We start from the raw sequence: 115,343 nt of genomic DNA, 5'->3' as shown, positions 1-115,343 counted from the left end.
TTCATGATATTGTCGGGCATACCCTTACATCGACGATTCTGCAGATTGAAGCTGGCAAGCGGCTGCTTCAGAAGAAGGAGATAGACAGCGGCTTTCAGCGTCTGGCTGAGGCCCAGGATCTTGTGCGGCATAGCTTGAATGAAATCCGCGGCTCTGTCCATATGCTGAAAGAGGACAGGTATTCTGATTTAACCGTGATGCTGAAGCAGTTGATTCGAGATACAGAACGCAATGCAGGCGTTGTTGTTCATGCAGTTATTTACGATCTGCCGGAAGCCATGTCAACAGCCTATAAAAAGGCAATCTATCATGCTTTGCAGGAGGGCTTAACTAATGGGATCAGACATGGGAAGAGTGTGGAGTTCCATTTTAGTCTGGAGTCTGTTGGAGCGAACTTGCAGTTTAGACTCAAGGATTGTGGGCTAGGGATGGGTCCAATCGTGATGGGATTTGGACTTAGGACGATGAAGGAACGGGTTGAGCAGCTGGGAGGCAGCTTATCCATCGATTCAGAAATGGATGAAGGCTGTTTACTGGAGATTGATCTGCCCATGCGAAGGGTTGTGGATAGAACATGAGTAAAATAAAAATTGTAATTGCCGATGATCAATTGTTGACGCGGGAAGGACTTCGCACCATTTTGGATCTGGAAGATGATATGGAAGTGGTTGGTGCTGCCAAGAATGGAGAAGAAGCTTGCGAGATGGTTGAGGCACTCCAGCCTGATCTGGTGCTGCTCGATATTCAAATGCCAGTTATGGATGGCCTTAGCGCCTTGAAACGAATAAAGCAGATTCGGCCGAACATCTTCATTCTGATTCTGACTACTTTTATAGAGACTGATTATATTGTAGAGGGAATGGCCTACGGAGCAAGCGGTTATATGCTGAAGGACATGGATGCAGATAAAATGATCGCTTCGATTCATGATACGTTATCCGGGCAATTTATTCTGCCAGCTCCGGTAGCAGCCAAACTGGCATCGAGGATGAACAGGTTAACAGAGGACTATGAACACTGGCAAAGATCGGGTCTGGATCGTATCAGTCTGACAGAACGGGAAGAGGAGCTGGCACAGCTCATTATCCGGGGACTGAACAACCGTGAAATCGCCGATACATTACATATTGCGGAAGGTACGGCGCGCAATTATATTAGCAATCTTTACAGCAAATTAGAAGTGGTTGATCGGGCCCAAGCAATTGTGCGACTGCAGGCTATTTTGTAATAATTGTTGCTGTTAACGAATTACTGTCGGGGCCAAATATTCAAACAGCGGGAGATTCCTCAGTATTCCAAATGTAACGGTCAGAATCAACATTATAGCCATAATTGCCTGGCTAAGAGGCCGGATTTGCTTTTTATTAGTAATCCAATACAACATATACAGAGGTGCTAAAATAAACAGCAACGGGTTAAATCTAAACGCTTGAATAACGTCGAACTTCAGCAAGGAAAGAATAACTCTTGTGACTCCACATCCGGGACAATACAATCCAGTCCATTCATGAAATGGACAAGGGATACTAATATTGGTTAAGGGTATCCATGCTTTGAGATAAACTACGCCGACGAGACTTAAGGACACACCCCAAAATAGTTTAGGATGTGTCCTTTTATAAATCGTAAACTTATACCAGTTTATTAACATCGGATTGTACCAAGGCATACGTGACAATACCCAGACCAAAGAGTGTCAGGATCACATAAAGCACTGAATTATCTGACGGGTATTGGCCGCGCTGTCTTTGAGCTTCAGCAATATGTTTACCTACCTGATAGGCCCAAATGAAGCTCCAGATCCCGCACGTAACCAACGTTAGAAGGAAATGTTTTCCTCCTGTAAATGTATAGTCTCCACTCAGTTCGCCTACCTCATTGGTTAGAACAATAAACCAATAGATTGTATAGAGCCCACATGTAATTAATGACAAAATAATGGCGAATGCAACACTTCTGCGACTAATCATTACTCACTCTCCTATGTATTTACATAAAAATTCGACATTTCCATCTTATTGAATTAGGAAAAAATATACAAGACAATATTTGAGAATTACTGTCCGCTGTCGAAATCTAGACAAACTTACTGCTGATATCTAGTGGAAACCTTACCAAATATGAAATATACTTTTGAGGCTATGCACTGGAACCACAACTAGATTTACATTAACGAATGGAGGACACTTTGATGTCAACTTTGCCAAATTGCCCGAAATGTAATTCAGAATACACTTATGAAGATGGTAGTTTGCTCGTCTGCCCGGAATGTGCGCATGAGTGGAGCCTCGACACAGAGGCTGAAAGCAGGGAAGAGAACAAGGTTGTCAGAGATGCCAACGGAAATATTTTAAATGATGGAGATGCTATAACTATTATTAAAGACCTTAAAGTAAAAGGAAGCTCATCCGTTCTGAAGATAGGAACAAAGGTGAAAAACATCCGTTTAGTGGACGGAGATCATGATATTGATTGCAAAATCGATGGTTTTGGAGCTATGAAATTAAAGTCCGAGTTTGTTAAAAAGATCTAAAAAATAAGAATCAGCTTAACTTCAACAGAAGTAGGCTGATTCTTTATTTTAAACGTTATCTATTAATCTCAACAATCTGATTTCGTCCGGCATTTTTTGCTTGATATAAGGCTTTGTCCACTGATTCGAATAAATCATTTAGTTGATTGGTCAGGCTTTCTGTATATTGTGCTGCAAAATTACTAATGGACAGCAGTCCCATACTAACAGTAATCGAGAGGGAATGAGCAACATCCTCTACATGTACTTTATTAGCTTCTATTATAGATTTGATATGTTTTGCTAAGTGGTTTGCTTGTGTTTGATCTGTATTTGGTAAGTAAATGATAAATTCTTCTCCGCCATAACGCGCCAGAACATCCGTCTCCCTCAACGTTTTCTTAATTACCTCTACCGTGCTGCAAATGACGACATCACCGATTAAATGGCCGTAATTATCATTCACTGTTTTGAAAAAGTCGATATCCAGAAGGATGATAGCAAAAGGCTGCTTGAGTTTCATATTTTCTATGATCTCATGCTCTAAGTGCAGCGTTAAGTAATGACGATTATAACAACCGGTTAGGCTGTCCGTTATGGCCATCTGCTTAAGTTTTTGGTTAGTCTGCGATAATTCATCCTGGATTTCAGTTAATGCAGCATTACGCTCTTGCAGGGTCTCGTTCTGGTGATTGGTCTCGGCTATGAGGCGATGCAGCTCGCTTCTGTCCTGAAAAGTGAGAATGCGTCCAACCCTGATTCCACCTACCACAATCGGCGCCGCAGTAATGTTAATGTATGCATCGAGTGAGGTGTAGAATAGTTCAACCTCAGTCCTCTCCATGGGCTGGTTCAAGTATGTATGAAGGAATAAATCGAAAGCTCCGGAAGTTTGCTCTATGGGTGCGATGGTCGACACGTCAAAGTGAGCACCGATTTGCAGATGGATTTTTGGAAAAAGCGAGCGATTGATTTCTACTACAGTCTCACTATCATCCAGTACAAGAATTCCTTCTGTAATGGTGTCAATGATATCCTGATGGGCGATGGTTACGAGATCAAATATTTTATCCCGATGGATAGCAATTACGAAAAAGATTGCCGAGATTAAGATCCCCAGAGAGGTTAGCCCTGGAATAACTGGATCAGATTTAAGCAATATCACATTAAGAAAAACATCCAATAAAATAAATACCGTTAGCACCAGCACCCCTTTGAGCACATGAGCAACTTGTTTTTTGATCCGCTGTGTAGTGTTTGAGACTAGCGCTGAATAGATGATATACAGAGAAATCATTACGCTGGTGGTTAAGAAGATAATAAGCAGCCAAAAAATCGGACCATAATATCTTTCGATATATCTGCCGTTCATAGGGAGAACAAAACTTCCGTTTGGATTGGCGATCACCCCTACTAAGATCAAAGCTGCGAGAATGTATAGGATCAATGTGTTCTTTTTTCGAAGAAGATGTGAATTCCCGGTGAGTAGTACCGTGAACAGAAGCCAGCCAATCGTTAACAGAACCGAGTCGATAAAAGCGAGCTTTACATAAAACAATTGAAACTTGGGATCGTCGGTCGTTTTGATAGCGAATTGGCAGAAGGGCCATAACATCATAGTAAAATGAAAAACTAAGTATGCTTTATGTAGGTTAGTGATAGTTACAGACGCAAATATGTAGATGAACAAAGCGAACAAAACAAAAAATAATAACAAATCAATCCATGTCATGATATTCATTTCAGTGACACCTTCTCCCACCCGGTTAACAGTTCTTTCATGTTACCTTGAATTTTATTCGTTTGCCATATGATTATTTGTTCTACGACAACCGCTATTTGTTTAAGAGTCTTTCAACATATTCCTTCAAAATCCTCTATTTGTAAGCGTGGTTTTGCAAATTTTAAGGATGAGTTTCCCGGGAAACTGGGGTTGGACAGAATGACTAGCTTTTTTAACCTTAACTTGTGTTATAATCAAACAAACAATTTAAAGAGGAAATTATAGTTAAGGGGGATTTGTAAGTGGAAATAGGAATAAGCACGTTCGTAGAAACAACACCGGATGTTCAGACGGGTGAAGTGATAAGTCATGCGCAGCGATTGCGCGAGGTTGTAGAGGAGATTGTGCTTGCAGATCAGGTGGGTTTAGATATATTTGGCGTGGGCGAACATCATCGCAAAGATTATGCGGCGTCTTCTCCAGCAGTTTTACTGGCTGCGGCGGCCTCACAGACGACACGGATTCGGCTAACCAGTGCGGTTACAGTACTTTCCTCTGATGACCCCGTACGTGTGTTTCAGGATTTCGCTACCCTGGATGGAATCTCGAATGGACGCGCAGAGATCATGGCAGGCCGGGGTTCTTTTATTGAATCGTTCCCGCTGTTTGGGTATGATTTGAATCATTATGATGAGCTGTTCGATGAGAAGCTGGACTTGCTGCTCAAAATACGGGAATCCGAAAAAATAACCTGGAGCGGCGTGCACCGTCCTGCCATTAATAATCTGGGGATTTATCCGCGTCCCGTGCAGAATCCATTGCCAGTATGGATTGGCAGCGGAGGAAATACAGAATCCGTAATTCGTGCAGGCCTACTAGGGTTACCGCTTGTGCTGGCTATCATTGGCGGCAGTCCGCTACAGTTTGCTCCGCTCGTGAAGCTCTATAAGAAGGCTGCAGCGCAAGCAGGACATGATGTATCGAAGCTGCCCGTTGCTTCGCACTCACACGGCTTCATTGCAGAGGACAATCAGCAGGCTGCCGATATGTTCTTCCCTTCTACACAAGCTAGTATGAATGTTATTGGCCGGGAACGCGGATGGGGTCAATACACCCGTGCAAGCTATGATGCGGCGCGTAGATTTGAAGGTGCCTTGTATGTAGGTGACCCAGAGACCGTTGCTGAGAAAATCATTCACCTGCGCAAGCAAGTAGGCATCACACGTTTTATGCTGCATGTGCCGCTTGGCACAATGCCTCATAAGGATGTAATGAGAGCCATTGAGCTATTGGGTACCCAAGTAGCACCCATTGTTCGCGCTGAGATATCGAGATGGGAAGCAGAGGTTGAAGCTAAGTAGTAACTATGATCTTACTTAATTATTGAAGCTGTTGATAATGGAGGAGGAGATGGATATGACAGAGCACACTATAGCGAGCAGACTCGAAGCATTAGGGGTTGTCCTGCCCGAGGCTAGTGAACCGGCGGCAAAATACGCTAACTACGTAATTGTTAATGGTTTATGTTTTGTGTCGGGAAAAGGACCAGCGGGCCATCCCAAAGGAAAGCTGGGACAAGATTACACTACCGAGGAAGGCTACCATTTTGCACGTTTAACGGGTATAGAAATCCTTGCCGTCCTGAAGACAGCTTTAGGTTCTTTGGACAAAGTGAAAAGAGTAGTCAAAATTCAAGGCTTCGTTAATGCAGATCCCCTTTTTGAAGAACATCATAAAGTGCTTAACGGTTGTTCAGATTTAATGCTTGAGGTGTTCGGAGACAAGGGTGTTCATGCTCGTTCTGTATTGGGTGCTGTTTCTGTAAGGGATAATCTTCCGATCATTATTGATTCCATTTTTGAAGTTGAGGAACCTGTCTAGCCGGCTCCATGAGGCATATTTAAAAAGAGGACTATGATACCGAAAGGTGATCGTAGTCCTCTTTTTTTTAGGTGCTTATGCCGTAGGTAGATGCTTACCCCAAAATTTGTAACAAAACTAATCGCCCTTTTTTTAGTAACAATAGGTGTACATATCAATCAACGAGGTGATGACATCATGAAATTTCAAAAGAAAGCTATGTTACTTTTACTACTTACATCTATGCTCTATACTGCTCCGGCCTATGCGGCGACAACGCCTCAGACTCCGGTTACAGCCGTCTATCTGGATGATCAACAGTTACAATTGGGGGCTCAGCCCTTGTTAGTAAACGATACAGTACTAGTCCCTATGCGCAAGTTATTTGAAGCTCAGGGGGCAAAGATTACTTGGAATAATGATACCAAGACCGTTAAGGCAACCAAGGGAGACCTGGTGCTGACCTATCGTATTGGTGATCAGGCAGCGAATAAAAATGGCCAGTCCTTAAGTGTAACGGTTCCCGGCCAGATTGCCGGCGGTTATACGATGATGCCACTGCGTTTTGTCAGCGAAGCTTTGGGCAGCACTGTGAAGTGGGATACCACTACTCGTGCCGTTCGTATCTACTCGGCACTGGATTACGATACGACAATTCTGTATGGGGTTAACCTGCGAAGTTTGCCAGACTCGTCAGCCCAATCAACGGTGCAGCAAATGTTGTCAGCAGGAGATAAGGTACATGTGGTTAGAGAAGTAGATGCTTTATGGTTAGAAGTACGAACACAGGATAACAAGAGTGGCTATATATCTGCTAAACCCAAATATAGCAATTATACTAGTACGACTCTTGTAGAGCGGCAGGGAAGCGAGCTGCTTGCTTACGGAGAAAAATATCTGGGAACACCTTATGAATTTGGTGCTGCTACTGACCAGACGTCTACCTTTGACTGTTCTTCCTTTGTAGGACATGTATTTAAGGATGTGTTGGCAATTGACCTGCCACGTGTCTCTTACAATCAGGCTAAAGAGGGCAAAGAGGTTGGAATTAACGAGCTGCGCAAAGGGGACCTGTTATTCTTCAGTGCACGAGGACTCGATATTGGGCATGTGGCGATTTACGCGGGAAATAATCAGATCCTACATACGTACTCCAAGGAGCTTGGCGTTCATTATGAAGCCTTAAGTGACAAGTGGAAGAAACGTTTGGTCACGGCTCGCAGATTGTTTTAGCTAGGTAATAATTAGGCTATAATTATCACGGTGTGGAAAAGTTGAAATCCCCTCTCCATTAAAATTTATTTGCAGGCATAAAGACGGTTTTTGAGTCTCTTTTCCGTCTATGTTATGAGCTTGATGTTAAGGAGGAAAATAGTGACTTGTACGGACGCAGAACTGGTAGATAAGGTGTGTAAAGGTGACATGGATGCATTCAGTGTACTTATCGGCAAATATTCCAATGCAGTATACGGGGTTGCTTATGGTAAATTGGGTGATTTTCATACCGCACAAGACATTGCCCAAGAGGTTTTTGTTAAAACCTATCGCAAATTACCTAACTTAAAGGAGCCTGAGAAACTCGCCAGTTGGTTATATGCGGTTACTGCACGGGAATGCATGGATTGGTTTAGGTCAAATAAAAAGAAAACTGCTTACGAATTCATGCAAAAAATGGAGGTTCCGCAGCCAGAATCTACCGAAGACCAGTTGCTCAGAAAAGAACTCCAGCAAGATGTGTGGAAAGCCTTAAACACCCTATCAGAAGCTAACCGTATAGTCACAATTCTCTACTATATCGACAATTACAAGGTTAGGGAAATCGCCGATTTCCTTGATTTATCCAGCGAAGCTGTTGAGAGTAGACTCCGCAGATCAAGAGCGATCTTAAAAAGGGAGATGTTGAGTACAGTGAATAATAATCTTAGTGAAAACAAATTACAGGACGAATTTAAGAAGAGAGTCTTTCAGGATGAAAGAATGACTGAAACGAATTTTCGTCGTGTGGCTATGGGCCAGAGTGAATTTGATGATATTGATATGCATAAAACAAACTTCTCCAATGTAAATATGGAGGGGACCGGATTCGATAATATTAATATGAGCAGTACTACCTTTAATGACATCAATATGCATTCTGTTAAGTTTAATGAAGTGGGGCTGTGGGAAATAGAGGTTAGTAATAGTGAACTAGGGGAGGCTTATTTCCACGATATTCATTTGTACGGTAAAGGCAATAAGTTTGAGCGATGCCAGCTGAACGGGACATCCTTTGTAGATTGTGATCTTTCGAATGTGGATATAAGAGACTGCAATCTTTCAGGCGTCACAGTAAATGGGATTTCATTAGAGCTATTGTTAGACAGCTATAATAAAAGGAAATAGACTATATAAATCATAGATTTAATCGGAAACCACTTCTTTCTAGGAGTGGTTTTTGAGTTTAGGGTATAATGGATGAAGAGTGTACAGCACAACCTATAGGAGTGAAAAATAGATGAAGCGCATCACCATTTTAATTGCGGATGATGAGGCGGAAATTGCCGACTTGGTGGCCTTGCATTTGCAAAAAGAGGGGTATCATATCCTCAAAGTGTCCGATGGAAGGGCAGCGGTACAAGCCATTGAGTCGCAAACGATAGATTTGGCGATTCTGGATATTATGATGCCGGGGCTGGATGGTTACGAGGTCACCCGCCATATTCGGGAGCATCATCATCTGCCGATTATTTTTCTGAGTGCTAAAACTTCCGATCTTGATAAAATCACCGGACTGGTTATGGGCGCAGATGATTATATGACCAAACCGTTTAACCCAATGGAGCTGGTCGCCCGGGTCAATTCCCAGTTGCGGCGCTCTATACAATTCAGTCAGCCCGCTGCCATACCTAAATCGGTGCTAGAGGTTCGGGGATTGATGATTTCACCGGATGAGCATACGGTTACTCTTTATGGTGAGGTTATTGAGCTAACTCCAAAAGAGTTTGATATTTTGCATTTATTGGTCAGTCATCCCAAGCAGGTGTTTAGTGCGGAGAACATTTTTCAACAGGTATGGGGCGATGCTTATTATGAGAGTGGGAACACGGTCATGGTTCATATCCGTACCTTGCGCAAAAAGCTCGGTGAAGACATCAATAAGAATAAATTCATTAAGACGATCTGGGGCGTTGGATATACTTTTAATGGGTAAAGCCAGTGAGATTTATTTATTTTAAGAAAAACTTTATATTTGTCCTGCTTTTTCTTTAAAGTGTCTTCGTTATTCTATTCCTATCAAGGAAATGGGAGGACATTGCTGATGAAGAAGTGGGGCTTTTTGGCGTTGGTTGTGTTGTTGCTTGGGTATGCAGCGGCTCGTTATTTACCGAATACGGGTAATTTAGGATACGATGATAAGATTCGCAAAGAATCTATTAGAAATAACAATAGCTTAGAGGTAGTAACACAAGATCAAGTGTATCAAGGGGATTTGTTGCTGGTGAACAAACAATACCCGGTACATGAGGATAGTGTGAAGTCTGATATCGTGACCTTATATGAGCAGGCGGATCTGGTGCAGGGTTATGGGCTGCTGGATACCTCGATTCGTTTGTCTGAAAGTGTAGCGCATAAATTCAATAAGATGGTCAAAGCTGCCGAAAAAGAGGGTGTGAATCATTTTTTAATTAGCAGCGGGTACAGGGACTTTGAAGAGCAAGAGAAATTATATCAGGAAAAAGGTTCGGACTATGCTTTACCGGCGCAATATAGTGAACATAATTTAGGATTATCTCTGGATATCGGGTCGTCCCAATCAGAAATGAGTAAAGCGCCTGAAGGAAAATGGCTGCAAAAAAATGCCTGGAAATACGGCTTTATTCTCCGCTATCCGAAAGACAAAACCGAGATTACGGGGATAAAATATGAACCCTGGCATTTCCGTTATGTAGGGTTGCCGCACAGCGCCATTATTCATGAGAAGGGGCTTGTGCTAGAACAATATTTGGATTTCTTGAAAGAGAACAAAGAGATTTCAACAACAGTAGACGGCAAAGCTTATACAGTAAGTTATTTTCCGGTATCCAAATACACTACGATCAAAATTCCACAGGAAGGGCAATATATGACGTCAGGCGATAACATGGATGGCATAATTGTTACTACATATTAATGACTAAAGAGCCGAAAAAAAAGTCTGCTATAAACCTTTTGCTGGCAGCGATATTTATCGTCTATATGTATTTTTTAATCCGAATTATTTTATTTAAAGGTGCACCGGTGAACTTATTATCGCTTTGGGAGCAAGCGGGACGTATGTTTGAACATCCAGACCGGATTTTTAATCGGCGAGGCAACTATATCCCTTTTAAGGAGATCTCCCGGGGGATGGACGATCTGTCGCTTTCAGATCCTTTTTCATCGATTAATTTAGTAGGGAATTTGTTGGCCTTTATTCCGTTTGGGATCTTGGTGCCCATGCTGTTATCGCAAAAAGTAAGGCTGTTTCGAAGAGTTTTCTTCCTCTCGCTGGCGCTGAGCTTCTGTTTTGAATTCACACAATTAGTATTGTATATCGGCACCTTTGATGTGGATGATCTTATTTTGAACACTGGCGGCGGGGTGGCTGGTTACTGTATCTATAGACTGTTGACTTCTTTCGGATGGATTGCATCTATATCAAAGCGGTGTTAGTATTTGTGGATATAGATCTAGGGTAGAAGGGGCATGGTATGAAAAAGCGTATTTCGGATATTGTTTCCATCATTGTAGGAGCTTTGTTATTCTCCTTGGCCGTTAATTTGTTTGTGATTCCGAACGAGTTCGGTGAAGGCGGGGTCACGGGACTGACTATGATTACTTACTATTTGTATCAGTGGTCACCCGGTATTGTTAGTTTGATTCTTAACGCTTTATTATTAATTGTGGGGTACAAATTTCTAGACAAAACTACGACGGTATACACGATTATTGCGGTGTTTTTCAATTCGTTATTCCTGATTCTTACGAAAAATTGGAATATTGGCAGCGATGAGTTGATAATTAATGCAATATTCGGGGGTATCTTCTCAGGTGTGGGTATCGGGCTAATTATACGAGTGGGTGGAACGACTGCAGGGTCAACCATCATCGCCAGAATTCTACATAAATATTTGGACTGGAATGTTAGTTACGCGCTACTGCTCGTCGATTTAATTGTGGTGTTCGCTTCGTATTTCATCATTGGAGTACAAAGTCTGATGTTTACGATCGTGATGCTCTATGTAGCCACTAAGATAATGGACTTTATTATTGAGGGAGTGAACCCTAAGAAGGCTGTTACGATTGTATCCCAAGAGCAGGACAAAATTGCTGAACAGGTTAATGGAATTATGGATAGAGGCGTCACAGTAATATATGGCCGTGGGTACTATACCAAGACACCTAAAGAGCTGCTGTATATTGTGATTAGCAAGCAGGAAGTGACTATGCTTAAGAAAATCGTCAAATCCATTGATAAAGAGGCGTTTATTACCATCCACGATGTAAGAGATGTATTCGGAGAAGGTTTTGTGGAGCTGTCAAAATAATAAGATAAAAAGCTATCCCGGAAGCTATTATGGCTGCTTGGATAGTTTTTTTTGATTTCGGGTGCATTATTGTGATGGATATCATTGCAATTGTTGAATCGTTCACATTTTTTCAATTTCCCGTGTGATTGAACGCACACTCCGGCATGTGCAGCTTCTATATGCTTTTTATAGAGGAATTAATTTATTGCAGGAAAGAGGGTATTTAGATGTTAGATCAACAAACCATTGAAATCATAAAATCAACGGTGCCCGTATTGCAGGTTCATGGGAAGACCATCACAACTACTTTCTATGGCATGTTATTTGAAAATCATCCGGAGTTACTAAATATATTTAATCATGCCAACCAACGGGAAGGTAAACAGCAGACTGCACTTGCTAACGCCGTACTCGCGGCGGCAATGAATATTGATCAGCTGGGAAATATTTTGCCTGTGGTAAAACAGATTGCGGAGAAACATCGGGCATTGGGAGTATTACCTGAACATTATCCCATCGTAGGTGAGACTTTGTTAGCTGCTATTGGGCAAGTACTTGGCGATGCGGCGACGCCGGAAATTATTGATGCTTGGGCAAAGGCGTATGGCGTGATCGCAGATGCCTTTATTGGTGTCGAAGCAGAGAAGTATCGTGAAGCTGCCGAAATTCCCGGGGGTTGGAGTGGATTTAGAAACTTTGTGGTTACTAAGAAGGTTAAAGAAAGTGAACTTATTACTTCCTTCTACCTTTCTCCTGAGGATGGAGGGGCTATAGCTTCTTACTTGCCGGGTCAATACATCACGGTTCGTGTTCAGCCTGAGGGCGAGGAATACACCCATGTTCGCCACTATAGTTTGTCCAGTGCGCCGGGACAGTCGTATTACCGCATCACAGTTAAACGGGAAGGTGAAGGGCCGGATAAACCGGCTGGAGTCGTATCTACTTTCCTTCATGATGTCGTACAAGTGGGAGCTATATTGGAAGTAAGCTCGCCAGCAGGTGATTTCGTACTAAATAAAGATAGTGATCGTCCAGTGGTTCTTATCAGTGGTGGGGTTGGACTAACCCCTATGGTAAGTATGCTGGAGACATTAATTGCTACGCAGCCAGAACGAGAGGTAACGTACATTCATGCAGCCATCAATGGAAGCTTGCATGCTATGAAAGAAATGGTGGCGGATTTGGAGCAGTCCCATCCTACCCTACGATCCTATGTATGTTATGAAACTCCAAGTGAAGGAGATACGTTCCATAAAACAGGTTATATTGATCTAGCTTGGTTGCAAGAAGTAACAGACGTAAACTCTGAATTCTATTTCTGCGGACCGACTCCTTTTATGAAGGCGATATATAAGGCTCTTAAGGAATGGAAGGTGGCTGAAGACAGAATTCATTATGAATTCTTCGGCCCGGCTGGAAGTTTGGAAGCCTAAGCTGTAAAACCAAAAGAGCGTCCCAGTCCTAATGACTGTGACGCTCTTTTTTACAATAGAAGTTTATTTGAAGGCAGCGAATGGGTTAGTTCCCTTTGGTAATATTGAACTGAAATTAAAGGTGTACGTAGGAATTCCAGCCGCATAAGGGGCAATTTCGTACTGTTGGTAGAAGATTGCAAGGCCACTCTCGGAAACGTAGAAGTTTGGTTTTTCTGTTAGTCCGCCAGGTGTATCTGGAAAAGCTAGCTCCTTGGTGCTTTCCTTCAACATTTTATCTAATTTTTGTTTGTAGTTTGGCTCTGCCTTCAGCAGGTCCTTAAGTTCAATTGGTTTGCCGTCTTTCAGCGAGAAGGTAAATCCTTCACGAAGGGCTCCACCATGTGCTCCACCAGTATAGCCATATTGATCAGTCACGATGCTCAGAACCCCTTCACGGTTAAAGGAGACAACAAAAGTTTGAGAGAAGTCATATTTATTCTCTATAGTACCATCTCTACGGCTAGCCTGTTCTTCACTCTCTGCGGCGAATTGTTCAGCTTGCTTTTTGAAGATCGCATTAATCTTAGTCTGCACTTCATCCGTTAAGCCACTGATTTTTGGATACTGTACTTTGATACTAGCATTTTTATTGCTCTTATCTAAGGTTTCAGAGGTGATTTTGATGTCATTCATTACTTTTTTACTTAGATCAAGTGATTTCAATGAAGGATTATAAACGCCTTGCACTCCTAAATAGTCAGACAACAGTTTGAACGGAACATAAATCCGGTCGTTGATGACCTTCACATCATGACTGCCGGTCATGCTATAAATGTAATAGCCATTCAGGGTTGTACTAACACCGTAATCTGAGACCTCCATGTCCAGCTTCATGGAATCGCTGCCTACACTATAAGTTTTGGTGCTTGCATTATAGTTAATGGAGAGGCCAAAAGCATCCCGTAGTACAGTTAAAGGGATCATGGTGTTGCCGTTTACTATTTTCGCTTGCTGCGATAAGGTCTGGCCTTTATATTTAAGCACTACAGAGGGTTGCTGTGCGGCTTGTTTTACTGTACTTCCTCCGGTAGCTGCGGCTTGAACTGAAGTTCCTCCTACTAGTCCCGACCCTCCAAGCAATACTCCAGCAGCCAAGATGGCTGAGGTCCATTTCATACTTTTATTCATAACTTAATCTCTCCTTCCCAAGGATGGGCTTATGTAGTTGCAATATGATATTTTTTCCTCTATCACTCCTACAATTATACCTAGGTCTCAAATAGATTTGATTACAAAGGCGGTTACAGTGTTGTTGCATAGATATGCAAAAGGTATATACTTTTTAACCATTTTGTACGATTAAGACACTAGCATTAAGAATGTAAAGTAATTACGGTGAGTTCGGGGCGACAATTAAAGCGAACAGGCATACGAGTTACTCCTATCCCGCGAGTGGTATAGACCTGGAGTTGGCTGTTGGGCAGTTGATATAATCCACTTGAATATTTATTTCCGTGAGGCGGGGTATATAAAGCTCCGACAATTGGAAACCGCACTTGGCCTCCGTGACTATGACCAGACAATTGCAGATCTATAGGCAGCTTGCAAAAGTCATCGGCGAAATCAGGTTCATGGGCAAGGAGAATTGTGCAAGCCTCTTCCGGGATATGAAGCAGCGCTTGGGCGATGTCTGCTTTTCCGACCCAAGGATCATCTATTCCGGCAATATAGAGCTTGTCCGTACCTTGGGTTAAGACGATATGTTCATTATGGAGCACGTGGAAGCCCGATTGTGTTAGCCCTTTCGTTACAACCTTTCTGGTCCCAAAAGCATCATGATTGCCTAATACTGCAAATTGTCCAAAAGGAGCCCGCAACTGAGAGCACAAGGCTACGGCTTCTGAAATATAATCGGCTGAATGATCTAACAAATCGCCGGTGAAGCAGATCAGATCTGGCTTTACCTGTTGAATTTGCTGCGCTAACTCCGTTAAAGCTTGCGGCTTGGAATATACCCCCTGATGTAAATCACTAAAATGAACGATACGAAATCTATCGAAGGCTGGAGAAAGTCTAGGGAGTGTAATATCTACGTATTTGATTTCCAGCCAGTAGGGTTCGATCCAATGTGAATAGATGCCGGATGCACCAGCTGTTCCAAGAAGGCCTAGAGTTACTTGAGCGCTTTTCTGTAGAAATTGTCGTCTGCTAATAGTATTCATAAACAAATCATACGCGGGGATTGTTACTCTACTATGACAATATTCATTTAATAACCCATTGTGACGATAAAACTACATATACATTTTTTTTATATGGGAGATGAAGAGATGAGTATTATCGATGCCTTAGTCCTCGCAGCACCTTATTTCAAAAAGATTCACTCGCAGGATATTATGATTGGAATCACGGACAGGGAGATCTTCCATTATTACGCACCAAGTAAAGTTATTGATCTCGGATTGGTTAAGGGTAACCCTATCCCTCCTGAAGATCTGTCGCTTTCAAATGGACTGAAAGGTATAGCAAGCTCTAACCGAATCCCAGCAGAAATTTATGGAGCTCCTGTAATCTCAACATGTGTACCTATCTACGGAACGGATGATGATGTAATCGGGGTTTTTGCCATTGCCTATACACTAGAGAACGAGAATAAGCTTGAAGGATTCACAGATGAGATTAATGAGATAAGCAGTCATCTAATGGAGATGGTGCAGAGCGTAGCTGCCCAATCTCAGGAATTATCAGCAACCTCGCAGCAAATATTAGATAATACGCGTAGAGCAGTAACAGAATCACAAGAAGTGAATAAGGTTGCCGGCTTCATTCGTGAGATTTCTGAGCAGACGAACCTGCTTGGGCTGAATGCGGCAATCGAAGCCGCGCGTGTAGGAGAGCAAGGGGCAGGTTTTGGGGTGGTTGCTACGGAAGTACGCAAACTGTCCGTTAACACTAAAGAAGCAACCCATAATATTGAAAAATCACTGAGTGATGTTCAAAAGTCCATTAAGCAAATGGAGCAAGAAATTGAAGCGATCTCTGCTTCTTCACACTCACAAGCAGAATTGGTCACTGAATTCAGCGGTGTCATTGAGCGCCTGAATAAAGCGAGTAATGAAATGACGTCCTTTATGCAATCCATTATCCAGTAGATATTGAGAATGCATAAGATGACTTCACCCAAACCATGCTAGAAGAGAACAGGCGCATTTCAGAAGGGAGCGTATTTCATTTATGAAACAACCCGATTCCAGTCTGCAAGCGAATGACAATGTAACTCAAGCCAAAAATTCTTTGGGCAAGCTTCATTTCTCTGTCTCTCAGGCACTTAGTCATCCAACAGAACAGACTTTGGCACAGGCTGAGAACCGCCTGGCACATACTGAGCAGGCGATTCAGCAAGCTCAGGACTGGCTAGGTCCTCAAGGTGTGGAGTTGGCTGAAGAACTGTTGACCGAGGATAAGAGCGGACTTGCCTCATTGAATAAGCAAGGGAAACGTTCAGAGCGCTAAATGTTCCTGCCACAACCTGTGAAGCTCCAAGCTTCACGGGTTGTTCTTATGCGCTTTTCCCTGAAAGATGTGGCATAGGAAGAGGGATGTTATACTGGATTGAGAGTTTAAGCAAGGGTTTAGATGGGGGATAAGGGATATGAATGGCAAGCACATCGAAGAATTAACCCGGCAGGCGGAAGCTTTCATTCGACAATGTTACGCTGAACTAGACAAGTCTGAAGCCGAGACGGATCATCGCATCCTAGCCGTACATGAGGAAATTAACCAATCAGGCAGTTACACACATACAACGGAAGAATTAGCGCATGGTGCAAGAATGGCCTGGCGCCATAATAGCCGCTGCATTGGGCGTCTTTTTTGGCAATCCATTGAGCTAATCGATGAACGCCAAGCAGAGACTGAGGAACAAGTTGCTGAAGCGTTGCTGCGACATCTGGAAAAGGCGAACAACGGAGGACGTATTCGTTCACTCATTACGGTCTTCCGCAGCGGAGAAGATCCGAATCGGCGGATTCGGATCTGGAACCACCAATTGATTCGTTATGCCGGTTATCCTGGCGATGAAGAACACGGACGTGCAGGCGATCCGGCATCGGATGAATTCACAAAAATGTGCCAGCAACTAGGTTGGCAAGGAACGGGTGGCGATTATGATGTGTTGCCGTTAGTGATAAGTATTGGCAACGGGCATCCCTACGTTTTCCCTATTCCTGATCACTTCATTCAGGAGGTACCGTTAACACATCCTGAAATTGAACGTTTTGCTGAGCTTCAGCTTCGTTGGTATTCTGTACCCATTATCGCGGACATGCAGTTGGAAATTGGCGGTATTCTGTACACGGCTGCTCCTTTTAACGGTTGGTACATGGAGACTGAAATCGGCTCGCGTAACTTGGGGGATACCGGACGATACAACACTTTGCCAGCTATAGCTGATGTGATGGGACTGGATCGCTCCAGCAACACAACGCTTTGGAAGGATCGGGCGCTTCTTGAGCTGAATCGCGCAGTGCTGCATTCCTTCAAGCAAGCAGGTGTCAGCATTGTGGATCACCATACAGCAGCAGATCAATTTGTTCGATTCCAGCAACAGGAGAACGAGCAGGGGCGCCAAGTCTCAGGGCGCTGGTCCTGGTTGATTCCGCCTATGTCACCCTCGTCTACACCGATTTGGCATGATCGTACGTTAAAAGAATATGATTTCAGCCCTCGTTTTCTTTATCAACAATCACCCGTCGCAACCTGCCCATTTCACTAGCTAACGAAGGCAGTATATAGGTCGCAACTTGAATCTGGATAGAGGCAATTTCCTTGGAAATGTCTCTTTTTGTTTTGACTATAGAAAAAGCGCCAAGTTCCCCTCCTAAGGAAACTGGCGCTTTTTAGGCTTTTAAATGATCCAGAAAAATTTGTTTAAGCAGCTCAAGCTGATCGTCGGAGTCTAGATCCGATTCCAGCAGGAGAATGTTTTTTTTCATCGTTAGTTTTCTGGAAAAGAGGGCAAAGCTATTCATGAGCGTAATTAAGGTCTCTTTTACGGGGAGACCCGCACGAATAGAGCCGTCTTCTACCCCATTTTGAATGATCCTGGAGTATTCATGCCAAATTTTGCGGTTGAGTGCATTGAAGCTCAGAACATCCTCAACAGGTTCATTTGAGTGTGAGGCGTAGCTTTCGAAATTGACCATAAAAATAATACTTAGATGATTTTGATCCTGAATAAAGAAATCAAATAATTTCTCGATTTGTTCAAGACAAGTAAGGGGCAAGTCAGCTACGTATTTAAAATGATCGAGCATAGGCTCCAGCATTCGGGTGGCTACAGCCACTACGAGTTTTTCTTTTCTGGGAAAATAGCGAAATAACGTCGCAATCCCGATATTGGCTTCGCTTGCGACATCTTGCATCGTCGACTTTTCGATTCCTTTTTGTGATAATACTCGTTCTGCGGATTCGAGGATCGTAATTAATCGTTGCTGCTTACCATCGGATCTTTCTTTTTCGTATCGTGTTTTAGGATTCATGAGGGCTAGACCCTTCCATTTTTTGATTGGGATTTTCAATTATTAGTATTATATCCACCGTTTATTGGATTAAGCAAGGAGTGGTTGTAGTTCTTTTGTAAAAATGATATGATGTATATCACAGTGATAGTGTGACTATCATCACTCAAATATTATATCACAATACGATTATAGAGGAGACCTAATTATGAATCGTCTAACTAATAAAGTAGCAATTATTACAGGTGCAGGCAGCGGTATGGGCCGTGAAGAAGCCCTTTTATTGTCCAAAGAGGGTGCTACAGTTGTAGCCACTGATATTAACGAGGCTGCCGTACAAGCAGTTGTGAAGGAAATTGAAGCAAATGGTGGTCAAGCAGCAGCTTATGCACATAATGTGGCTTCCGAAGAAGACTGGATCAAGGTTGTAGAAGATGTGATTAGCAAGTTCGGGAAAATCGACATTTTGGTAAACAATGCAGGGATCTCATTCCCGGTTCAATTGCTCGAATCCACTGTTGATCAATGGAACAAAGTAATGAACATCAACGTGAGCAGCGTATTCCTTGGCATGAAGCATGTTGTTCCTCAAATGAAGAACAATAAAGGTGGTTCCATCGTTAATATTTCATCCATCGCAGGTTTGACTGGCAGCAGCGGTGCTGGTGCTTATACAGCTTCAAAAGGTGCAGTTCGTATGCTTAGTAAAGCAGCAGCTGTAGACTTTGGTAAAGATAACATTCGTGTGAACTCTGTTCACCCAGGATTTATCGAAACCCCAATGAGTGCTGAATTTGTAAATAACGAAAAAATGCATAGCTTCTTTATGTCTCAGACTGCGCTGCCACGTGTTGGACGTGCTTCTGAAGTAGCTGAAGCTGTATTGTTCTTGGCTTCTGATGAAGCTTCTTACATTACAGGTGTTGAGCTGCCGGTTGATGGCGGAGTTGTAGCTAAATAATAATCTCTAATTAAGAAACATTAAGAAGCCGTCCCATACGTAGATTTTCTCTACGCGCGGGACGGCTTCTTTTGCTGTTTTAGGCCCATTCTACTGAACATTAGCCTACACCCCTGCATACCATATAGCACTCGGATAGTAGGAGAAGGGTGTGGTGCAGAGATGGGCATCCAGTTAACAGCGCTCCATTATGTATATCTGGCATTTATCGTATTTATAATGGCACTTCTGATCAAGAGACGGGACACAACGATGATCTGTATTGCGGGCATCTTTGTACTTGGGTGGTTAGCCACAGAAACTGTCAGTGGTTCGGTCACAGGTGTATTCAACTCTTTTGTATATGCAACCAAGGAGCTAATGGGTACGATCATGATTATTTCGATCATAGTAGCCATGAGCCGGGTATTAACACGTACGGGGATTAACGAAATCATGGTTGCTCCACTTACCCGCTTTTTGCGCACACCGTTCATAGCCTTTTGGGGGATCGGTCTGATTATGATGGTCACCTCATGGTTCTTCTGGCCTTCACCCGCAGTGGCCTTGATCGGGGTTGTGCTGCTGCCGGTTGCCATTCGAGTGGGACTGCCGGCTCTTGGAGCGGCGATGGCAATGAATTTATTTGGCCACGGGATTGCGCTCTCAGGTGATTACATTATTCAAGGTGCACCTAAACTAACAGCAGATGCGGCCGGACTTTCTGTGACCAGTGTCATGGAGGCGAGTATTCCGCTTGTAATTGTTATGGGCGTGGTGACTACGATAACGGCGTATTGGATGATGCGCAGAGATCAGAAGAAGGGAACTTGGCGAGACGGGCTTATTGCCGGGAAAAGTGCCGTGAGTGCGTTTTCTGCAGAGAATGATACGGCAGAAGATTCAGCGGTGATTCATCCAGCATTGAAACAATGGCTGGCCATCGCCATTCCCATCCTGTTTTTAGCCGATGTAGCAGGCATGTTTCTGCTCGATTTGCAGGGTGGAGACGCAACTGCCTTAGTTGGTGGTACTGCGGTGTTCATTCTGGTTGTAGTAACCTTGTTGGCACATCGTAATAAAGGATTGGAGCAAGTAACTACTTATCTGATTGATGGACTTACGTTTGGCTTCAAAGTATTTGGTCCTGTGATACCGATTGCCGCTTTTTTCTATCTGGGGGATTCGGCGTTTGCTGAATTATTCGGCAAAGTGCTGCCCGCCGCATCTCAGGGGATTGTAAATGATCTAGGGGTCGCTCTAGCGCATAACGTTCCTCTGAACGGCGCAGTGGGTGCTGTGACCGCAACTATAACCGGAGCCATTACAGGCCTAGATGGTTCAGGGTTCTCGGGCATTTCACTTGCCGGGTCTATTGGGAAATTGTTTGCGGTGGCCACACATTCCGATGCGGCGACTTTAACTGCGCTGGGTCAGGTAGCTGCCATTTGGGTGGGTGGAGGCACGCTGATTCCGTGGGCATTGATTCCGGCGGCCGCTATTTGCGGAATAAGCCCCTTTGAGCTGGCGAGACGGAATGTTAAGCCTGTATTGATTGGGCTGGTAGTCACGACGATTGTCGCCATGTTTCTGGTGTAGAGGCTGGATAACTATAGGAAACCAAAAAAAGGCTGCCGAGAAGATCTCGGGCAGCCTTTGGGTGTCTTTAATGTATCCCTTTCATGAAATTCTGAATTTTGGAAGAGAATAGGAAGAGGATAAGCGCAAGGATAAGGGCCACTCCACCAATTACTCCAAAGTACATCATTTCGGTATCTGGGGTATAGAACTTTACAATTTGAGCATTAATTGCTTGAGCAGCGGCATTCGATAAGAACCACATACTCATCATTTGAGCGGTAAAAGCCGCCGGTGCCAGTTTGGTCGTTGCTGATAAGCCCACAGGGGACAAGCATAACTCCCCGATTACGATGATAAAATAGCTGAGTACCAGCCATAATGGATTCACAAGTGAATTAGCTCCACCGAAATAAGCAGGTACTAGAATCACCAGGAAGGATAAACCGGCAAACAATAAACCAAGCGAGAACTTTTGCGGAATCGAGGGTTGACGGTTACCGAGCTTTAACCACAACCAGGCAAATATAGGTGCAAGAGTGATAATAAACAGCGGGTTAAGCGATTGGAACCAAGCAGGAGAAATGTGTAAGCCTGCAAAATCCAATTGGGTCCGTTTATCAGCAAAACTAGCTAGAACTGTGGAAGTCTGCTCTTGAATCGCCCAGAACATAATCGATGCGATAAATAAAGGAATGTATGCGAGAATTCTTGACCGTTCAACGGCCGTTGTTTTGGGACTGCGGTACATCATAATAAAATACATCGTAGGAATAAGTAAGCCTAATACCCCTACTATTTTTATTAATGTTTCAAAGGTAAGCACTCCGGTAAGAATGCCGATCGTAATCAAAATCGCAAGTACAACTAATCCTACACCAATCCAAGTAAAGATTTTTTTCTTCTGATCTGCAGGAATAGGGTTGTGTACAATCGTACCGGCCAGACCCAGATTTTTTGTGCGAGTCATAATATAAACGACTAGTCCAACAAACATTCCGACTGCGGCAATCGAGAAACCTAGATGGAAATTATTCATGCCTACTGCGCCAACAATTAGTGGGGAGAGAAATCCTCCCAGGTTAATGCCCATATAAAAAATGCTGAAGGCAGCGTCACGGCGGTTATCCTGCTCGCTATAAATTTCGCCGACAATACTTGAAACATTGGGTTTCAGTAGACCCGTTCCGAGTACGATTAAAACCATCGAAGCAAAAAACAATGTGGTATTGCCTGGAATAGCCAGTAGTATATGCCCGAACATGATTAAAACGCCGCCGTAGAAAACAGCCCTCGAAGTCCCGAGAAGCCGATCCGCAAGCCAGCCTCCAATGATCCCTGACATATATACAAGCGATCCATAGATAGACATAATAGAAAGTGCCATATCTTCAGGTAATCCGAGACCGCCTTGGGTCACTTCATAATACATGTAGTAGACAAGGATAGCTCGCATGCCATAATAAGAGAAACGCTCCCAAAATTCTGTGAAGAAAAGGGTGAAAAGTCCCTTAGGATGTCCGAAGAAACCCTTTTGCGGGACGCTATCTACTATTTTTTGCCGGTCTGTTACTGCCATGAATCAAATCCTCCTAGATGACAAATATCTATATATCATGATGCAAACGCCTCTATTTTATTTATAATCCTCTCCTGTCTAAGACCGCAACCCTTGGGCAGGAAGGTTTTGAATAATGCTATATTTTTTAGTAATATTTCCATTAGATCAATCGAACTTGCTTTTATTGTATTTATTTGACTGCGCCAGATTGAATGGTCTTACTTAGCGATTTATGATACTATTTACTCCTATATAGAAAGAGGACGTGAGCTAATGATCAACATAACGATTCCAAAAGCGGATGTTAGTATTACTAAACAAATTAACCCGCAGTTAAGCAATATTTACGGATTTACGGACTTTCACCTGATTCCGAGAGATTACGGCGGTATCTTTATGTTCTACAATGATCAGGATGAGTTGTTGTTTGTAGGTAAAGCGAGAAAGCTAAGACCAAGAATTAAAAAACATTTTGAAGACACCGTATCTGACATCAAGCAACATCGGGACGAGGTCACCAGAATTGATGTGTGTTTGATCGAAAGTCCAGTTCATAGAGAGATCTATGAAACCTATATCATTAATGAACTGAAATCTAAATACAACGTAGATAAAGTGATGTTTAGATAAAAGTAAGACCCAGGCACCGTCCACGTGATGGTGCTTTTTTGTGTTCTGAGAATAGTTGCGAATGAAATGGAAGTAAAGGTGCACAATATACAAGATATTCAAATCCATCACTGTTCACAAGGAGATAGGTCATATTGAAAAATAAGTATTTGATGTTGAAGCTAACCTTATTGTGTATGTTTCTGGTTGTAAGTGTTACACCTACAATTGCCGATGCTGCAGCAGCTAAAGAGAAAAAGAGCTCCCACAAGCAATGCTTAACCCCCTCCGTAATTGAGCTTAAGGATAATCTTAGGAAGTTATGGATCGATCATGTGGTATGGACAAAGAACTACATTGTTAGCGCCTTTGCAGATTCTGAGGACAAGGATAAGGTACTGGCAAGGCTGTTACAGAATCAGCAGGACATAGGGGATGTCTTTAAACCGTATTACGGTGAGGCAGTTGGAGATAAGCTGGCTCAATTATTGCGGGAGCATATTCTTATTGCCGGAAAAGTTCTAGGTGCTGTAAAGGCTGGAAATCAGGCCGATGTGGAAAAATACAATAAAGAGTGGTATGCCAACGCTGATGACATTGCCAAGTTTCTTAGTAGCCAGAACCCCAAATATTCTTATGAACAATTAAAGGAAATGCTTCATGAACATCTGGAATTGATTACTGATGACGTGACAGCTAGAGTTAAAAAGGATTGGGATGCCGAAATTGCCGCATTTGATAAAGGGCTGGAACATATGATCATGTTCGCAGATATCTTAACCGAGGGATTGATCAAACAATTTCCCGATAAATTCAATTGAAATCAAAGCACCCGAAGGGGTGCTTTTTTTATTTTGCAGAAGAGAATAGGTCTTTAGGTGCATTTCAGAAAGTTAGATATAAAGGCTCACTTACATACAAGATAAGTAAACTATAATAGACTCGTGGGCACTCGACATTTTTTGACATTTTTTTATAATTGAGGTGATAAAATCGATGATTTCCCCCTTTTTTAAAAAGAAAGATTCAGTGGATAAGCAATCCAAGTCGGATATGGTTCAAAAGGTACAATTATTAGATGAACAGGTCGAAGAAATAGAAGAAAAGACCTCGGACGAGACTTTAGCTGGATTGGTTACTACAGGCAAAGCTCAGCTTGATAAAAAATCACTCGATTTGATCTTCTCCGTGGAACAGATTATTCAGGCCAGACAACATGCGGAGACCAATATTAATGAGCTTCAGGATCGGTTAACCCATTCCAGCAGTCATGTGGAGCGCTTAAACCGGGATATGAAGAACCTCAATAAGGTTATTGAGGAAAGAGAAAAGAATGTCCGCGAGCTTGAGCATAAGTTGATTGAGAGAAATTTGAAGGTCGATCAAGTGCTGGAGGATTACCGGGAGCTTCAAACTACGCTCACAGCTGAGATTGAGGAATTGAAGAGTACCATTGAGCTGGAGCAGCAAAAATATGTAAATCTGATTCAAAAACATAACGAAGCCCATGCAGAGAAACTCAAAAAGATGAATGATCTGGAAGAGAAAATCGGACGGGTTGAGATTGAGAATGCACATCTAAAACAAAAGTACGATACGATTCGCCAAGAAAAGGCGTATCTCTCGGGTATGATCAGCGATTTCACCAATCGGATGACGGTTCCTTTTGGGAGTGGCAGTAGTCTGACGGATCGAAACGATGGAAACGGAGATACATAGGATTCATGGCATCTAAGGAACCGGACACCATTCTAATGATTGAGTTACTGTCGCTTGAGCATGAACAGGCCGGTTATCAGATTGAGGTAGGTCTAACCCGTAATGTTGGGTACGCAAGAAGCAAGCTCACCATAGATGAATTTACATACGAACAATTGAAGGCGCTAGGTCCCTTTTCCGGAGGGAGAATGAGATTGTCGCTGTATCCGAAGTGGGATCCGTTTCGGAATAGTTACTACAGCACGCTGATTATAATGAACAGAGCTTACAGCGAAACATTGTATTTTGCCTGTTCTGAAAATTATGTAACCCAACTTCTTCAATTAAAGCAGCAGGACTATCCTCAAGCAGAAGAGGAGAGGGTAGTTCAGACCATGCTTCCCTCTACAGAACCAGGGCATAGGATAAGCAGAAAGAAGACCAAACGTATTGGACTGGTTGCACTGCTGTGTCTCATGTTCGCTTGTTTGATATTTGTGTTACCTCTGAGAATGGATGGACAATTCGTAGATAGTGCTGAAGCGCTGGAGGAACCCGTATTAGGGGCCGACTCTGAGCCATTACTTTCGGTACCGTTCGTTACCCTAGCGCAGACGATATCGGTTCATAACCAGCAAGCTGAGCCTACACCAGAACCTTCAGTCCCTCCTCAAGAACAGACATTACCGTACGAAAAGTATGAATTACCCGAGAATGAATTTTTGTATAGTTTGCCGAAGGGTTATGTTGCCTTGTCATTTGATGATGGACCGTCAAAGTATACGAAAGAGATCGTAGATATTCTAGTAGAACATAAGGTGGCTGCCACCTTTTTATTCATTGGGAATAAGGTAGCTCATAATGCGGAAGCCGTTAGGTATGCTAATGAGCATAAGATGTCGGTTGGGAGTCATTCGTGGGATCATAGCAAAATGACTGCTAATGGCGTTGAGGAGAACCGGATTAACTTGGCGAAGACTAATCAGGCGCTGGAGGAAATTACACAATCACCGATTACTATTTTTCGGCCGCCATATGGGGCGATCAATGACAAGTTAACCGCCAAGGTGACGGAACAGCAGATGAAGGTATTATTGTGGAATCGTGATCCCGAGGATTGGAACGTCAAGAACCCAGAGGATATTCTTCAATATGTTCATCATGCCGATCCGTCCGGCGGAGTCTATCTATTTCACGAAAAGAAGATTACTGTAGAAGCTTTGCCCGCTATCATTAAGTATTTCCAAGAGAAAAACCTAAAATTTGTTGTTTTTAAATAGAATCAGAGAATCCATGTTATTGCAGAATAAAAGTGGCTGTTACAGGGTTGTGATCACTGTGTTCGAAGGATAACTCATGACCCTGTACGCCGCTTATGCTGACGTTTGGTGAGACTAGAAAGCCATCAATCACTGCGCGGAAATTCACACCTTCTGTATAGGCAACATCGAGCGTCCGGACGGAGGGTACCTTGGCATCTACAGCCCACTGAAAGCCCTGTTGAAAATGTTCAGGGAATTCTTGCAGCCATTGCGGCCAATCCTGCGTTGTCTCGAAAGCATCAGGAGCTGTACCCGGAAGGGAATGGTTCCAATCTCCCCCTAAGATGAGGTAGTTCCCTTTGTCATTCTCCTTCTTGATATAAGCCGATAAATACTCCAATTGCTGTTTGCGAATCGTTCCGCCTTGGTCAAAGGCTGATAAATGAAGATTGACTAGAATCAGTTCTTTTCCATTATCAACGGGGAATCTGCTCTCCACAAAAGCACGGTCGAGATCAAATTGTTGGCGGGGCCAGGTTTCTTTGCCCGGGAGATCATATCTAATATTACTTGTGCTGTTAAAACGGGATAAAGTTAATAAACCGCTGTTCACCGAGCCCATCGGATCAAGAACAGGAAGCGGTACCCAAGGTACCTTGTAGTTGGTCGCGAAAACATTGCTGTAATCAGCAAATTTATTCGACAAGTAAGAGACTTCATCTATACCGTTGCTACGGGAAGAATCGATGTCGACCTCCTGCAGCATGAACAGGTCCGAGTCTGTAGCTGTCATAAGGGACGCTACGGCCTCAAGGTTTATCTTCGTTTGTTCCCTACTGCTTGAGCGTGACTTTGTTCCGCCATCCATAAAGAAATCTTGGCCTTTATCCAACCCGGCGTAGCCAATATTAAAGGTAGTTACAGAAAAGGACTCTCCCTGCTTCATTACTTGCTGCGGATTATTGTTTACAGTAAGTGTAGTAATCTCCTGTGGTTTATAGTCAGTGAGAGTAATATACACTAAAAAACCGCCAAGGATTAGAACGGCAGCTAGAAGGGTGAGGCTGATTGCTTTTATTCTTGTTGAACCCATATGATTCCATCGCTCCTTAGATACATGTTCATAGAACAGACTTTAATGGTGTAAACTTCGACACAACCCAATAACTCCCCTTGTTTTAATAAAAAAAATTTGAGACAATGAGTAGTGATGGTCTGAACTTTAACGTTTTGAAAAGAGGATAACGAATGAATATAGAATCCATTTATGGATTAACTTTTGATCAACTGGCGGCATGGCTGTTAGAACGTGGACATAAAAAGTTTCGGGCTACGCAGGTCTGGGATTGGCTTTATCGGAAGCGGATTACAGACTTTTCGGAAATGCTCGATGTAAATAAAGATTGTGTAGAATTATTAGAGCAGAATTTTGTCATTCATACCTTGGAAGAACATGTGAAGCAGGAATCTGCGGATGGGACGATTAAGTTCCTGTTCCGCCTAAAGGATGGCAACCTGATCGAGACCGTGCTTATGAGACAGAAATACGGCTTGTCTGTATGTGTAACCACGCAAGTGGGCTGCAATATCGGCTGCAGCTTCTGTGCAAGTGGGCTATTGGCGAAGAGCCGGGATCTCTCCAGCGGAGAGATTGTGGAGCAGATTATGAAGGTCCAGCAGCATCTGGATGCGGCGAACCTGGATCAAAAGGTCAGTCACGTCGTAGTGATGGGCATTGGCGAGCCATTCGATAACTTCAAGAACCTGCTCGATTTCCTGGCGATTGTCAAAGATCACAAGGGACTAGCAATTGCAGGCAGAGGGATTACCGTATCAACGAGCGGATTGGCTAACAAAATCGTTGAATTTGCGGATGCGAATACGCAGGTGAACCTGGCGGTTTCTTTGCATGCCCCTAATAATGAACTGCGGACGCAGATCATGAAGATTAACAAGGCCATTCCAATAGAGAAGCTAATGGAGTCTATAGATTATTATTTGGAGAAAACCAAGCGGAGAATTACGCTGGAATACATTCTGATGAAGGATGTAAACGACGGCAGAGAGCATGCGCTTGAACTGGCCGAGCTGATTGGCGATCGACGCCCGCTCGTCAATGTGAATTTGATTCCTTATAACCCGGTGGATGAACACAGCCAATATCAAAGAAGCGAGCGGGAGACGGTGCGGGCCTTTTTTGATACCTTGAAGAAGCAGGGTGTCAGCGTAAGCACTCGTCTGGAGCATGGTGTGGATATTGATGCTGCCTGCGGACAGCTGCGAAGCAAACAAATCAAGAAATCTAAAGCCATGGCTTGACGGACTACCTCGACAACAATATGTTACTTTTTGTGATACAATGACGTGGCAGGTATTAGGAAAAGAGGTTGATTGAGTTATGTTGACATTTACGGGCTACAATGTGGAGAATGTAAAAGATCCTTTCGGTATACTAACCGGTAAACGGTATGAATTTGTCGTTCAACTGGACGTTCCAGAGGATGATGAGCTGTATGTAGAGAACGGAGTATCCGCTAGAGCGATTATTAAGGTGGATGAAGATCAAGTCAGCATCGTAAGTTATGATCTACAGGAGACAACTTCAGGTCAACTGCTCGATTTCGATATGGAAGAGGACGAGGAAGAAGCGTTACTCCTTTTTTGTAAAGAGCATTTGCCAGAATAATTAAGCAGCATTGACCTCCTTGCCCAATGTTCCATTGTGGCAGGGATTTTTTTAAAATATAAGCATTTATATGTTTTGTACTTTAAAGTATCTTTATATTTCTACGAGAAATGGTTGTCGTCCTTTAAGGACGACAATGTTGTTTCTTCTTGTAAGATCTTTCGCAAGTTTGGGATATATCGGTTAAAATATTATAAAGCATCCAAAATAGGAGTTGTATACATGTCTAATGAAGAAGTGTTCTTGACCAAAGAAGGGTTGGCTCAATTAGAGGAAGAGCTGAAGGAATTGAAAGGCGCAGGGCGTAAGGAATTGGCCGCACGGCTTAAATTGGCGATCAGCTATGGAGACTTGAAGGAAAATAGTGAGTACCATTCGGCCAAGGACGATCAATCGTTCATGGAGACTCGTATTATGATTCTGGAGAAAATGTTGACCAAAGCCAAGATCGTGGATGAGAGCCAAATGGATCTGTCAAAGGTTAGTATGGGTTGTATTGTTATTCTGAATGACATCGAATATTCGGAGAAGATCGAATATAGAATTGTTGGAGCTGCTGAGGCAGATGTTCTTAATAACAAGATTTCCTATGAAAGCCCGCTAGGCAAGGAATTGCTGGGTAAAAAGGTCGGCGATATTGTTAGTGTAAATGCACCGATGGGCATCATTAAATATGAGTTGCTTGAGATCAAAATGATGTAACAATATACCGAAAAGCTCCCAACCCTTTGTAAGGGTTGGGAGCTTTTTTGCTGGTATGATAGGTTTTGGCTATGAGATATATTGATTTCATATCTTAGACGTTCTGCGCTGTTACGCTTATAGTTTGAAGTAACCTACAGCAGAGGAGTTCTATTCATGATCCAAAGTGTGTTATCGACGTTATACCAAGTCATCGTGCCTTTGTCCATTCCTGTGATCGTGGGTGCCCTACTTGGGCGGTTTAAGAATCTGGATACGAAGCCGTTATTGACGCTTTATCTATACTTTTTAACGCCGGCAATTATTTTAAATACATTGGCTACTGCAGAGATATCCATGGATGATATTTATAAGACGCTCGCCTTTTCGCTTCTAAATCTAATCTTCTTATGGGCGATTGCGAATATAGTCGGCAAATTATTGAAGCTAGATCCATCCGAAGTATCCGGTCTGACCTTGATTTCAACGTTTACGAATAGCGTGAATTATGGACTTCCGCTGGTGTTGCTAGCTTTCGGACAGCTTGGTCTCGATAAGGCCTCTGTATATGTGATCGGACAGATGATTATCGTGAATACGATAGGCGTTTATTTTGCAGCAAGATCTCAGTTCTCGGTAAAAAATGCAGTGAAATCGGTCTTTTCACTTCCTGCCATTTACGCAGCTCTGTTGGCCCTTCTTCTCCGTATCTTTGGCCTGCATTTGCCTGCAGAGGTGGCTACAGGGGTTGCCTTGGTAGCTGGAGGATATTCACCGGTGGTACTGGCGATCCTTGGCGCACAGATGGTTAAAGTGAGAAACATGCCATCCGCACGCAAGGGTCAGTCTACTTTTTGGACTGGGCTGTCGATTCGATTAATCTTAGCGCCGCTAGTGGCTTACCTCGGATTATCGATCCTGCAAATTACCGGAACCTTGTTCTCTGTGCTGCTGATTTTGGCTTCTATGCCAGTTGCCGTCAACGCCGTCGTGCTAGCCGAGCGTTTTAATGCCTCACCGGAGCTGGTATCCAAATGTATTTTGTGGACGACGCTTGCTTCGTTTCTCGTGTTGCCGGTGCTTATAGTGTTAGTGCAAGGTGCGTAATCCCTTAGAAATCAAAATGATCTGGGTCTGGACCTACCCGCTGATCTTGGTTGAGAGAGTTAATTAGAGTCATATCCTCGTCAGATAATTTGAAATCAAACACGTCTACATTTTCGATGATCCGGTGTTCTTTAGTAGACTTAGGAATGGTGATAATCCCCCGTTGCAGGTCCCAACGGACAATAACCTGAGCGACGGATTTGTCATGTTTGACGGCAATTTGTTTCAGTACAGGCTGATCGAACAATTGACCTTGCATTAACGGAGACCAAGCTTCTAATTGGATTCCTTGCTCTTTGCAGAAGTCGAGCAGCTCTTGCTGATTCAAATAAGGATGTAATTCAACTTGATTGACCATCGGCTTAATCTCAGCATCCTTCAGTACATCTTCAAGATGGTGAATCTGGAAGTTGCTGACCCCAATGGCTTTTACCCGGCCCTCTTTATACAACGTTTCAAGCGCTCTCCAAGACTCTTTATATTTTCCTTTTACAGGCCAGTGAATAAGGTACAAATCCAGGTATTCAAGTCCGAGTTTAGCTAAGCTAGCCTCGTAGGCGGCAATGGTTTCTTCGTAGCCCATATCTGCGGTCCAGACCTTTGAGGTTACGAAAAGCTCTTCTCTGGACAAGCTGTTCTCTTGCAGAGCCTCTTGGATGGCTTGTCCCACGCCTGTTTCATTCTCATAAATTGCGGCAGTGTCAATGCTGCGGTAACCGTGTCTAATAGCGGATTTGATCGCTTGTATCAGTTCTGCGCCTTCTTCCACTTTAAATACGCCAAGCCCTAGCCAAGGCATATTTACACCGTTGTGTAATGTAGTTGTATCCTGTAGATGTTGAGCCATAATAAAGTAACCTCCTAAGATATTTAAAAGTTTGTTTGGGTTGTTAATGGACTGCTCTTTAAGCAGCTTTAGTCTGGAGAGGAGCCTCATCTTTCTTCTCCAGAGCACGGCTCCATGCCGTTAGTAATACAGCGGACAGAACCATGATGGCACCTACCCAAGTGGTATGAATCAGTCCCATATGATCTGTGACGATGCCGCCAAGGTACGCACCAATGGCAATACCAGCGTTAAAAGCAGCAATATTTAATGCAGAAGCTACATCTCGTGCACTTGGCGCATATCGATCTGCAAGCGTAACGACATGTACTTGCAAGCCGGGCACGTTCATGAAAGCTAACAGTCCCATAAAGAAGATCGTAATCAGTGCGGCAACCTTGTAAGGTGCGGTAAAAGCTAAGACAAATAAGACGACAGCTTGGACTGCAAACATATAGAATAGAGCATTCATCGGTTTGCGGTTGGCGGCTTTACCTCCAATCACGTTCCCGATGGCAATCGCAATGCCGTATACAAGCAAGATTACGGCGACTGTATTCTCTTTGAAGCCGCTGATCTCATGCAGAAGGGGTGATAAATAAGTAAAGACTACAAATGTGCCCCCATAGCCCAAAGCCGTAATTGCGAAGGCAAGCAGTAAACGCCCATTGGTGACCAGCTTAACTTGCTCACGAAGGGGTGTATGGGTGCCTTTGCGCAGCCCGGATGAAGGAACAAGGATCAGATTGCCGATGAGTGCTATAAGCCCGATAGCAATAATAGCAACAAATGCAGCACGCCAGCCGAGTTGTTGGCCAAGGAACGTACCTAGTGGAACGCCCGTAACAGTAGCTACTGTAAGTCCAGTGAACATGATGGCAATGGCACTGGCCTTACGATCCTCAGGCACGAGATCGGCGGCAATAGTCGAAGCAATCGACATGAACAAGCCATGGGCCAGAGCGGAAATTACTCTCGCGATTAACAGCAATGTAATTCCGTCCGCAGCCGCCGCAAGACTATTGCCGATAATAAAGACGATCATAATGCTTAGCAGTAAGGTTTTGCGCGATATCGACGTGGTTAGCGACGTTAAGATGGGTGCGCCAAAAGTTACTCCTAAAGCGTATAAAGTAACGGTCAACCCGGCTGTGGTTACCGGTATATGCAGATCCGTGGCGATTAGAGGCAGCAGCCCCACACTGATAAACTCAGTGGTACCAATCGCAAAGGCACTAATGGCTAGAGCTAAGAGCGCCAAGGTGCTTCTTTTTTTATCTAAGGACATTTCTTTCACTCCTACGCTGTGTTAATCACCGGCCGGTAAGTGCTATTATGAAGAGATCTGTCCATTAAGTATAGTACGTACTTTAAAGTGCTATAGGTACTAAAAAGTACCTATAGCACAACTCGCCAAACCGCAAAAAGCATGGGCACCCTGATCTCGTCAGGTTTGCCCATGCTTTTTGCTATGCTTGTTATATAGTCCCAATAGGGTTAACGAGACCGTTGTTTGAGGTGGCGCCGTTTAGTTGTGCCTTTGTTAGTGGCGTGCCCACCCGATCCTCCACCAACCGCCTGCTGCTGTCTTGTTCCTGGGCTTTCAATAGCGGAGTTTGTTCCGCCGGTGCTGAACGTTCCGCCTCCGCTTGCTACCTGAGTTGCGGAGGCATTCTGGCTCCGTTTAGGCAGTTTAACCGTCTGGGTATTGATAACGACCACAACTTCTTTGCGATAGGGATATAATAAGAGGGGCTTAGCTTTGCCGCGTTTGTAGCCCCCGCTGCCTAGGTTAGTCGCATCACCGCCTGCGCCGACACTTTGTTGTTGGCGTGTATAGGGAGAAGCAATGGCGGCATTATTGCCGCTTGCGCTGCTGCGCCCTGCACCGCTTGCAATTTGTGTAGTGTTGGGGGCGTTCGTATATTGATTGTTGATGACAAAGACTAATCTGTCCACTCCGTGGAGGGGGGTCCTTGTAATTATGCGCCGTTTTCCTTTTTGAATAATGACAACGATCCGGTCTCTTTTATAGGCCACCCATATTCACTCTCCCATACTTTGACTTCATTAACATTAATGCAGATGGGGGGAATAAGTGATGAATACGGGCGATCTACCTCGAAAAACAATCATTTGCCTAAGTTAGCTGCCTACTAAACGGTTTATTTATTCAAAGCTATATTTGATCCCCCATTGCTCCCGGACATTGCTCATAATGTCCATGACATCCAAGGAGAGGTTGAGGGTCTCTTTATGGCTTTTATCTGCAATATACCGCTGCATATCTTCAATCTCGTATTGCAAAGCTTTGGCTGTATCTCCAGCTTCAATCGTCTCTACTGTGCCATCCAAATATTGAATGGTGGCTTTGCTGGCCCGCGGGAAATTGTCTACGGTAATAAATCCGAGCTCTCCTGCAACCACCCCCCGTTTAGGCATTTTGGAGCGCATTGTAAGGGAGATTACCGCCATTTCATCTGCCGCATTGTTAAGAATAATACCGGATTGCTCGTCCACTCCTGTCTCGAATTGTTTTACCGTAGTAAGAATCTCATGGGGCTGTTTGGACAGGAAGAATCTTGTGAAGGACAGCGCATATGTCCCAATATCCAGCAGTGCTCCGCCCGCCAGATCTTTGCTGAAGAAACGGTTGTTCACATCATATTCTTTATGGCTGCCAAAGGAGACCTGCACCATTTTGAGGCGCCCGATGATGCCGTCATCAATGAACTGCCGCAGTTTCTTATACAGTGGCATATGGTAGATGGTCATAGCTTCGGCCACAACCAGATCCTTTTCAGCGGCAAGTCGGGTGACTTCTTGAAGTTGTTTGCTGTTCACCGTGATTGCTTTTTCGCAGAGAACATGTTTGTTATTCTGTAAGCTTTCAATGATGTATTCATAATGATTGCTATGTGGCGTAGAGATGTACACTACATCAATTGCAGGATCTTGCAGCATTTCACTGTAACTGCCATAAGCTTTCGTGGCTCCATATTGATTAGCGAATTGTTGTGCTTTCTCCAAGCTTCGCGACCCAACCGCATACAACGTTCCTCCCGTTTCATTCAGCGCAGCCGCAAATTCGGCAGCTATACTTCCTGGACCGACAATTGCCCACTTTAAAGGGTTCATTTCCAGCACCTCACTTGTTTGATTTTTTGTTTTTATTTAGAGATACCTTGATTCCATCTGAACCATTCATCTTCATAAAAGTTTTGATATTAAGCACATTTGTGCAATATAATAATAAATGTGCAAAACAATCGTCTACAGTATAGCGGGGGGGTCTAAATCCGTCAAACTGTTGAATACGCGGGGGCGTTGTAACATGGATCGAAAAGAAGATAAGAAGCTGCTTATTAAAATAGCACAAATGTATTATGAACAGAATTTAACGCAGAGTGAAATCTCCAGCAAACTTGGTATATATCGTACCACCATCAGCAGGATGCTAAAGAGGGTACGTGAAGAAGGGATCGTTACAATAACTATTAATTACGATACTGGCGATCATTTTACATTGGAGCAGGAGCTGAAGGAGCGGTTCGGGCTACGGGAAGCCATTGTTGTCGAGGTAGATCCTGCACAGTCCAGCACGATTAAACGCAAAGCTATAGGACAAGCCTGTGCGAGATGGCTCGAGCAAGTGCTTCTCCCGAAAGATACGATTGGATTTTCTTGGGGAAGCAGTTTAGCTGCCGTCGTAGATAGCCTAACACAAGCCCAGAGACCATTTGTAACCTGTGTACCTACGGTCGGCGGCCCATCAGGAAAGATGGAGAGCGGGTACCATGTAAATAACATCTGTTATCAAGCTGCTCTAAAATGGGGTGCGCGCTCGTTAATGATTGATGTTCCAGCGATCACGGAGCAAAAGGAAACTAGAGATCAACTGATGAATTCCCAGTATTATCAGACCATTGCCAAGGCGTGGGACCATCTGGATATCGCTGTGTTCGGCATCGGATCGCCGGAAATGAAAGGGGAAGAGGCGTGGCGCGGTTTTTATGGCGATGCAGTGATTGCTGAGCTGGAGAATGGAAAGGTCGCTGGTGACATCTGTTCACGTTTCTATGATGGCAACGGGATTCCCGTGCATACCGGAATATCGGATCGAACACTGACCATTGAGCTGGAGCAAATTAAGCAAGCACGGTATTCGATTGGTGTAGCGGAGTCACTTGAGAAGGTAACGGGGATCCTTGGGGCACTAAATGGGGGTTATATGAATGTACTTGTAACGACCCAAGAAACAGCGCAGAAGATATTGGAGTAGTAACTACTAAATGTAAACAATTGAATTTCGTGAAAATAACCTGAAAATGGCATGTAAATTGCTTAAAATTTTGCTTGTAAGCACCAGACAGAGCGTGTAAGATATACAAGGTATTCATATTGAACATTTATAAAAATATAAGTTTCACATTATACATTATCCTTATATTTGCTTGTCAACTCATATAATCTTGGGAATATGGCCCATAAGTTTCTACCGGATAACCACTGTAATTATCCGACTATGAGTGAAATAGCGCATCTAGGGTTCCGCTTCCTGACTATGGAAGGACTGGACCGAGCGATGCGGACACTATGCAGTGTTACACCACTAAGGGACAAAAACCCAGAAGGACAAATTCACTTGAGAGAAACGACTCAAGGGATTTGTCCTTTTTTTGTTTTTAATTCAGAAGGAGAGATCAAGTTTACTATGAAGGTACTTCAAGAGCGCATCAGACAAGAGGGTCTTATTTTATCAGATACGGTACTAAAGGTAGATTCATTTCTGAATCATCAGGTGGATACGGAGCTTGCCTTACAAATTGGACAGGAGTTCAAGCGGTTGTTCGGACATTTGCCTATCACTAAAATCATCACTATTGAAGCGAGTGGCATTCAATTTGCCATGGCTACGGCCATCGCCTTAGGCGTACCGTTTGTATATGCGAAGAAGAAGAAAGCAGTGACCTTATCTGAAGCGGTCTATTCCGCGCCGGTACATTCTTTTACACGCAAAGAGGATTATATGGTTAGTGTCTCGCAAAAATATATCGGACCAAGCGATAAGGTGCTTATTGTAGATGACTTTTTGGCTACTGGTGCTGCTCTTGTTGGACTGGTTGATATCGTGCAAGAGGCTGGCGCTGAACTCCTTGGCGTTGGTTGTGTGATTGAAAAATGCTTCCAAGAAGGCCGGAGTCTACTCGAGGATAGAGGGATAGAAGTCCATGCTTTAGCCCGGATTACATCTATGTCACCAGGTGAAATTCACTTCATTGATAATGAAAGTTCAAAAGAGCCAATCAAGGAGAGTGCGAGATGTTAAGCAAGAAAAAAGTATTTGCGTTAGGATTTCAGCATGTACTGGCGATGTATGCCGGAGCAGTTGTTGTTCCGCTGATCGTAGGGAACGCGCTGAACCTGAATGCCACCCAAATGGCCTATCTTATCGCAGCTGATTTGTTTACTTGCGGGTTAGCTACTTTGCTGCAGATTATGGGCACAAAGTATTTTGGCAGCAGGCTGCCGGTTATTCTTGGATGTACCTTTACGGCAGTAGGGCCGATTATCGCTATCGGCAGTGCCAACAATTTGGCGACGGTGTACGGAGCAATTATTTTATCTGGTTTATTCGTGGTACTGGCGGCCCCCCTTTATGGGAAGCTACTGAGGTTTTTCCCAACGATAGTAACGGGCTCAGTCGTGACCATTATTGGGTTATCTCTTATTCCTGTAGCTATGAATAGCGTAGCTGGCGGAGAAGGCAGCGCTGATTTTGGGAATCCCCGCAATTTGTTGCTTGCACTGATCACGCTGCTGGTCATTTTAGCGGTTAACCGTTTTACTACAGGATTTCTTCGCTCGGTCTCTGTCTTGATAGGTCTTTTAGTGGGTACAATTATTGCTTATGGAATGGGCATTGTTAGTTTCTCTACAGTAGGTGAAGCCTCTTGGGTAAGTGTTGCACAGCCTTTCTACTTCGGATGGCCTCAGTTCAATCTTACGGCTATTTTCACTATGATCATTGTTAATATTGTTAGTATGGTGGAGTCCACAGGTGTTTACTTTGCGATTGGTAAAGTGACGGATCAGAAAGTGGAACAAAAGCAGATCGTAAACGGGCTGCGTTCGGAAGGTTTGGCGATTATGCTGGGCGGGATCTTTAATGCATTTCCGTACACAGCATTTTCGCAAAATGTAGGTCTGGTCTCGCTGACTCGGGTCAAAACTCGGAATGTTATTTTTGCAGCCGGCGGGATTATGGTTGTGCTTGGACTACTGCCTAAATTGGCGGCTCTGACAACAGTTATTCCCAATGCCGTACTGGGCGGAGCGATGATCGTGATGTTCGGATCGGTTGCTGTTTCCGGGATGTCGATTCTGTCAGAGGTAGATCTGCGTAAGGATGGTAATCTGCTGATTGCCGCTTGTAGTATCGCTGTTGGTTTGGGTTCGGCAACTGTACCTGCAATGTTCGATCAATTGCCTGAATTCGCTCGGATGCTGCTGCAAAACGGTATCGTATCCGGTTCCCTTACAGCGATTGTGCTGAATATCTTCCTCTCCAAGACAAAGGATAATGTTCTGGCAGAAGATCCTGCTGCCCCTATTCTAACGAAAGAAACTCAAGTTTCTTAATACGTCTAATTCATGTTAAAAGACCAAGCTCTGGTGTGCTGAAACCTAAGCTTGGTCTTTTTCTCATGCTCAGAGCTTGTGCATATGCACAAAAAAATAGGTTGTCCCGTCAATATTATTGGGTTTGTAAGCGCAGTATACTCAGTTTAGAAAGCGTTATCAAATTACACACTGTATAGTGTCAAATTCTTATACTAGGGGGCAACTAGAGATGGAAGGCACAGTAATTAACTGGATGGGCGCGATTGCGGGATTGATTCTGGCCGTCGTATTGATTTTCAAAAAGGTTAACCCGGTCTACGCACTCTTTTTAGGCGCGATTGCCGGAGGAATATTAGGCGGGGCATCCATTGCAGAGACAGTACAATATGTCATCGACGGAACGAATAGTGTTATGGGGGCAGTTGTACGTGTTCTCGCAGCTGGTGTGCTGGCCGGGGTATTGATTGAATCAGGGGCAGCCGAACGAATGGCCGAGACCATAGTAGATAAGCTTGGCGAAAAGAAAGCGTTATTATCTATAGCGCTGGCAACTATGATTATTACAGCGGTAGGCGTATTCATCACAGTTGCTATCATTATTGTCGCTCCAATCGCTTTGTCCGTAGGTAAGAAGATCGGCATTTCCAAAACCGCTTTGCTGCTCGCACTGGTCGGTGGCGGTAAAGCCGGTAACATTATTTCACCGAACCCGAACACCATTGCCGTAGCTAAAGGCTTTGATGTAGATTTGGCTCAGGTCATGATTCATGGATTCATCCCAGCCATTGCGGGTCTGATTGTCACTGTTATTATTGCTAATCTGCTGGTCAACAAAGGTGTGAAAATTGCAGAGGGTGACGTTGTAACTAAAGAGGAAGACAGTACTAAGGTTAAACCTAGCTTTGGCCGTGCCATCGTCGCTCCAGTTGTCGCTATTTTACTTCTAGCCATTAACCCAATCGGAAATATTCTAAATATTGAATTGCTGAAATCATTTAAAGTCGATTCTATGATCATCTTGCCTCTTGCCGGCATTATTGGATTGATTGCTATGAAACAAACGAAGAACATCATTTCATTTACAACCTCAGGGTTAAATAAAATGACAGGTACAGCCATTATCCTGATTGGTGCTGGTGCTATCGCTGGTATTATCTCAAAATCGGATTTGAGTGCTACTGTTGTAGATGCAATAACGGCTATGGGGATTTCCGGAACGTTCCTTGCGCCAATTGCAGGGATCCTGATGGCGGCTGCTACAGCATCAACCTCTACGGCTTCTATCGTGGCTGCCGGATCATTTGGTCCCGCTATTCTTTCGATGGGCACAGCGCCGCTAAATGCAGCAATTATGGTGCACACCGGGGCTACAGTCATTGACCATCTGCCACACGGTAACTTCTTCCACGTGACCGCTGATTCCGTTAAGATGAACATTAAGGACCGGATGTCACTGATTCCTTATGAAAGTCTCGTGGGTCTGACGATGGCTATCGTCGCCACTATATTATACGGCTTCATCCTATAATTTATATTTGCAACTAGAAGGGACGGATATTCTATGAATAAAGACTTTGTCATCGTATTGGCACCGGATTCTTTCAAGGAAAGTATGACAGCCAAAGAAGCTTGTGAAGCCATGGAAAAAGGCATTCATAAAGTAAATTCTAATATTACTTGTATTCATGTACCCATGGCAGATGGCGGCGAAGGAACGATGCAGTCCTTGGTCGATGCAACGGAAGGTACAGTATATATAACAAAAGTTAAAGGGCCACTGGGCAATGAAGTTAGCGCATCCTACGGAATCACAGGAGACGGGCTGACAGGGGTGCTGGAAATGGCTAGTGCGAGTGGCATTCAGCTGGTATCCCCAGAGACACGTAACCCGTTGATTACAACTACCTACGGGACAGGACAATTAATCAAAGCATGTCTGGATCGTGGGGTCAGCAAGCTGCTGATCGGTATCGGTGGCAGTGCCACCAATGACGGAGGCGCCGGGATGGTGCAGGCATTAGGCGGCAGGCTGCTGGATGCCGAAGGCAATGAGCTGTTGTTTGGTGGTGGGGAGCTCGGCAGATTAGCCCGTATTGATCTGAGTGGATTTGACCCTCGCCTTAAGGATGTACAGGTTGAAGTGGCCTGCGACGTTACGAATCCATTATGTGGTCCGACTGGGGCTTCCAATGTATTTGGTCCGCAAAAAGGGGCTACTTCGGATATGATCAAACAGCTGGACAGCAATCTGCATCATTATGCGAGTGTCATCAAAGAGCAATTGGGTTTCGATATTATAGATATGTCTGGTGCTGGTGCAGCGGGTGGCCTTGGGGCAGGACTGGTGGTGTTCTTAAACGGAATATTAAAAAAGGGCATTGAGCTTGTGGTCGACTATACTGGACTTGAAGAAAAAGTGCAGCAGGCGGACATGGTGTGGACCGGGGAAGGAAGCATCGATTTCCAGACCCAATATGGCAAGACCCCGCTTGGCGTTGCTGAGGTCGCTAAGAAATATAATAAACCTGTGCTTGCTTTTGCGGGACGGATCGGCGATCAGACGGAAGTGCTGTATGATAAAGGGATTGATGCTATTTTTGGGATCATGCCAGGTGCAGCTTCATTGGAGGATGCCTTGAATAAAGGGCAAGAGAATCTGGAAAGAACGGCTGAGAATGTGGCTAGGTTAGTCATGTTGAACCAAGGAAGCTGATTGAATTATACAAAGTGATAGAGGGGCTGACTGAACGGAGTCAGCCCCTTTTTCTTTTTTAAGGTAGAAGCTTTCTGAGTAGAATATAAAGGGACAGGAGGTACAGACATGAAGATATCGAAATCACTTGCAGGACAAATAGCACAAGAAATGATGAGCGTAGTTCCTTATAACATTAATGTTATGGATGAGAGCGGCTTTATTGTGGGGAGCGGAGATCTGAAACGGGTCGGAACCTTACATGAGGGAGCGAGAATAGCCATTCAAAGTGGGCATGTCTTTGAAGTGTACGAGGATGGCAGCGGCATGAAGCCGGGGGTGAATGAACCCATTATTATAGATCATAAAGTTTTGGGTGTGGTAGGTATTACGGGACATCCAGATGAGGTTAGGCCGTTTAGTAAGCTGGTCAGAGTCACTACTATATTACTTATTGAGCAGGAAGCAAGGAACAAGCTGGAACAGGATGAGCGAGTAAAACGTGTGAAATTTTATCATGAATTGTCTTATCGTAAAGAAGCATATGATCTTGAGTTTCTGGAACGGGCGGGCAGTTATGGGCTTGATCTTAAGAAAAAATGCTGGGCGATCCTAGTGGAAGGCGATGTGAACGGAAAAGAATTCAAAAATGTATTTAGGTCCTATCCACATTACTGGAATTTGGAGAATGATAAGGCGGTTTTTTTTATAACGGATGTTTTTCTTTATAAAGAGCTCATAGGAAAACTAAATTCATGTGCGAATGTGGGGCGAATAGGTTCTGGCGAAGCAGAGGAGTTAGCTGCTTATTCACTTGAACAGGCCCAGGCGGCGATTAGTGTTGGTAGTAGAGTCGACCCGCTCAAGATACTGTACACTTATGAAGAACTAAGATTCTTAATTCATCTCTCCTATGACGGGGCAGAACGGCCCGGGACGATTTATGCTCTACTGGATCAGTCGGGCGATAAGACAGGCCTGATTGAAACACTGCAAGTATTTATTGCTGAGAATGGGGACCATAATCGTACTGTACAGAAGCTGAATATTCACCGAAATACACTGAACTACCGGCTTAATCGCATTCATACATTAACGGGCAAAAATCCACGCAACTACATGGAGTTGTTTGAATTGTTGTGCGGATTGATGTGGCGTAAGTAGTCTAAATCCCCCTATTCCAATTGCCATCCTGATTTTATAGGCATAAACTTAGATAAGCTTGTATAGATAAATTAGGACAGGGATGGATAGGAATGAATGAGAAAGTAGTAATGAATGATAAAGTAGTCATGCCATTATGGACCATGTGCCTTTTTATCGTAGTGATGAACACAACGATGTTTAATGTATCACTTCCAACCATTATTCAGGATCTCCAAATTTCTGCTGATCTAGGTTCATGGGTAATTTCGAGCTATTCGATTGGATATGCTTTATCGACGGTTATTTATAGCCGCTTATCAGACGTGGTGCCGATTCGGAGACTTTTGACCGTTGGCTTAATTACTCTCGGGTTGGCCTCAGTGTTTGGATTATTTGCGCATGACTTTAATACATTATTGATAACGAGAATAGTACAATCTGCTGGCGCGGGTGCGATGGCTGGATTGGGTCTCGTACTGGCTAGCCGTTATGTGCCTATTGAAAGACGTGGTGCGGCTATCGCCATGATCTCCGCAGGGAGTGCAATGGCCTTTGGTTTGGGCCCGATTTTTGGTGGTGTCATCAGTCAGTATTTTGGCTGGAACGGGTTATTCGGAATTACTTGCCTTGTGCTTGTTGTATTGCCAGTACTACTGCGGTTATTACCTAAGGAACAGCCGAAGCCTGCAAGCTTTGACGTTATTGGGGCGGCGCTGACCGTTGTAAATGCAGCAAGTCTGCTGGTAGCTGTAACCACCCAATCTCTGGTATGGTTGGCAGTGGGCGTAGTGTCTATTATCGTGCACGCTTGGTATTTGAAGAAGGCGAAGGAATCCTTTATTAACCCGCAGCTGCTAAAAATGCCGGGATACTTGAAGCTAGTTACCATAGGCTTTTGTATTCTGGTGCTGAACTTGGGGAATTTGTTCCTGATGCCGCTTGTACTCGCTAATCTGTTTGGTAAATCCGCGTTGATGATTGGTTTGTTTATCGCACCAGGTGCGTTATTATCTGCATTTCTTACCCGTTTTGTTGGACGTTTTATTGACCGGTATGGCAACTTGCGCTTCTTAATCATAGGGCATTGTATTCTTGCCGCTGTTATGGCTGCATTTGCGCTGAACCTTTCTGTATCTCCTGTAGTTCTTCTGCTTGGTTATCTTTGCTTCTCTCCGGCCTTCTCGGCGACAATGGCATCCTTAAATAATGAAGCTTCTCGGGTTCTTCCGCGAACTTGGATTGGTTCAGGTATGGGGCTTTTACAACTGATTCAGTTCTTTGGAGGTTCTGTATCTGTTGCGGTCTGTGGGCTGTTGCTGCATGCTCAGCGTGATCTTGCGCCGGCAAAAGCATATGAGCATGTATACGGACTGTTGCTCGTTGTCAGCTTGTGTTCGTTAGGAGTTCTCCTTTTATATAGACGTTCTTATTCCAAAAGTAATGCTGGGCAATCTATACAAGCTTAGAACTGAAACGAAAAGGTGATAAAAACGTATCAGATGCTATAGCAGATATAAGGAAGGAATGGTAATAATGGATAACGGGATGAGTGTAGTTTTAATCGAAAAAATGCCAGAAGGTGATCTACGAGTGATTGAAGAGCGTACGTGGAGCATGAATATGATAACTGCACTTGAACATGTCAATTATATAGTGGTGGGCAGTAAGGAATATGAGGCGGTTGAAGGACGACTGAATGTGGATGAAGGCAAGCTGGAGCTTTTGCTTGTTCCGATGCACACTGAGGGATAGAAGATCATCAGGGAAGGAGAACCTTACGATGGCTAAAGAAGAAAGGGATAAGGAATTGCCTGCATCAAAATTATTTACCGCAGATGGCAAACCCATCCGTGTATTATCAACATCGCTAGGCATAGCCTTATTAGCGAATGCTATGTTTATTCCTGGCGGAGCGGGGGCTAGCGCGAATACTTCTGCGGGCGAACCACAGCTAGTCTCTTGGTCTAATGAAGAGGTTAAAGCTTATTTTGATAAAAATGTGGATTGGAATATTCCCTACCCCGAAGAAGGTACGAAAGAGGTAGAGGAGCAAGGCCAAGGCGTAGTAACTTCAAACGGAACAACGGTAGTGAATAACTATGGCGGTTATCATTCAGGTTTTGGCTGGACGGATTTGCTTCTGTATCACATGTTGTTTAACAGCGGTGCCAATTACTCCTCCAGAGGATGGGCTAAGGACCGTCCTACCTATTATGGAGGCACGAGAACCACTTATAAACCACCTACTTATAGCAGCGAAAAGTTTCAGAATAAAAAGGTGCCCGGTTCTGTAGTGAAACCTAAAACCTCAACCTCATCCACGGGTTCCATCACGAGAAGAGGTTCCTCTTCAAAGAACGGAATCGGTGGCACTTCCAGTGGCTTAAACTCTTCGAAGAACTCTAAATCAAGCTCAGGCTCGAAATCTTCATCGAGATCTGGTTCCAGTAAGAGTGGTTTCGGCGGATGAGTGATCAGCAGAGCGTGTTTGAGATTCTAGATTTGTCTGATCTGGAGCGGGGCCCACGGGTACAAGCGCTGCATGAGCTTGGGTTCACTTGGGCAGATCTAGAGGAAGAAGAGTACTGGATGGATGCAATAGCTGTGATGCGCAGCGACATTTATAAAGAGCTTGAGGAAGCCTCCGCAAAGCTGTGGGCTATCCTCGATAAAGCGGTTCGGTATATACATCTAAAACGCGATTTGTATGAGCTGCTGGGCATTCCTCCTGTTCTTTGGGAGATGCTTGACGGGTTTTCTATTCCGGAAGAAGGTCTAATCAGTCGGTATGCAAGGTTCGATTTTGCGATAGCTAATGATGGAACCATCAAGCTTCTGGAACTGAATGCCGATACACCTACAGGTTATGTGGAGGCTTCCATAGCAACACCTTGGATCTGTGAACAGGCGGGTGTGACTAGTCCAAATCATGCGATGAAGGAACAACTTGCCGCAGCCTGGCAGATAGAACGACCAGATACCGCAGCTTGTGTTGCTTATGGCTCTCATCTTGAAGATTCGGGTACGATTGAAGCCTTGGCCAGACATAGCGGGCTTACTATTCAGTGTGTGGATTGTCTCGATCTGTGGGTCGATGAGGGCATTTTGAAGGACGGGGAGGACCGGGTGATAAAGCGGATGTTCGCCCTATATCCTAAAGAGTGGATGGCCGTCGATGAGGGTGGAGATGCACTTGCCTATGCTGTTGAACAGGGAAATCTTCAGCTTTTTAATGGACCGCACAGTATCCTGTTGCAGTCTAAGGGATTGATTGCAGCTGTGTGGGGAATGTATGAGCTTGGCTTATTATTTGACAATGAAGAGCGTGAGGCGATCTCACGTTATATTTTGCCGACTTATAATAAGCCTGTGTTCTCTGGCAGCTTTGTGTCCAAATCTGTATTTGGCCGCGAAGGCGGTTCTGTACGTCTCTTTGACGATAGTGGAACTCTAGAAATTGAGGACGAAGAGGGTTATGATAGCAGTCAGCTTTTTCCCTCTGTATATCAAAAAAGAGCTGAACTAGCCCGAATACACACCGCCAAAGGTGAATTCCACCTACTGACAGGCATGTTCGTCATTAATGGGAAGCCGTGTGGGCTGCTCGGCCGGGCTGGCGGACTGATTACGGGCAATGCCAGTCATTTTATCGCGTTGGGAGTGAGATAGTTGGATAAAAGTAAGGCTATAAACAAGTCGTCTACCAGATTAGTAAAGGCCCGGATCGGGGCTTTATGTATGATGCTTCTAACGGTATTGCTGCTTAGTGCATGTTCCAGTAATCAGGGGAGTGTGTTTGATTCAGGCACTGCCGAAACTTCTGACAGTGTTGCACGGGTACCTTGGGATTACCGGGTTGTGGAGAGTACTGTAGGTGATCTAATTGGTAGCGATATGACGGTGTTGCCGGATAATGAGCTGCTGCCGAATGATGAGAATTATGCTACTGGCGATAAAATATGGACACTGCAGTTCATGGACGCTGAGCTGATCACAGATGCCGACCAACGCAATGAAGTCCGCCTCTCTTCCTGGACGACCATTAAATCGTATCCCGATGAAAAAACAGCAGTCGAGGATCTTACCAACCTTAAGGTATCGGTAACTACAGATGTTGATCTTGTAGGAGTATACAAGACAAAATATAATGAGAAGACAAGAAACTTTGCCGTCCTCGAGCTGCCTTCCGGCAACCGGATCAAGCAGCCGATAGACGATGAGCGTTATGCAGCATTAGAGAAAGAAAAGACCGCTTCCGTAGTCCTTGAGGAAGTACATGATTTCGCCGATTATGACTCGGCATATGCGAAATTTCGGGGGTGGGCAAAGTGACGATTGTTGTTAATTTAATAGTCAGTATATTTGTGATTATTCTTCTGCAATTGTTGGGTATGGTTATCTTTGGCTTGATGACCCCGTTCAAGGATATGGAAGAGCTGAAAAAAGGGAATGTGGCTGTAGCTCTAGCGCTTGGCGGCAAATTTCTCGCTACAGCAATTATCATTGGAGTAGCGGCGTATACGAATACCTCTATTCTGCATATGATCATTTGGTTTGCTGTCGGTTATGTGTGCCTCATCGCTGCTTATTGGATTTTTGAATTGGCGACCCCAAGCTTTAAAATTTCAGAACATCTGGAAAAAGGCAATGTGGCAGTAGGCACCATGCTCTGCTTGGTGTTTATCGGCACAGCATTTGCAGTCAGCAGTTTGATTGTTTAGTTCACAAATCGCAGATGGACATGGATAAGGCTGCCCTCAGTAATAACCTCGAGAGGCAGCTTTATTAATGTGAGGAAGGGATGGCAGATGCATTTTTTTCTGAGAATATCCAACAGGATGATGCGTTTACGCAAACGGTCGATCGGTCTGATTATTTTGATCTTTATAATTCTTAGCGCATCGATAGCTTACCTGCTTGAACCGAGTACATTCCACAACTGGTTTAATGCCTTCTATTGGGTTATGACAACGATGGCCACCGTTGGGTATGGGGATTATTTTGCCGAGACGGTAGTTGGTAAGCTATTCACCATGTTTCTATATATTTTTGGGATTGGTCTTCTCAGCTTGGTTATTGGCAAGGTCATTGACTCTATTGCAGAGGTACAGAGAAGGAGAGGAGCAGGAACTTTGAGCTTCCGGGGAAAGGATCATGTGATATTAATCAATTGGAGTAAGAAAGCGCAAGCTGCGGTAGATGAGGTGTTATGCTATTCACCTAAATGTCATATCGTCATCATTGATGAGATAGGACGGCATCCGCTGGAGCATATGGAACAGGTCCACTTTGTAAGCGGTGATGCTTCCAGCGATGAGATTCTCCTTAAAGCTAACATACACGAAGCTAGGGCAGCCATTGTGTTCGGAGACACACGGATTGATGAAGCATCGCTAATTGACGGGAAATCTCTGCTTATCGCCTCCAGCATTGAGCGCATAGCGCCACAAGTACATACTACCGTAGAAATTATGCAGGAGAAGAATATACAGAATTTCAGGCATGTTCAGGTCAATGAATTCGTTCTGTCGCATGATGCCATTTCTAGATTGACTGTCCGATCCGCTCTGCAAGAGGGGAATTCAGAGGTGATTACGCAGCTGCTGAGCCGCCAGTATGGGGATGATATTTATGAGATTCCAGTGAATAGTGCATGGAAGACCTATGGGCAGGCGTTTCAGGAATTGCTCCTTCAAGGTGCAACTTTACTCTCGGATCGTAGTGACCTTAGCATCAATCGCAAGCTGGACCAGCCTATTCCTAAAGAGGCTAGATTATATATTGTTTCGGATGAAGAGACGTATCGGAGAATTAAAGGTTAGGTCAGTGATAAGCGAGTAAAGCGGATTTTCGGGAGAATGGCTTCTCGGAATTCCGCTTCTTTTTGTTTGCCGTTCCTTCCTTAAGGGTAAGAGATGAATATTATCGTTACTCTACCTTTCGGAAGGAGCCATTGTTAATGAGTGAACAGCAAAAAGTGAACGGAAATAGCAAAAATGAGCAACTGGAACAGTTTCGCAGTAAGGACGAAGGTCACGCTTTAACAACCAATCAGGGATTGAAAGTGTCCGAGGATGAGTTCTCCCTAAAAGCCGGTGACCGGGGGCCAACCTTGCTGGAGGATTTTCATTTTCGGGAAAAAATGACCCATTTTGATCACGAGCGGATTCCTGAGCGGATCGTGCATGCACGCGGATTTGCCGCCCACGGGGAGTTTGAAGTATATAAATCGTTGAAAGAATATACGAAGGCGAAATTCCTTCAAGATCCATCCGTGAAGACCCCGGTGTTTGTCCGGTTCTCAACGGTAGCAGGATCACGGGGTTCAGCCGAAACTGTGCGGGATGCCCGGGGCTTCTCGACCAAATTTTATACCGAAGAAGGCAATTATGATTTGGTAGGCAATAATATGCCGGTCTTTTTTATACAGGATGCGATTAAGTTCCCTGATCTAGTGCATGCGCTTAAGCCGGAGCCGCATAATGAAATGCCTCAGGCAGCATCAGCCCATGATACCTTCTGGGATTTCATCGCCAATAATCAGGAATCGGCCCATATGGCGATGTGGCTGATGTCTGACCGCGCCATTCCGCGAAGCTTCCGGATGATGGAAGGGTTTGGAGTTCACACCTTCCGTCTGATCAATGAACAGGGGAAAGCGCATTTTGTTAAATTCCATTGGAAACCAGTGCTTGGTGTACACTCTTTGGTGTGGGACGAAGCACAGAAAATATCCGGAGCGGACCCTGACTTTCACCGCCGTGATTTATGGGAATCGATTGAAGCCGGCAACTTTCCGGAATACGAGCTGGGCATTCAGCTTCTTAGTGAAGAAGACGAATTCAAGTTTGATTTCGATGTGCTGGACCCTACAAAGCTATGGCCAGAGGAAGACGTGCCCGTGCAGATCGTTGGGAAAATGACCTTGAACCGCAACGTGGATAATGTTTTTGCCGAAACGGAGCAGGTGGCTTTCCACCCCGGACATGTAGTGCCAGGGATTGATTTCACCAATGACCCCCTACTTCAGGGCAGATTGTTCTCTTATACGGATACCCAGCTGATTCGGCTTGGAGGTCCTAACTTCCACGAACTGCCGATCAATAGACCGGTTTGTCCTTTTCACAACAACCAGCGTGACGGATATGGGCGGCAGACGATTAATCAGGGCACTGTGAGTTATCATAATAATTCTCTGGCCCAAAACACGCCGAGACCTGTCCCAGAGGCTGAAGGCGGTTATGTGCATTATCAAGAAAAGGTTGAGGGCCGTAAGGTACGGAGCCGGAGTAAAAGCTTTGAGGATCATTTTTCACAAGCCAAGTTATTCTGGAATAGTATGAGCCCTCCGGAACAATTGCATATTATCGAAGCTTATTCTTTTGAGCTTGGAAAGGTTAAGAGTAAGTCGGTCCGACAGCAGGTCGTAAATATGCTTGCTAACATTACCTCCGAGCTTGCTGTACCTGTGGCAGAAGCCATTGGAGTAGCGGCTCCAGAAGTTGGCGGTTCCGAGGTCACTCAAGCTTCCCCTGCCTTAAGTCAGGCTAATACGAAAAAACATCCCAACACGCGGAAAGTAGGCGTGATTATCGGAGATGGTTTTGATGAAGCTGCGGTAATGCCTGTGTTGGACACGCTTATGGGAGCTGGGATACAACCGGAGCTAATCAGTGATAAGCTTGGATTTATTAAAGGCTCAAGCGGCACAGAGCTTGAAGTCATCCATACCTTGTCCACTACAGATTCGGTGCTCTTCGATGCGATTTATGCGGCTGGTGGAAATGCGGAACGCAAGAAATTCCATAAAGATGCAGCGTTATTCCTCAACCAAGCCTATGCACATTTTAAACCTATCGCGATGACGACAATACTTGCTGAGCTGCTTGCAACAGATGAACATAGAAGCAGTCCGGGAGTCATAATAGGCGATGGTGGGGAAGTTTTCGCGGCTAGCTTCGTTGCAGCCATTACTGCCCATCGTTTTTGGGAACGTATGGAATAAAGTAAGTAGATGACAGAAAAAGGAGGATCTGCTCGTCAGAAGGCGTGTGGATGCCTCTTTTTTTTCATCTAATGGTTTCATAAATTTAACATTTGGATTAAGGATGTGATGTATATTACCGTTATAGATAATACTAGGCAATATAAGCAGATGCTTAGAGAGGTGATTTTTTGAGGAAAGAGATAGCTGTTGCTGTAGTGGTACTTACAGGTTTTACAGCATTAACAGCATGCGAGCAAACAGCAATGCCGGCATCAACACCCTCGCCCTCCGCGAATGTTCATACAACAGAGCCACCGAATCCTACGGGTTCGGCTAATAATGATATGGGGGACCTTTCACAGGAATTGGATGCTTTAGAGCAATTTATTGTTACGAAGCTTACCGGCTCGTCCGGTGTTTATACGAATTTAATTGAAACAGAGCAATCCGGGGAAGCAGCAAGCGGCCATGAGATTCTAAGTGAGTCTGCCTCTCTGAGGATGCTGGCAGCCGTACGGAGTGGTGAGAAAGAGCGATTTGCAGAAGAATGGGCGCTGGCTAAGCAAACCTTTGATATGAAGGGTGGTTTTAGCTACCGATATAGCCCTAAACAGCAGAAATTATATCCTGTGAATGCTGCCGTTGATGACTTACGTATCATTCGTGCGCTTTATGAAGCGGGGGATACGTTTAGAGATAAACAATATACAGAAGAAGCGGCTAAGTATGGTGAGAGGTTTTATAACTATAATGTAAAAAATGGATATATGTATGACTTCTATGATGAAAATTACAAAAAAACCAACACATTCGTTACTTTATGTTATATTGATTTAGGTACAATGCAAAAATTGTCGGTTTCTGGAGAATCTCGTGACTTTTTGTTGAATAATATGAGCGTTATTCTGAAAGATGGATATTTATCAGATGAGTTTCCCTTCTATGAAACAAGGTTTAATTATGAGAGTGGAACCTATAGTTCGGAGAATATCAATACAGTAGAATCGCTACTGTCTATTCTGGCTTTGGCAGAGGTAGACCAGCAGAAATCCTCCAGCATTAATTTTATCAAGCAGCAGGTCGAGGCTGGCACATTATATGGACAATATTCGCGTGAGGGAAAGCCGCTTAACGATATTCGCTCAACAGCCATTTACGCCATTACGGCTATGATTGGTGCCGAGATCGGAGACGATGCACTCTATCGCAAAAGCATTGAAAGAATGAACGAGTTCAGAATAACCGATGCCGGCAGCTCACTGTATGGAGGCTTCGGCGATGTAGCTAGTGGCCAAGCCTATTCCTTTGACAATCTGATGGCATCATTGGCCTATGTCTATTAATTTAAACCTATAGTAACGAAGGTGAATCTGCATGATAAACAACACGGTGAAATCACCTCTGAGGCAGGGGATGACACTCGCTAACCTACCGTTGCCATTGTCCCCGGCTTTTATCACTGCTGTTGGAGTGTTGCTTATAACCATCATCGCCTTATTTACCGCCCCGTATGTCGGAATGGCGGATAATGGTGATTTTTTTCGCAGCATCTATAGTAACGGAATTTATTTCAATCTGCCGGATTATGACGAGCAATACTTTGGTTATTTTGTAAAGCAATATGGAATCTTTCAATATTTTAATGAGAATGGCGCGACATTATTTTCTTCACAGTCCCTATTTATCCAGCTGGCCATTGGACTTAATAAGCTGTTTTTTAGCAGCGAGGTTTTCGATATCCGGTTTCAAGCAGTCATTTACACGATTTTATATGTTGCGGCGATCTACTTATTAATAGAGGCTATTACATGGGGGATGACCCGCAAGCAGGGATGGGTCACTGCAGGTATTGCTATTTTTATATTTGGAGATACCGGGTATACCGCTTATTTCAACTCCTTTTACGGTGAGAGCGTCGTGATGATCACGATGATTACTATGTTCGCAGCTTGGTTGTTGTTATATCAAAAAAGATACAATGACTACGTGCTGCTGGCCCTGTTCTTGATCAGTACGATTATCCTGACTACTTCCAAGCAGCAAAATGCGCCAGTGGGTATAATCATTGCGGTTCTGGGGTGTTCAATCCTTTGGATTCGCAGGGATAAGATCTTTCGTATTCTGACCCTGGTTTCCCTTGCTTTGATCCTGTTCGCAGGTGTGTTCACTTATTTGAATATCTCGGATGAGTTCGTGAATATTAACCAGTTCCATGCCATGACCCGAGGGGTGCTGAAGGATTCCTCCGATCCGGAGAAGGCACTGAAGTCATTCGATATTGATGAACAATATGCCATCTTGAAAAATAGCATTTACTACGAGAAATACGGAACTATTGATGTGAATTCGCCGATCCTCCAAGAGAACTTTTACAGTCGTTACGGATTTGTTTCGATCCTTAAATACTATATATCGAATCCGGATCAGCTTAACTCGATTCTTAATGTAGCTGCTCAAAGTGCATTCTCGATTAAACCAGCGGCGATGGGCAATTACGAGCAATCTGTTGGGAAGGAATTTCGAGCACAGAGTCACTTTTTTACTGGATACAGTCAGCTGAAAAAGGCTTTAGCACCACGAACGATAGGTTTTATCTTCCTTTGGACAGTGCTTGTCATCGGTCTGTATATGCCTTCCTTTGTAACAGCCATTAAGGCACGCAATTTTAGAGGATTGCAGCGGATGGTATTGATTGTCGCTACGATAGGCATTGGTCTTTCAGGCATTTTTGTATCGATTATCGGTGCCGGTGATGCCGACATTTCCAAGCATGAATTCTTGTTCACTTTATCTTTTGATTTGGTGACCTTTTTGACAGTATCTAGTGTGATCGGACGCAGATTCTCCAAAAATCGCAAAAAGCCGGTTAACGAGAGCCCCACCATGTCTAGTCCATTTACAAAGCCTCAAAAGGATGTGAGTGTTTGAAGCGCAGAGGGATCTTATACTGTATATTGCTGCTGACGCTGAGCTTAACCATCCTATTGCTGCCCGCCACTCCTGTTCAATCTGCTGCATCGCCACAACAAGTCTTACTGCTCTATGACAGCCTTGCCAAGGGGACCTCTAAGGATGGAAATGTGACTGAACTTCAACGTCTGCTGGCAGCTTACTCGACAAAGGTTACACTTCGAAGCCTAGATCAATACGAGCAGGGGATGCTGAAAAATTACTCCAGAGTGATCATGGTCCGTAACGAAGCGGATATTTCGATCACGAATAAATCCTATATAGAGGATTGGGAGCATTATCAGGGGCAGTATTTGCATATCGGGTACAACCCACCCGCTAGTCTAACGAAGGCGTTACAGCTAACCACTGATGTGATCTATGACGGGAGTGCTGAGCTCGAAATCGGACAGTTCTCCGGAATTCAAGCTAAGGTGCAGGATATGCCTTATATTGTAGCGAGTCAGGCGGTCAAATCCTTCGGTCAACTCTCTTTTGCGGAGGAGGGTCTGCAAGCACCGTACGCTGTGAGTAAGGGGAATGATACATATGCCCCATATTTTGAACAAGGGAATGTCAGTACGCTGGGGATGGCGTATGTTCTGAAGGATTGGCTCCATATCACTACTGCTCCTAAAATGTACCTTGCGATCAAAGAAATCTATCCTTTCTCCGATCTGCAACTGCTGGCAGAAACGGGTGAGCGGCTGTATCAACTGGGGATTCCGTTTCTTGCAAGTGTGCGGCCTGTGTTCAGCAATACCGATTATCCGGCCATGCAGCGTTATTTAGTGGCCATGAAAAGTGTGCAATCCAGCAATGGAAGCATTCTGGTCAATGCTCCAGTGGTGATGCCAACGATAAGCTCCAGTGACCATACGCTTAAAGGAAAGATGAATGATTTCATCAATCTGTTGGCCGAAAACGGGCTTGGGCCGCTTGGAGTCGGAGCGGAAATGCATTGGTCGTATGACAAAGAGTATTCAGAATCGGGGATGAGCTTTTTTGATTCCGTGGTGTTGTATCCGGATGAACAGATTGATTATATGGAGCAGAGCGACACCTCTAAATCCTTTCCATCCTCTTTATATAGCGTTCCGCTGGAATTTCTTCAAGCTTTGCATACATCCAATAAAGTGATACCGCATTTGCCGATGGATACTGTAATCACCGTCGACATGCCCGAGGATGAGCGTCAGCTTGAAGAAATGCTGCGAAGTCTGGAACGGAATTGGGTTTCTTTTGCCGATTATAAGCAAGAAGAGCATCAGGTCGTTACTGATCAGAACACAATCTCCTCATTAGATGGAATGATTTCTATTAATGGACAACCTCTAAGCCTGGACTATACACCGGAAACAGTGGATAGCGATTATCGCTACACAGAGGAGCAGCAAAAGAGCTTCACCCGACTTTTTAATATTCAGAATCAATTTTTTATTGTTGTGATCATGATTTCTCTGCTGCTGTTTGGCGGATTGTTAATGATCGGATACCGGTTATATCGCAGAAAGTTTTTGAAATGAGACAACTAATCGTGATTTGGAGGACCCTATGACGATTTCAGACGTGCTGATGGTGATTGCGGTGATCTGTATTTGGTCTCTGCTGCTGGTGAATGTGACCCTCATTATCGCGGGCTATCTATATTACATTAAATCCGAAAATGAGGATATACCAGAGATAGAGGGCGAATATCCTTTTGTTTCAATTATGGTTCCCGCTCACAATGAGGGGGTAGTGATTTGTAAGACGGTTGAATCTCTGCTGGCGCTGGATTATCCGCAAGATCGGTATGAGATTATTGTGATTAATGATAACTCCTCTGATAACAGTGCCGAGCTGCTTGCGGGCATACAATCCCGAAATCCGGGGCGTCAGCTGGTAGTCATTAATACGGATGCAGTTACAGGAGGCAAAGGCAAATCCAATGCCTTGAATATAGGCTTTACCAGCTGTAAAGGGGAGCTAATCGCCATTTATGATGCCGACAATACTCCGGAGAAAACAGCTTTGCGTTATCTGGTTGCTGAGATCATGCATGATTCCAGCCTCGGTGCGGTGATTGGGAAGTTCCGGACCCGTAATCGTGATGCAAGTTTACTGACCCGGTTCATTAATATTGAGACCTTATCCTTTCAATGGATGGCTCAAGCGGGACGCTGGAAGCTGTTCAAGCTTTGCACTATTCCGGGAACCAATTTCATTATGCGCAGGTCAATTGTGGAAAGCATCGGTGGTTGGGATGTTAAAGCGATAGCCGAGGATACAGAAATCAGCTTCCGGATTTATATGATGGGTTACCAAATCAAGTTCCAGCCGAAATCCGTCACGTGGGAGCAGGAACCACAGACCCTGAAGGTCTGGTTCAAGCAGCGAACCCGCTGGGCGAAGGGCAATATTTATGTCATTGTCAAAAATATTCCGCTGCTGTTCAATAAATCGGCCGCAAAGGTGCGGTTCGATATTCTTTATTTTCTATCCATTTACTTCTTGCTGCTGCTGTCGTTAATCACCTCGGATGTGCTGCTGATCCTGCATGCTTTGGGTTATGTGCATACTACTATTGCAGGTCTTAGTAATTTCTTATGGCTGCTCGCTATTATTCTTTTCGTTGTGGGGACCTTCATCACGCTAACGACAGAAAAGGGCGAGATGAGCTTGTCCAATCTAGGGATTGTAATGTTGATGTATGTGTCTTATTGCCAGCTGTGGATGGTTGTCGCGGCTAACGGATTATATCTATATCTGAAAGACCTCATCTTCAAAAGAGAAGCCAAATGGTATAAGACGGAGCGCTACTAACGGGGCACCAAAAAGTCATATGAGAAAAATGTAATCACAGGAGAAACAGAACATGAAGATAAAAAAACAGCTGGTTATACTGTTAACCTGCCTCTCCCTTTTGTTAATTCCAACCCATCCTGCTGCCGCAGAGACGTTGCCGCAGGATCATAAGTCCACTTATACAACTTCATTTACGGGAACAGACTCGTCCTTAACTGGTTCGAGTGCCCAGCAGCAATATTTTGAGGTTCTGGATTATTGGAATGTGGATCAAGTAAAGATCAAACTGCATTTTCAAATTTCACAAATTACCGAAGAGCAGATTTCTAGTGTTACCTTAACGCTAAACGGCAGCCCGTTCTATACGTTTCGTCCGTCACTACAAGACAACGGCGAACAGCTGTTGACCCTTGCGGCGCCCAAGGGGTTTCTGAAAAAAGGGACGAATACGCTGGGCATTCAGGGCTATTTGAAGACAGATCGTCAAGATGACCTCTTTTGTTCGGTCGATGAAACGTCGGATAATTGGCTGCATCTGTTCAATACGTCCAGTGTTAACGTGATTTATACCGCAAAGCCCTTGAGTGGAGGGATCAGTGACTTCAGCGAGCGATTCGCCGGGATAGATACCTTAACAAAGAATCAGAGTATTCTGACTGTACCGGACAAAAGCACGGCGGCAGAAATGGAAGCAGCCACTTATGCTCTCTCCGGGTTTGTTAAGGGGATTACGTTAAATGATGAGACTATTCCCTTGCTTCCCTACCGGGCAGACACTGTGCAGAATAAGGCCGCAGTTGTACTGGTAGCTATGTATGACAGAGTACCAAGCGAACTGAAAGCTCAGCTAAGCTCCACTGAAGATTTGGGTACGCACGCGCTGCTCCAGCTAGTGAATAAGGATACCCAGCCCACCTTGGTTGTAACCTCGAAGGATGAGAACTTGCTGATTAAAGCGGGTCGTTTGATTGCTAATCCAGAGCTGATCGGGCAGATCACCAGTGATCTGAAAACAGTAACGGATGCTACAGAAGTATCAGCACCTGCGCTTTCGATTAGCTCTAACATCACGTTCACTGAGACAGGTGATAAACTGACCGGGGCACATCATCAGGAGCAGACGTATTTTATTTCATTGCCAGCGAACCGCTCGATTGCCGATTCCGGTAAAATCAGCCTGGATTTCCGTTATGCACAGAATTTGGATTTTACTCGTTCATTGGTTACCGTGAGCATCAATAATACTCCGATTGGCAGTAAGAAGCTGACCAAGGAACTGGCGAATGGCGATATTCTTAATCTCTCGGTGCCTCAGAATTTGAATATCTCCGGAAATTTCTCGGTGACAGTGGCTTTTGATTTGGAGATCGAAGGAGCCAGATGTATTATCGATCGGGACCAAATGCCGTGGGCTTATATCAGTAAAGATTCTGTAATGCAGCTGAATACGAAGGATCGCACGGATCTCTTATTTAATAACTATCCATATCCGTTCATTCGCGATGGGATCTATAATCATGTGGCGGTTGTACTGCCCGAACAAATGGATGATTACGCCTATTTAAGTGTATCGAATATCTTTAATCTGCTTGGTAAATATGCCAGCGGAAATATAGGGAATATCCAGTTCTATACCGATACCGTCAACGCCGATCATTTGAAAAATAATAATATCATCGCTATTGGTGCTTATAAGAATAATAAGGTGATCCGTGATCAGAATGCTAAGCTTTATTTTCAATATAACGGAGATGGAACCACAATTCGCTCCAATGAGAAAATGAGTATTGAAGAGCAATACGGCGCACGAATCGGAACACTGCAGCTGATTGATTCGCCATTTGAGGCGGGACGTGCATTGCTCGCGGTTACGGGGGTCAGCTCGGAAGAGTATTACTTAGGATCGAAGCTGCTCGCTACAGAGCGGGATAAATGGAAGGTGTTTGGCGATGGCGCAATCGTTGATAAAGACGGTAATGTCAGCGCACACCGCTTCAAAACAATCACTGGAGCAGCCGAGGACTCTGTGGCCCAGAAAATAATGGAACGGTCGGATGTACTCAGTTTTATCATCGTGATTTTACTGGTGCTGACGCTGGTAGTTCTATCGCTGATCCTACTGCTTCGCAAACACATGAAGAAACGTGGTGATAAGCGTGAGACGTAATCGCAGCTTAGTGTCGGACATCGCTCTCTTATCATTCCTGGTGTTATCGTTCCTCTGTATCGTCTTTATTGCAGGTGCACCGGATGATTACCTCCAGAATATTATCATTTTAACGGTGGCTTTTATTCTGGCCATTGTTACGTATTTTACGACGGTCACTGCGGGGCTGGTCTTGAATCTGGTGTTTATCTTTGCTTACGGATTCTACACGATGTACCAGACGATAACGCTGGGGGAAACGATTAGCCTGAATACTTATTTCTGGTTAATTATGACTCCGCTATTAACGGTCGTTCTATGGGTATTCACTTTAAGCAGCCGTGATTTGCAGGTGGAGAATGAGCAGCTACGCAAAAAGACTGCCAATATGGCTATCGTAGATGAAAACACAAATTTGCGGAACAGTATTTCTTTTCAGACGGATGCTACATTATTTACAAGCATTTCGACCCGCTATCAGATTCCGCTCACCCTGCTAGTGGTGAAGGTGAAGTATTGGAAAGAGATCAGACGGATCATTCCTGAAGATCAGCTGGCAGAAGCTATCTATGACGTGTCTCAGCTTAGTCAGGCGAGTATTCGTACCAATGATGCACTCTATCTGCTAGATAAGGATGAAGCAACATGGGGCCTGCTGCTGTTCACGGACAGCGATGGGGCGAAGATTGTGATCGAGCGGATTAAGCTCAAGCTTCAGGAGTTGAATGACAATAATTTCTCCAGAAAATATAAGGTCAGCCTGGGTCTTAAGATTGGGGCGGTCGAATACCAAGCCGGCACGATTGAGAATCCGCTGGATTTCATTGTTCAGGCCAAAAAACAGCTGGAGTACGACGTGTAGGCCAGCTTAAAAATCAACGGTTTCACTATCAGCCTCTGTATGGATGGCGATGAGCACGCTTGCCGGCTCATCGCCTTTATTTATGACCAGATGTGGCACACAGGCATTCCAGCTAAAGGAATCCCCCGCTTGGAACATCCCGAAATCTTCACCTTGCTCCGCATAAACCTCACCTTTTATTACTAAATGGACCTCTTTGCCTTCGTGCGCCTGCGGAGTTTCACCCGTAGAAGTACCCGGAGGGAAATGGACAAGCACCATTCGTACACCACCTGCCGAGCTTAAATGCTCAACTTGCAGTTTATCACTTCCGCTACTGGTGATTTGCCGCTCCTTGGAGCGTACCACCTGCATCCGCTCTTCCTTTTTTAACAGCAAATAAGCCAACGGAACGTTCAGCGCATCCGCAATCAGGCTAAGGGTTGCAATCGAAGGAGAGGTCTTATTAGTCTCAACTTGGCTCATAAAACCTTGTGACAGGCCAGTAGTTTCACAGATTTGGGCAATCGTAATATGTTTTCTTTTACGGATTGTACGAATGTTTGAACCTATATTCATTAGTAAAGCCCCTTTTGATATTAGTAATAGCAAATATATTTTTATATTAACAAATTATTAATTGACATACTAGCTAGAGGTTTATAATATTATCTTTACAAATATTATTTTTGTATTACAAATATTTTGAAGGAGTGTTTAGTTATGAAGGCACCTTATATATATGATGTCAGTCTACCTTCCGGTTACGATGAGAATCGGGTTTATCCGGTTATCTTCACCTTGCATGGCAAAGGTTCCAATGAGAAGAATATGTTCGGGCTTGTTGAGTCCTTGTCTGAAGAATTTATTATTATCGGGATTCGGGGAAATATGATTTTAGGGGCAGGATTTCAATATTATGATCTCAAAAGTCTAGGTCATCCCATCCGCGAGCAGTTTGATCAGGCTGTATCGCAATTGCAGCAGTTTATCGAATACGCCACCGACAAATACCCTATAGATGCTAAACACCGTTATCTGCTTGGCTTCAGTCAAGGAGCCATTTTGTCCATGACTCTCGCGCTTACTATGGGGAATTTGCTTCGGGGAATTGTAGCGCTGAACGGTTATGTTCCGGGGTTTGTGAAGACGGATTATGAGCTGAAGAGTGTGCAGGAGGTATCGGTCTTCATCTCGCATGGTGAATATGATTCTGTATTTCCAATTTCAGTGGGGACAGAAACAGCCGCTTATTTCGAAGGTCTAACCCCATTATTAACCTTTAAAGCTTATCCTTCGGATCATGGTGTATTACCGCAGAATCAGCAGGACCTGATCGCTTGGTTACGGCAGAACTTAGGGAGTGATAAACTATGATACCTTCTTACTTTATTGCCCATGGTGCTCCTTCTCTGGTACTTGATAACAATGCATATACGAAATTTCTTGGGGAGCTCGCTGAGAGGAATGTCAAACCGAAAGCGATAGTTGTATTTTCTGCACATTTCGAAGAACACACACAATCGGTTGGAGTTATGGAGACTTTCGACACCATCTATGATTTCTATGGCTTCCCAGATGAGATGTATCGAATGACTTATCCTGCCAAAGGGGACAATGAGGTTGCACAGCAAATTATGTCTTTGTTCCACAAGAATGGGATTGTCAGCAAATTTAATACAGAGCGTGGACTAGATCACGGAGCTTGGGCTATTCTTAAATTAATCTATCCGAATGCAGATATTCCTGTCGTGTCTTTGTCAGTTAATCGAGAGCTGTCCAATGAACAGCAATATTTAATGGGTAAGGCTTTATCTGAGCTGCGTGAGCAGGATATTATGATTATTGGCAGCGGTGGAACCGTCCATAATTTGCGTAGCGTGAAGTGGGGAATGGAGAACGTCGAGAAATGGGCGGAGACATTCGATGACTGGCTGCAGCACAGGTTGGAAGCTTGGGATACAGAGTCGCTATTTAACTATCAGGAGCTTGCTCCTTATGGCGTTGATGCAGTGCCGACTAATGAGCACTTTATCCCCTTGATAATAGCTATGGGAACTGGCGATAAAGGGAAAGAAGCGAAGCTGCTGCACCGAAGTTATCAGTATGGAAATTTAAGTCTTAGCTGTTGGGAGTTTAATTAAGAAGGAGGCATTAATGATGGACTTGGGACTTCGTGGGAAATCAGTTTTTGTAGCCGCAGCAAGTAAAGGGTTAGGACTCGCAACTGCGCTGGAGTACGCCCGTGAGGGAGCGAAGGTAATGATCGCCAGCAGGAGTATGGAGCAGCTTGTAGACGCACAGAAAGAGATTCAGGCAGCCACAGGACAGCAGGTGAACATGGTTCAGATGGATGTGACTGTCCCAGAGGATATCGTACATGCTATTCAAACGGCTGTAGCCCTAAACGGTGGGCTTGATATTGTAGTGACCAATGCGGGGGGGCCTCATGGCGGAGGTTTCGCTGATATGGTTGACGCGGATTGGAACCAGGGGTTTGAGCTCACACTGATGAGTACCATTCGTTTGATCCGTGAATCACTGCCGCATCTGCGCTCTTCTGGGGCAGGGCGAATCGTTAATATAAGCTCGATTTCTATCAAGCAGCCTATTGAGGGGTTAATTCTTTCCAATGTTTTTCGCGCTGGCGTGTATGCCTTGACCAAGAGCTTGGCTACTGAGCTGGCTGCGGATCGCATTTTAATTAATACGATCGCACCAGGGCGTATTGCAACCGACCGGATTCTTCAACTAGACGGCAAACGTGCACAAGCAGAGGGGATCCCTATGGAGCAGATTCAAGAGGAAGCGCTGCTGCAAATCCCGTTAGGAAGATTGGGCACGCCCGAAGAATTCGGCAAGGCTGCTGTTTTTCTAGGCTCTTTTGCGAATACTTATGTTACGGGACAATCTCTTTTAGTCGATGGAGGAATGGTGAAATCGCTCTAACCTCCGGCGTTATGGGTAGGCTTTGAAAGGTTATGGAAAAATTAGTAATTTGAATATTAGTTGCTTTGTGCTCTAAATAAGCGTATGATGGAGCGGTGGTCTAAATCGTAAGATTTACGAATTTTCCTACGTTTATTAGGTTATTCTATATATAAACCTACAGATCATTTGGATAATTTACCATAAAGGCTCCACGAATTTATTCAGAAGGAGGACGATCAGAATGAGAGAAGGCATACATCCTAAGTACAACCAAGTGATTTTCTTGGATGCAAGCGTAGGCTTCAAATTCTTGAGTGCATCTACTAAATCATCCAATGAAACTATGGAATGGGAAGACGGCAACACTTACCCAGTGCTCCGTGTGGACGCAAGTTCCGCATCCCACCCATTTTACACTGGTAAACAAAGAGATACAGAACAAGGCGGCCGTGTTGACAAGTTCAAACAACGTCTTGCACAAAAGAAATAAGAATCCTTACGGATTGAAGAGGGACAACCCATGTAGAAGCAATCGCTTCGGGGATGTCCCTTTTTTGTGTTCAGGCATGTTAAAATGAGATGAATTTAAAATATACATGGCGTCGAGGGAGCGATCAGTGATGGAAAATGTAATAAAAGTAGATACAGTCCTAAAGAGTGAAGACGTTCAGGAGTTTAACTTATGGTTCAGCTTGAATAGCCGGATTATACTCAACTCTTTTAGCGTAGTCGCTTACTTTATGATTTTGTTATTAATTACTAAGGATTACAGTACTCAAAGCATCTCAATCCTGGCTGTGACTGCTATAATTCTTGCCGCTGTCTTATGGTATATGACCAAGGCAAGCTTGATCAAAAAATCGAAAAAGGCGTTCAAAACAGATAACCTAATTCAGCAACCGCAAAATTATACGATTTCAGATGAAGGCATATCTTATCTTTCCGAAGCGGGCACTGGGCAAGTGAAGTGGGAAGAGATACATAAGATAGGTGAAACTACGAACTTGTTTGTGTTTTTTGTGTCCACACAGAGAGCGCTGATTATCCCTAAACGTTTCTTTGAATCGGCACAAGATAAAATAACATTTAAGGATTTAGCCAGAAAATATATGTTCTCCAATCGGGTGAAATTTAAAGCATAAGATGTGCTGTTATTGTTGATTCATTTGTACCAAGGATTAGGCTATAATGATAGGAGCGACTTGAAAAATAGGAGAAATATGGCATGCCATGGATTCAGGGATATCCGTATTACTTATTAATGGGCAGTGTTCTAAGTCTGTACATGGGCGTCAGCTCCTATCGGCACCGTAAGTTAGCAGGGAGACGCTATTTGTGGATCTTAATGCTGTTAGTCAGCCTTATATTTGTTGCAACGGCGGGAGAGATTATGTCACCCTCTTTTCAGTCTAAGCTGTGGTGGAAGAATGTGCAGCAGGCTCCGCTTTTTTTTAGTGCGCTCTTTACTTATGCTGTGGTAAAAGAATACGTATCTCCTTCCACAGGGCGCCTGCCCGTGAAGCTTGCCATCTTCTCTATCCCTATTGTTATGGATGTACTTCTTATTTTTACGGATAGCTATCATCATCTGATGCGCAGTGAAGTGTCCGTCCTGACGGTCGCGGGTGTTAGTGGAATTGCTGTAAAGCCTACGCTCCTTAGTATGGCTTTTATTGCGTATGATCAGCTTTTTGGGCTATATGCGGTCTGCTTGCTGGCAGTTTCCCTACTGAATACCCCGAGAGTTTATTTGCGGACTAATATCCTGCTGTTGGCGGGTTTGCTGGTTCCGGTTATTTCCGTCTTTTTACTTCCCCTCTTGAAGATTACCATTACAGGTTTTACGGCGTTTACTTATTTGCCTGCGATTATAGCGGCTTATTTCGCACTTTTTGTTAGCTCCAAATTAACCATCTTCCCTCTAACCAAAAACAAAATTCTAGAGCACATGAAAGACGGCGTAGTTCTGACTGACCGTTATGATAATATCATTGGCATAAACGATGCGGCGACTGCTATTTTATACGACATTACCCGAATAGCGAACGATAACTGGATGGGAAAAAACATTGATCTTTTTATGAAATCTCACAAAGACATTGCAGCTCATTACAGTCAGAGGACAGAAGGACAGTTTGAGGTAGTTTGTTCTGGCGCAGGGGAGCTCTGTTATGGGGTTTCTTTAATTGCTACGGAACATGCGGCAACAGAGAATAAGGGTATGCTTATTGTGTTTAGTGATCATAGTGAGAAAAAGCGATATGAGCGTGAACTGGTCTATCAGGCAACGGTTGACGATCTGACAGGGCTTTATAATCGCAGGCATTTCATGCAAAGGGTCCAGATTCAAACGATCCCGGATGGATTAGGGTTGGCTCTGCTGCTATTTGACATCGATGATTTTAAATTAATTAATGATACTTATGGTCATTTAGCGGGCGATCAGGCGTTAGTTGATTTCTCGAATAAAATCCTTCAGGTATACCAGAATAAAGGTATTGCTGGAAGAGTAGGTGGCGAGGAATTTGCTGTATGCTTTTTCGCTGAAGATAAACGTGCAGCCTTAAAAGAAGCAGAGGATTTTCGTACAATGATGAGTGATTACACGATAATCTTGAATGAACAGGATAGCATTCATCTTACCGCAAGTATCGGAATCTCTTTTACGGAGCGTAGAGAGGTGACTTTCGAAGATTTATATCGGGAAGCGGATGAAGCGTTATATCACTCTAAGAATACAGGGAAGAACAGAGTTACGTTAGGTCGTGAACCGATCATAAGAGAAACAGTAAAGGGATAAGAACATTGAAGATAAAGGAGTGTCCTAATGAATCTGACTGTTGATGAAGTGATGAGCAAGCTTGAGGAGATGGGTACAGAGCAGACGAAACATACCTTTTTACGACATGGCGCTGTGGAACCTTTATTTGGAGTAAAGGTAGGAGATATGAAGAAGCTGGTTAAGGATGTGAAAAAAGATCAGAGTCTGGCAAGGGCTTTGTATCAGACAGGCAATTACGATGCAATGTATTTGGCTGGGCTAACGGTCAATCCTAAGACTATGACGAAGGAAGAGCTTCAAAGCTGGGCTTCGGCGGCCAACTGGCATGCGGTAGTGGAATATATAGTATCCCCTCTCGCCGCAGAGAGTCCATATGGATTGGAACTTGCGAGAGAGTGGATTCGTTCCTCAGATGAACTAATAGCTATTTGCGGCTGGAGCACTTATGCCAATTACATTTCAATTACACCGGATGATAAGCTGGACATTGCTGAGATTAGGGAGTTGTTACAACAAGTGGGTGCTACTATTCATCAGGAGCGAAATCGTGTCCGTTATACGATGAATACTTTCGTAATTATGGTGGGCAGCAGTATCACAGAACTGCATGAGGAGACAGCAAAGATCGCAGCAGGTATAGGTAAGGTCCAGGTGAACATGGGACAAACCGCTTGTAAAGTTCCCATGGCTGTTGATTATATTGCTAAGGTTGAACAGGCTGGGAAGCTTGGTGTGAAGAAGAAAACTTGTATTTGCTAAGTTAGATATTTAGGTAACCCTTCAAGGTGAAAGGCACTTGTGGGTTTTTTTTTATTCCGGGAAAAACAAGTGTTTCAACCCTGCTGAAATTGTTTAAATTAGCCACAGCCAAAACTTACATAGAAGAATAAATAAAGCCGTAGTTCAAGTAATCCTTTGTAATGATGTAGAATAGGAAGGGGTTTATAGTTAGAAGACAGGACGGGGGCTAGTTGTGAACAAACGCCGATTTACATTGCAGTATAAAATACTGTCAATTACAGTTTTAATCGTGATCTGTCTATTAGGATTTGTTTTTGTCATGCATGGAAGAATTAATGAGCTGCAGCGGGAGACCAGCTTTATTTCTCATCAGGACCGAGAGATTACTAATTTGGCTAATCTGATCGAAAAGAATGTTTTAGATATGGAAACGGGCCAACGTGGATATGTCATCACTGGCGATAACAAGTATCTGGAGCCCTACAATTTGGGTAAGGCTGAATGGGAAGCTAATTATGATAAGCTTTACGTGCTGACTGCTAATGATTCCTTTCAGCTTCAGCGACTTGTGGGTATCGAAAGTGATATTAAACAGTGGATCAAGCAATCTGGTGATTATTTGATCCAGTTAAAAAAAGAGGGACAGGAAGCTGAGATCCTAAGATACTTCAATTCAGACGATGGCAAAGATCAAATGGACCGGATTCGTAATCAAATCAGCGCTTACCGCGAGACGATGAATGAGAACACTAACAGCCTGATAGCTAGACAAGCAGACAAGAATAAATTTCTGCTTGAGCTTCTTTATATTGCTTGGGCATTTATAGCAGTTACTTCCATAATTGCCTCATGGATCAATTCACGCGCCATCGTTAGTACGATTCATAAAGTTACCCATACGATTGTGGGTTTAGATTCTATCGAGGATAAGAAGACAAGGATAGAGATTACCACAAATGATGAAATTAGAGATCTGAGCATAGCAACGAATCATCTGATAGACATGCAACAAGAGCGGATATGGATTCAAGATAACGCAAACGATTTATTGGCTAGGTATCAGGGTATAACACAAATCCCGAAACTGGGGGACATTTTTCTTGGCAAAACAGCAGAAGTTATTGATTACCCATATGGTTCCTTATATGTGCGGACACAAGAACATGAGCAGGACTTTTTAAAAAGAGTCTCTACTTTTGCCGGAAACAGCAATTTCCCGGATTCGCAGACCTTCTATATCGGTGAAGGACTAGTTGGACAATGTGCTAAAGAGGCACGTCTGATGCATGTACAGGAGCTGCCGGAGTGTTATATCAGTATTGAGTCCGGGCTAGGCGCCTCTGTACCGAAGTCGCTGTTGCTGCTGCCAATTTCTTTCTCAGGTGAGGTAGTTGCTGTGGTGGAAATCGCCTCCTTTGCTCCACTTACGGAACTGCAGATCAGGTTCTTGAAATCTATTTCGAATGCGTTTGGCTCTGCCATTAACAGCACGATTAGCAGTATGAGAATCGATCAGCTGCTGGAGCAATCTCAACGTCTTAACGAAGAGCTTCAAGTATATACGGAAGAACTACAAACTCAGTCAGAGGAGCTGCAGATCCAGACAGAGACGCTGCATGCAACGAATAGAAAGCTGGAAGATAAGAATCTGCTTGCAGAACAAAAGTCAGTTGAGGCAGAAAAAGCACGAACGGAGCTTAGTCAATATGCAGAGTTATTGCAGCAAAGCTCACAATATAAGTCGGAGTTTCTGGCTAATATGTCTCATGAACTGCGAACTCCGCTTAACGGCATTTTGCTGCTCTCGGAATTTCTTATGGAGAACCAGTCGGGAGCCTTAAGTGAAGAGGATATTGAATTCTCAAAAGCTATTCATTCTTCGGGACAAGATCTGTTGGCGTTGATTAATGACATTCTGGATTTGTCCAAGGTTGAGGCGGGGAAGCTGAATATTGAAATTGAAGCGATAAATATATCGGAGATTCCGGAGGCGATGACTCAGAACTTCAGCCAGCTTGCTCATAAAAAAGAGATTCCTTTGCACATACAGCTAGGAGAGGACTTACCCCCGTTGTTTTATTCGGATGCTCAAAGGGTGCGGCAAATTATTATAAATCTGCTGTCCAATGCGTTTAAGTTTACAGCGGAAGGTGCAGTCACTCTGGAAATCCGTTTAGCAACTAAGGACGAGCTGCTGGATTTGGCAGATTTGGGTGTTGGGGTATTTATTGCCTTCGCCATCAAGGATACTGGAATTGGGATTTCAGAAGACAAACAGTCCATCATCTTCGAAGCATTTCAACAGGCGAATGGAAATACAGAACGTCAATATGGGGGAACTGGGCTTGGTTTATCCATATCCAGAGAGCTGGCAACCTTACTTGGTGGTAGAATTACGCTGGAGAGCCAAGAGGGTGTGGGCAGTGTCTTTACAGTGTATTTGCCTTTGCAGCTTGAGGCTCCAAGCCTTGAGGAAGTGGCTGATCAAGCGACTGTTATTCAAGAGATCGGGAGTGGAGTGGTACTTGCCGCTACAACGGCTGAGGATACACTTACTGACTTCACTTCTCTGAATCAAAAGCATGTACTTATCGTGGATGATGATGAACGGAATTTGTTCGCTTTATCAAATACTTTAAGAAAGCGCGGGCTGCATGTAACTACAGCTACTAACGGAGAGAGCGGCCTGTATGAACTGGAGCAAGCGGCTTCTATAGATATCGTTCTTATGGATATTATGATGCCAGTGATGAACGGGTATGAGGCAATCAATCGGATCAGACAAATGCCCGCGAAGAAGGATATTCCCATCATTGCACTGACTGCAAAAGCGATGAAGGAAGATAAGGCTAAAATCCTACAGGCTGGGGCAACAGATTATCTCAGTAAGCCTGTTAACTTGGAGCGTTTATTAGCGTTGATGCAATTGATACTGGCTAGCGATTCATGAGCTAGACCTCCAACTTCGGACAACTCGAGTGAAGTTGCGCGAACGAAGTAACTATAATCTGCTCTGCTATCGGACACAGCTGACCGTTAACGCAGCTTTTTACCACATTTGTAATTCTAACGGACCCCACTGACGCTATTGGCATAAAAAACATCGAATATGCCCCTCTTTTTAATGAATAGTGGCGCTGGAGTCCGAAACGCTGCTCTGAAGGCAGAAAATTCACAAATAACGTCAGCTGGGTCCGTAAGGCTCGCGATTATGATCATCCCAAACTCTGCAGCAAGGCAAGTAAAAGTGTGACCAAGCGTTCAGCCGGCCTTCGTTTACCTCACAAATCGGCTGAAGCGAGTCAGCCAACCTATAGTCTATAACGCAAAACAGCGATCCTCCCATAACGGAAGGATCGCTGTTTTAATGTCTCTTTGGAATATTTTTAATAAGATTCCAGTCTCTCTCTTATTGTTGTGCAGAATCTACTACAACTTTGACAGCTGTGCCGATGGGTGGCAGGCTTCTGGTCAGCACTGGGCTGTAGAATCCGATAACTTTTGTGCCTTTAACAAGCTCGCTGCTTTTAACAGCTTCGCCGTCTTTGTTAATGAGCACTGTGTCTTCGCTAATGCGCAGTACTACTTCTTTTTGTGACAATTCGCTCAGGCCACTACCTTTAACAGTGATACTGATATTTCCCTTATCGTCTTTTTGAACTTCTTCAATAGTACCAGCAGTACCTAGAAGATCATCTTGTTTTTGCTTATCCAGAACGGTGATTTTGTAAGTTGGTGTTTGTGGCGGAAGACTCATAGTCATGACCATGGAGTGTTCTGCTTTTACTGTCATCCCGATATGGAGATCTTTGAGTGCAATTTTAGTGCCGTCAGCCATCTCAATAGCCGTATCTTCCCCTACATTTAATACGATTCCATCCGTACCTACACCTTGGATTTGAACGGATTGGTATTTACCACCATCATAGACTGCTGTAATCACACCAGTCTTAGTCATGTGCTGCTCGGCGGCATTTGTGTTGATCACAATGGAATCTCCCTTCACAGTCATGTTTTGATGAATTACTTCGCTTAAAAAGGAAGCTGGGACATACAAAGTGGAGTCAACCAATTGTGGTGCAGTTCCAAGTGTTGTATTCATTTTGTTGATACTATAACGGTCTTCTCCAGCTTTGACTGTAGTGAATACAGCGCCATTGATAAGTTCAACGGATTTATTCTGTGCATTCCAGGTTAATTCAAATCCAAGGGCTTCAGTAATTGAACGTAGTGGCACCATCGGCTCTTTGCCGCTTGTGCTTTGGAAGCCTGTTTCTTTAATAGTCGATCCGTTGATTTCAATCGCAAACGTCTTTTGATTAACGCTAGCGGAGGTTTGTGTAGCCTCATTTTTAGCAGAAGTTGTGTTGGGTGCAGCATAAGCTGCTCCTGTAGAAAGTGCTAGGGACAAAGTTAAAAGAACTGTACTTGTTTTTAAAATGTTGTTCATGGTTGTGAGCTCCTTTTAAAATCTTTTGTTAGTGTTGTTATTATTCTGACGGGACACCCCTCCAAAATGTTGCAGTTTTATTGCATCCCGATTGTAATCTTCATTCACTGCAAATATAAAAAAAGCATAAGACCCCCCAGCTATATGTAGTAATATGTAAGTATTAACAATCGCTCACATAAGGAGGCGCTATGGAGTCATTCAAAGATCGACTGAGATTCATGAAGGTACAGCAGGACGGGCTGATTAAGGAATATGAGGCTCTGATCGCGGAATATGAAAGTCACGATCTGGTCAACGAGAATGAATACTTGAAGAAGCAATATGAGAAGCATAAGCTCGCTTTGGTCGAGCTAAAGACTCAGGTAGGTAAGCTTCAAGAAGAGAATACTGAGCTAAGAGTTGCGCTAACGGAACAAATTTTAGATGAAAAGCTGGGCATTCTTAAAGTGTCGAGGCAGAAGCTGCAAACTTATTTTGCCTCTAGAAGCCACGCTCATACGGATCGGCTGACGGCTTTTGAAGTGGAGACGAAACGCCATATTCAGCAGCTGTACCACACAGCCTCCAGGCAGCTGGGTGAGGAACAAGCAGAGATATCCAGTCGACTCGGGGCGTTGGCGGCAGAATTAAATGAGCGTGTGCTGGCACAGCGGCAGAGACTGAGGGAAGCGGAGCTTCGCCTCAACTCGGGCATGGATAATGGATTACATGATTTTGCTTCGGAAGAGATCAGTGAAGAGGTGCTTAAGCGCCGAAGAAAACAAAATCAGATCGAAATGAAGATTGGACTAAGCTGGATTAACAAGCTGGGTATTCTGCTGTTGATTTTGGCGGTGGGGGCAGGCTTCCGGTATACCTATTCCAACTGGTTCACAGGTTATATGAAGGGAAGCGCTTTTTTTCTACTGGGGTTATTGATGCTGGGAGGCGGGGAGTGGTTATACCGCAAAGGAAAGGGCACCTTCGCTTTAGGGCTGCTTGGCGGCGGGATTTCGGTGCTGTATGGCTCTATTTTTTATAGCTATTTTCTGCTTGATATTATTAGTATATATGTAGGGTTATCCTTGTCTGTACTCGTTACTTTAACTGCGGTACTCCTGTCTTTAAGGTATGAATCACGGAGTATTTGTGCGCTGGGCTTAATCGGAGGATATCTGCCCTTATACTCTTATCTGGGGGCGTTTGGCCTTTCGGGCAACGCGGTTTATGTGGCTATGGGTTACTTGTTTCTATTGAATTTATTCATCTTATTGATTTCTTTCCGCAAACGCTGGAACGTTGTCAATTATATCAGCTACTTATTTAATACACCCTCCATGCTCATATTAATAGCTTTGTCGGATAGCAACGGAATTAATATGTGTTATGCTGTTTTGACTTTTGCGATGTATCTGGGAATTACCTTGTGGTACCCGTTCAAATATCGTTCCAAGCTGTCCTGGTGGGATTTCTCTCTCTTAGGATGTAATACGTTTATTAGCTGTCTCACCTTGTATATTTTATTTATGGATGCAGGACTGAAGGATTACAATGGTGCACTGGCGTTGCTTTTCTGCCTGCTGTATCTCGGTCTGGGTCGAGGGCTTGAGAAGCTGATGCCACAGGAAAAAGAAAGCATGCTGCTGTTCTATGCCACTTCACTGACCTTCGGCATATTGATGATTCCATTTCAATTTGGAGCGGCTTGGTGGTCCATCGGTTGGCTGATTGAGGGCGTCGTTCTTACGCTGTATGGCAATCTGAACCGCTTTAAGGGGATGGAAAGGGCGGGCTGGGGCATTATGATGCTCTGCCTTGTAGTATTCTTCTGTCTAAATGTACCGACGCAGTGGGTTGCAGACTATCAATGGACGAATTTTAGAGATGTCTACTTCCCGCTAAAATATGTCTTTATCACAGCAGGCATGCTGATTGTCGCGGTGTTGTATGCTGTTCAGCATAACCGTAAGGATGCTCTTCAGCGCAGCGAACCTTATGAAATCACCTTAGCGTTGTGGTTTAAATATGCGGCATTATTAAATTTCTGGATTTACGGCTTGTATGAATCGGGAAGATTGTATCATCTGGTTGTACCGGAGGATTTTGCGCATAGAACCTTCTATTATTTGCTGCTGTCCGCTGTATGGACCTTGGTTCTGGCTTACGTGCTGCCAAAGGTGAAGGTCCTGTATGACACGATTGTTAAATATTTTGTGAGACTTCTGTTTGGGATTGGCTACGTCATTTGTATAGTGATTACAGTAGGTCTGCCAAGTCTGCAAAATAATTTCGCGCAAAATACAGCAGCTGATTATATCGCACTGGCCGTACTGATTATCTTTAATATCTTCGTTTGGTTTAGCGGACGTGATCTGCTGATCGCAGCGCTGAATCGCCAGTTTAAGAGTATGGAGATCTATCCTGTTTTCATGGCGATTTATTTACTTGGCATTATCACCGCTTTCCTAGGAGTGCAATTGCAATTGAGTGATGCAGGGTTAATTTTTAGTCTCATTTATCTACTATTAGCCGTTCTGTTTATCATGTATGGCTTCCGCAAAAGGTATGTGTACATCCGGCGCTTCGGCCTTGGATTAACGCTGCTGGCCACGGGCAAGCTGCTGCTCTATGATTTGGGTCTGCTGAATACTGGCAGCAAAATCATAGCCTATGCCAGCTTTGGCATCTGCTTGCTCGGCATCTCCTATCTCTATCAAAAGGTGTCAAACCGGATGGAGGAGGGCCAGACAACCACCGACAATGGCAATGGTACTAAGGGATAAAACACAGAGAGAATAATAGGAAGGAAGACGGTGGATGTACGAGACTTATATTTTCGACCTGTATGGCACATTAATCGATATTCAGACAGATGAGGAGAAGCAGGAGGTATGGGATCGATTATCGCTCCATTTCGGATATCAGGGGATGTCCATAACAGGAAGTGAGCTACAGGCACAATTTCTGCGGGAGAGGGATTTACAGCTCACCGAAGCCGCACGGAATTGTCAGTATCCAGATTTCGTAATGGAGGATGTGTTTTGTTCTGTGGCCCGTCAATTGGGTGGGGAACCGGATCAAGCGTGGTTACATGAAACGGTTAGATGGCTGCGGACATTATCGATGATCCATATCTCACTTTATGAGGGTGTGGTTGAAATTCTGCAAACATTAAGAGAACATGGCAAAAAGGTGTTTTTGCTCTCCAATGGCCAGAAAACCTTTATAGAAGCAGAATTAACGATGCTGGGTATTCTTCCTTTATTCGATGGTATTGCCATCTCCTCCGAAGCAGGAGTGAGTAAGCCAGATCCGCTATTTTATCGTTATTTAGTTGAACATTATGGAGCGGATTTGCGTTCGGCCATCATGATCGGGAATGATCCCCGTACGGATATTGCAGGGGCGCTAACGATAGGAATAGATTCCTGTTACATTCGTACGGCTTCTTCACCCCACGATACGACTGTGGAGAGTACTCAATCGATTTGGGACGGGGATTTGCGGAAGATCCCCGGATGGAACGCTTAGACACACAAAAAGTCCCCGTAACCGGATTCTTGCTGACCGGTTACGGGGACTTTTGTATGTCGGGCGTTCGTGACTAGAGCGCCGGTAATTTATTTAGATTACACCTTCAGCCAGCATAGCGTCGGCCACTTTTTTGAATCCAGCGATGTTCGCTCCTGCAACAAGGTTGCCGGACTGTCCATATTGCTCGGATGCATTTACAGATTGTTCGTAGATGGAAACCATGATTTCATGCAGCTTCGTATCTACTTCTTCAAAGCTCCAGGACAACCGCATGCTGTTTTGTGCCATTTCAAGCGCAGATACAGCTACGCCGCCAGCATTAGCAGCTTTAGCAGGTGCGAATAGTACGCCAGCTTGTTGGAACTGATGAATAGCTTCAAGGGTGGATGGCATATTGGCACCTTCGCCTACTGCTTTTACACCATTCTCAATCAGTTTCAATGCCATGGCTTCATCAATCTCATTCTGAGTAGCACTCGGAAGGGCGATATCACAAGGAATGGTCCAAATTTGCGTGGAATCTTCAGTATACACAGCGTTAGGATGCTCATTCACATATTCACTAATCCGTTTTCTTTCGACTTCTTTCAGGCGGCGGACAGTTTCGAGGTTAATCCCATTTTCGTCATAGATATATCCGGCGGAATCACTACAAGCTACGACTTTAGCGCCTAGCTGTACAGCTTTTTCGATCGCATAGATCGCTACGTTACCAGAACCGGAAACAACAACGCGGCTTCCTTCAAAAGAAAGGCCTTTTGCTTTCAGCATCTCGTTTACGAAATAAACTGTACCGTAACCAGTAGCCTCTGTCCGAGCCTGACTTCCGCCGTAACCAATACCTTTACCAGTCAATACGCCAGCCGGATATCCTCCGCGGATCCGCTTGTATTGTCCGTACATGTAGCCGATCTCACGACCACCTACACCGATATCTCCTGCAGGAACGTCTTGGTCAGGACCGATGTAATTTTGCAATTCAGTCATGAAGCTTTGTGCAAAACGCATGATTTCGCCTTCGGATTTACCTTTAGGATCAAAGTCGGAGCCGCCTTTACCTCCGCCGATGTGTTGGCCGGTAAGAGCATTTTTGAAGATTTGCTCGAAACCAAGGAATTTGATAATACTAGCATTAACGGATGGGTGAAAACGAAGTCCACCTTTGTAAGGTCCAATTGCACTGCTGAACTGTACACGATATCCACGGTTAACTCTGACCTTACCTTGATCGTCTGTCCAAGGAACACGGAACATAATCAAACGTTCTGGCTCAACCAATCTTTCCAGAATGGCATTTTCCTGATACTTAGGTTCAGCAGCGAGGATTGGAAGCAAAGATTCAAGGATTTCCTTTACGGCCTGATGAAATTCGGGCTCAAAAGGATTACGCGCAACAACCTGTGCGTATACGTCTTCGATATAACGATGTGCCTTGTTGCTGTTTGTGTCTAATTGCTGGGTAGATACAGAGCTCATGAATTCAACCGCCTTTTCTAGTATTCATTTGGTCCAACACTTTTTTTATATTTTGGCACAAGTCAATGTTCCTCACAACTGTTTTTATTAAATAACTTACTTCAAGTGGAACGTTATAGACGCTGGGATGATAAGAAAAGTGTGAATAAACCGCGGTATACTTCGCGTAATGACGCGTTAAAGCGCGAAATATGCTACAATGATTGTGTAATAATTGTAAGGAGATGAAATTTAAAAAATGAGTGACAAAGTAAATGAGCAGGAGCTAGTAAATGTATTATCTGCCAAAACCAAAGTGGAGCCGCAAATCATCCGCTTAGTATTGAAGCATGAACAGACCTTTATCAATAAAGCCAAGGCGAACGCCAAGGGTGAGGTAGACATCGACAGCGATGATCTGGTCGACTATGTCACTGCCCAACGTGATGTGAAGCTGGATGAAATCACAGTAGAGACCATTCTTGATGCAGAAATGGATTACTTGATGGATAAAGGATTGGCAGGTTATATCGACTAACATGGGTGTTCGTCCGGCTCGGCTGCTGCTGTTTATAGGCAATAAGAGCCGGAGTGAAAATTAAATAGGCATACGCATTGCTTTTAGTGATTTAGTGTGGTACAATGAAATCAATCATAAATTTAACCCTTAATTCACATATTGTAAAAGGTTATCATTTGTGCGTATGAGTCCTTTTCCAATGTGTGAATTTTTATTTGTTCGTACACTACGTAGGAATAAAAGGACATGTGTTAAATAAAATATTGGAGGTAATATCATGCAAACAGGTACAGTGAAATGGTTTAACGCAGACAAAGGATTCGGTTTTATCGAGGTTGAAGGTGGAAGCGACGTATTCGTACACTTCTCCGCAATCACAGGCGACGGATTTAAATCTTTGGACGAAGGCCAACGCGTTGAGTTCAACGTAACTCAAGGCGCTCGTGGACCACAAGCCGAAAACGTTGTAAAACTGTAGTTTAAAAATCAGGCTGCCCTTAACACAAGTTGAGGGCAGCTTTTTTTATTTTCATAGTATGAATCTGCCCCTAATAGGGTAGCGATATCGTCTCGATTCGATCCAAGGAGGGGTACTTATGTATTTTCGTAAAAAAGCACTGGAGGAACTTCCGCAAGAAGACACAGCTATTTGGTCCTGTACCAAGGAAGGTTGCACAGGTTGGATGCGCGATAATTTCGCCTTTCAATATGTACCTACCTGCTGGCAATGCAACTCTCCCATGACTAGAAGTATGAAGATACTGCCAACGCTTGTGAATACGAATGCAGACATGAAGGCCATGAAGAAGGGCATTTCGATTAAGTAATCGAAGAAGCTAATATACTCAAACAGCTGGACCCTTGGACGGGAGCAGCTGTTTTTTTTGTTTGAGTATTTTATTTACTGTGCAGTAATTTCTCCCATTCCGTTAAGGTTATGTTCTCTGAAATATGCTTCAGATGTTCAGGAACCTCTACGTGGCACATAAATTCCAAGCTGTTGCCGTCAGGGTCGTTGAAGTAGACAGAAGCATTTCCTTGATAAGCCCGGATAAAAGGCTCAACAGAAGTCCGGTTGCGGAACGGAACAGCCTCTACACCAATCGATTCCAGCCATTGCAGTGATTGCTTCAAATCCTCGTAAGTGACACGGAAGGCAATATGCCGCAAGGACGGATGGTATGGGGTTTGGACCTCCTGGCCTTCCCAAAGACCAATCCAGCTTCGACCTTCCTCGATCCAGAAGAATACAGTTTCTTCATCCCGCCAAGCCATTTTCAGACCTAATTTTTCATAAAATTCGATGGATACTTCAAGATTGCTTACTGGTAAATGTGCTTCATATAGTCCTTTGATCATTGGATAGCACCTGCCGGTCTGCCGATTTTGCGGGCTAAGTTCAGGAATGCTTCTAATACTAGGTGGATGCGATCTTCGATTTCTCGCCCGCCCTCGTATCCGTCGTACCCGACCTCGAAACGCTTGCGTTGCAGTCCACCGATGGAGATCCAGTCTGGTGTATTGATGCCATGCAGGTTGCGTACGATGGCTTGCAATTGAAGTAATGAGCTTATCCCTACCGCTCCCCCGGCTGAACTGGCGGATAACACAACTTTACCGTTGAAATGCGCCTGGCCTAGATGATCAATCGCATTTTTTAATACGCCACTTACCGAGCCGTGATATTCCGGAGTAACCAAGATTACTGCATCCGCTGCTAACATCTCTTGTTTAAGCTCGTTTAAATGTTCATGCTCTGTGTAAACCTCGTCTGGTGAATAAAAGGGAAGTGGGCGTTTGTAGAGATCAAACACGGTAACCTTTTCTCCTTGCTGACTAATGAAATGGGCGGCATGTTCTGCCAGCTTCGTGCTGGTTGCTTCTTTTCGATTACTGCCTGTCAGGATCATCACTTTCATCTGTATCCACTCCTATGTGAGGTCAGTTGCTATAAACCAATGATAGTTGAATCGGCCTCTGTTAACATCAGCACATGGAATGAACATACATAATAAAAACGCTCAGCCATTGTGCTGAGCATCTAAGACTAAAGTTGTAGAGGAGTTTTGATTCTAGGCGTTATAGCCGCCTTTCAATGCGAAAATGGCAGCCTGAGTCCGATCCGCTAAGTTTAGCTTTCCGAGAACGTGGCTGACATGGGTCTTAACGGTTTTTTCGGTGATGACCAGCTTGCTGGCAATCTCTTTGTTGCTCATACCGAGCGCAATCAGGTCTAATACTTCTTGCTCGCGTGGGGTAAGAAGCTCTAATCCGGTGATCGCAGCAGGTGTTGTGTTTGGGCCGTTCGGATCGGAAGTGTTAAGTTTCAATTGCTCTAGTGTAGAAATCGCCATTAGATTCATCAGTTGGCTGGCAGCCTCGGAATGTAGCTCCACTTGCCCGTTATGTACCTTACGGATCGCAACTACCAGCGCTTCTGGTTCTATATCTTTAAGCAAATAACCTTTGATTCCTACGCGGATAGCCGGGAGTACATGATCCTGATCCGAAAAGGAGGTCAATACAATGACCTTGACCTGCGGGTGGGAGATCCGCAGTGCTTGAGCGGTCTCAATGCCGTCCATAATGGGCATATGCAAATCCATTAATATGACATCCGGGTTCAAATCAGCTGTTCTTTCCAGAGCCTCGCGGCCGTTGGAGGCCTCCCCAATCACCTTGATATCGGGTTGTGTGGAGAGAAATACTTGCAGCCCACGGCGTACCATTGCATGGTCGTCTACTAATAATAAGTTTATCGTCATTTATGATCACCCGTCTTCATGTAGATTGGATGGGCAGAGGTATGGTTGCCTCAACCGTTGTGCCCTGATTTTCCACACTGTGGATATGAATACGACCGGAGAGAGCTTCTGCTCTTTCCTTCATAATATGCAGACCAAGAGATTCATTAGTGTCTGTGTTAGAACGCCGTTTGGCCCCGCCTTTACCTTGGTCGGCAACGCTCAGTACCACCTCGGCTGCATTCAGATGCAGAGATACCTCCGCTTTAGAGGTTCCGGAATGCTTCCGTACATTATTGAGTGCTTCTTGGCCAATGCGCCACAGCCCTTCCTCCACGTTGCGGGGAAGTTCGTGAACACCGCTCCGTTGCGTCTGTATCAGCAGCCCTAGCTGCTGGCCATGAGCCTGCAACGCAGTCAATAAACCGGCTTCCAGTCCGGCAGGCCGAAGCTGCATAATTAATGCACGCATTTCTTTGAGTGCAGACTGGGATAAAGCTTGAATATCGCGGACAGCCTCAGTAGCAGGATGGGAGACATGCTCCTGCTTCAGCATACTTTCCACGCCTTTGGCGGTCATTGAGAGGGAGAAGAGGATCTGGTTCACGGAGTCGTGCAGGTCACGGGCCAGACGATTCCGCTCGTCAAGACGCGCAATTTCGCGGCGTTTCTCTCCAAGCTGAGCACTTTCCAATGTAGCGGAAATATGCTCAGCGACAGCCTCAAGCACCTCTCCATCCGCAGTTGCGGAGGCTAGTGCTTTGGGTGAGGTGATCAGTAGAATTCCTGCACCTTGTGCGGCAATCTGCCGAAAGGGCACAGCGAGCATCACGACACGCTCCGCGACAGGTTGTTTAGAACAGCAGGACTTCGTAATTTCCTGCTCTTCATCAGGGGTTAATGTCGCAAAGCGTTGTCCTTTTGTGATATCTCCTAGACGTACTTTAAAAGAATCCGAGAGCTCGAAGGGAGCTATTTCCGGCGTTATATTAGCCGCATAGGCAGCATGGACTTCGAATTGTCCCTCATGCTGCCCGATAATCGCTGCAAAGGGCCAATCGAAATAGTCGCCAATCAGGGCGGCGCTTTTCTCGATCAGAATACTGGGCGAGATACATTGGTTGGCGGTTAGATTTAAAGCTGCGCTGAATTCGCCTAATTTGGCGTACAGATTCGCGCGGCGCTGCTCGGTGCTATATAACTGCATCCGTTCTATAGCACTGCCAATTTGCAAAGCCACGGATTGCAGCAAAGCCAGCTCGCTGTCGGCGTAATGTGCTTTGCCTGGTGCGGCCACATTCATAAGTCCCAAGTAACGCTCACCTGAATGCAGCGGGACGGTGGCGTGGTGGGTGATGCCCAGCGTGTCGCCCCAGTTATACTGCCTGGCGTTACTCAGCCGCTTGCAGCTTAGAATGTTAACGGCATGCTCGAGCCGACCGTCCCATAGGCGGCTTAGGCACCAGCAGCTTCCGCACTGCATTGGTTGTTTATTGTCGCGCTGTAGTGCAGGTGGCAGGCCTCGATCAGCGGCACACTCATATTCCATGTATTCTTCGCTCAGGAAGATCCAGCCTGCAGTGTTTCCGGTTAACTCAAGTAGCTTGCCCATGACTGTGTCGAGCATGGGTCTGAGCTCATTGGAACTGTTTAAAGTCTCCGCAATCGTTTTGAGCGTCAGTAACTCATGGATTCCGGTTTCCTCCGGCATGAAGTTCTCTCCTTTAGCTTTGTGAATTATGTTCTATCTATTGTAACGTAGAATGGTTCCTTCATTCTCAAATTTTATGTAATGTTGGCGTAAATAAATAGAAGGTTCCTTAAGATCTGATATGACCTTAAAGAACCCTCTGTATATACATATTAATTTACAGCTGCAGGAGTAGCGGAAGGTGTACAGTGTTCTGGAGCTTCGTGTTCGATAAGTCCATGTTTCTCCCAAGCTCGGCTCTTCCAGCGGAAATACATAATGACGGCTCTCACCCACTCATCGACCGCAGTAGCAATCCACACGCCGGCTAACCCGAGATCAAGTTGGAACACCAGGAAATAACCAAGAGGTAAGCTCATGCAGACCATGGAGATCAGTCCCATATATACAGGGAATTTGGCATCGCCCGAGGCACGTAAAGAGTTAATGATAACCAGATTGGTTGTGCGCCCGGTTTCCAGGAAGAAGCTAAGCAATATGACCTGCGCCCCCATCCTAATGATGTTCTCATTGTCTGTGAAAAGCCCGAATAGCGGTACCCGGAAGAAAATCACCACAGCATCTATTATTACGGTAACCAGCAACGCCCACTTTACACTGGTGAACACACGCTTATAGGCTTCATCAGGTCGTCTAGCTCCCACGAGATGTCCTACAACGATGGAAGTTCCCATAGAGACAGCTACACTGAATAAATAAATATAATTGGAAATATTAAGCGCGTACTGGCGGGTAGCCATAGCTTCAGCGCCTAAATAAGTAATATACAGTGTGAATACAAGCTGGCACGACTGATAAGTGATGGATTCAAAAGCGGACGGGATGCCGATTTTGAGAATTTGCAGCACGTATTTTTTAGAAAGATGAATGTAATAGGTTACTTTCACCCGTACCTCCATCACTCTGTAGAGCAGCAGGAAGAATAGGATCAGGCAGATAAAGCGACTCATCACTGTTGAGATAGCCGCACCCTCCACACCTAACGCCGGAAGTCCGAAATGACCATAAATGAGCAGGTAGTTGCCCACTACGTGAATGATATTCATCAGCAAGGATACGACCATCGTCTGTTTGGTGAAACCGTGAGTACGGATAGTAGTCGCCAGAGCATTAATTAATGCTTGCAGAAAAATACCGCCCCCAACAATATTCATATAGGCTTTGGCGTAAATGAGGATATCCCCTTTTACATTCAGCGCAGTCAGTAGCGACCCTCCGAATATCAGCAAAAACGTACTTAGGAGAATGCCGACTAACAGGTTTAGGGTAATAGCATTGCCGGTCACTTGAGCGGCTTCCAGAGGTTTTTTGGAACCGAGATATTGGGAGACCACAATAGCTGCGCCATTACCAATTACACTGAGGACTAAAATTGCTATCGCAATGATCTGATTCGCTGCGCCGACACCAGACACGGCATCGTCGGACACTGAACTGATCATAAAAGTATCCACACTGCCCATGAGCATAAAGAGGAATAGCTCGAGGAAAATCGGCCAGGTCAGTTTGACCAGGTTGAATTCCTGGTGATTATTTTGCTTCATTGTGCACCTTCTTATATTATGATGTACTTCCTAAAATTTCATAAACAAACTGTAATATTAGCACAGCTTTCATGGAAATGCAGTATTTTTACAGAAAAATGACAAAACGTTTTTAATTTAAGTCGAAAAGAGCCCTTTAACCGCACATTAGTATCCTCCAGGTAACTACATCACAATAAAGTGCCTACTTCCCTAAAGGGATGTAAGGAACTACAATTTGTACATGACTTACTAAAATATATTAATAAGGAGTGCAAATAAATATGAAATTACAATTAGCGTTGGATTTAGTGGACATTGCGGGAGCGAAAGAGGTTGTCTCAAAAGTTGCCGAATTTATAGATATCGTTGAAATTGGAACACCTATCGTTATAAATGAAGGGTTACATGCAGTGAAGGCAATCAAAGAGGCTTTTCCAGCTTTGACTGTGTTGGCAGATTTGAAAATCATGGACGCAGGTGGATATGAAGTGATGAAGGCCGTGGAAGCGGGCGCGGATATCGTTACTGTACTTGGTGTTTCTGATGATTCTACCATTAGAGGTGCAGTGGAGGAAGCGAAGAAAACCAATAAAGAGATTCTAGTTGATCTGATTAATGTGAAGGATATCCAAACAAGAGCGGCTGAAGTAGACGCACTTGGCGTAGACTATATCTGTGTACACTCTGGATATGACCATCAAGCGGAAGGTAAAAATTCTTTTGCAGATTTAAATGCGATTAAGAGTGTGGTTAAGCAGGCCAAAACAGCTATCGCTGGAGGGATCAAGCTAAGCACACTTCCAGAAGTGATCGCCGCGAACCCTGATCTTGTCATCGTTGGCGGAGGCATCACAGGTGAAGCGGATCAAAAGGCTGCCGCAGCAGAAATGAAACGTCTAGTTAGTCAGGCTTAAGATTACAATGGATACAATGAAATATGCGCAGCAAATTATAGAGGAGCTCCAGCGCTCCATATCTCAGCTTGATGAAGAAGAGACTGAGCGAATGGCTGAGCTGCTGCTTCAGTCCAATAAGATCTTCGTGGCTGGAGCGGGCAGATCTGGACTGATGGGACGGGCCTTTGCTATGCGGTTAATGCATGTTGGTAAAGAGGCTTATGTTGTAGGCGAAACGGTGACTCCGGGGATTGAACAGGGGGATGTGTTAGTCCTCGGTTCCGGTTCTGGTGAGACGAAAGGGTTGATCTCTATGGCTGAGAAAGCCAAAGGGGTGGGTGCAGAAGTTGTTGCCGTTACCATTGCGCCGGATTCGACGGTTGGACGTTTAGCGGGCTATACAGTGAAGCTGCCGGGATCTCCAAAAGATCCGGCCAGTGGAAGCTACAGCACGATCCAGCCGATGGCTTCTTTATTCGAACAGACGATGTTGGTCTTTTATGATGCTATTATTCTGCGAATGATGGAGAAGACGGGGCAGACGAATCAGCAAATGTTCGGCAAGCATGCTAATTTAGAGTGAACGTACAGAAACGAATGCCTTCTTATAAGGAGGTTATTCGTTTTTGTGTTAGTATGATAACAGGAGAGAGGAGGCGCTTTAGGTATGGCAACCGAGATTAAAGATCGCATAAACTTGAAGGAAATTAACTGTGAGAAGGAATTGACGCTTGCGGTGATCGGAGGGAAATGGAAGCTGATTATCCTCTGGCATCTAGGGCTTGAAGGGACAAAGCGATTCAGCGAGCTGAAGAAGCTAATTCCTCATATCACGCAAAAAATGTTGACCAATCAGCTTCGCGAGCTCGAAGAGGACCAGCTGGTTCTAAGAAAAGTGTACGCTGAGGTTCCGCCAAAAGTAGAGTATTCCCTGACATCATATGGCCAAAGTCTGCTTCCCGTCCTTCGATTGATGTATGATTGGGGTAAAAATTACGGAGAAAACGTGATCTGGAAGGACACGCCGCCGGAAGAAAGATGCTAATCGAATAGCCTATGAACATTAATAATCCCTGAGAGGTCTGGATCGGCCTCTACAGGGATTTTTTGGTGTTTTAAAGGAGTGATGCGGATAATACTTTAGGCTTTCTGTTCGAATAGCTTAGCAATCTCCACGATAACATTTACCGCTTTTACCATATTGTCCGCAGACGCATATTCGAATTTGCCATGGAAATTCTCGCCTCCGGTGAAAATATTAGGTGTCGGCAAGCCCATGTAGGAAAGCTGCGAGCCATCTGTACCTCCGCGAATCGGGCGGATGATCGGTGTGATGTTAAGGTTCTCCATCGCCTCATGGGCAATATCGACGATATGACGCACTGGCTCGATTTTTTCACGCATATTGTAATATTGGTCCTTCATTTCAAGCACGATGTTCTCTTCACCATGGATGTTTTTGAATTCTTCTACGACAGCTGAGAGATATGCTTTACGTGCCTCGAATTTCTCACGGTCGAAGTCGCGGATGATATATTGCAGCTTGCTGAATTCAGGTGTGCCTTCTATAGAGCTTAGGTGATAAAAGCCTTCATAACCGTCTGTATATTCGGGCGCTTCCTCAGCAGGGAGTCTGAGATGAAGTGCCATGGCGATTTTGGCGGAATGAATCATCTTTCCTTTTGCAGTCCCAGGGTGAACATTAACGCCGTAGACTGAGATTTTGGCAGACGCAGCATTAAAGCTTTCATACTCTAATTCTCCGAGTGGACCTCCGTCTACAGTGTAAGCATAGGAAGCATTAAAAGCGGCTACGTCAAATTTATGAGGCCCGCGGCCGATTTCTTCGTCTGGTGTGAAGGCAACTCTAATCTTGCCGTGTTTGATTTCTGGATGTTGAATGAGGTAATGCATGGCGGTCATAATCTCAGCAATACCGGCTTTATTATCTGCGCCAAGCAGGGTCGTGCCGTCGGTTGTAATTAAGGTGTGGCCTTTGTATTCCGCCAGCTCCGGAAAGCTCGCTGTGGATAATACAACATTCAGCTCTTTATTCAAAAGAATATCTTGACCATCATAGTTCTCGATAATCTGTGGCTTCACATTCGTTCCGGTAAAATCAGTCGCTGTATCCAAATGGGCTAAAAAACCAATGGTCGGAACATCCTTGTCCGTATTCGCAGGGAGTGTCGCCATAACATAGCCATGCTCGTCCACCTGGACTTCCTCCATGCCGATTTCCTTAAGCTCTTCAACCAGCTTGTGGGCCAGAACCATCTGTCCCGGAGTGGATGGGCAAGTCTCATTATCTTCATTCGATTGGGTATCCATTTGTGCATACGAAATAAACCGTTCTACAACCTCTTTCTTCACCTTGGGTCATCTCCTCTTTACTATTGTATATATATAGTATCACTTTCCATATAAGGTCTCATCCCTGAGGAAGAAGATTGAGGTAATATTTAAGTTTAATGCGGCAATATTTCTTGTTTCACTAACTTCGCTGAAAGTAAATAACGGTCCGGTGCAGATCCCACATATGAAAAGGGATAACAGGTAATCAATGTGAGGATGGCCTTATCACTTGGCTTTATAGCACCACGTTCGTCCCCGTCAACAATTGTGCTGCCTGTTACTTCATAGGTAAAAGTCCCATCGGTACTTTCCAGCTCGATAAGATCTCCAGCGACGAGTTCTCCCAGATTACGGAACACTGTATCGCGGTGGCCTGCGAGCACACTGTTGCCGGTGGCACCGATAGCTGCGCTGCCTTTATAATGTCCGGCTCCCTTTTTTAGATCGGGGCTCTCCGTGCCTTCTAGCACTGCGATCTTTTTGTTTAATTTGGGGAAACGAATCTCTCCTATGATTTCACCTTCTGAATAGGAATGAGCGGGGTGCGGCTGTTCCTTGGCTGAACTGATCATTCCCATGGGAAGAGGGATTTCTTCGGCAGAAAGGGGGCGGGCGACAGCTTCCTCCCTCTTTTTTGCCCAATCATTTAAAGCCTGTTTAGCTTCGAGCGGTGCTTTGACCACTTGTACAACCGAGTAAATCAACACAACTAAAGAGAGTATGAAGATTAGCTTCACGGCTAGCAAGACACCATTACGCTTCTTCATACTCTCTCACCTCCAGACTTATGCTGCAAAATGTGGTTATTTCTTCGATTTCAATCTGCGCATGATAATCACGCTGAGTACCGCAATGGCTAAGCTGGCAAGAATCAAGTTATACCAAGGCTCAGCGGTATTTGGAAGCTTGTTGCCAACCTCTGGTGCTCCCAGTGGAAGCTCATCATCAGGCAGGGCGATTTCATTGCTTGGCTGCGGTGTTGCACTGGTAGTTTGGCTGCCAGCACTTGGTGATGCTGTCGGCTCATTATCGCCTCCACCCAGTGGGATCGGCGCTTCAGTAACACTAATTTCATCTACTACTGGTGAAGCTGTAGGTGTTGGCCATGGTGTTGGTGTTGGCGTCGTTGATTGCCCTGGTGTGGCAGCTGCTGTTACCGTTGGCGAAGTAGCCGTCGGTGTATTCGTAGGTGCCGCAGTTGGTGAAGCAGTAGTCGTCGGCGGATCTGTAGGTGTCGTGGTTGGTGAAGCTGTTGCGGTCGGCGAAGCTTCAGGTGTAGCTGTAGCCGTGGCAGTAGGTGTCGTAGTTGGCGCTACAGTAGGTGTAGCAGTCGCTGTAGGTGATGGCTCCGGTGTAGGCTGAGCTGTGGCCGTCGCTGTCGGTGAAGGACTAGGTTGAGCGGATGGCTCCGGTCCTCCAGAAGCGGAGAACTCAAAGGCTACAGTGGTGGTTTTCCCTTGATATTCGTTCCCTGCTTCCCACGGGAAAATTACATCCATTTGGATTACACTTTGTTCTCCCCCGGCAAGTGAACCGATGGCAACTCTTCCGGCAGCCTCACTCATCACCCCTGAATAGATGATTACTCCCTCTTTTTCGAGTGTCATTTGGAGAATATCGTATAATTCTGCGTCTCCAGAGATGAATTTGAAGTCCACATAGTAATTAAAGCCCTCACTACCTGCGTTAATAATTGTGTATTCTGAGTTCGTTTCATCACCAGGCTGCATATTGTTCATGGTGGCTGTGCTTGTCGTATGCGAATTCACCGTAAGCTTAATGGTATCTTGCGCACTAACTCCGCCAGCATGCCAGATGACTCCTGCTAGAATAGTCAGGATATAAGCAGCTATGAAAGCCGAGCGATATTTCTTCTTCACTTTACTCGCTCCTTTCTCCTGAACCCCATATTAAATTTTGTAGACATCATTTGCGGGCTTCCGGCAAATTCTTCTCTTCTAATCGGATTTTTCATCAAACATTGTCGAAATAAGTAGTATCTCACAGAACCACTTCCTTGTGCGTATATAGGAATCTCCGTGAAAGCGGAAGGAGAGGGTAGAGATATACCGCCAATTCGTTCGTTATAGCGAATAACTAAAGTATAATCAAAATAATATCTAAACAAAAATGGGATATTAGAAGGAAATCCATCATATTTGATCAAATATCAATAACATTAATGGGTTTACACCAGTTTTCTCTATTTAACTCTTTATTTTTATGTAATTCATTGTTTTTATTGTGTTTTATTGAGAACGATTATGAATGCAAAATAAAAAGGCAAGACATACATCTGGAATAGGGCTCAAACCCCGATACCAGACCTATCGTCTTGCCTTAATTATGATGATAAATTAGATTTCCTTCATAGCGTCGGCTACAATCTCATAAGAGCGTAGACGAGCGTTAGGATCATAAATTCCACCAGAAACAATCAATTCATCGGCCTGTGTCTCTTGCAGGATTTCTTGAAGCCGTTCTTTAATTGCTGCTTTATCACCAGCGAAAGAGTAACGCTGTTTCTCAAGCATGGCTGCTTTTTCTTGCATCGTCCATAGCCCCTCCATACTTTCAACCGGTGGTTGTAACTTCCCCGTACGTCCGCGGATGATATTAAGGAATTGCTGCTGCTGCGAGGTAGCCAGTCGTCTTGCCTCATTCACGGTATCGGCTGCTGTAATGCCAACTCCGACCATCACATAAGGTTTGTCGAGTGCTGCTGAAGGACGGAAATTACTATGATAGATGTGTAAAGCTTGTAGTAAATATTCTGGTGCGAAATGGCTGGCGAAAGCAAAAGGTAAACCTAGCTTCCCTGCCAGCTGAGCACTAAAACCGCTGGAGCCTAGCAGCCAGATGGGGATATTCAAGCCTTCACCAGGAACAGCACGAACCCCAGCCGGTCGTGATCCTGCACCTGCAGGATCGAAGTAGGCTCTGAGCTCACTTAACTGCTCGGGGAAGTCACTGCCGTCGCTTCCGAGACCACGGCGTAGCGCACGGGAAGCCGGTTGATCGGATCCTGGGGCTCTGCCCAGTCCTAAATCAATCCGTCCTGGATATAGGGATTCGAGGGTCCCGAATTGTTCCGCAATGACAAGTGGTGCGTGGTTGGACAACATGATGCCTCCAGAGCCTACGCGTATGCTTTTTGTGCCGCCAGCAATGTGGCCAATTAAGAGTGAGGTAGCAGAACTGGCAACACCAATCATGTTGTGATGCTCAGCAAACCAATACCGGTGATAGCCCCATGCCTCAGCATGTTGAGCTAAAGCTAAAGAGTTATGAAAAGAGTCTGCCGCTGTGCCACCCTCCACAATAGAGGCTAAGTCCAGTACGGAGAATCGAATATCGCGCTGTTGCTTCAATGTAATCCCTCCTATAATAAACGCTCAGATAGTCTAGAGCAGTATTTGTAGCTGCGAATAATGCTACTCGACTAGTATACCATGTAATAAAACTATATACACACTTTAAGTAAGTTATACGCACTTTGTAATGATTAGATAAGGAATAAGTATGTCTTTAAAATAAAATGTAAGCGCTTTAAAATATCTCTTGTTATTTCTTAACGGGCTTGCTATAATCACATCGAAAAGTTACCTGAAAAAAAGGAAGTTATCGTTATGAAGCCAACCATAAGAGATGTTGCCAGAATGGCGGAGGTGTCGATCAGCACCGTATCGCGTGTTATGAATGCACCGAATACGGTCGTAGAGAGCAAACGGAATCGAGTGATGGAGGCTGTAGAACGTTTGCAATATCAACCAAATGCGTTTGCACGCGGCCTGATCTACAAGAAGTCTTTTACACTGGGCCTGCTGATTCCGGATATTGAGAACCTGTATTTCGCAGGGGTTATTCGGGGAATGCAGGATGCATGCATCAAGCTCGGATACAGTTTAATGATCTGCAATACGGACCGCGACAAAGAACGGATGCTGTCTTACATCGATAACTTTCATGAGAAGCAGGTGGATGGGATCGTGTTCGCCAGTGATGTCCTTTATCCTGAGACACATGACAAATTAGTCGGTTGTAGAATTCCTTTTGTGTTGGTATCCTCGCATTCTGATGAGTACGACATTCCATCTGTGGAGGTGGATGATGAACAGGCGGCTTACGATGCGGTAAAGTTTCTGATTGATTTAGGGCATAAGGACATTGGCATGATTGGTTTTAACCATGATAACTCCGTATCCGGCCCGCCTCGTTATGAAGGTTTTGTAAGGGCATTAACAGAGTTTGGACTACAGCAGAATATTGTGAAGAGCAAATATGCCAATCACAGGTTCGAACACGCTTATCAAGCTGCGCATGAGTTGTTTACTGATTATCCCGAGCTGACCGCCGTTTTCTGTGTTGCTGACGAATTTGCAATGGGGACGATTTCTTATCTGAAGGATCGTAATATTCTAGTTCCGGGGCAGGTATCTGTGATTGGATTTGATAATTTGCGGATGTCGAGTATGTTCATTCCAAAGCTGACCACGATTGCACAGCCGATTTATGAGTTAGGGTATCGTGCGGCGGAGATGCTGCATGAATTGCTCACAACAGGTGGTGTCCAGGTATTGAATGAAAAGATGGAGCATAAGCTGATTGTGCGGGAATCCACGCGGGAAAAATAAAGGCTCTTTATTTTTGTGACCTTCTTCTGAAAAGCTTTTCAGAGCCACGTATCGGTCTTAATTAAAATTTAAATGTTAGGATAGAAAATAGTATGAATTCTTATGAAAAACATCTCATTTTCCGATTGGAAACGGTTACTAATTATGATAATATAAAAAATGTAAGCGCTATTATTAAATTACATTTGTGATGGAGTTTGATTTTAGGATATTTACCTGTCTTCTGAAAAGCTTTGCAAGGAGGTGATCTGCTACAAGCTGCTAATACATGCCAGGGTGCCCGGATGATTGAATAAGATGTTATCTCTATAACCATTAAAGGGGATGTACAAAAGATGAAGAAGATCTCAGGACGTAAAAAGTCGTTGGCTTTAGTACTGTGTTTATCCTTCACAATGACGCTGAGCGCATGCGGCGGAGGCAACAATAATGCGGCGCCTACAGATCCACCGGCGGCAACAGTCAGCCCAACAGCAGATAACACCGAGGAAGCGACAAATGCACCTAGTGCTGAACCTTCGGGTTCCCCGTTAGATTTAGCGATGAAAGGTGAATATAAAGGGACTAAAGTAACCATGTTTGGACCCTTCGTAGATGCTGACCAAGTGAAATTTGAGAGCAGCATTAAAGAATTTGAAGAGAAGACAGGGATCGATATTCAATACGAGGGCTCCAAGGAGTTCGAAGCAACAATAAATATTCGGGTGGACGGCGGAAATGCTCCTGATATCGCTGACTTCCCGCAGCCGGGATTGCTGGCATCGATTGCTAAGACGGGCAAGGTTATCGATTTGACCAGTGTGCTGGATCAAGACAAATTGACGGCTAATTACAATAAGAGCTGGCTCGATATGTCTACGATGGACGGAAAAGACGGGAAGATCATGGCGGGGATTTGGAACCGCAGTAATGTAAAGAGCTTGGTATGGTATCCAAAGAAACAATTTGATGATGCAGGTTACAAGGTTCCTGAAACTTGGGATGAGCTGATGGCACTCACTGAGCAAATTGCCAAGGATGGCGATCCTGCCTGGGCTATTGGCATTGAGAGTGGTGCTGCAACGGGTTGGCCAGCAACAGACTGGGTCGAAAATATAATGCTTCGTACGACTACGCCTGAGAACTACGATAAGTGGGTAAAAGGTGAACTGCCATTTACTTCACCAGAAGTAAAAAATGCTGTTGAAATCATGTCTAAAATTTGGCTTAACAAGGATTATGTTTACGGTGGTGCTAAGTCTATCGTGACAACATCCTTCGGGGATGCCCCAGCGCCAATGTTCACTGATCCGCCTAAAGCCTGGTTTAATATGCTCGGTAACTTTATTACAAGCTTCTTCCCTGAAACGGCAAAGGTTGATCAGGATTATGATTGGTTCTACTTGCCGCCAATTGATGCGCAATATGGTAAACCAGTGCTGGTTGCAGGTGATATTTACGCTATGTTCAACGATCGTCCAGAGGTTCGTGCAGTCATGGAATTCTTCACCACTGGAGAGTCGATTAAGAGCTGGGTACAATCTGGCGGCGTAATTGCTCCTATGAATGATGCTTCCCTTGATTGGTATACCTCTGAATCCGATCGCCGGATGGCGAAGTTGGTTCAAGATGCTTCCACACTGCGTTTTGATGGCTCTGATTTGATGCCAGGTAAAGTGGGTGCAGGCACCTTCTGGAAAGGGATGACCGACTATGTGAGCGGTACAGCGACACTGGATCAGGCCTTGGAACAAATCCAGTCCGGCTGGAACAACTAACCTAATATTTAAAGCGCACAGTAAAAAGAGGGGCAGTAAGAAAAGAGGATTGTCTGCCCCTCTTTTTGTTTTCTAACTAGTGAGTTCGATGCTTATGATAAGAGTTTTGCTCCGCAAAACTTATAGGAGGAGCTGGAGCTAATATGGGTGCACAATCACAGCCACAGCCACAAATGCCAACACAACCACAAGCTAGGCCAACCGTCAGCCTGAAGGCGGTAATGCTGTCCCTAGTTGTGTTGTTAGCGAATATTGTTGTTAACGGCGCAATCTTTTTATTCTTCCGGGATTCCACATTAAATCCGCTGCTAACAGCGGTTCTGGCTGTCCTCTGGGGAGTTCTAGGTGTTTATCTGATTTACTATACGCTGACGTGGGCGGTTGAGCAGTACCCTGATCATATCCGGCGAAAGGTGCTGCCTTATATCTTTATTGGTCCGGCAGTGATTATTCTGGGCTGGTTACTGGTCCTGCCTGCACTGCGAACATTATATTTGAGCTTTTTTAATGCTTCTTCAGAAAAATTTGTGGGTCTGAGCAATTATGCAGCGATCTTTAGCGATCATCTGATGGCAACGGCATTGCGTAACAATTTACTTTGGGTATTCGTTGGCACGCTTGCTTGTGTAGCATTCGGGCTCTTAATTGCTATTCTTGCCGATCGCAGCAGCTATGAGAAAATCGCCAAATCGATCATCTTTATGCCGATGGCTATTTCCTTTGTAGCGGCAGGAGTCATTTGGAAATTCGTATATTACTATCAACCGGGTGACGAACAAATCGGGCTGTTGAACGCAATCGTTACTTATTTTGGGGGAGAACCCCAAGCCTGGACGAGTATGCTTCAGCCATGGAATAACTTTTTCCTCATTATCATTTTGATCTGGATGCAGACGGGATTTGCAATGGTGATTTTCTCGGCAGCAATCAAAGGGGTTCCTGACGACATTTTGGAAGCTGCACGAGTGGATGGAGCAAATGAGGTGAAGATTTTCTTTGGAATCATGATTCCATATATTTCATCAACCATTCTGACAGTGACAACGACCATTATCGTCTTTACGTTGAAAATATTTGACGTCGTCATGGTGATGACAGGAGGTCAATACGATACAGAGGTTGTTGCTACACAGTTCTACCGGCAATTCTTTATGTACCGTAATTTCGGCTACGGCTCCACGCTGGCTATTGTTCTACTGATCGCGGTGCTGCCTGTAATCATAATCAATCTACGTCAGTTCCGTAAGCAGGGGGGATTCTAATGGCTGGCAAAAAGAAGAGAAAAGGCAGCAAAACGGTTGTAAATATCGTGTTGGGTGTGATCTGTTTTATTTGGCTGCTTCCGACTCTTGGGCTATTTATTTCCTCCTTCCGTCCGGCTGCTGACATTCTGCAGACCGGATGGTGGAAAGCTTTTCCTCATCAGGAGTGGAAGGCTGGAGAGACGATTCAGCTATCCAAGGATGTGGATCTTCGGGAGCCAATTGAGGTGAACGGTAAAACTTATACAGATGATGAGCTGAAGGCTGGCGTGAAGGCAGATGGCAGCCGGCTTATGTGGGAGAATCGTAGAGCGCGTACCGTAAATGAACAGATACAAGGTTGGAAGATGACACCGGATCTCACGCTGGATAACTATAATAATGTGCTTTCCGGTAAGGAATACAAGCTGAAACAGGCTGATGGTAGTGAAACGGTGCAAAAAGGCTCCGGATTGTCACAGGCCTTCTGGAATACGCTAACGATTGCTGTTCCAGCAACAGTTATTCCGGTGCTGATCGCTTCTTTTGCTGCATATGCTTTTGCCTGGCTGCGGTTTCCTGGGCGCAGAATCCTTTTTGTAATCATTATTGCAATGCTCGTCATTCCGATACAGGTTGCGCTTATTCCAGTGCTTAAGGATTATACCGCACTTGGGCTAAACGGAAGTTATCTGGGAATTTGGCTGGCGCATACGGCTTTTGGATTACCGCTGGTTACGTACTTTATGTACAACTTTATCAGTCAATTGCCGAAGGATTTGTTCGAATCGGCTTTCATGGATGGGGCAAGTCATTTCACTATATTCAGTAGGCTAATTCTGCCTCTATCAGTGCCAGCACTGGCTTCTATCGGGATCTTCCAATTCCTGTGGGTGTGGAATGACTATTTAGTCTCATTGATTTTTATCGGCAATCAACCGTCTGTGCAAGTCATGTCGATGAAAATTGCCGATTTAGTAGGCTCACGAGGCAACGATTGGCATTTACTTACTTCGGCTGCATTTATCTCTATGCTGATGCCGCTCGCTATTTTTTTCCTGCTGCAAAAGTATTTCGTCAGAGGGCTTATGGGTGGGTCGGTGAAAGGTTAATGATTTAGAACCCGAATGAAACTGTGATCAGGGGGAGCTTAGAGAGATGAAGATGAAACCATACGTACATCCGGCGGCGGTATATCCTTACCGGGAGTGGAGTCTTGATGAGGAAGCTTATAGTGAAGAGAACAATCAAAGAAGCGAGAGTATTTTTGCGCTTGGCAATGGATATATTGGTATGCGCGGTAATTTCGAAGAAGGTTACCACGGCAGCTCAGGCTCGTCTGTAACAGGCAATTATTTGAATGGTTTTTTTGATTCGGAGCCCATTGTATATCCAGAAGGAGCGTACGGATATCCATCCCGCAATCAAGCGATGCTGAACGTAACAGATGCCAAGATTATTGAACTGAGTATTGAAGGGCAGACCTTTCAGTTAAACAGTGGGCAAGTGCATCATTATGAACGAAAGCTGGATATGCGAAGCGGGGTTCTGCATCGGCAGGTAGATTGGGAATCTCCAGCTGGTCACCGGGTACAGCTTCATATCCGGCGGATGGTGACTTTGCAGCACAAACATCTGGCGGCGATAGATTATGAGGTTAAAGCGCTGAATTTCAGCGGAGTGCTTACCTTCACTTCATCCATCGACGGCAAGATCCAAAAACCTAAGGTAACGGATGATCCCAGATTGGGCTCGGGAGGCAAGGAGCCCAGTCTGCTCCTGGAGGATACCGGTCATGAACCGGGACAGTCCTTCTTATGGATGAAGCAGCGGACGCGGCATACCCGGTTTGCCTTATTAACAGGGGTAAGTCATAAGCTCGATTCAAGATCTGAGGATAAAAGGACCGTGCAGCATGAGGGGCAGAAATTATCCATGCAGTTTGTCGTCCCGGTGGAGCGTGGGGAAAGCGTCTCACTAACCAAATATATCTCTTACCATACCTCTAAAGATTATCCAGAAGACGAACTACTTAGTAGAAGTACTGAAATATTACACTTAGCAGACCATAGCGGGTTTGAAGCGCTTGCCCAGGAACAGCAGGCTTATCTGGATCGATACTGGGCACATACGGATGTGGAGATTCATGGTGATCTTGCGCTTCAGCAGGGCATTCGCTTTAATGCTTTTCAACTGCTTCAATCCGTAGGCCGTGATGGGGTTACGAATATTGGAGCCAAGGGATTAACGGGTGAAGGATACGAAGGGCACTATTTCTGGGATACCGAGATGTATATGCTGCCCTTCTTTACGTTCACACAGCCGGAGATTAGCCGAAAGCTGCTCGAATTTCGTTATGCCACGTTAGACAAAGCACGGGAGCGTGCAGCGGTAATGTCGCAGAAGGGAGCCTTGTTCCCTTGGCGGACTATAGACGGGGCAGAGAACTCTGCGTATTTCCCGGCAGGCACGGCGCAAATGCATATTAATGCGGATATTGCGTATGCCATCAAGCAGTATGTACTGTCTACCGGAGATTATGATTTTTTGGTTACGAAGGGAGCAGAAATTTTATTCGAAACTTCCCGCTTTTGGTTGGACTTGGGGTACTTTAATCCGTCTAGGGGCGGTGCCTTTTGTATTGATGCAGTAACCGGTCCTGATGAATATACAGCTATCGTCAACAATAATGCATACACCAACTTTATGGTCCAGGATCAGCTTTATTATGCACACGAGATGGCAGGGATATTGTCTAAGCAGTATCCTGAGCATTTTGAACGCCTGAAACAAAAAATCGGTCTGACTGAGCATGAGACATTAGTGTGGCTGGAAGCGGCGGACAAAATGTTTATCCCCTTTGATGAGGGACTTGGCATTTATGCTCAAGACGACACGTTTCTCTCCAAGAAAAAATGGGATTTCGAGCATACACCAGCCGATAAATATCCGCTGCTGCTCAACTACCATCCGCTGGTAATTTACCGGCATCAGGTGTTGAAACAGGCGGACTTGGTAATGGCGATGTTTCTGCTGGGTGACCAATTCAGCTTGGCGGATAAGATCCGGAATTATAATTATTATGAGCCGCTGACGACGCATGATTCTTCATTGTCACCGTGTATTCACAGTATAATCTCTGCTGAGATTGGTGATTTGACGGGAGCCTATTTCTATTTTGACCGCACGGTACGGATGGATTTGGATGATATCAACCGCAACGTAAAGGATGGACTGCACACTGCTGCTATGGCAGGCTCCTGGCTGTCGATTGTGAATGGTTTTGGTGGCATGCGCTTATGCGGCGGGATGTTATCATTTAATCCTAGTGTGCCAGCGCAGTGGGAGAGCTATCGGTTTAAAATAACATGCGCTGGACAGCTATTGGATATTTTTGTGAGTGATACAGAAGTGATCTATACGCTGCTGGAGGGCGAAGAGCTTGAGATTATGCATAAGGGAAACCTTATACAGTTGTCTGCGCAGAAGCCGCTGAGGCTTTCGAATGTGAAGCAGCTTGAAGCTGTTATTTTCGAGCTGGACGGGATAATTACTGACACTGGAGAGTATCATTATGAGGCTTGGAAGGATCTGGCGGATGAACTTGCGCTTTCTTTTGATCGAGAGAAGCATAAGAGTCTTAAGGGCCTAAGTCGAATGGAATCTTTAGAAGTCATTCTGGAGAGTAGTGGACTGAATTTGCCGCAACCGGTAAAGGGAATGCTCTGCAACAAAAAGAACGAGAAGTATAGACAGCTGGTTCAGCAAATGACGCCTGCTGAGCTGTATCCGGGTATCCACAGCGTGTTGTCCGATTTGCAGCAAAGAGGGATTGCTATCGGACTGGCTTCAGTGAATGAGAATGCGCTGCTGATTCTCGAACGCTTGCAGATCGGGCATTGGTTTCAGGCGGTGGCTGACCCTGGCAACTTGCGTAGAAGCAAGCCAGATCCAGAGATTCACTTGCAGGTTGCGGAGATGCTGGGCATATCCCCAGACTGCTGTGTGGCGATTGAGGATACCGAGGAAGGAATAGCCGCAATTAATGCTGCTGGTATGAGGTCAGTGGGAGCTGGAGTGGCGCTCGTAACCGGGACCGCGGATCTATGTCTGGCTTCCACCGCAGAGATAAGTGTTGAGAAATTGTTAGAGCTGTTTGCGTAGTTACCCTGATAAGCAGCAAACCTCCCGATCATGGGAGGTTTGCTGCTTTGTTTATTTCATTACTTTTCGAACCAGCTTCACTTTATTGCCATAAGGAGGATACACGATTCCGAGGTCGATCCGTGTGCCTCGCTTGACGATGCTTTTACGATGGGAGAAGACCTCAAAGCTATACTTCCCGTGATAACCCCCGATTCCAGAGTTTCCTACTCCACCAAACGGAAGATAAGTGCTCGCCACATGTGAGATCGTATCATTGATACACCCTCCCCCGAATGAGACCCGGGACAGCACCTCTTGTTCTACACTCTTATCCTCCGTAAATAGGTATAGTGCCAGTGGCTTTGGATGTTCATTAATGCTCTGAATGGCCTCATCCAATTGATGATATTCCAATATTGGGAGGATCGGACCGAAGATCTCATCTTCCATAGCAGCATCCGTCCAAGTGGCAGGATAGATTAAAGTAGGCTCAATATAACGTTCTTCTGGCACGATGGTGCCGCCCATAATCACCTTGCTCTGATCACGCGCAATGAGGTCGGCAAGTCTTTGCAGCTGGCGATCATTCACGATCCGGCCGTAATCTGTATTAGGCTGTGCATCCTGACCGTAGAACTCAGTGATGTGATGTTTGATTTTGGTGATCAATTCTTTGGCAATATCCTTGTGGACCCATAGATAATCCGGTGCGATACAGGTTTGGCCCGCGTTCAGCAGCTTGCCCCAGACAATCCGTTTCGCTGCAACATCAAGATTAGCGGTCTTATCAACAATAACCGGACTTTTCCCGCCAAGCTCCAAGGTTACAGGCACTAAATTTTTCGCTGCCGCTTCCATTACGATTTTGCCGACAGGCACACTGCCCGTAAAGAAAATATAATCAAACTTGGCGTGGATCAGCAAATTAGTGGTCTCTTTTTCCCCTTGAATTACGCGGATATACTGCGGCTCGAAGGTCTCCTGAATAAGCTGCTCAACCACGGACGAGATGGCAGGTGTGCTCTCAGATGGCTTGAGGACAGCGCAGTTACCAGCGGCAATGGCGCCGATCAGGGGCTCAATTAGCAACTGAAATGGATAATTAAACGGGCCAATAATGAGCGTTGTGCCGTAAGGCTCACTTAAAATATAACTTTTTGCAGGAAATAAGTGCAGCGGCGATCGAACCTTTTTAGGCTTCGCCCAACGCTTAAGATGTTTCATCATGTAGCCGATACTGTCCAGCGTAAAGCCGATTTCTGTGGCATAGGCTTCGAACTCACCTTTTCCTAAATCCTGTTGTAGTGCGGTGATGATACGTCCTTCGTATTGTTTAATAATATTCTTAAGCTTGAGCAGCTGCTGGAGACGAAAAGAAACCTCTTTAGTTACGCCGCTATTAAAAAAATCCTTATGCTCTTCAAGCATTCCTTGAATGCCGTCAGCTGTATAGGTTGTCATTAATCTTTCCTCCATCCTTGTAAGAAGTTAGAGCATACGACTCTATGGGAGCCGGTAAAAAGCGAACGGCTCGCGATAACGGAAGGAATCACTGGCTTCATCCAGCTTGGCCGAAGTTTCTTCATTAAGTACAAGCGAGGTACTAAGCAAATTTTGTTCCAGCTGTTCCACACGTGTAGCCCCGACAATAACCGTCGAGACGGCAGGCCGATTCATAAGCCAAGCTAAGGAGAGCGCGGTAGATGAGGTTTCCATTTCCTCAGCAATTTGACTCACTTGGCTTCCGAGCTTGATCCGGTCAGCATCAAGGAATCTTTTGAAATTAGGATCGGTATCTGCTCTGGACCCCGATGGCGCTGAGTCGCTTGTATTATATTTGCCTGTGAGAATCCCACCAGCTAGTGGAAAGTATGGAATGATCCCTACACCTTGATCCAGGCAGAGCGAAAGGAGCTCATTCTCCGGTGTCCGGTCTGCTAAGGAGTAGCTGCACTGAATTGAAGTGTACTTGGTGAAGTTGCGTGCTTCACTAATCCCAATCGCCTTCATTAATTGCCATGCTGTATAGTTGGAGGCCCCGATATAACGGACTTTCCCCGAGGATACCATATCGTCCAAGGTTCGTAAGGTTTCTTCAAGCGGAGTATAGGGATCAAAGGTATGAATCTGGTATAGATCGATATAGTCCGTCTTAAGGCGGCGAAGGCTATCTTCAAGCTCCTGCAGCAAATGGCGACGGGAGGAGCCGCTGCCGTTGGGACCCTCATTTTTAACTAAACCTGCTTTAGTTGCTAGAACAGTCTCATGTCTCCTACCTTCCAAGGCCAGACCGATGATTCGCTCGGATTCTGAGCCAGCGTAAATATTAGCAGTGTCTATGAAATTAATTCCCTGATCAAGCGCAGCATGTACAATCTGAATGGAGGTCTCTTGATCCGCACGTTTGCCGAAAGCGTTCGTTCCCAGTCCTAATGCGGATACCTGTAATCCGCTATTTCCTAATCTCTTAAAGTTCATCCTCAGCACTCCTTATCGTCTATTAATTTATCCATTCATTTTTGAGTAAAAAGATCCAGCGCTGTCTCAATGAAGAGCTTTACAGCAATTGAAGTGTCGGCAAGCGAGCTGACCGCAATTTGGATATCTCTATAAGCATCCGGCTGCAGCTCACGGGTAACCACATTTGGAGGCAGAGATAACAAGGACAGCTCAGACATCACGCCGATCGCCAGTCCCTCCTGAACCATATTAAGAGCTGTTGCAAAGTTATTAACCACATATTTCACATTCAGATGGCTATTACTTCTGCGGAATAGCTCTACAACGGGCGGTTCATATCCTGCTTTGCAAATCAACATGGGCTCGTTCGCTAATTCCTGCACACATACAATGGATCGCTTTTGCAGGGGATGGTCATCTCTAAAAACGGCAAACAATTTCTCTCTATATAATGGAATGGTTTCGAATTCTGCACTGGGAGCGAGCAATAAGCCAACATCAATTTCTTTTGAATCCAGCCATTCTCTGACTTCAGCGATAGAACCCTCCTGTAAGCTAATTGTAATATTTGGATATTTTTTAGTGATAGAGCTAATAATCTTCGGTAGAAAATGAGCCGCTGCCACAGGGAAAGCTCCAATGCGGATACTTCCTTTTTCAAGACCTCTCTCCGCGTAAATCTCCTGATTGACCTTATCAAAGCCCATTAGAATTTCACGGAAAATAACAAGAATACGTTTGCCGATATCCGTAAGCATCAGGCCATTACGCCGGTCTCGAAGCAAGAGCTTTACGTCTAATTCGGCTTCGAGGGACGAGATCGCCCGGCTGACCGCAGGCTGTGTCATATTCAGTTCTACACCAGCTTTAGTAAAGCTGCCGCTTTCGGCGATTTTGACGAATAAACGAATTTGAGTATTGTTCATAACAAATATGATATGCCCCTTATGATTATTATTCATTTCATTTATGCTCTTGTTTATTGTATCATTTGTGATGAATCTACACCAAGGAAGTGAACAAATGAATCAGCAGAAGAAAAGTATGATCCTTCTTATTTTTTTGGTGATTGTATGGGGCATTAATTGGCCTATATCCAAAATCGCCTTAGACTATGCTCCACCTCTATTATTTGCAGGTATTCGAACCGTCGTAGGCGGTATTATTCTGATTCTAATTGCACTGCCCAAGGTGAAGGAGCTTCGCTTCAAGCAGCTCTGGCCGATCTATCTGATCTCGGCGGTACTTAGTATTGTGTTCTATTATGGATTTCAGACGATTGGCTTGCAGTATGTTCCGGCGGGATTGTTCTCATCGATTGTATTTTTGCAGCCTGTATTGCTAGGTGTTTTTTCTTGGCTGTGGTTAGGTGAGAGCATGTACGGGCTTAAAATGGCTGGTTTGCTGCTTGGCTTTCTCGGGGTAGCCTCTCTTAGTATCGGCGGAATTAATGGGAGTATCTCCATATGGGGAATTGTGTTGGCTTTAGCCAGTGCCTTAAGCTGGGCATTAGGAACAATATATATGAAACGGAATGCTGTACGTGTGGATATGCTGTGGATGACGGCTATGCAAATCACGATCGGTGGCATCATTCTGCTACTTTCGGGATCAGCTACGGAGAAATGGTCGGATATCACCTGGAGTGGAACCTTTATTGTGGATACCTTGTTTATCGCAATCTTTGTTATTGCTCTGGGCTGGCTAATTTATTTCAAGCTGATTAACGAAGGAGAAGCAGGAAAAGTAGGTTCATTCACCTTCTTGATCCCCCTGATCTCGATAGCAACCAGCGTAGTTTTTTTGAAAGAGCAGATTACCATAAACCTTGTGATCGGATTATTGCTGATTGTCAGCAGTATTGTACTGGTAAATGTGAAGATAGGGCGTGCTGCCAAACAATCAGTCAGTTAAATTTGTTGGATGGTTGTAGTAACCAATCGTGCTAAAGGGCATTATGTCTAATAGGGATTGAACATAAAAAAAGGACACTCCCAAGCTTAGAGCTTCTGGGAGAGTCCTTTTTTAATTAAGCGTATAGCGCGTGTGATTTCAGCTGTTGAAGGCCGAGCTGCAACTACGTAAGTAGCAGAACTAGCACGTTCCACTTCTTCGAGTACCCGGTTTAAGTGACTGAAGAGCGCTCCTAGATCACGAACAGATGACAGTGAGCACCGTCCTTGCAGTTCAGAGAAGCTGGCCGCCTGCAAGTCGCGGGCACGATGCAGACAATCTGTAAGTGAACGTTGGCATTCAGCCTTGGATAAGGTCTTGGTACCATAAACAGCTATACAATCGGCTGTTGCCTCCAGCACTTCCAGCATCCAGTCAGAATTGGCATGATGTGCTGGCAGCAAGCAAATATCGTCGGCAATTTCTTTAACATAGGAATGAATGGTCTTTAGATGTGCTGTGGCTTGTATAAGTCCCTTTAGATCACCACGACACTGATAGTGAGCAATGGTATAGAACATTTCCTTCTGTTGTTGATTGCTGGCAGACAGCAGTTTACCTGCTTGCTCCAGCATATTATTATCCTTTGATGAATCTCTTCTTATGCCTACGAGACCTTTTAAAGCATCCGAAAGTAGAAGGCTTCCATCGAGTGCCAATGCTTTTACCTTGACGAACCTGTTCGGTGGAACGATAATCATATTGATGATCAAGGCAATGAGCACACCAATAAAGGTTTCGGCGACTCTCCACAGCACGTAATCATTGTGATAAAAGGTAAGGGCCAGAACCGAGGTTACCCCCACCTGCGAAACCGCTTGGATATTCATCCGACAGGCTGTGGCAATTCCAATCCCGATGAGCAGAATTAGCAGAATGGAAAATGCACCTACATCGAAGAATTGGCCTACAATCAGGCTGACAATTCCGCCGATAATAATGCCGATTAGGCGGTAGATTCCTTTTTCAAGTGAAGCCTTCACACTGGCTTGAGTAATTAGAATGGCTGCAAGCGGTGCAAAGTATAAATATTGGTCACCATATAAACTGTGTACGGCTACCCAGGATAGTGATGCGGCAAGCGTAATTCGTATCATGTAAAGCGAGAATCCATATTTTTCAAGGCGGTCTAGTAACCCCTCGTTCATTATCATTCATCTTCTTTCGCAAAAATAAGAAAACCACACTGGCTTTTCAGTTCGTTTTCATTATAGCACCTCAAAAAGGGCAGGGAAGACTGGACTTTTTACAAACTTGTTAAGTTTATGCTTAGCATTTAACAATGTAAGCTATCGCATATAATGGTACAATCTAATATGCTATATCTATTGGAGCGTCGAAGGAGAGGGAAAATTGTCGCTTATTAGCGCTGAGCATACTCATTTCGATTGTTCTCCGCAAGATGCGGGTAAAATAGTATTGTATTACTAAGGTAAGGGAGGTTGTTAGCTATAGCTATTCAGGAAGGTACCATCATTTCATTTGAAGAAGTTACTAAGCAATATGACGACGAAGATCCGGTGTTAAAAGGAGTCAGCTTTGAGATAGAGCGCGGCAAATTCTATACACTACTTGGTCCATCTGGCTGTGGTAAAACGACTATTCTTCGATTGATCGCCGGGTTCGCTGAGCCAACGAGCGGTTCTATTTATTTAAATGGAAAAGTAATTAACCACATTCCCGCCAATGAGCGGCAGGTCAATACGGTATTTCAGGATTACGCATTGTTTCCACACCTGAACGTATTCGAGAATGTGGCTTTCGGACTGCGCATTAAGAAGCTTAAGAAGGATGTTATCACGAAGAAGGTGCAGGAAGCGCTAAGCTTCGTTAACCTTGTGGGTTATGAGCAGCGTGCGATTAATGAAATGTCCGGCGGTCAGCGCCAGCGGGTTGCCATTGCCCGGGCGATTGTGAATGAGCCACAGGTTCTACTGCTGGACGAGCCTCTATCGGCGCTAGATCTCAAGCTGCGCACGGAGATGCAGTACATACTGCGGGAAATGCAGCAGCGGTTAGGCATTACCTTTATTTTTGTAACGCATGACCAGGAAGAGGCACTCGCGATGTCCGACTGGATTTTTGTCATGAATAAAGGAAAAATCGAGCAAAGCGGCACCCCTAACGATATTTATGATGAGCCGATTAACCGTTTTGTGGCGGATTTTATTGGCGAATCGAACATTGTGCCGGGAGTTATGATCGAGGATTATCTGGTGGAGTTTAACGGCCGCCGCTTCGAATGTTTCGATGCCGGGCTCAAACCGAATGAATCCGTAGAGATTGTTATTCGTCCTGAGGATTTGGAAATTTCTACGCTGGAACAGGGTAAACTACGTGTGCGGGTTGATTCCCAGCTATTCCGGGGCGTGCATTATGAAATCAGCTGTTATGATGAATCCGGGCATGAATGGCTTGTGCATTCTACACGTAAGGCGACTGTAGGCAGTGAAATTGGCCTTTATTTTGATCCGGAAGCGATTCATGTTATGCGTTTCGGTGAAACGGAGGAAGAATTCGACAGACGTCTGGAAGCTTATGGCGAGGTGGAGAGTCATGAAGAATAAGGGCAAATCGTACTATCTCATCCCTTATTACCTCTGGATCGCATTGTTTGTAATTGCACCGGTAGTGCTTGTCATCTATTATTCGTTATTTGATTTGGATGGCCATATTACTCTGGATAATTACGTCAGTTTCTTCACCCCTGTATATTTAAAAATGACGCTGACCTCGTTCTGGTACGCGTTTCTGATTACAGCATTCTCTTTGTTGGTTGCCTATCCGGCGGCTTATCTGTTGACGAGAACCAAACATAAGCAGCTGTGGTTATTGCTGATTATTTTGCCGACATGGATTAATTTGCTGCTAAAAACCTACGCTTTTATAGGGATATTCGGTACATTTGGTCCGATTAATAATTTCTTTGATCTGCTTGGAATCGGAGAACAGCAAATTTTGTTTACGGGCTTCAGTTTTGTATTTGTATCTGTCTATATTTTTATTCCGTTTATGATCCTGCCGATATACAGCGCTTTGGAGGATTTGAATTTATCCTTGCTGGATGCGGCACGTGATTTAGGGGCTTCGGGCTGGACCACGTTTAGACGTGTTATTTTTCCGCTGACCATTTCGGGAGTACGCTCAGGCTGTATGGCAGTATTCATACCTGCGCTGTCCCTGTTTATGATCACCCGTCTGATTGCAGGCAACAGGGTCATTACGCTGGGCACCGCAATCGAGCAGCATTTCCTGGTCACTCAGGACTGGGGCATGGGTTCTACAGTTGCAGTGTTTCTGATTGCCATTATGGCGCTGTTTATGATTATCACAGGCGGATCGCGGAAAGGGGCGCGGAATGAGAAATAAAAATGGATTCTCTAACCTCTACCTAGTTCTGGTGTTCATTGTTCTGTATGCTCCTATCTTCTATTTAATGTATTATTCGTTCAACAGTGGGGGGACGATGCATAAGTTCGAGGGCTTCACGCTGGATTACTACCGTGAGGTGGTCCAAGATAAGCGCCTGATCATCATCGTAATCAATACGCTTGTGATCGCGCTGCTATCCTCGGCTATTGCGACCCTTATCGCTATTATTGGTGCGCTGGCCATTAAAAGTGTGCAGAATCGCCGCGCCAAGAACACCTTGCTGTCTCTGAATAACGTGCTGATCGTCAGTCCAGATGTCATTATTGGTGCTTCGTTCCTTATCCTGTTCACCATTGCTGGCATCAAGCTGGGTTTCGCATCTGTTCTGCTCTCACACGTTGCATTCAGTGTGCCGATTGCCGTATTGATGATTTTGCCGCATCTACAGGAAATGAGCCCTACATTAACGGATGCAGCCCGTGATCTTGGGGCAAGCCGTAAGGATGTGCTGACTAAAGTAATTTTGCCGATTATTAAACCAGGGATATTCAGCGGATTTTTTATGGCGCTTACGTATTCACTGGATGACTTTGCGGTTACGTTCTTCGTAACAGGCAACGGTTATTCGACGTTATCGGTTGAGATATACTCTAGAGCCCGGCAAGGGGTGTCGCTATCGATTAATGCGCTGTCGACGCTGATCTTCCTGTTCACCATTCTGCTCGTGGTGGGTTATTACTTCCTGACCCTTAAGAAAAATCGCCATAACACAGCAGAAGCTGTGGCGGAGCCTGTTGCAGAAGCGGGGGTGCCTAGATGAAACAGCTGATAAATGCTTTTCTGGCGATCCTTATCACGGCATTTGCGCTCATGTACTTGGGCTCTTGGATGAATTCGAGAGAGGGTTATTCAGGTGGGAACACACTGACTATCTATAACTGGGGCGACTATGTTGATCCCGATCTATTGAAGGAATTTGAAAAAGAGACCGGCTTAACAGTCATTTATCAAACCTTCGATTCCAATGAAGCTATGTTGACCAAGGTTGAGCAGGGTGGAACTACCTTTGATGTTGTAATCCCTTCGGATTATGCCATTGCTAAGATGAAAGAAGAAGATCTGCTCATTCCGCTGGATCATAGCAAGATTTCGAATCTAAAGAATATTGATTCACGCTTTATGGACCTCTCGTTTGATCCGGGTAACAAATATTCTGTGCCTTATTTCTGGGGGACCGTCGGGATTATTTTCAATCCGGAAATGACCAAGGGCATGGACTTCACCAGCTGGGATTCTCTCTGGGACAGCAGACTGCATAATAACATCTTCCTGGTAGACGGAGCCCGTGAAGTGATGGGCATGGCTTTGAACAGCCTGCATTATTCCGTTAATGACAAGGAAGAGGCACATCTGCAGGAAGCACTGACCAAGCTCAACAAGTTGTCTCCTAATGTGAAGGCGATTGTCGGTGATGAGATCAAGATGCTGCTGGCAAATGAAGAAGCTGCGGTTGGGATTGTCTGGTCCGGCGATGCTTCCGAGATCATGGACGAGAATGATAAGCTGGATTATGTAGTGCCGGAAGAAGGCTCGAACAAGTGGTTTGATAACATGGTTATCCCTCGGACAGCGAAAAATGTGGATGGAGCGCATCAGTTCATCAACTTCATGCTCCGCCCAGACGTTGCTGCTAAGAATGCAGAATATGTAGGTTATTCCACGCCTAACATTCCTGCGCTGGAGCTGCTTCCTGAGGAAACTTCTGAGGATACCCGTTTCTATCCACCTGCTGAAATTACGGACCGGCTTGAAGTATACGATAACCTTGGCAAACGGATGCTCGCTCATTATAATGAGTTGTTCCTAATGTTTAAGATGAATAAGAAGTAAGCTGACTAAAGCTAAAGCGAAACGACATTAAGAGCGTCTACATACGGGTAACCGTGTTAGGCGCTCTTTTTCGGTTTGATCATCGTGTAACCTCAAGACAACAGACAGTTTAGCCGAAAGTATAATATAGTATAATAGTAAGAATGGACAACAGGAAAAGAGGAAACGAATGCCTACTATACTGGTTGCTGACGACGATGCGAACATTCGCGAACTTGTCTGTTTATTTCTCCGCAACGACGGATTCGAAACAGTTGAAGCTGTGGATGGCAAGGAAGCGCTCGCCGTATATGCTGGAACACATGTCGATCTTGTCGTGCTGGATATTATGATGCCAAATATGGATGGTTGGATGCTTTGTAAGGAGCTCCGCAGAGCTAATCCTGATCTTCCATTACTTATATTGACTGCCAGAGGAGAAACCTGGGAGAAAGTGAAGGGCTTCGAATTAGGCACGGACGATTATTTAACTAAACCTTTCGATCCGTTAGAGCTGACGGTTCGTGTTAGGTCATTGCTGAAACGATATCGGATTGGCTCCACGCAGATGATCCAAATTGGCAATGTCATCCTTGATCGGCAGACCTATAAGGTGATGAAAGGTACGGAGTCATTTGCCTTACCCCTTAAGGAGTTCGAGTTGCTGTACAAGCTTGCTGGAACCCCTGGACAAGTCTATACGCGCGAGCAGTTGATCGATCAAATTTGGGGAATTGATTATGCTGGAGATGATCGGACGATTGACGTGCATATTAAACGCCTGCGTGAACGGTTTGCGACTACCCCTGATTTTCGTATTGAGACGGTGCGTGGACTTGGCTACAGGCTTGAGGTGCATGAATGATCAGATCTATATATACACGCGTTGTCCTGACCTTCCTAGCCTCCGTAATCGGGGGCACAATCATTGCTTTGTTTGTGGCAACTTGGGTATTCGAAGATAAACTGAACGAGAACACGCGAATTCCCTTATTGCATTTTGGGCAGGATATTGTCAGGGTTTACGAGACCTTCCCATTTCGTGAAGCCAACTCTTTCGTAAGTGGAATGAAGCAGCTTGATTCCTACCACATCCGAATTTTCGATGAAGCGGGTAAATTCCAATCTTACGGAACGCTTAATGGGCACAAGCCGGTCCCTGTAACTATGGAAGAAATAAAAAAAGTTCTCGCAGGAGAAGTATATCAACCTCATAACAGGAATATTTCTGCGCTTCTCCTAGGCTTACAACTGAGAACGGAAGACGGCACCAAAGCGATGTTTGTGGAGACGCTTAATCCCCCTTCCGTCACTGCCAGAAGGAACTTGGTATTAAATTTCTTGCTCTATTCATTGATAGCTGGAAGCCTCTTGATTCTGGTAGCTGCAATGTTCTTAGTCAGACCGATCAAGAAGCTAACCAAAGCGACCAGAAGAATAGCAGCTGGTGATTTTAACGTCGAGCTGAATATTAAGCAAACCGGTGAGCTAGGTACCTTGGCTCGCAGCTTTGAAGAAATGATGCACGATCTGCAGCAGCTTGAGCAGATGCGTAAGGAGTTTGTATCCAATGTGTCGCATGAGGTCCAGTCTCCGCTCACCTCAATATCTGGGTATGCGATTGCGCTCAAGCGAGTAGATCTTGCAGAACAAGAGCGAAATCGTTATCTGGATATTATTATCGCTGAAGCAGAACGGATGTCTAAAATGAGTGACAGCCTGCTGAAGCTGAGTTTATTAGAATCGCAGTCCCAGCAGCTACGGCTAACTACATTCAATCTGGACGAACAGATAAGAAGAGTAATCGTAGCGATTCAGCCGCAATGGTCAGCTCGTAACATCAGCTTCGACCTTGATCTGAAGCCTATTATCCTACTGGCTGATTATGACCTGTTAAGTCAGGTATGGACCAATCTCCTTGGTAACAGCATTAAGTTCTCTAAGGATAACAGTGTAATTAACGTCAGCCTCAAACAAGATATCAACAACGTGACCGTTCGGATAACAGACACTGGCATCGGGATTTCACTTGAGGATCAGCAACGTATATTTGAACGGTTCTTTAAGGCTGATCGATCCCACAGCCGTAAATATGGTGGCAGCGGGATGGGACTTGCCATTGTTAAACAGATCGTAACGCTTCATAAAGGGGATATCCGCGTGGAAAGCGAACCCGGCCAAGGAACGACCATCGTTGTCACCCTCCCAATTATAGCGCCGACAGAGTAATTAGCTTCCAGGCGGTGCCTTGCGAGGGCTTGAATGCATCCCGAATTTTTCATGCTACAGCAGTACAGGCAAGTTTTCTTGTCTTGTGCTGCCGTAGCATTTTTTTTACCTGTTCATTTTCAGTTCATATTGTCGTCATGAGGGGTACATCTTTGTTAGTTATGATCTCATTAGCGAAACGTTAAGGGAACTTAATAAACAGATTAAAGACAGGAGAAGATGAGGGTGACACAACAAGAGGACAAAAAAACGGGGAATGGACAGAAAAAACATAAACTGCGTAACCTGTTGCTCAAAATATTAGGAGCAATAGTGATCGTGGTCGTACTTTTTCTAGCCGTTGTCTATACAGTTAATGTGATCAGCAACAAAACAGATCAGAAAAAAATACAGCACTATGGTCAGTTAGTCCCTGTTGACGGGAAAAATATGAATGTTTTGATTCAAGGAGAAGGTAAACAGACGATCGTGCTCATACCAGGCTTTGGAACAGGAGCGCCAGCGCTTGATTTCAAGCCGTTGATTGATGAGTTATCACCATTCTACAAAGTGGTGGCGGTTGAACCGTTTGGGTATGGACTCAGTGATGAAACGAAAAAAGAACGAACTACAGAGAATATCGTTAATGAAATTCATGAAGCCGTTCAGAATCTTAACATTGATCAATACATTCTAATGGGCCACTCGATTGGAGGTATTTACGGATTGGAATATGCGAAGAAATATCCAAACGAAGTGAGTGCTTTTGTGGGTATTGATAGTAGTGTTCCGGAGCAAGGCGGTATGGATGTTAAATTCCCAATTAAAAAATTAAAGCTGCTTAAAGATTCAGGGATTATAAGATTGGGCTTGCAATTAAGCGGTGACCCTTATGATGGACTGCCATTTGATGATGAAACCAAAAAACAAATGAAATTGATTTCGCTTAAAAATATGAACAATTCCACTACCTTAAATGAAATGGAACATATTTATCCTAACTTTGTTGCCTCCAGAGGCTTAACATTTGACAAGAATCTTCCCATTATCTTCTTTATACAAGCGAATAATACTACCGTGAAAGACTGGATTCCTCTACATGAAGGGCAAGTCAAGGATTCTGTGCATGGAAAAGTAATGACATTTGAAGGCGGACATTACTTACATCATTCAAAATCCAAAGAAATCGTAGAGAACCTAAGGGTATTCATGGAGGAAGTTAAATAAAAAGAAGAAAACGCTCCGAACTCCTCATATGAGGGGGCGGGGCGTTTTTTTGGTTGTGATCGAAGATTATTTGATGCCGATTCTCATTCGGTAGCTGATCAGAACCTCTAATGTTCTGCCTTTAAAATGCTGTTCAACTGCGGCGGTGTAATCTGCGATGTCTTGCTCAAGCAAGGTAGCGTCTAGTTTCATTACGGTTTGCACTCCCCCTTGACTTAGGGTTAAACCAATATATCGCTGGGCATCGCAGGACTCTAGGTTGTGGAATACGATTTCTCTGGCAAAAGAGAAGGCCCCACTAGCTTTGATCCGTGACAAATGACCTTCTTTGTCCCATTTATGTGCTCTCTCCTCATTAGGTAAAAGCGAAGCCAGCAATTCTTCTGTTTTGGAGATCAGCTGGTTGTATCGTTCTTCTACATTTTGCTGAAGAGATAAAGGCCAATCGCAATCGTAGGCGGCAAAGACTCCGCCTTTTTTTAAGACCCGGGAGATTTCTTGCAGTGTACTTTCAGGATCCATCCAGTGGAATGATTGCGAGCAGGTAACTATGTCTACACTATCTGATGCAAGCGGAAGCTGGTTAGAGTAGCCTTGCACAAAAGTAATTGATTGGGGTGCTTCTAATCTGCTAAGTTTATCGATTGCTTTTCCCAACATATCTGGATTGGGTTCGATACCGATTACGCGTTCTGCGACATCGTTCCAGAGAAAAGTAGACAAACCCGTACCGCAGCCTATATCTGCGACGAGTGAAGGGGTGGTACCTAGGTAATCTGTTAGCAATTTGATAATCATCTCAGGGGCTTCGGGACGGTAGCGGTCATATTCATTTTGAAAGCCCAAAAAGCGGTCGATGTTTTGTTTGCTGTTTTTTTCAGGTATCATGTGATCCTCCCTCATAGATCATGTTTATAGGTCTATTGTATAATCACTGGTTCGATAAGCCAAATAATGTCTGGCTGGAAGGTTACGTAGAATAAATAAAATCCCCGGAGAACACCTTATAGGTGTGGCCGGGGATTGTTAAACTATCTGGTAAATGCTAACGAAGCAGTGCTGGATCGATTGCAGGCACAAGTCCTTCTGCCGCAGCACGATTAAGCAGGGCAGAGATTGCGGCATAGCCGTCCTCACCCAGATTCATCGAGAAGTCATTCACGTAGAGATCGATGTGGGATTTAGCCACTTCAGGAGCCAACTCTTGAGCATGGCTAAGCACATAGTCTCTGGAATCCGTTGGATGATCCCACGCATACTGAAGAGAGCTGCGAATCCAGCCGGTGATAGCATCGGCATCTAAATCACGGCGGGCAATGATAGCGCCGAGAGGAATGGGCAGTCCGGTATCGCTTTCCCACCAGCTGCCTAGATCAGTCAGCATATTAAGACCATAAGAGGCGTAAGTGAAGCGGGCTTCGTGAATTACCAGCCCTGCATCGATATGGCCATCCCGCACGGCAGGCATAATCTCATCGAAAGGCATTACGACTATTTCGCCGATGCCTCCAGTTACATTTTGTGCTGCCCATAATCGGAAAAGCAAATAAGCCGTAGAGCGTTCGCTAGGTACAGCAATCCGGCGTCCGGCTAGCTTTTCTGGGCGTTTGACCGCATGGGGTCCACTTGCTGTAAGCAGCAGCGGGCCGCAGCCGCGTCCTAAAGCACCGCCGCATGGCAGCAGTTTGTACCGCTCCAGAACCCAAGGCAGAGCAGCGTAGGAGATTTTGAGGACTTCTGGTCCTTCTCCGTCAGCAGCCAGCGTATTGGTAATATCAATGTCGGCATAGGTTACATTCAGCTTAGGTGCATTCGGGACAAGCCCGTGCGCCCAGGCATGAAATACAAAGGTATCGTTAGGGCAAGGGGAAAAAGCGATATTAAGCTCAGTTGTCATTACAGCACCTCCAGTAATATAGCGGCTGCCGCCGTTAATGCTTCCATTGCATCACCGATCTTCCAAGCGGCCCGGTCGCGGGGACCGACCGGGTTCGAGATGGCGCGGAGCTCCAGTACCGGGAGCCCCAGCGCCTGAGCGGCCACGGCAACTCCGTGGCCTTCCATCGCTTCCGCGACGGCATGGGGATGCCGCGCGAGATGGGCGGCGGCCGTCTCCGCGGTGCCGGTCGCCGTCGAGACCGTAAGCACGGTGCCCGTGCTTACGGGTAACCCGGCCGCAGCCAGCGCGGCCGAAACCGCTTGCACCGTGCCGCGGTCAGCCGGCACGGACACGCTGCCGAAGCCGAGCTCGGCAGCGCTGCGGAAGCCCTCCGGCGTCTCGGCCCCGAGGTCGGCGGCAATCATCTCGCTGGCTACAACCAGCGAGCCTAAAGGCGCCAGCCCCGGGAATCCGCCGCCGATCCCGACGCTCAATACGCAGCCGTAAGAACCGGCTGCGAGTGCCGCGGCGGTTCCCGCCGCCGCCGCTGCCGGCCCTGCGCCGGCAGCGATAACATGGAACCTGTCGCTGCCTTGCAGGCCGCGCAGGACCGCGTCACGCTCCGCGTCTACGGCTGTCACGATCAGCACGCGTCGTGCACCAGCCTGCCCCTCCATAGCTTCTTCGGTAGGGGTTGGATTGAACGAACTCATCAGGTCGCCTCCTTTAGGGTATTGAAATCGCTTACTAAAGAGTCATTCGTAAAGACAAGAATACGCCCTTTTATAGGTCAGGTCAAACTTGGGGTGATTTTTATCACTCCCTGTAAAGTGTCATAGGAAAACTTACCGGTCTCTAGACGGAAGTAACTTTTTTAGCGATGAGGTTGACAAGGAGGATGGGAAGTCGTATAGTTATCTTAACTTAAAGATATTTAATGTAAAGACAAATAAATGGATTGAATACAAGTTTGATTGAAGTGGAGGTGGAATTGATGAGTGATAAACAAGTAAATCTGCGTAATACAGAGAGTGCACCTGACGAAGAACAAGCCGCCTCACTGAAATTGTTTGTAGTCTTATCTAAGGCTTATAAGAGCCTAATGGATCATGCGGTGAAGGATATGAAGAGTTATGGCTTGGCTTCGGCTGAATTCATGGTGCTTGAAGTACTTTACCATAGAACGCGGATTCCGCTGCAACAGATCGGGGAGAAAATTCTCGTTACGAGCGGAAGCATTACCTATAATATCGACAAGTTGGAGAAAAAGGGACTGCTGAAACGTGTACCCTGTAGCGAGGATCGCCGCGTTACTTATGCGGAGATTACGGATGCAGGTCGTGAACTGTTTGATGAGATTTTCCCTCGTCATGTAGCCTCAATTCATGATTTGATGGGTGGATTAGATAAGGAAGAGAAAGTCCAGGCTATCGAATTAATGAAAAAGCTTGGCAAAGGTGTATAGGCGCTGCGAACATGACGAATAACTAGGCGCTTCTATAAGGTTGGAAGTAGTTCGGCTCCATCCTCATTCTCCCAACTCCAGTAAGTATAAGTGAAACCCTGCTTTTTTGGGTATATCACTAATAAGATATTTAACTTAACGAAGCCAGGTAGCCATTTACTTAAGATTACCTGATATTTCGACTGGGGGCTTGGCCATGAAATGGCAGGGAAGAAGAGGGAGTTCGAACGTGGAGGACCGCAGAGGCATGAGCGGTGGTGGCAAGATGATTGGTGGCGGAATCGGAGGAATTATCCTTGTCCTGGTCATCACATTACTCAGTGGAGGCAATGCCGGGGATATCCTGGGAAGTTTGACTTCCACAGGCTCCAGTTCAACGGCCCCTTATGAACAGACCGCAGAGGAGCAAGAGCTTGCGGAGTTTGTATCGGTAGTTCTTGCCGACACAGAGGAGGTTTGGGGTGAGATTTTTCAGCAGCAGGGAATGACCTATACGGACCCCACCTTAGTGCTATACAGTGGGAGTGTAGACTCTGCTTGCGGAACAGCCACCTCGGCAGTTGGTCCCTTCTACTGTCCGGGCGACGCCAAACTATATATTGATCTGAGCTTTTATGATGAGTTGCAGCAACGCTTCCACGCGCCGGGCGACTTCGCCATGGCTTATGTCATTGCCCATGAGGTTGGACATCATGTACAGACATTACTAGGCACCTCGAAACAGCTCGATTCCCTTCGCCAGACGTTGAGTGAGAAGGAGTACAACAAATATCAGGTTCGTTTTGAGCTGCAGGCTGATTATTTGGCCGGTGTCTGGGCCAATCATGCTCAGGGTATGAATCTGCTGGAGGAAGGCGACTTAGAGGAAGCTCTGGCAGCTGCAAGCGCCGTCGGAGATGATACGATTCAGAAGCAGGCTCAGGGCTATGCAGTGCCGGATAGTTTCACTCACGGTACCTCAGAGCAGAGAAAGCGCTGGTTCTACAAAGGTTTTAACTCGGGTACGATTAAGGGCGGCGATACGTTTAACGCCTCCGAGTTGTAGATAGAAGAGGGAAGAGGAGAGCAGCCCATAGGTTATTCCGGTTCGCCGGGCGCTCTTTTTTACCAAATATCTTAACATTAAGATAATTAAATCAAAGGAATAGGGGAAGGTAAAAATGATAAGTGTAGGACTGTTATTAATGAGATTGGTGATTGGGCTTGCTTTTATAGGACATGGCGCACAAAAGCTATTTGGATGGTTCGGAGGTTACGGTCCGAAGGGTACGGGAGGCTGGATGGAGTCCATCGGAATCAAACCGGGTGTGACTATGGCGATTTTAGCAGGGATTATGGAGCTGGTGGGCGGATTTATGTTCGCGGCCGGACTGTTAACGCCTGTTGCAGCGGTGTTGATCGCTGCCACGATGCTGGGGGCAATCGTTAAGGTTCATGCTCCAAATGGTTTCTGGTCCACTTCGAACGGGATTGAGTTTCCGCTCACGGTTTTGGTATTTGCGGTAGGTGTGGCGCTTACGGGACCAGGTTCGATTTCTCTAGATGCATTGTTTTTTAACTAAGAAGGGAGTTTATAATAATGACACTTCAAACTGCAGGAATACATCATATTACAGCTTTTGTCGGAGACGCTCAGCGCAATGTTGATTTCTACGCCGGGATTCTGGGCCTACGGCTCGTGAAAAAAACGATTAATTTTGATGCTCCAGAGGTCTATCATTTATACTTTGGGAATGAGCAGGGTGCGCCGGGAACGATTATTACATTTTTCCCTTCACCTGTAGGGCGTAGAGGCAGAATCGGCAGTGGTCAAGTTGGCGTAACGATCTACGCAGTGCCGGTCGGTGCTCTGCAATTCTGGGAACAACGCCTTGCTGAATACGGAATTTCGGTTACAAAAGGAAGTCGGATCTCTGAACCCTATTTATCTTTTGCTGATTACGACGGTCTGCGGATTGAACTGGTGGAACGTGAGGAAGGCCCGCTCAGTAAGTGGTCCTTTGGTGGGATTCCTACTAAATACGCGATCAAAGGTTTTGGCGGGGCTGTGCTATATAGCAGCAATCCGTTGCAAACAGCCGAGACACTTGTTCATACGCTGGGTATGGAACATATTGCTGACGGAGATGGATATACTCGCTATAGAACCAATGGGGAGCTAGGTAATATTATTGATTTGAAGACATCACCCGTTCCGCTCGGAGCGGGAGGTGCAGGGACAGTTCATCACATCGCGTGGCGGGCAAAGGATAATGCAGAGCAACTGGAATGGTCGCGCCATGTACAGAGTCATGGGCATAGACCTACACCCGTTCAAGACCGTCAGTATTTTAATGCGATCTATTTCCGTGAAAGAGGAGGAATCCTGTTCGAAATCGCTACAGATCCTCCAGGGTTTGCCCGTGATGAAGCCCCGGATGCGTTGGGTGAAAAGTTGATGCTGCCGTCCTGGTTTGAGCCGCATCGCGCGGCCATCGAAGAAAACTTAACGCCTATTCAAGTAAGAGAAATTGAGGTGAAGCAGGGATGATTCATGTATTCCGTAAAGGTAAAGATATAACTAAACCTACGTTAGTGTTGTTTCATGGTACAGGTGGTAATGAGCAGGATTTGCTGCCGCTGGCTGAGATGTTATCCCCAGATTCATCGGTGCTAGGTATACGGGGCAATGTGCTGGAGAATGGCATGCCACGATTCTTCCGTCGGCTGGCAGAAGGAGTGTTCGATGAAGCGGACTTAGTTTTCCGTACCCATGAGATTAAGCAATTTCTGGATGAAGCGGCAGAGAAATACGGGTTTGATGCCAACAATCTGGTAGCGGTTGGTTA

Annotated in this window: 110 protein-coding genes and 1 riboswitch (2 of these 111 only partly in view); of the genes, 79 read left to right on the top strand and 31 right to left on the bottom strand. The window is 44.9% G+C overall.

The genetic code is table 11. From position 1 onward, the window contains the following. Both MHI51_RS29745 and MHI51_RS29740 read left to right on the top strand, forming a co-directional pair. On the top strand, positions 1-578 hold the 3' portion of the coding sequence (locus MHI51_RS29745; protein WP_076276286.1) for an AAA family ATPase. Its footprint begins 4,504 nt before the window's first position; 578 of the gene's 5,082 nt are visible here — the last part of the coding sequence; its start codon lies off the left edge, out of view; its stop codon occupies positions 576-578. After that, the gene (locus MHI51_RS29740) at positions 575-1,228 is read left to right on the top strand and encodes a response regulator transcription factor (RefSeq protein ID WP_036682266.1); all 654 of its coding nucleotides are present in this window, start codon (positions 575-577) and stop codon (positions 1,226-1,228) included. Before MHI51_RS29745 ends, MHI51_RS29740 begins: the two co-directional genes overlap by 4 nt. A 12-nt stretch (positions 1,229-1,240) precedes the next feature. On the opposite strand, the gene MHI51_RS29735 is transcribed toward MHI51_RS29740, so the two are convergent. Next, entirely contained in the window at positions 1,241-1,651 is a 411-nt protein-coding gene (locus MHI51_RS29735; protein ID WP_076124149.1) for a DUF2752 domain-containing protein, read from the bottom strand. Continuing rightward, positions 1,632-1,970: a DUF4234 domain-containing protein gene (locus MHI51_RS29730; RefSeq protein ID WP_051491231.1), complete on the bottom strand. Its 339-nt coding sequence runs from the start codon at positions 1,968-1,970 to the stop codon at positions 1,632-1,634. Before MHI51_RS29730 ends, MHI51_RS29735 begins: the two co-directional genes overlap by 20 nt. 221 nt (positions 1,971-2,191) lie before the next feature. Here MHI51_RS29730 and MHI51_RS29725 point away from each other — a divergent pair, with 221 nt between their 5' ends. After that, positions 2,192-2,533: a zinc ribbon domain-containing protein YjdM gene (locus tag MHI51_RS29725; protein ID WP_076282180.1), complete on the top strand. Its 342-nt coding sequence runs from the start codon at positions 2,192-2,194 to the stop codon at positions 2,531-2,533. Between the two features lie 55 nt (positions 2,534-2,588). Here the strand turns inward: MHI51_RS29725 and MHI51_RS29720 are convergent, their stop codons facing one another. Continuing rightward, positions 2,589-4,253: a diguanylate cyclase gene (locus MHI51_RS29720; RefSeq protein ID WP_405173453.1), complete on the bottom strand. Its 1,665-nt coding sequence runs from the start codon at positions 4,251-4,253 to the stop codon at positions 2,589-2,591. A 284-nt stretch (positions 4,254-4,537) separates the two neighbouring features. Between MHI51_RS29720 and MHI51_RS29715 the strand changes: the two genes are divergently transcribed. From MHI51_RS29715 to hmpA, 9 genes are all read left to right on the top strand, one after another. Next, positions 4,538-5,596, top strand: coding sequence for an LLM class flavin-dependent oxidoreductase (locus tag MHI51_RS29715; protein WP_076124143.1), 1,059 nt, complete (start codon positions 4,538-4,540; stop codon positions 5,594-5,596). Positions 5,597-5,651: 55 nt separating this feature from the next. After that, a complete protein-coding gene (locus MHI51_RS29710) occupies positions 5,652-6,116 on the top strand; it encodes a RidA family protein (RefSeq protein WP_076132951.1) in 465 nt (154 codons plus the stop codon). Positions 6,117-6,293: 177 nt separating this feature from the next. Further along, the gene (locus tag MHI51_RS29705; RefSeq protein ID WP_076276284.1) at positions 6,294-7,328 is read left to right on the top strand and encodes a stalk domain-containing protein; all 1,035 of its coding nucleotides are present in this window, start codon (positions 6,294-6,296) and stop codon (positions 7,326-7,328) included. A 141-nt stretch (positions 7,329-7,469) separates the two neighbouring features. Further along, positions 7,470-8,477, top strand: a complete 1,008-nt coding sequence (locus MHI51_RS29700; protein WP_076124138.1) for a sigma-70 family RNA polymerase sigma factor — start codon at positions 7,470-7,472, stop codon at positions 8,475-8,477. Positions 8,478-8,589: 112 nt separating this feature from the next. Then, entirely contained in the window at positions 8,590-9,285 is a 696-nt protein-coding gene (locus MHI51_RS29695) for a response regulator transcription factor (RefSeq protein WP_076124136.1), read from the top strand. Between the two features lie 108 nt (positions 9,286-9,393). Next, on the top strand, positions 9,394-10,245 hold the full coding sequence (locus MHI51_RS29690; protein WP_076124134.1) for a D-alanyl-D-alanine carboxypeptidase family protein: 852 nt from the start codon (positions 9,394-9,396) through the stop codon (positions 10,243-10,245). Continuing rightward, positions 10,245-10,766, top strand: coding sequence for a VanZ family protein (locus MHI51_RS29685; protein ID WP_076124132.1), 522 nt, complete (start codon positions 10,245-10,247; stop codon positions 10,764-10,766). Before MHI51_RS29690 ends, MHI51_RS29685 begins: the two co-directional genes overlap by 1 nt. Before the next feature lie 38 nt (positions 10,767-10,804). Beyond that, on the top strand, positions 10,805-11,641 hold the full coding sequence (locus MHI51_RS29680) for a YitT family protein (protein WP_036682251.1): 837 nt from the start codon (positions 10,805-10,807) through the stop codon (positions 11,639-11,641). 209 nt (positions 11,642-11,850) lie between these two features. Then, the gene (gene hmpA / locus MHI51_RS29675) at positions 11,851-13,056 is read left to right on the top strand and encodes an NO-inducible flavohemoprotein (protein ID WP_076181862.1); all 1,206 of its coding nucleotides are present in this window, start codon (positions 11,851-11,853) and stop codon (positions 13,054-13,056) included. Positions 13,057-13,119: 63 nt separating this feature from the next. Here the strand turns inward: hmpA and MHI51_RS29670 are convergent, their stop codons facing one another. Continuing rightward, positions 13,120-14,226, bottom strand: coding sequence for a PdaC/SigV domain-containing protein (locus tag MHI51_RS29670; RefSeq protein WP_405173452.1), 1,107 nt, complete (start codon positions 14,224-14,226; stop codon positions 13,120-13,122). Positions 14,227-14,411: 185 nt separating this feature from the next. Continuing rightward, positions 14,412-15,260 carry a metallophosphoesterase gene (locus MHI51_RS29665; RefSeq protein ID WP_076309971.1) on the bottom strand — a complete coding sequence of 283 codons (849 nt, stop codon included), beginning with the start codon at positions 15,258-15,260 and terminating at the stop codon, positions 14,412-14,414. A 108-nt stretch (positions 15,261-15,368) separates the two neighbouring features. Here MHI51_RS29665 and MHI51_RS29660 point away from each other — a divergent pair, with 108 nt between their 5' ends. The 3 genes from MHI51_RS29660 (at position 15,369) to MHI51_RS29650 (ending at position 17,812) form a co-directional block, all read left to right on the top strand. Beyond that, entirely contained in the window at positions 15,369-16,190 is an 822-nt protein-coding gene (locus MHI51_RS29660) for a methyl-accepting chemotaxis protein (protein WP_036682244.1), read from the top strand. Between the two features lie 82 nt (positions 16,191-16,272). Beyond that, on the top strand, positions 16,273-16,551 hold the full coding sequence (locus MHI51_RS29655) for a hypothetical protein (protein ID WP_405173451.1): 279 nt from the start codon (positions 16,273-16,275) through the stop codon (positions 16,549-16,551). Between the two features lie 139 nt (positions 16,552-16,690). Beyond that, a complete protein-coding gene (locus MHI51_RS29650; RefSeq protein WP_405173450.1) occupies positions 16,691-17,812 on the top strand; it encodes a nitric oxide synthase oxygenase in 1,122 nt (373 codons plus the stop codon). Between the two features lie 124 nt (positions 17,813-17,936). On the opposite strand, the gene MHI51_RS29645 is transcribed toward MHI51_RS29650, so the two are convergent. After that, entirely contained in the window at positions 17,937-18,578 is a 642-nt protein-coding gene (locus MHI51_RS29645; RefSeq protein ID WP_076124124.1) for a TetR/AcrR family transcriptional regulator, read from the bottom strand. A gap of 187 nt (positions 18,579-18,765) precedes the next feature. On the opposite strand from MHI51_RS29645, the gene MHI51_RS29640 reads away from it, so the two are divergent. Both MHI51_RS29640 and MHI51_RS29635 read left to right on the top strand, forming a co-directional pair. Further along, entirely contained in the window at positions 18,766-19,518 is a 753-nt protein-coding gene (locus tag MHI51_RS29640) for an SDR family NAD(P)-dependent oxidoreductase (protein WP_038573803.1), read from the top strand. A gap of 162 nt (positions 19,519-19,680) precedes the next feature. Next, a complete protein-coding gene (locus MHI51_RS29635) occupies positions 19,681-21,096 on the top strand; it encodes a hypothetical protein (RefSeq protein WP_405173449.1) in 1,416 nt (471 codons plus the stop codon). A gap of 67 nt (positions 21,097-21,163) precedes the next feature. Here MHI51_RS29635 and MHI51_RS29630 read toward each other — a convergent pair whose 3' ends face one another. After that, on the bottom strand, positions 21,164-22,654 hold the full coding sequence (locus MHI51_RS29630; RefSeq protein WP_076219954.1) for a peptide MFS transporter: 1,491 nt from the start codon (positions 22,652-22,654) through the stop codon (positions 21,164-21,166). 255 nt (positions 22,655-22,909) lie between these two features. Between MHI51_RS29630 and MHI51_RS29625 the strand changes: the two genes are divergently transcribed. The 4 genes from MHI51_RS29625 to MHI51_RS29610 all read left to right on the top strand — a co-directional run bounded on the left by MHI51_RS29625 (position 22,910) and on the right by MHI51_RS29610 (position 26,223). Further along, the gene (locus MHI51_RS29625; protein WP_036682230.1) at positions 22,910-23,266 is read left to right on the top strand and encodes a nucleotide excision repair endonuclease; all 357 of its coding nucleotides are present in this window, start codon (positions 22,910-22,912) and stop codon (positions 23,264-23,266) included. A gap of 134 nt (positions 23,267-23,400) precedes the next feature. Continuing rightward, positions 23,401-24,066, top strand: a complete 666-nt coding sequence (locus tag MHI51_RS29620) for a glycosyltransferase (RefSeq protein WP_175617270.1) — start codon at positions 23,401-23,403, stop codon at positions 24,064-24,066. Between the two features lie 175 nt (positions 24,067-24,241). Further along, positions 24,242-24,964, top strand: a complete 723-nt coding sequence (locus MHI51_RS29615) for a hypothetical protein (RefSeq protein WP_076124118.1) — start codon at positions 24,242-24,244, stop codon at positions 24,962-24,964. A 5-nt stretch (positions 24,965-24,969) separates the two neighbouring features. Next, the gene (locus MHI51_RS29610; protein WP_076276283.1) at positions 24,970-26,223 is read left to right on the top strand and encodes a polysaccharide deacetylase family protein; all 1,254 of its coding nucleotides are present in this window, start codon (positions 24,970-24,972) and stop codon (positions 26,221-26,223) included. 16 nt (positions 26,224-26,239) lie between these two features. Here the strand turns inward: MHI51_RS29610 and MHI51_RS29605 are convergent, their stop codons facing one another. Beyond that, the gene (locus MHI51_RS29605) at positions 26,240-27,298 is read right to left on the bottom strand and encodes an endonuclease/exonuclease/phosphatase family protein (protein WP_076202063.1); all 1,059 of its coding nucleotides are present in this window, start codon (positions 27,296-27,298) and stop codon (positions 26,240-26,242) included. Between the two features lie 155 nt (positions 27,299-27,453). Between MHI51_RS29605 and rlmN the strand changes: the two genes are divergently transcribed. From rlmN to MHI51_RS29585, 4 genes are all read left to right on the top strand, one after another. Next, complete coding sequence (rlmN, locus tag MHI51_RS29600) at positions 27,454-28,524, top strand: 23S rRNA (adenine(2503)-C(2))-methyltransferase RlmN (RefSeq protein ID WP_036682223.1); 1,071 nt, start codon at positions 27,454-27,456, stop codon at positions 28,522-28,524. A 79-nt stretch (positions 28,525-28,603) separates the two neighbouring features. Next, on the top strand, positions 28,604-28,891 hold the full coding sequence (locus MHI51_RS29595; protein ID WP_036682221.1) for a DUF6509 family protein: 288 nt from the start codon (positions 28,604-28,606) through the stop codon (positions 28,889-28,891). 222 nt (positions 28,892-29,113) lie between these two features. Continuing rightward, entirely contained in the window at positions 29,114-29,593 is a 480-nt protein-coding gene (greA, locus tag MHI51_RS29590; RefSeq protein ID WP_036682220.1) for a transcription elongation factor GreA, read from the top strand. 156 nt (positions 29,594-29,749) lie between these two features. Further along, complete coding sequence (locus MHI51_RS29585; protein ID WP_076181882.1) at positions 29,750-30,679, top strand: AEC family transporter; 930 nt, start codon at positions 29,750-29,752, stop codon at positions 30,677-30,679. A 4-nt stretch (positions 30,680-30,683) separates the two neighbouring features. Here MHI51_RS29585 and MHI51_RS29580 read toward each other — a convergent pair whose 3' ends face one another. From MHI51_RS29580 to MHI51_RS29565, 4 genes are all read right to left on the bottom strand, one after another. Continuing rightward, on the bottom strand, positions 30,684-31,526 hold the full coding sequence (locus MHI51_RS29580) for an aldo/keto reductase (RefSeq protein ID WP_405173448.1): 843 nt from the start codon (positions 31,524-31,526) through the stop codon (positions 30,684-30,686). Between the two features lie 58 nt (positions 31,527-31,584). Then, positions 31,585-32,793 carry an MFS transporter gene (locus MHI51_RS29575; RefSeq protein WP_076105088.1) on the bottom strand — a complete coding sequence of 403 codons (1,209 nt, stop codon included), beginning with the start codon at positions 32,791-32,793 and terminating at the stop codon, positions 31,585-31,587. Positions 32,794-33,002: 209 nt separating this feature from the next. After that, the gene (locus MHI51_RS29570; RefSeq protein WP_081383190.1) at positions 33,003-33,545 is read right to left on the bottom strand and encodes a hypothetical protein; all 543 of its coding nucleotides are present in this window, start codon (positions 33,543-33,545) and stop codon (positions 33,003-33,005) included. Between the two features lie 129 nt (positions 33,546-33,674). Next, positions 33,675-34,643: a Gfo/Idh/MocA family oxidoreductase gene (locus tag MHI51_RS29565; RefSeq protein ID WP_342410275.1), complete on the bottom strand. Its 969-nt coding sequence runs from the start codon at positions 34,641-34,643 to the stop codon at positions 33,675-33,677. Positions 34,644-34,839: 196 nt separating this feature from the next. Here MHI51_RS29565 and MHI51_RS29560 point away from each other — a divergent pair, with 196 nt between their 5' ends. The 20 genes from MHI51_RS29560 (at position 34,840) to MHI51_RS29465 (ending at position 58,698) form a co-directional block, all read left to right on the top strand. Next, a complete protein-coding gene (locus MHI51_RS29560) occupies positions 34,840-35,787 on the top strand; it encodes a sugar-binding transcriptional regulator (RefSeq protein WP_405173447.1) in 948 nt (315 codons plus the stop codon). A 160-nt stretch (positions 35,788-35,947) separates the two neighbouring features. Beyond that, positions 35,948-36,051, top strand: a riboswitch (purine riboswitch). 168 nt (positions 36,052-36,219) lie between these two features. Further along, entirely contained in the window at positions 36,220-36,834 is a 615-nt protein-coding gene (locus MHI51_RS29555) for a xanthine phosphoribosyltransferase (RefSeq protein ID WP_036682464.1), read from the top strand. After that, positions 36,828-38,147 carry a nucleobase:cation symporter-2 family protein gene (locus tag MHI51_RS29550; RefSeq protein WP_076105084.1) on the top strand — a complete coding sequence of 440 codons (1,320 nt, stop codon included), beginning with the start codon at positions 36,828-36,830 and terminating at the stop codon, positions 38,145-38,147. The genes MHI51_RS29555 and MHI51_RS29550 overlap by 7 nt, the downstream gene beginning before the upstream one ends. A 211-nt stretch (positions 38,148-38,358) precedes the next feature. Next, positions 38,359-39,657: a GntP family permease gene (locus tag MHI51_RS29545; RefSeq protein WP_076218260.1), complete on the top strand. Its 1,299-nt coding sequence runs from the start codon at positions 38,359-38,361 to the stop codon at positions 39,655-39,657. A gap of 33 nt (positions 39,658-39,690) precedes the next feature. Next, on the top strand, positions 39,691-40,842 hold the full coding sequence (locus MHI51_RS29540; RefSeq protein WP_405173446.1) for a glycerate kinase: 1,152 nt from the start codon (positions 39,691-39,693) through the stop codon (positions 40,840-40,842). 108 nt (positions 40,843-40,950) lie between these two features. Further along, positions 40,951-41,985, top strand: a complete 1,035-nt coding sequence (locus tag MHI51_RS29535) for a sugar diacid recognition domain-containing protein (RefSeq protein WP_076181893.1) — start codon at positions 40,951-40,953, stop codon at positions 41,983-41,985. Positions 41,986-42,077: 92 nt separating this feature from the next. After that, positions 42,078-43,433: an MFS transporter gene (locus MHI51_RS29530; RefSeq protein ID WP_256718952.1), complete on the top strand. Its 1,356-nt coding sequence runs from the start codon at positions 42,078-42,080 to the stop codon at positions 43,431-43,433. A gap of 67 nt (positions 43,434-43,500) precedes the next feature. Further along, positions 43,501-43,719, top strand: coding sequence for a hypothetical protein (locus tag MHI51_RS29525; RefSeq protein ID WP_036682196.1), 219 nt, complete (start codon positions 43,501-43,503; stop codon positions 43,717-43,719). Between the two features lie 28 nt (positions 43,720-43,747). Further along, entirely contained in the window at positions 43,748-44,437 is a 690-nt protein-coding gene (locus MHI51_RS29520) for a hypothetical protein (RefSeq protein ID WP_076124098.1), read from the top strand. Further along, on the top strand, positions 44,434-45,636 hold the full coding sequence (locus tag MHI51_RS29515) for a glutathionylspermidine synthase family protein (RefSeq protein ID WP_076218257.1): 1,203 nt from the start codon (positions 44,434-44,436) through the stop codon (positions 45,634-45,636). Before MHI51_RS29520 ends, MHI51_RS29515 begins: the two co-directional genes overlap by 4 nt. A gap of 69 nt (positions 45,637-45,705) precedes the next feature. Next, entirely contained in the window at positions 45,706-46,299 is a 594-nt protein-coding gene (locus MHI51_RS29510) for a hypothetical protein (protein ID WP_232061559.1), read from the top strand. Then, positions 46,296-46,688, top strand: a complete 393-nt coding sequence (locus MHI51_RS29505) for a DUF350 domain-containing protein (RefSeq protein WP_038573772.1) — start codon at positions 46,296-46,298, stop codon at positions 46,686-46,688. The genes MHI51_RS29510 and MHI51_RS29505 overlap by 4 nt, the downstream gene beginning before the upstream one ends. A gap of 87 nt (positions 46,689-46,775) precedes the next feature. Beyond that, complete coding sequence (locus MHI51_RS29500) at positions 46,776-47,789, top strand: potassium channel family protein (protein WP_405173445.1); 1,014 nt, start codon at positions 46,776-46,778, stop codon at positions 47,787-47,789. A 137-nt stretch (positions 47,790-47,926) separates the two neighbouring features. Next, positions 47,927-49,972 carry a catalase gene (locus MHI51_RS29495; RefSeq protein WP_076218254.1) on the top strand — a complete coding sequence of 682 codons (2,046 nt, stop codon included), beginning with the start codon at positions 47,927-47,929 and terminating at the stop codon, positions 49,970-49,972. Positions 49,973-50,142: 170 nt separating this feature from the next. Further along, complete coding sequence (locus MHI51_RS29490) at positions 50,143-51,297, top strand: glycosyl hydrolase family 8 (RefSeq protein ID WP_081387421.1); 1,155 nt, start codon at positions 50,143-50,145, stop codon at positions 51,295-51,297. Between the two features lie 31 nt (positions 51,298-51,328). Beyond that, positions 51,329-52,882, top strand: coding sequence for a hypothetical protein (locus MHI51_RS29485; protein WP_076276275.1), 1,554 nt, complete (start codon positions 51,329-51,331; stop codon positions 52,880-52,882). Beyond that, positions 52,879-54,429, top strand: a complete 1,551-nt coding sequence (locus MHI51_RS29480; RefSeq protein WP_405173444.1) for a hypothetical protein — start codon at positions 52,879-52,881, stop codon at positions 54,427-54,429. Before MHI51_RS29485 ends, MHI51_RS29480 begins: the two co-directional genes overlap by 4 nt. Positions 54,430-54,457: 28 nt before the next feature. Then, positions 54,458-55,708, top strand: a complete 1,251-nt coding sequence (locus tag MHI51_RS29475; RefSeq protein ID WP_036682179.1) for a glycosyltransferase — start codon at positions 54,458-54,460, stop codon at positions 55,706-55,708. Between the two features lie 52 nt (positions 55,709-55,760). Next, a complete protein-coding gene (locus MHI51_RS29470) occupies positions 55,761-57,857 on the top strand; it encodes a cellulose biosynthesis cyclic di-GMP-binding regulatory protein BcsB (protein ID WP_076276273.1) in 2,097 nt (698 codons plus the stop codon). After that, complete coding sequence (locus MHI51_RS29465; protein ID WP_036682174.1) at positions 57,847-58,698, top strand: diguanylate cyclase domain-containing protein; 852 nt, start codon at positions 57,847-57,849, stop codon at positions 58,696-58,698. Before MHI51_RS29470 ends, MHI51_RS29465 begins: the two co-directional genes overlap by 11 nt. A gap of 6 nt (positions 58,699-58,704) precedes the next feature. Here the strand turns inward: MHI51_RS29465 and MHI51_RS29460 are convergent, their stop codons facing one another. Next, positions 58,705-59,256, bottom strand: coding sequence for a helix-turn-helix transcriptional regulator (locus tag MHI51_RS29460; RefSeq protein ID WP_076191653.1), 552 nt, complete (start codon positions 59,254-59,256; stop codon positions 58,705-58,707). A gap of 144 nt (positions 59,257-59,400) precedes the next feature. Between MHI51_RS29460 and MHI51_RS29455 the strand changes: the two genes are divergently transcribed. The 8 genes from MHI51_RS29455 to MHI51_RS29420 all read left to right on the top strand — a co-directional run bounded on the left by MHI51_RS29455 (position 59,401) and on the right by MHI51_RS29420 (position 68,081). Beyond that, complete coding sequence (locus tag MHI51_RS29455) at positions 59,401-60,054, top strand: alpha/beta hydrolase (protein ID WP_076218251.1); 654 nt, start codon at positions 59,401-59,403, stop codon at positions 60,052-60,054. After that, on the top strand, positions 60,051-60,821 hold the full coding sequence (locus MHI51_RS29450; RefSeq protein WP_076218250.1) for a class III extradiol ring-cleavage dioxygenase: 771 nt from the start codon (positions 60,051-60,053) through the stop codon (positions 60,819-60,821). Before MHI51_RS29455 ends, MHI51_RS29450 begins: the two co-directional genes overlap by 4 nt. Before the next feature lie 16 nt (positions 60,822-60,837). Then, the gene (locus tag MHI51_RS29445) at positions 60,838-61,626 is read left to right on the top strand and encodes an SDR family oxidoreductase (RefSeq protein ID WP_076218249.1); all 789 of its coding nucleotides are present in this window, start codon (positions 60,838-60,840) and stop codon (positions 61,624-61,626) included. 223 nt (positions 61,627-61,849) lie between these two features. Continuing rightward, on the top strand, positions 61,850-62,098 hold the full coding sequence (locus tag MHI51_RS29440; protein ID WP_036682161.1) for a type B 50S ribosomal protein L31: 249 nt from the start codon (positions 61,850-61,852) through the stop codon (positions 62,096-62,098). Positions 62,099-62,228: 130 nt separating this feature from the next. After that, positions 62,229-62,750: a YcxB family protein gene (locus tag MHI51_RS29435; protein WP_076124082.1), complete on the top strand. Its 522-nt coding sequence runs from the start codon at positions 62,229-62,231 to the stop codon at positions 62,748-62,750. 83 nt (positions 62,751-62,833) lie between these two features. Continuing rightward, complete coding sequence (locus tag MHI51_RS29430) at positions 62,834-64,408, top strand: diguanylate cyclase (protein WP_339245411.1); 1,575 nt, start codon at positions 62,834-62,836, stop codon at positions 64,406-64,408. Between the two features lie 33 nt (positions 64,409-64,441). Beyond that, positions 64,442-65,149: a DNA alkylation repair protein gene (locus MHI51_RS29425; protein ID WP_076218263.1), complete on the top strand. Its 708-nt coding sequence runs from the start codon at positions 64,442-64,444 to the stop codon at positions 65,147-65,149. 214 nt (positions 65,150-65,363) lie between these two features. Further along, complete coding sequence (locus tag MHI51_RS29420) at positions 65,364-68,081, top strand: CHASE3 domain-containing protein (RefSeq protein WP_081386188.1); 2,718 nt, start codon at positions 65,364-65,366, stop codon at positions 68,079-68,081. Between the two features lie 459 nt (positions 68,082-68,540). Here MHI51_RS29420 and MHI51_RS29415 read toward each other — a convergent pair whose 3' ends face one another. Continuing rightward, entirely contained in the window at positions 68,541-69,581 is a 1,041-nt protein-coding gene (locus MHI51_RS29415) for a stalk domain-containing protein (RefSeq protein WP_342410274.1), read from the bottom strand. Positions 69,582-69,772: 191 nt separating this feature from the next. Between MHI51_RS29415 and MHI51_RS29410 the strand changes: the two genes are divergently transcribed. After that, a complete protein-coding gene (locus tag MHI51_RS29410) occupies positions 69,773-72,346 on the top strand; it encodes a DUF2339 domain-containing protein (RefSeq protein ID WP_076276270.1) in 2,574 nt (857 codons plus the stop codon). Positions 72,347-72,380: 34 nt separating this feature from the next. Next, positions 72,381-73,094: an HAD family hydrolase gene (locus tag MHI51_RS29405; RefSeq protein ID WP_076219645.1), complete on the top strand. Its 714-nt coding sequence runs from the start codon at positions 72,381-72,383 to the stop codon at positions 73,092-73,094. A 93-nt stretch (positions 73,095-73,187) separates the two neighbouring features. Here the strand turns inward: MHI51_RS29405 and gdhA are convergent, their stop codons facing one another. After that, positions 73,188-74,573: an NADP-specific glutamate dehydrogenase gene (gene gdhA / locus MHI51_RS29400; RefSeq protein ID WP_036682144.1), complete on the bottom strand. Its 1,386-nt coding sequence runs from the start codon at positions 74,571-74,573 to the stop codon at positions 73,188-73,190. A 238-nt stretch (positions 74,574-74,811) separates the two neighbouring features. Between gdhA and MHI51_RS29395 the strand changes: the two genes are divergently transcribed. The 3 genes from MHI51_RS29395 (at position 74,812) to MHI51_RS29385 (ending at position 75,899) form a co-directional block, all read left to right on the top strand. After that, complete coding sequence (locus MHI51_RS29395; protein WP_076276269.1) at positions 74,812-75,090, top strand: hypothetical protein; 279 nt, start codon at positions 74,812-74,814, stop codon at positions 75,088-75,090. A 259-nt stretch (positions 75,091-75,349) separates the two neighbouring features. Beyond that, positions 75,350-75,550 (top strand): cold-shock protein, encoded by a 201-nt coding sequence (locus MHI51_RS29390; protein WP_019914790.1) that lies wholly within the window; start codon positions 75,350-75,352, stop codon positions 75,548-75,550. Between the two features lie 118 nt (positions 75,551-75,668). Beyond that, positions 75,669-75,899, top strand: a complete 231-nt coding sequence (locus MHI51_RS29385; protein ID WP_036682139.1) for a cold-shock protein — start codon at positions 75,669-75,671, stop codon at positions 75,897-75,899. Between the two features lie 70 nt (positions 75,900-75,969). Here the strand turns inward: MHI51_RS29385 and MHI51_RS29380 are convergent, their stop codons facing one another. The 5 genes from MHI51_RS29380 to MHI51_RS29360 all read right to left on the bottom strand — a co-directional run bounded on the left by MHI51_RS29380 (position 75,970) and on the right by MHI51_RS29360 (position 81,071). Next, entirely contained in the window at positions 75,970-76,431 is a 462-nt protein-coding gene (locus MHI51_RS29380) for a VOC family protein (protein WP_076276268.1), read from the bottom strand. Next, positions 76,428-76,991: an NADPH-dependent FMN reductase gene (locus tag MHI51_RS29375; protein ID WP_076276267.1), complete on the bottom strand. Its 564-nt coding sequence runs from the start codon at positions 76,989-76,991 to the stop codon at positions 76,428-76,430. Before MHI51_RS29375 ends, MHI51_RS29380 begins: the two co-directional genes overlap by 4 nt. 153 nt (positions 76,992-77,144) lie before the next feature. After that, entirely contained in the window at positions 77,145-77,837 is a 693-nt protein-coding gene (locus tag MHI51_RS29370; RefSeq protein WP_076219648.1) for a response regulator transcription factor, read from the bottom strand. Between the two features lie 16 nt (positions 77,838-77,853). Next, complete coding sequence (locus MHI51_RS29365; RefSeq protein ID WP_076219649.1) at positions 77,854-79,527, bottom strand: GAF domain-containing sensor histidine kinase; 1,674 nt, start codon at positions 79,525-79,527, stop codon at positions 77,854-77,856. 152 nt (positions 79,528-79,679) lie between these two features. Further along, entirely contained in the window at positions 79,680-81,071 is a 1,392-nt protein-coding gene (locus MHI51_RS29360; RefSeq protein WP_076124068.1) for an MATE family efflux transporter, read from the bottom strand. A gap of 263 nt (positions 81,072-81,334) precedes the next feature. Here MHI51_RS29360 and hxlA point away from each other — a divergent pair, with 263 nt between their 5' ends. From hxlA to MHI51_RS29345, 3 genes are all read left to right on the top strand, one after another. After that, entirely contained in the window at positions 81,335-81,967 is a 633-nt protein-coding gene (hxlA, locus tag MHI51_RS29355; RefSeq protein ID WP_036682127.1) for a 3-hexulose-6-phosphate synthase, read from the top strand. Positions 81,968-81,974: 7 nt separating this feature from the next. After that, positions 81,975-82,532, top strand: a complete 558-nt coding sequence (gene hxlB / locus MHI51_RS29350; protein ID WP_036682124.1) for a 6-phospho-3-hexuloisomerase — start codon at positions 81,975-81,977, stop codon at positions 82,530-82,532. 84 nt (positions 82,533-82,616) lie between these two features. Continuing rightward, positions 82,617-82,994, top strand: a complete 378-nt coding sequence (locus MHI51_RS29345) for a helix-turn-helix domain-containing protein (RefSeq protein WP_036682121.1) — start codon at positions 82,617-82,619, stop codon at positions 82,992-82,994. A 95-nt stretch (positions 82,995-83,089) separates the two neighbouring features. On the opposite strand, the gene pepT is transcribed toward MHI51_RS29345, so the two are convergent. The 4 genes from pepT to MHI51_RS29325 all read right to left on the bottom strand — a co-directional run bounded on the left by pepT (position 83,090) and on the right by MHI51_RS29325 (position 87,675). Beyond that, positions 83,090-84,322: a peptidase T gene (pepT, locus tag MHI51_RS29340; RefSeq protein ID WP_076220750.1), complete on the bottom strand. Its 1,233-nt coding sequence runs from the start codon at positions 84,320-84,322 to the stop codon at positions 83,090-83,092. A 95-nt stretch (positions 84,323-84,417) separates the two neighbouring features. Then, a complete protein-coding gene (locus tag MHI51_RS29335; RefSeq protein ID WP_342410273.1) occupies positions 84,418-85,071 on the bottom strand; it encodes a sortase in 654 nt (217 codons plus the stop codon). 36 nt (positions 85,072-85,107) lie between these two features. After that, on the bottom strand, positions 85,108-86,184 hold the full coding sequence (locus MHI51_RS29330; protein WP_076276265.1) for a hypothetical protein: 1,077 nt from the start codon (positions 86,182-86,184) through the stop codon (positions 85,108-85,110). A gap of 477 nt (positions 86,185-86,661) precedes the next feature. Beyond that, positions 86,662-87,675, bottom strand: coding sequence for an LLM class flavin-dependent oxidoreductase (locus MHI51_RS29325; protein ID WP_081387420.1), 1,014 nt, complete (start codon positions 87,673-87,675; stop codon positions 86,662-86,664). Positions 87,676-87,933: 258 nt separating this feature from the next. Here MHI51_RS29325 and MHI51_RS29320 point away from each other — a divergent pair, with 258 nt between their 5' ends. The 5 genes from MHI51_RS29320 to pgmB all read left to right on the top strand — a co-directional run bounded on the left by MHI51_RS29320 (position 87,934) and on the right by pgmB (position 96,100). Next, positions 87,934-88,938: a LacI family DNA-binding transcriptional regulator gene (locus MHI51_RS29320; protein ID WP_036682112.1), complete on the top strand. Its 1,005-nt coding sequence runs from the start codon at positions 87,934-87,936 to the stop codon at positions 88,936-88,938. Between the two features lie 335 nt (positions 88,939-89,273). Beyond that, positions 89,274-90,695, top strand: coding sequence for a carbohydrate ABC transporter substrate-binding protein (locus MHI51_RS29315; RefSeq protein ID WP_341004104.1), 1,422 nt, complete (start codon positions 89,274-89,276; stop codon positions 90,693-90,695). Between the two features lie 143 nt (positions 90,696-90,838). Next, positions 90,839-91,957, top strand: coding sequence for a carbohydrate ABC transporter permease (locus MHI51_RS29310; protein WP_232061475.1), 1,119 nt, complete (start codon positions 90,839-90,841; stop codon positions 91,955-91,957). After that, positions 91,957-93,048 (top strand): carbohydrate ABC transporter permease, encoded by a 1,092-nt coding sequence (locus MHI51_RS29305; RefSeq protein ID WP_076124061.1) that lies wholly within the window; start codon positions 91,957-91,959, stop codon positions 93,046-93,048. The genes MHI51_RS29310 and MHI51_RS29305 overlap by 1 nt, the downstream gene beginning before the upstream one ends. A gap of 46 nt (positions 93,049-93,094) precedes the next feature. Further along, on the top strand, positions 93,095-96,100 hold the full coding sequence (pgmB, locus tag MHI51_RS29300; protein ID WP_405173443.1) for a beta-phosphoglucomutase: 3,006 nt from the start codon (positions 93,095-93,097) through the stop codon (positions 96,098-96,100). Between the two features lie 51 nt (positions 96,101-96,151). Here pgmB and MHI51_RS29295 read toward each other — a convergent pair whose 3' ends face one another. The 3 genes from MHI51_RS29295 to MHI51_RS29285 are packed head-to-tail and all read right to left on the bottom strand — an operon-like array spanning position 96,152 to position 99,504. Further along, positions 96,152-97,543: an aldehyde dehydrogenase gene (locus MHI51_RS29295; protein ID WP_405173442.1), complete on the bottom strand. Its 1,392-nt coding sequence runs from the start codon at positions 97,541-97,543 to the stop codon at positions 96,152-96,154. 42 nt (positions 97,544-97,585) lie between these two features. Further along, positions 97,586-98,560 carry an aldo/keto reductase gene (locus MHI51_RS29290; protein WP_405173441.1) on the bottom strand — a complete coding sequence of 325 codons (975 nt, stop codon included), beginning with the start codon at positions 98,558-98,560 and terminating at the stop codon, positions 97,586-97,588. Positions 98,561-98,595: 35 nt separating this feature from the next. Beyond that, positions 98,596-99,504, bottom strand: coding sequence for a LysR family transcriptional regulator (locus MHI51_RS29285; protein ID WP_305954097.1), 909 nt, complete (start codon positions 99,502-99,504; stop codon positions 98,596-98,598). A 61-nt stretch (positions 99,505-99,565) separates the two neighbouring features. On the opposite strand from MHI51_RS29285, the gene MHI51_RS29280 reads away from it, so the two are divergent. After that, positions 99,566-100,456: a DMT family transporter gene (locus tag MHI51_RS29280; protein ID WP_076276263.1), complete on the top strand. Its 891-nt coding sequence runs from the start codon at positions 99,566-99,568 to the stop codon at positions 100,454-100,456. A gap of 86 nt (positions 100,457-100,542) precedes the next feature. On the opposite strand, the gene MHI51_RS29275 is transcribed toward MHI51_RS29280, so the two are convergent. Beyond that, entirely contained in the window at positions 100,543-101,643 is a 1,101-nt protein-coding gene (locus MHI51_RS29275) for an aromatic acid exporter family protein (RefSeq protein ID WP_052097383.1), read from the bottom strand. A 309-nt stretch (positions 101,644-101,952) separates the two neighbouring features. Between MHI51_RS29275 and MHI51_RS29270 the strand changes: the two genes are divergently transcribed. From MHI51_RS29270 to MHI51_RS29240, 7 genes are all read left to right on the top strand, one after another. Continuing rightward, positions 101,953-103,062: an ABC transporter ATP-binding protein gene (locus MHI51_RS29270; protein WP_036682445.1), complete on the top strand. Its 1,110-nt coding sequence runs from the start codon at positions 101,953-101,955 to the stop codon at positions 103,060-103,062. After that, positions 103,052-103,864, top strand: coding sequence for an ABC transporter permease (locus tag MHI51_RS29265; RefSeq protein ID WP_036682096.1), 813 nt, complete (start codon positions 103,052-103,054; stop codon positions 103,862-103,864). The genes MHI51_RS29270 and MHI51_RS29265 overlap by 11 nt, the downstream gene beginning before the upstream one ends. Then, entirely contained in the window at positions 103,854-104,687 is an 834-nt protein-coding gene (locus MHI51_RS29260) for an ABC transporter permease (protein ID WP_036682094.1), read from the top strand. Before MHI51_RS29265 ends, MHI51_RS29260 begins: the two co-directional genes overlap by 11 nt. Then, positions 104,684-105,757 carry a PotD/PotF family extracellular solute-binding protein gene (locus tag MHI51_RS29255; protein WP_038573734.1) on the top strand — a complete coding sequence of 358 codons (1,074 nt, stop codon included), beginning with the start codon at positions 104,684-104,686 and terminating at the stop codon, positions 105,755-105,757. Before MHI51_RS29260 ends, MHI51_RS29255 begins: the two co-directional genes overlap by 4 nt. A gap of 169 nt (positions 105,758-105,926) precedes the next feature. Then, a complete protein-coding gene (locus tag MHI51_RS29250) occupies positions 105,927-106,601 on the top strand; it encodes a response regulator transcription factor (RefSeq protein ID WP_405173440.1) in 675 nt (224 codons plus the stop codon). Beyond that, complete coding sequence (locus MHI51_RS29245) at positions 106,598-107,965, top strand: sensor histidine kinase (protein ID WP_405173439.1); 1,368 nt, start codon at positions 106,598-106,600, stop codon at positions 107,963-107,965. Before MHI51_RS29250 ends, MHI51_RS29245 begins: the two co-directional genes overlap by 4 nt. A 225-nt stretch (positions 107,966-108,190) precedes the next feature. Then, entirely contained in the window at positions 108,191-109,171 is a 981-nt protein-coding gene (locus MHI51_RS29240; RefSeq protein WP_076124054.1) for an alpha/beta fold hydrolase, read from the top strand. Between the two features lie 66 nt (positions 109,172-109,237). Here MHI51_RS29240 and MHI51_RS29235 read toward each other — a convergent pair whose 3' ends face one another. From MHI51_RS29235 to MHI51_RS29225, 3 genes are all read right to left on the bottom strand, one after another. Then, positions 109,238-110,059: a class I SAM-dependent methyltransferase gene (locus MHI51_RS29235; RefSeq protein WP_076124053.1), complete on the bottom strand. Its 822-nt coding sequence runs from the start codon at positions 110,057-110,059 to the stop codon at positions 109,238-109,240. 157 nt (positions 110,060-110,216) lie between these two features. Beyond that, positions 110,217-111,068: a 1,4-dihydroxy-6-naphthoate synthase gene (locus tag MHI51_RS29230; RefSeq protein WP_076124051.1), complete on the bottom strand. Its 852-nt coding sequence runs from the start codon at positions 111,066-111,068 to the stop codon at positions 110,217-110,219. Then, positions 111,068-111,763 (bottom strand): futalosine hydrolase, encoded by a 696-nt coding sequence (locus MHI51_RS29225; RefSeq protein WP_081383981.1) that lies wholly within the window; start codon positions 111,761-111,763, stop codon positions 111,068-111,070. Before MHI51_RS29225 ends, MHI51_RS29230 begins: the two co-directional genes overlap by 1 nt. Before the next feature lie 281 nt (positions 111,764-112,044). Here MHI51_RS29225 and MHI51_RS29220 point away from each other — a divergent pair, with 281 nt between their 5' ends. From MHI51_RS29220 to MHI51_RS29200, 5 genes are all read left to right on the top strand, one after another. Next, positions 112,045-112,515, top strand: a complete 471-nt coding sequence (locus tag MHI51_RS29220; protein WP_036682080.1) for a MarR family winged helix-turn-helix transcriptional regulator — start codon at positions 112,045-112,047, stop codon at positions 112,513-112,515. A 196-nt stretch (positions 112,516-112,711) separates the two neighbouring features. Next, positions 112,712-113,560, top strand: a complete 849-nt coding sequence (locus MHI51_RS29215; RefSeq protein ID WP_076191707.1) for a neutral zinc metallopeptidase — start codon at positions 112,712-112,714, stop codon at positions 113,558-113,560. A gap of 115 nt (positions 113,561-113,675) precedes the next feature. After that, the gene (locus MHI51_RS29210) at positions 113,676-114,077 is read left to right on the top strand and encodes a DoxX family protein (RefSeq protein WP_036682076.1); all 402 of its coding nucleotides are present in this window, start codon (positions 113,676-113,678) and stop codon (positions 114,075-114,077) included. Between the two features lie 17 nt (positions 114,078-114,094). Then, a complete protein-coding gene (locus MHI51_RS29205) occupies positions 114,095-115,045 on the top strand; it encodes a ring-cleaving dioxygenase (protein WP_076179229.1) in 951 nt (316 codons plus the stop codon). Next, positions 115,042-115,343, top strand: partial view of an alpha/beta hydrolase gene (locus MHI51_RS29200; protein ID WP_076124044.1) — the 5' end (the start) only. Its footprint extends 319 nt past the window's final position; 302 of the gene's 621 nt are visible here — the first part of the coding sequence; its start codon is at positions 115,042-115,044; the stop codon falls past the right edge of the window. The genes MHI51_RS29205 and MHI51_RS29200 overlap by 4 nt, the downstream gene beginning before the upstream one ends.

Origin of the sequence: Paenibacillus sp. FSL H8-0260 (assembly GCF_045040625.1) — a bacterium.
Taxonomy (GTDB): Bacteria; Bacillota; Bacilli; order Paenibacillales; family Paenibacillaceae; genus Paenibacillus_AQ; species Paenibacillus_AQ odorifer.
The sequence above is the reverse complement of the archived record's forward strand: the minus strand, read 5'-3'. Positions and strand labels throughout refer to the sequence as shown.

What these genes read in the sequence shown, in the direction of transcription:
- MHI51_RS29435 (WP_076124082.1), top strand. Translation starts at nt 62,229, where the DNA reads ATGGAAAATGTAATAAAAGTAGATACAGTCCTAAAGAGTGAAGACGTT.
- gdhA (WP_036682144.1), bottom strand. Translation starts at nt 74,573, where the DNA reads ATGAGCTCTGTATCTACCCAGCAATTAGACACAAACAGCAACAAGGCA.
- MHI51_RS29685 (WP_076124132.1), top strand. Translation starts at nt 10,245, where the DNA reads ATGACTAAAGAGCCGAAAAAAAAGTCTGCTATAAACCTTTTGCTGGCA.
- MHI51_RS29360 (WP_076124068.1), bottom strand. Translation starts at nt 81,071, where the DNA reads ATGAAGCAAAATAATCACCAGGAATTCAACCTGGTCAAACTGACCTGG.
- MHI51_RS29535 (WP_076181893.1), top strand. Translation starts at nt 40,951, where the DNA reads ATGAAGATATCGAAATCACTTGCAGGACAAATAGCACAAGAAATGATG.
- MHI51_RS29225 (WP_081383981.1), bottom strand. Translation starts at nt 111,763, where the DNA reads ATGAGTTCGTTCAATCCAACCCCTACCGAAGAAGCTATGGAGGGGCAG.
- MHI51_RS29730 (WP_051491231.1), bottom strand. Translation starts at nt 1,970, where the DNA reads ATGATTAGTCGCAGAAGTGTTGCATTCGCCATTATTTTGTCATTAATT.
- MHI51_RS29550 (WP_076105084.1), top strand. Translation starts at nt 36,828, where the DNA reads ATGTTAAGCAAGAAAAAAGTATTTGCGTTAGGATTTCAGCATGTACTG.
- MHI51_RS29235 (WP_076124053.1), bottom strand. Translation starts at nt 110,059, where the DNA reads ATGATACCTGAAAAAAACAGCAAACAAAACATCGACCGCTTTTTGGGC.
- MHI51_RS29275 (WP_052097383.1), bottom strand. Translation starts at nt 101,643, where the DNA reads ATGAACGAGGGGTTACTAGACCGCCTTGAAAAATATGGATTCTCGCTT.
- MHI51_RS29445 (WP_076218249.1), top strand. Translation starts at nt 60,838, where the DNA reads ATGGACTTGGGACTTCGTGGGAAATCAGTTTTTGTAGCCGCAGCAAGT.
- MHI51_RS29395 (WP_076276269.1), top strand. Translation starts at nt 74,812, where the DNA reads ATGAGTGACAAAGTAAATGAGCAGGAGCTAGTAAATGTATTATCTGCC.
- MHI51_RS29525 (WP_036682196.1), top strand. Translation starts at nt 43,501, where the DNA reads ATGGATAACGGGATGAGTGTAGTTTTAATCGAAAAAATGCCAGAAGGT.
- MHI51_RS29725 (WP_076282180.1), top strand. Translation starts at nt 2,192, where the DNA reads ATGTCAACTTTGCCAAATTGCCCGAAATGTAATTCAGAATACACTTAT.
- MHI51_RS29440 (WP_036682161.1), top strand. Translation starts at nt 61,850, where the DNA reads ATGAGAGAAGGCATACATCCTAAGTACAACCAAGTGATTTTCTTGGAT.
- MHI51_RS29655 (WP_405173451.1), top strand. Translation starts at nt 16,273, where the DNA reads ATGAAACAACCCGATTCCAGTCTGCAAGCGAATGACAATGTAACTCAA.
- MHI51_RS29370 (WP_076219648.1), bottom strand. Translation starts at nt 77,837, where the DNA reads ATGACGATAAACTTATTATTAGTAGACGACCATGCAATGGTACGCCGT.
- MHI51_RS29645 (WP_076124124.1), bottom strand. Translation starts at nt 18,578, where the DNA reads ATGAATCCTAAAACACGATACGAAAAAGAAAGATCCGATGGTAAGCAG.
- MHI51_RS29690 (WP_076124134.1), top strand. Translation starts at nt 9,394, where the DNA reads ATGAAGAAGTGGGGCTTTTTGGCGTTGGTTGTGTTGTTGCTTGGGTAT.
- MHI51_RS29540 (WP_405173446.1), top strand. Translation starts at nt 39,691, where the DNA reads ATGAATAAAGACTTTGTCATCGTATTGGCACCGGATTCTTTCAAGGAA.
- MHI51_RS29230 (WP_076124051.1), bottom strand. Translation starts at nt 111,068, where the DNA reads ATGACAACTGAGCTTAATATCGCTTTTTCCCCTTGCCCTAACGATACC.
- MHI51_RS29740 (WP_036682266.1), top strand. Translation starts at nt 575, where the DNA reads ATGAGTAAAATAAAAATTGTAATTGCCGATGATCAATTGTTGACGCGG.
- MHI51_RS29410 (WP_076276270.1), top strand. Translation starts at nt 69,773, where the DNA reads ATGGAGTCATTCAAAGATCGACTGAGATTCATGAAGGTACAGCAGGAC.
- MHI51_RS29720 (WP_405173453.1), bottom strand. Translation starts at nt 4,253, where the DNA reads ATGAATATCATGACATGGATTGATTTGTTATTATTTTTTGTTTTGTTC.
- MHI51_RS29455 (WP_076218251.1), top strand. Translation starts at nt 59,401, where the DNA reads ATGAAGGCACCTTATATATATGATGTCAGTCTACCTTCCGGTTACGAT.
- MHI51_RS29405 (WP_076219645.1), top strand. Translation starts at nt 72,381, where the DNA reads ATGTACGAGACTTATATTTTCGACCTGTATGGCACATTAATCGATATT.
- MHI51_RS29545 (WP_076218260.1), top strand. Translation starts at nt 38,359, where the DNA reads ATGGAAGGCACAGTAATTAACTGGATGGGCGCGATTGCGGGATTGATT.
- MHI51_RS29315 (WP_341004104.1), top strand. Translation starts at nt 89,274, where the DNA reads ATGAAGAAGATCTCAGGACGTAAAAAGTCGTTGGCTTTAGTACTGTGT.
- MHI51_RS29250 (WP_405173440.1), top strand. Translation starts at nt 105,927, where the DNA reads ATGCCTACTATACTGGTTGCTGACGACGATGCGAACATTCGCGAACTT.
- MHI51_RS29320 (WP_036682112.1), top strand. Translation starts at nt 87,934, where the DNA reads ATGAAGCCAACCATAAGAGATGTTGCCAGAATGGCGGAGGTGTCGATC.
- MHI51_RS29630 (WP_076219954.1), bottom strand. Translation starts at nt 22,654, where the DNA reads ATGGCAGTAACAGACCGGCAAAAAATAGTAGATAGCGTCCCGCAAAAG.
- MHI51_RS29365 (WP_076219649.1), bottom strand. Translation starts at nt 79,527, where the DNA reads ATGCCGGAGGAAACCGGAATCCATGAGTTACTGACGCTCAAAACGATT.
- MHI51_RS29595 (WP_036682221.1), top strand. Translation starts at nt 28,604, where the DNA reads ATGTTGACATTTACGGGCTACAATGTGGAGAATGTAAAAGATCCTTTC.
- MHI51_RS29495 (WP_076218254.1), top strand. Translation starts at nt 47,927, where the DNA reads ATGAGTGAACAGCAAAAAGTGAACGGAAATAGCAAAAATGAGCAACTG.
- rlmN (WP_036682223.1), top strand. Translation starts at nt 27,454, where the DNA reads ATGAATATAGAATCCATTTATGGATTAACTTTTGATCAACTGGCGGCA.
- MHI51_RS29640 (WP_038573803.1), top strand. Translation starts at nt 18,766, where the DNA reads ATGAATCGTCTAACTAATAAAGTAGCAATTATTACAGGTGCAGGCAGC.
- MHI51_RS29205 (WP_076179229.1), top strand. Translation starts at nt 114,095, where the DNA reads ATGACACTTCAAACTGCAGGAATACATCATATTACAGCTTTTGTCGGA.
- MHI51_RS29450 (WP_076218250.1), top strand. Translation starts at nt 60,051, where the DNA reads ATGATACCTTCTTACTTTATTGCCCATGGTGCTCCTTCTCTGGTACTT.
- MHI51_RS29345 (WP_036682121.1), top strand. Translation starts at nt 82,617, where the DNA reads ATGGCAACCGAGATTAAAGATCGCATAAACTTGAAGGAAATTAACTGT.
- MHI51_RS29705 (WP_076276284.1), top strand. Translation starts at nt 6,294, where the DNA reads ATGAAATTTCAAAAGAAAGCTATGTTACTTTTACTACTTACATCTATG.
- MHI51_RS29210 (WP_036682076.1), top strand. Translation starts at nt 113,676, where the DNA reads ATGATAAGTGTAGGACTGTTATTAATGAGATTGGTGATTGGGCTTGCT.
- MHI51_RS29660 (WP_036682244.1), top strand. Translation starts at nt 15,369, where the DNA reads ATGAGTATTATCGATGCCTTAGTCCTCGCAGCACCTTATTTCAAAAAG.
- MHI51_RS29650 (WP_405173450.1), top strand. Translation starts at nt 16,691, where the DNA reads ATGAATGGCAAGCACATCGAAGAATTAACCCGGCAGGCGGAAGCTTTC.
- MHI51_RS29560 (WP_405173447.1), top strand. Translation starts at nt 34,840, where the DNA reads ATGGATCGAAAAGAAGATAAGAAGCTGCTTATTAAAATAGCACAAATG.
- MHI51_RS29515 (WP_076218257.1), top strand. Translation starts at nt 44,434, where the DNA reads ATGAGTGATCAGCAGAGCGTGTTTGAGATTCTAGATTTGTCTGATCTG.
- hxlB (WP_036682124.1), top strand. Translation starts at nt 81,975, where the DNA reads ATGGATACAATGAAATATGCGCAGCAAATTATAGAGGAGCTCCAGCGC.
- MHI51_RS29625 (WP_036682230.1), top strand. Translation starts at nt 22,910, where the DNA reads ATGATCAACATAACGATTCCAAAAGCGGATGTTAGTATTACTAAACAA.
- MHI51_RS29485 (WP_076276275.1), top strand. Translation starts at nt 51,329, where the DNA reads ATGATAAACAACACGGTGAAATCACCTCTGAGGCAGGGGATGACACTC.
- MHI51_RS29380 (WP_076276268.1), bottom strand. Translation starts at nt 76,431, where the DNA reads ATGATCAAAGGACTATATGAAGCACATTTACCAGTAAGCAATCTTGAA.
- MHI51_RS29385 (WP_036682139.1), top strand. Translation starts at nt 75,669, where the DNA reads ATGTATTTTCGTAAAAAAGCACTGGAGGAACTTCCGCAAGAAGACACA.
- hmpA (WP_076181862.1), top strand. Translation starts at nt 11,851, where the DNA reads ATGTTAGATCAACAAACCATTGAAATCATAAAATCAACGGTGCCCGTA.
- MHI51_RS29635 (WP_405173449.1), top strand. Translation starts at nt 19,681, where the DNA reads ATGGGCATCCAGTTAACAGCGCTCCATTATGTATATCTGGCATTTATC.
- MHI51_RS29710 (WP_076132951.1), top strand. Translation starts at nt 5,652, where the DNA reads ATGACAGAGCACACTATAGCGAGCAGACTCGAAGCATTAGGGGTTGTC.
- MHI51_RS29580 (WP_405173448.1), bottom strand. Translation starts at nt 31,526, where the DNA reads ATGGCTCAACATCTACAGGATACAACTACATTACACAACGGTGTAAAT.
- MHI51_RS29670 (WP_405173452.1), bottom strand. Translation starts at nt 14,226, where the DNA reads ATGAATAAAAGTATGAAATGGACCTCAGCCATCTTGGCTGCTGGAGTA.
- MHI51_RS29220 (WP_036682080.1), top strand. Translation starts at nt 112,045, where the DNA reads ATGAGTGATAAACAAGTAAATCTGCGTAATACAGAGAGTGCACCTGAC.
- MHI51_RS29520 (WP_076124098.1), top strand. Translation starts at nt 43,748, where the DNA reads ATGGCTAAAGAAGAAAGGGATAAGGAATTGCCTGCATCAAAATTATTT.
- MHI51_RS29475 (WP_036682179.1), top strand. Translation starts at nt 54,458, where the DNA reads ATGACGATTTCAGACGTGCTGATGGTGATTGCGGTGATCTGTATTTGG.
- MHI51_RS29615 (WP_076124118.1), top strand. Translation starts at nt 24,242, where the DNA reads ATGATTTCCCCCTTTTTTAAAAAGAAAGATTCAGTGGATAAGCAATCC.
- MHI51_RS29285 (WP_305954097.1), bottom strand. Translation starts at nt 99,504, where the DNA reads ATGAATAATAATCATAAGGGGCATATCATATTTGTTATGAACAATACT.
- MHI51_RS29415 (WP_342410274.1), bottom strand. Translation starts at nt 69,581, where the DNA reads ATGAACAACATTTTAAAAACAAGTACAGTTCTTTTAACTTTGTCCCTA.
- MHI51_RS29295 (WP_405173442.1), bottom strand. Translation starts at nt 97,543, where the DNA reads ATGACAACCTATACAGCTGACGGCATTCAAGGAATGCTTGAAGAGCAT.
- MHI51_RS29305 (WP_076124061.1), top strand. Translation starts at nt 91,957, where the DNA reads ATGGCTGGCAAAAAGAAGAGAAAAGGCAGCAAAACGGTTGTAAATATC.
- MHI51_RS29735 (WP_076124149.1), bottom strand. Translation starts at nt 1,651, where the DNA reads ATGTTAATAAACTGGTATAAGTTTACGATTTATAAAAGGACACATCCT.
- MHI51_RS29555 (WP_036682464.1), top strand. Translation starts at nt 36,220, where the DNA reads ATGAAGGTACTTCAAGAGCGCATCAGACAAGAGGGTCTTATTTTATCA.
- MHI51_RS29245 (WP_405173439.1), top strand. Translation starts at nt 106,598, where the DNA reads ATGATCAGATCTATATATACACGCGTTGTCCTGACCTTCCTAGCCTCC.
- MHI51_RS29530 (WP_256718952.1), top strand. Translation starts at nt 42,078, where the DNA reads ATGAATGAGAAAGTAGTAATGAATGATAAAGTAGTCATGCCATTATGG.
- MHI51_RS29605 (WP_076202063.1), bottom strand. Translation starts at nt 27,298, where the DNA reads ATGGGTTCAACAAGAATAAAAGCAATCAGCCTCACCCTTCTAGCTGCC.
- MHI51_RS29260 (WP_036682094.1), top strand. Translation starts at nt 103,854, where the DNA reads ATGAGAAATAAAAATGGATTCTCTAACCTCTACCTAGTTCTGGTGTTC.
- MHI51_RS29585 (WP_076181882.1), top strand. Translation starts at nt 29,750, where the DNA reads ATGATCCAAAGTGTGTTATCGACGTTATACCAAGTCATCGTGCCTTTG.
- MHI51_RS29215 (WP_076191707.1), top strand. Translation starts at nt 112,712, where the DNA reads ATGAAATGGCAGGGAAGAAGAGGGAGTTCGAACGTGGAGGACCGCAGA.
- MHI51_RS29575 (WP_076105088.1), bottom strand. Translation starts at nt 32,793, where the DNA reads ATGTCCTTAGATAAAAAAAGAAGCACCTTGGCGCTCTTAGCTCTAGCC.
- MHI51_RS29255 (WP_038573734.1), top strand. Translation starts at nt 104,684, where the DNA reads ATGAAACAGCTGATAAATGCTTTTCTGGCGATCCTTATCACGGCATTT.
- MHI51_RS29500 (WP_405173445.1), top strand. Translation starts at nt 46,776, where the DNA reads ATGCATTTTTTTCTGAGAATATCCAACAGGATGATGCGTTTACGCAAA.
- MHI51_RS29430 (WP_339245411.1), top strand. Translation starts at nt 62,834, where the DNA reads ATGCCATGGATTCAGGGATATCCGTATTACTTATTAATGGGCAGTGTT.
- MHI51_RS29470 (WP_076276273.1), top strand. Translation starts at nt 55,761, where the DNA reads ATGAAGATAAAAAAACAGCTGGTTATACTGTTAACCTGCCTCTCCCTT.
- hxlA (WP_036682127.1), top strand. Translation starts at nt 81,335, where the DNA reads ATGAAATTACAATTAGCGTTGGATTTAGTGGACATTGCGGGAGCGAAA.
- greA (WP_036682220.1), top strand. Translation starts at nt 29,114, where the DNA reads ATGTCTAATGAAGAAGTGTTCTTGACCAAAGAAGGGTTGGCTCAATTA.
- MHI51_RS29610 (WP_076276283.1), top strand. Translation starts at nt 24,970, where the DNA reads ATGGCATCTAAGGAACCGGACACCATTCTAATGATTGAGTTACTGTCG.
- MHI51_RS29695 (WP_076124136.1), top strand. Translation starts at nt 8,590, where the DNA reads ATGAAGCGCATCACCATTTTAATTGCGGATGATGAGGCGGAAATTGCC.
- MHI51_RS29680 (WP_036682251.1), top strand. Translation starts at nt 10,805, where the DNA reads ATGAAAAAGCGTATTTCGGATATTGTTTCCATCATTGTAGGAGCTTTG.
- MHI51_RS29265 (WP_036682096.1), top strand. Translation starts at nt 103,052, where the DNA reads ATGAAGAATAAGGGCAAATCGTACTATCTCATCCCTTATTACCTCTGG.
- MHI51_RS29565 (WP_342410275.1), bottom strand. Translation starts at nt 34,643, where the DNA reads ATGAACCCTTTAAAGTGGGCAATTGTCGGTCCAGGAAGTATAGCTGCC.
- MHI51_RS29460 (WP_076191653.1), bottom strand. Translation starts at nt 59,256, where the DNA reads ATGAATATAGGTTCAAACATTCGTACAATCCGTAAAAGAAAACATATT.
- MHI51_RS29665 (WP_076309971.1), bottom strand. Translation starts at nt 15,260, where the DNA reads ATGAATACTATTAGCAGACGACAATTTCTACAGAAAAGCGCTCAAGTA.
- MHI51_RS29335 (WP_342410273.1), bottom strand. Translation starts at nt 85,071, where the DNA reads ATGAAGAAGCGTAATGGTGTCTTGCTAGCCGTGAAGCTAATCTTCATA.
- MHI51_RS29290 (WP_405173441.1), bottom strand. Translation starts at nt 98,560, where the DNA reads ATGAACTTTAAGAGATTAGGAAATAGCGGATTACAGGTATCCGCATTA.
- MHI51_RS29375 (WP_076276267.1), bottom strand. Translation starts at nt 76,991, where the DNA reads ATGAAAGTGATGATCCTGACAGGCAGTAATCGAAAAGAAGCAACCAGC.
- MHI51_RS29310 (WP_232061475.1), top strand. Translation starts at nt 90,839, where the DNA reads ATGGGTGCACAATCACAGCCACAGCCACAAATGCCAACACAACCACAA.
- MHI51_RS29390 (WP_019914790.1), top strand. Translation starts at nt 75,350, where the DNA reads ATGCAAACAGGTACAGTGAAATGGTTTAACGCAGACAAAGGATTCGGT.
- MHI51_RS29280 (WP_076276263.1), top strand. Translation starts at nt 99,566, where the DNA reads ATGAATCAGCAGAAGAAAAGTATGATCCTTCTTATTTTTTTGGTGATT.
- MHI51_RS29510 (WP_232061559.1), top strand. Translation starts at nt 45,706, where the DNA reads ATGATGCTTCTAACGGTATTGCTGCTTAGTGCATGTTCCAGTAATCAG.
- pgmB (WP_405173443.1), top strand. Translation starts at nt 93,095, where the DNA reads ATGAAGATGAAACCATACGTACATCCGGCGGCGGTATATCCTTACCGG.